Below are 84,681 nucleotides of genomic sequence, written 5' to 3'. Positions count from 1 at the left end.
GTCGCGCCGACGTCCGAGGTCCGCGTCGTCGTCATCGACTGCACCGACACCGGCGCGTCCCCGCCCACCGCCACGGATCCGACCTGGATCTGCCGCGACACGCGCCGCTCGGCGACCGGCCGGGCCGGTACCTCGGGGACGCCCAAGGGAATGGCGGTCATGATGTCACCCTCGGTTCTGCGCGACGGTCTCGCGCATGGCGCGCAGGGACTCCTTCAGGGAACCCATGGTGGCCAGCACGGCGGTGGGCTCGTAGCCGCAGTGCGCCATGCAGTTGGCGCAGCGCGGGTCCTTGCCGCGGCCGTACTTGTCCCAGTCGGTCTCCTCGATCAGCTCCCGGTACGTCGGGACGTATCCGTCGCTCATCAGGTAGCAGGGGCGCTGCCAGCCGAACAGCGAGTAGTTCGGGATCGCCCAAGCGGTGCACGGGAAGTCGACCTTGCCCTCGAGGAAGTCGAGGAACAGCGGGGAGTGGTTGAGCCGCCAGCGGCGCCGGTTGCCGCCCGCGAAGGCCTTCTTGAACAGCTCGCGGGTCTGCTCCACGCCCAGGAAGTGCTCCTGGTCGGGCGCCTTCTCGTAGGCGTAGGCGGGCGAGATCATCATCTCGTCGACCTTGAGGTCGTCGTTGAGGTAGTTGAGGACCTCGATGACGGTCTGCGGGGTGTCGGTGTTGAAGAAGGTCGAGTTGGTGGTCACCCGGAAGCCGCGCCGCTTGGCCTCCTTGATGGCCTCCACCGCCTCGTCGAACACGCCCTCCTTCGCCACCGACTCGTCGTGCCGCTCGCGCAGCCCGTCGATGTGCACGGCGAAGGCGAAATAGGGAGAGGGCTTGAACTTGTCGATCTTCTTGCGCAGCAGCATGGCGTTGGTGCACAGGAAGACGTACTTCCGCCTGGCGACCAACTGGCGTACGATCTCGTCGATCTGCGGGTGCATCAGGGGCTCGCCGCCCGCGATGGACACCATCGGCGCACCGGACTCGAGCACCGCTCCCACGGCCTGTGCAACCGGCATGCGCTGCTTGAGCACGCCGGCCGGATGCTGGATCTTGCCGCAGCCCTCGCACTTCAGGTTGCAGGCGAAGAGGGGTTCAAGCTCCACGATGAGCGGAAACTTGTCCCGCTTGCGCAGCTTCTGTTCGGCCAAATATGTAGCGACCTTGATGGACTGACGCAGCGGCATGGCCATCTGGCTCACCTCCTGGGGAGCAGAACATTACGGTGCCATTCGAAGAAAGTCGGCAGGACGGAGCGAAGGACACGGAAAGCCGATATTCCACCGCGCACCGTGCCGATCCGGACGAGCTCATGTTCTGGAGCGTCCACGACCACCCGGACGGCCGCAACCGGGCGCGCGCCCACACGCACGGCGCCCAGGAGCGTGGCCGCCGACTCCATGTCGACCGCGATCGCGCCGGTGGCGCGCAGATCGGACCGTTCGGGTCCGCGGACGACGTGGTCGGAGCCGGTGAGCGGCCCGGTGTGGACGGTGCGCCCGGGCAGGGTGCGCACGAGTTCCTTGACGAGCAGTTCGGTGCCTTCGCACGGGACGTTTCCGCGCGGGTCCCGGGTCTCCTCGGCGACGACGAGGTCACCGGGGTGCATGCCGGGGGCGAGCCCCGCGCAGAAGCCCGTGGCCAGGACAGCGGCCCCGCTCAGCGCCGGGTCGGCGAGGACCCGGGTGACGGAGCGTTCCGCCGCCTTCGGCCCCATGCCCGTACGCAGGACGGTGACCGGCCCGCCGGCGCCGCTGCGGTCGCTCATGCGCAGGGCGAGGTGCTCGATGCCGAGCGCGCAGGCGATCAGCAGCGGGGCCGGGTCGGGCTGTGTGCCCATCAGCCCCCCTTGGCCTCGGCGAGGGGCTTGTCGGCGAGGGGTTTGCCGACGAAGGGCTCTCCGTTGACGTATCGGCCGAGTGCGGTGAGCGGGAAGACCTGCCGATAAAGGTGGTAGTTGATGGAGAAGTCCCAGGGGAAGCCGGTGCCGGTGAAGTACGGCTCGTCCCAGGAGCCGTCCTCCCGCTGGGTGGCGGCGAGCCACGCGATGCCGCGCTCGACGGCCTTGGAGTCCCTCTCCCCAGCCGCCAGCAGGGCGAGCAGCGCCCACGCGGTCTGCGAGGCGGTGGAGACGCCCTTGCCGCTCCACTCCTTGGCGTCCTTGTAGGAGCGCAGGTCCTCGCCCCAGCCGCCGTCGTCGTTCTGCACGCGCTCCAGCCAGGCCACCGCGCGACGGATCGCCGGGTGCGAGCCGGGCAGGCCCGCGGCGACCAGGGCGGGCACCACCGACCCGGTGCCGTAGATGTAGTTGACGCCCCAGCGCCCGAACCACGAGCCGTCCGGCTCCTGTTCGGCCAGCAGCCACTCGATGCCGCGCCGGGTGCGCGGGTCGTGGGCGAGGCCCTCGACCGCGAGCATCTCGACGACGTGCGCGGTGACGTCCGCGGACGGCGGGTCGATGACCTCGCCGAAGTCGCAGAACGGCAGCCGGTTGGGGAAGGGGCTGGTGTTGTCGACGTCGAAGGCGCCCCACGCGCCGTTCCTCGACTGCATGCCGAGGTTCCAGCGCACCCCGCGCGCGATGGCCTTCTCGACCCGCTCCGGGTCGTGGTGCCGGACGCGGCGCAGCGCGAGGACGACCTCGGCGGTGTCGTCGATGTCCGGGTAGTTGTCGTTGTGGAACTCGAACGCCCAGCCGCCGGGCGGAAGGTGCGGCCTGCGCACCGACCAGTCGCCGGGACGCACGATCTGTTCGCCGAGCATCCAGTCGGCGGCCTTCACCAGCTGGGGATGGTCCGCGGGCAGCCCCGCGTCGGCGAGCGCGATGGTGGCCAGGCAGGTGTCCCACACCGGCGACTGGCAGGCCTCGATCATGCGGGCGCCGTCCTCGCGCCAGACGGCGAAACGGTCCAACGACTCCAGGCCCGCGCGCATCACGGGGTGCTGGAGGTCGTAGCCCAGCAGGTGCAGCGCGATGACCGAGTACACGGCCGGCGGCTGGATGCCGCCCCAGCAGCCGTCGTTCTCCTGCCGCTCGATGATCCAGCGGGCGGCGGTGTTCATCGCGGCCTTGCGCAGCCGCTTCGGGGCGACCTTGCGGAAGGAGTGCAGCGCCTTGTCGAGGCGCTGGAAGGCGCCGTCCCAACTCGCCACCGGCGCAAGGGGTGTGGGCGGGTTGGGGTTGTCCGGGTCGGTGTACAGCTCGTCCAGCGGGAAGGGCGCGGGCCGCACGGGCCGTTTCGCGGAGACGATCGTCAGCGGGACGATGGTCTGCCGGGCCCAGCAGCCGAAGTCGTAGATGTTGAGCGGGACCCACGTGGGGAAGTAGATGAGTTCCGGCGGGAGTTCGGGCAGGTCCTCCCACCTCCACCAGCCGAACAGGGCCAGCCAGATCCGGGTGAAGACGCGGGAGGCGGCGATGCCGCCCTGCTCGCGGATCCAGGCGGAGGCCTTGGCCATGTGGGGGGCGTCGGGTTCGTCGCCGGCCAGGCGAAGGGCGACGTACGCCTCGATGGTGGTGGAGAGTTCGCCGGGTCCGCCGTAGAACGTGGCCCAGGTGCCGTCCTCGCGCTGCTCACCGCGGATGAAGAGCGCGGCGGCCCGGGTCGTCGCCTCGTCGCGGATGCCCAGGAACTGACGCAGCAGCAGGTCCTCGGCGTCCATCGTGACGTTCGTCTCAAGGTCGCCCTTCCACCAGCCCTCTGCGTCCTGCCGGGAGAGCAGGAAGTCGGTGGCGCGCCGGACGGCGCGTGCGGCGGCTTCTTGCACCCCGGCCGCCACGGGGGTGGTGATGTGGGTTTCGCTGGCCGCGGCAGCGCGGGGCGGCAGGGTCGCCCCGGTGCTTCCGTCGGTCGTCGCTGTCATGGCTTCCCCTTCGTGCAGTCGTGCAAGTCGTGCTGCTGTGGGTCCGCCGTCGGCCGGTGCCTGAAACCTCTTGCGGCACCGGCCGGCGACTACGCGAGGAGTGTTCGAGCGATAGTGATCATCTCTTTCGTACGACGACGAAGTCGGCGAGCGCCGTGAAGGAGGCCCGTACCGGCTCGGGCATGTCGATGGCGTCGAGGGCTTCGATGGCGACGGTGTGCTGACGGCGCGCCTCCTCGGCCGTCCACTCGCGGCCGCCCGCCTCCTCGATGAGGGCGGCGCGGGCCGCGAACTCCTCCTCGGAGAAGTTCTCGAAGTCGCTGCTCTTGGCGTCGGCGGCGAGGATCTCGCCGAGCCGCTCGGAGGCGGATCCGCCCGCCGCGAGCGCGGCCACGACCGGCAGCGACTTCTTGCGCTGGCGCAGATCGCTCCAGGTCTGCTTGCCGGTGGCCTCCGGGTCGCCCCAGATACCGAGGAGGTCGTCGACGGCCTGGAAAGCGAGGCCGAGGTGGTAGCCGTACTTCTCCAGCGCGTCGGCGGTCGCGTCGTCCGCGCCGCCGAGCACCGCACCGATGGAGCTGGCGCAGGCGAGCAGGGCGCCGGTCTTGTTGCCCTCCATCTCCAGGCACTCCGCGACGCTGACGCGGTCGCGGTGCTCGTAGGAGATGTCCTGCGCCTGACCGTCGATCAGGGCGCGGGTGGCGGTGGTCAGGCGGCGGGTGGCACGGCCGGCCTCGACCGTGCCGAGCTCCAGCAGGATCTCGTTGGCCAGGGCGAACAGGGCGTCACCGACCAGGATGGCCTGGGCGGGGCCGTGCACCTTCCAGACGGTGTCGCGGTGGCGGCGCTGTTCGTCGCCGTCCATCAGGTCGTCGTGCAGCAGCGAGAAGTTGTGGACCAGTTCGACGGCGACCGCGCCGGGGATGCCGACTTCGGGCGCGGCCCCGGTGACCTCCGCGGAGAGTACGGCGAGGGCGGGGCGCACGGCCTTGCCTCCGTCTCCGTCCGCGGGGTTGCCCTCGGCGTCGATCCAGCCGAAGTGGTAGGCGGCAACAGTGTCCATGGGAGGTGCCAGGCGGTCGATGGCCGCCCGCAGTACCGGCGTGGCCAAGGTCCGGCCGCGCTCCAACAGCGCGGTCACGTCCACCGCGTCGGCAGCCGTCGAGGCCGGGGGCACAGTGGGCACAGTCTCTCCTCTTGTTGCGGTGCCGGGGGTGCGGGGGCCTGCCGCGCCGTGCTGATCGAGCATCAAGCCGCCTCCTCGAACGCGAACAGGCGGCTCGGGCGAGGCCGGCCGAGGGCGCTCAGCGCGGCGTCCGCCGCACTCACACCACTGCGGACCGCACTCTCCATGGTCGCGGGCCACCCTGTGGCGGTCCACGCTCCGGCCAGGTACAGGCCGGGGGCCTTGGTGCGGGCGCCGGGCCGCAGGCGCCCGACGCCGGGGGCCGGGGCGAACGTCGCCGTGCGCTCCCGGGTCACGAAGAAGTCCTTCACCTCGGCGCCGCGCGCGTGGGGCAGCAGCCGCCGCAGCTCGGGCAGATAGCGCTCGCGCAGCACGGCGACGGGTGCGTCGATCTCGTCCTGCGCCGCCGACTGGGACAGCGCCAGGTACTGACCGCGTTTCAGCCCGGACGCCTCCGTGCGGTCGAAGACCCACTGCACGGGGGTGCCGAGGGCGGCGAAGAAGGGCCTGCCCAGCACCTTGCGGTCGTAGACGACGTGGACGTTGAGGATCGGCGCGGTGCCGATCCGCAGCAGCCGCCCGGGGTCGTCGAGGGCACCGTGCGGCAGCAGGTCGTGCGCCTCGCGCTGCGGTACGGCGAGGACGACCGCGTCGGCCCGGAGCGTCTCGCCGGGAACCTGAACGCTCCAGCTCCCGTTCTCGTTGGTAGAGACGGAGGTGACGCGTGTACGGACCTCGGTACGCACGCCCGCGGAGTCGAGCGCCTTGCGGGCCAGCCGGTCGTGCAGTTCGCCCAGCGGGACGCGTGCCCAGCCGATGTCGGCCGCGCCCGGGTCGGACAGCAGACCGGTCTTGAACACCATCGCGGCGAGCCCCAGGGAGGCGTCGCCCGCGACCGCGTTGAGGGTGGCGACCCCGACCAGGTCCCACAGGGCCTCGACGGCACGCGCCGACTGACCGTGCGCGGTCAGCCAGCTGCCGAAGTCCTGGGTGTCCAGGGTCGGATCGGCAAGGTCGAGCCCCTTGAGCGCGAGCGCGGCACGGCCGACCTTGGCGCGCTCGGCGAGCGAGAGGTGCGGGTACGTCGCCAGGCTCCGCCCCAGGTGCAGGGGGACGGGCAGCGCGTCGCGCCGCAGCCTGCCGAGCCGTCGTCCCTCGGGCCTGGTGGCGTCCAGGACGGGCACGTCGAGGCGGTCCTGCAGCGGGGCGAGTGCCGCCGCCTCGATCCGGTCGAGGAACCAGCGGTAGGCGGTGCAGCAGCGCAGGTACACGTGCTGCCCGTTGTCGACGGTCAGGTCGCCGCGCCGGAAGGAGAAGGCGAGCCCGCCGAGGCGTGGCCGGCCCTCCAGCAACGTCACGCGGACTTCGGCGTCGGCGAGCGCGAGCGCGGCGGTGATGCCGGCGAGCCCGCCGCCGACCACGACGACGTGCCGCCCGGATGGTCCGGGGGTGCCGGTGAGCGGCCCTTCCGGCCGGTTGCCGTCGGTCATCGTGCGCCCTCCCCTGTGCGCCCGCCGTGGCGACGAGGTGCCCCACGGCCGGCCGTTGCCGTCAGGGACGCTGTCCAGCACCGGAGGGTTGCCCGCCGCTTTTCACCGGTGGAGTCACCTTGGACGGAATTGTCCATCAGGCGCGCCTCCTGACGGTCTGCCGGGACACGTGCCGGGCTTCCAGTCCGGACAGGCCGCGCACGGCGACGTACGCCTTCTCGCGCCCGGGCAGCGAGACCCGGCCGCGCAGCACCGCCTCCGGCTCGCGCTCGATGCGGTCGAGCAGGCGGCGGTAGATGCCGGCCATGGCGGCGACACACGCGCCGCTGCGCCGGTCCAGCATGGGCAGCAGCCGGTAGCCCTCGGCGAAAAGGGCACGGGCGCGTCGTACTTCGAAGTGCACGAGGCCCGCGAAGTCGGAGCCCTCCGGCGGTGTCGGCCCGTGGAACCCCGCCGAGCAGCCGAACTTGGCGAGGTCGTCGGCGGGCAGGTAGGTGCGGCCGCCCTCGGCGTCCTCGCGGATGTCCCGGAGGATGTTGGTGAGCTGCAGCGCGAGCCCGAGCGTGTCGGCGTACTCGGGTGCGCGCTCAGCGCCGCGCGCCCCCGGTTCCGTGCCGAACACGCCGAGCGAGAGCCGTCCGATGGCCCCGGCCACACAGCGGCAGTAGACCTTCAGGTCGTCCCAGGTCTCATACGTTTCACCGCGCACGTCCATGAGGACGCCGTCGATGAGTTCGTCCAGGCCGCCGAGCGGGATCGGGAAGGCCCGGGAGGCGTGGGTGAGGGCGACCGCGACGGGGTCGATGTCGTCGTCCTCGACCGCGCCCTCGCGGATCCGGCCGAGCAGGCTGCGGGTGTCCTCGAGCCGGGCGACCTTGACGTCGTCCGCCAGCGCCCCGTCGCCGATGTCGTCGACGCGCCGGGAGAACGCGTACAGCGCCGACATCGCGCGGCGCTTGGGCGTCGGCAGCAGTCTGATGCCGTAGGCGAAGTTACGGGCCTGCTGTCCGGTGACAGCCTCGCAGTAGCTGTAGGCGGCGAGTACCGGTGCGGACACGTGCGGTGGATACTCCACGGCCCGGATCACCCCTCTCCTCGCAGAGTCACGCCCACCTCACGCAGCAACTGGACCTTGCCGGGCTTGGGCGGGCCGGGAAGTACGTCGTATTCGGCCGCGGCGATCGCGCGGATCGCCGCCCTTCCCCCCGCCACGAACCCTGCGAGCAGCATCTTCAACCTGCCGTGGACGCTACCCACGAGAGGGGCGCCTTCATTCAGCAGATCGCGGGCGCGTTGTGCTTCGTATGCAATCAGTGCGCGCACCGATGCGCCTGCGGTGGGCGCGGCGAGATCCGCCTGCTGGACCTGAAAGCGTTTCATGTCGGTGGCGGGCAGATAGATGCGGTCGCGACCCAGGTCCTCCTTGACATCCTGGAGGTGCTCGACGATCTGGAGGGCGGTGCAGACCGCGTCGGAGCGGCGGATCCGCTCGGGGGTCGAGGTGCCGGTGACGGCGAGGACGAGGCGGCCGACGGGGTTGGCGGACAGTTCGCAGTAGGCGAGGAGGTCGTCGTAGGTCTCGTACCGCTTGACGAGCTGGTCCTGGCGGTTGGCGGCGATCAGGCCGAGGAACGGCTCGGGGGTCAGCGAGCGGCGGCGGACGGTGGACTGCAGGCGGCGCAGCAGGGGGTGGCGCGGGGTGGAGTCGAAGACCCGGCGCAGGTCGGCCTCGAAGGCGTCGAGGAGGACGAGGCGGTCCTCGGCCTCCTCGGGCGACACGCCGAGCAGACGGGCGTCGTCGCCGCCGGGAGTGAGGTCGCCGTCGCCGATGTCGTCGACGAGGCGGGCGAAGCCGTAGACGGCCATGAGGTCGGTGCGCCACGCCTTGGGCAGGAAGAACGGTGCCACGGGGAAGTTCTCACCCGCGGCCTTGTCCAGTGTGGTGCGCTCCGGGTCGCGCACCGTCGTGTCTGTTGCTGTCACTGTGGGCTGCCCGGGGCGGGGACGGCACATGCTGCGTTGAGCTGGGGAGTTTCCGTAGCCATTGCCGTCACATCTCCCGTTCTACACTGCCGACCCAATACACACTATTTCGGACACGCCGCCCGGCCATCCGCAGGGCAGCCCCCGCGGAGGTAGTGCATTATCGCCCCACTTGCCGCTTTCCGGGACCGGTACAGCTTACGTTGTACAACGCGGCGAGCTCCGCCGGGGTGTCCTGCACATCACAACAACACACCGATTGGCGTCAAGATTCCCAAGTGCGCACCGAGTTGACGTTTCCTTTGCAGATCGGGGCCCCGCCGGAACAGTTCCGGCGGGGCCCCGATCTGCGTGGGCTACTTGCCCGTGAACTTCTCGTACTCCTTGAGCACCTCTTCGGTGGGGCCGTCCATGCGCAGTTCGCCGCGTTCCAGCCACAGCACGCGGTTGCAGGTGTCGCGGATCGACTTGTTGTTGTGACTGACCAGAAACACGGTGCCGGCCTCCTTGCGCAGCTCCCGGATGCGGTCCTCGGACCGCTTCTGGAACTTTCGGTCGCCGGTGGCCAGGGCCTCGTCGATCATCAGCACGTCGTGGTCCTTGGCCGCGGCGATGGAGAAGCGCAGCCGGGCCGCCATGCCGGAGGAGTAGGTGCGCATCGGCAGGGTGATGAAGTCGCCCTTCTCGTTGATGCCGGAGAAATCGACGATCTCCTGGTAGCGCGACTTGATCTCTTCGCGCGACATGCCCATGGCGAGGCCGCCCAGGATGACGTTCCGCTCGCCGGTCAGGTCGTTCATCAGGGCCGCGTTCACCCCCAGCAGCGAGGGCTGGCCGTCCGTGTAGACCTTGCCCTTCTCGGCGGGCAGCAGGCCGGCGATGGCGCGCAGCAGGGTGGACTTGCCGGAGCCGTTGGACCCGATCAGGCCGATGGCCTCACCGCGGTAGGCGACGAAGGAGACGCCCCGCACGGCGTGCACCTTGCGCACGCCCCGCTCCTCGCCGCGCTTCAGGATGCGGCTGAGGGCGGCGGTGGCGCTGCCCTTGCCGGTCCTGGCGCCGTTGACGCGGTAGACGATGTGCAGGTTGTCCACGATGACGGTGGGGACCCGCTCCCCGCCGTCCTGCCGGACGTACTGCCCGATGCTCTGCTCAGCCACGGCCGTACCTCTCCTCCGCCTTCCAGAAGTACACGAACCCGCCGCTGAAGACGACCACGGCCCAGAACAGGGCGACGGCCCAGACGTGCGGCGGAAGGTTCGCGGCACCGTAGCCGTCGATCAGCGCGAACCGCATGAGGTCCATGTAGACCGCGGCGGGGTTCACCTGCATCAGACGGATGAACCACTCCGGCCGTCCGGCGAGCATGCCGTGGATGGAGAACATCACGCCGGACGTGTACATCCAGGTGCGCAGGATGAACGGCATGAGCTGGGCGAGGTCGGGGGTCTTGGCGCCCAACCGGGCCACGATCAGCGCCACGCCGGTGTTGAACAGGAACTGCAGCACCAGCACCGGCACGATCAGCAGCCAGGACAGGCCCGGGTAGCTGCCGAAGCCGATGGCCACGACGAACAGCACGATCATCGAGAACAGCAACTGCTGGAGCTGCTGCAGCGCGAACGAGATCGGCAGGGAGGCGCGCGGGAAGTGCAGCGCGCGCACCAGACCGAGGTTGCCGGAGATGGCGCGCACGCCCGCCATCACCGAGCTCTGCGTGAAGGTGAAGACGAACACGCCGGTGACCAGGAACGGGATGTACGTGTCGTGCGACATGCCCCGGCTGGCCTTGAGGATGACACCGAAGATGAAGTAGTACACCGCCGCGTTCAGCAGCGGGGTCGCCACCTGCCAGAGCTGGCCGAGCTTGGCCTGGCTGTACTGGGCGGTCAGCTTCGCCTGGGAGAAGGCGAGGATGAAGTGCCGACGGCCCCAGAGCTGGCGGACGTACTCCATGAGCGGAGGCCGGGCGCCGCTGACGGACAGCCCGTACTTGGCGGCGAGCTGCGCCGCCGTGAGGCCCTCGTCGGGCGACGGTGCCGCGCCCAGCGCGACGCCGCCGTCGTGCGTTGTCTCACTCACAAGTGGAAACTTTCGTCTTCGAGATGCGCAGCCTGTGCGGGCATGGCCCGAGCATCGGGCCGGGATGCGGCCCGATGCTCTCAAGGAACGAGCTTGTCAGATGACGGGAGGCCGGCCCAGTCGGGTCAGCCGCCAGACCGTGCGCCACTTCATGGGCCGGCGTGGACCGCACGAGGTGGTCCAGCCTTCCCGGAAGCCGCCGAACCAGGCCTTCAGGGCCGGGCGCGAGGGACGGCGGACGAGGGTGAGCAGCATCCAGACCCCGAGGTAGACCGGAACCAGGAGCGCGGGGAGGTTGCGGCGGGCCAGCCAGACGCGGTTGCGGGCGACCATGCGGTGGTAGACCGCGTGCCGCGAGGGCGCGGTCGTCGGGTGGTACAGCACCATGTCGGACCGGTAGTCGATCATCCAGCCCGCGTCGAGGGCCCGCCATGCCAGGTCGGTTTCCTCGTGCGCGTAGAAGAACTCGTCCGGCAGCCCGCCGACTTCGGCAAAGACCTGGGTACGGACGGCGTTGGCGCCGCCGAGGAAGGTGGTGACCCGGGAGGAGCGCATCGGGTCGGCGGCGCGCAGCCGGGGAACGTGGCGGCGCTGGGTGAGCCCGGTGTCCGGGTCGGCGATGCGGAAGCTGATGATGCCGAGCTTCGGGTCGGCCGCGAAGGCCTGGCGGCACAGCTCGGCGGTGTCGTGGTGGGCGAGGAGGCCGTCGTCGTCGAGGAAGAGCAATATGTCGACGTTGCCGCCGCTCGGGCCGAAGGCCTCGATGCCGACGTTGCGGCCGCCGGGGATGCCGAGGTTCTCGGGCAGTTCGATCGTCCGGACGCCCTCGGGGACGTCGGGGACGGGCGAGCCGTTGCCGACGACGACCACCTCGATGGGGTCGCCGTCCTGCTTGGCGACGGAGTCCAGCAGGGCCCTGAGCTCGTCGGGGCGGTTGCCCATGGTGATGATCACCGCGCCGACCTTCAGCGAAGAAGCCATGGCGCTCACCGCAGCCTGCTGGAGGCGAGGATGGACACAAGGTGCAGCAGGGTCTGCAGGATCGCGATGCCGGCCAGGACCGCGATGCCGAGGCGGGTCCAGAACAGGCCGCCGCCGGCGACGACGTCGAGGATCGCCACGAGCAGGATGAACAAGCTGGCCTCGACGCCGCCGACCAGGCGGTGGAACTTCAGCGCGGCCGCCGCCCTGCGGGCCAGCGCCAGGCCGGAGGAGCGGGGCACGGACGCCTCGTCCTTGACGGCGGGCAGGCCGCTGCGGGCGCGGGCCACGTCGACCAGGTCGGTCTCCGCCTTGATCAGGATCGCGCCGAGCGCGGCCAGGGTGCCGAGGAAGGCCCACAGCCACTCGGGGCTCTCGGAGCCGTCCCACAGGTCGGCACCGCGCAGGCCGAAGCCGACCAGCAGGGCCGCCTCGGAGAGGTAGTGGCCGATGCGGTCGAGGTAGACACCGGTGATCGAGGTCTGCTTGCGCCAGCGGGCGAGTTCGCCGTCGACGCAGTCCAGGAGCAGGTAGACCTGGATCAGGACGGCACCGAGCAGGGCCCCGGCGAGGCCCGGCACGAGCAGTGCCGCGCCCGCGAGGATGCCCGCGACGACCATCAGGTACGTGAGCTGGTTGGGCGTGATCCTGGTGTTGACCAGGTAGCGGTCGACCCGCAGGGACACCTCGCGCATGTAGAGGCGTCCCGCCCAGTGCTCACCGCTGCGCCGGTCCTTCACCCCTTCGGGGTGGACGACCGGTCTCAGTTCAGCTACCGATGGCCTTGACATAAGCGGCGTAGATGTCCTTGATCTGTTCGGTCGTGAGGTCGAGGTGTTCGAGGATCGTGTAGCGGCCGGGCCGGGTCTCCGGGGCGAACTCCACGACCCGGACGAACTCGTCCACCGTGAAGCCGATCTCCTCCGGCAGCACCGGCAGCCCGTGCCGACGCAGCACCTCGGCCATGTACGCCGACTCCTCGTGGGCCCCGCGCAGGTACATCGCGAAGGCCGCGCCCAGCCCGCACTGCTCGCCGTGGCTCGCGGCGCGCTTGGGGAACAGCAGGTCGAATGCGTGGTTGATCTCGTGGCAGGCGCCCGAGGACGGCCGCGAGTCGCCCGACACCGACATGGCGATCCCGCTGAGGACCAGCGCTTCGGCGAGCACCTGGAGGAAGGCGTTGTCGCCGATGCCGCCCGGGTGCCGCAGTACGGCCTCGCCGGCCTGGCGGGCCATGGCCGCGGCCAGGCCGTCGATCTTCTCGCCGTTGACGCGGTGGGACAGTTCCCAGTCCGCGATGGCGGAGATGTTCGAGACGGCGTCGCCGATGCCCGAGCGCACGAAGCGCGCCGGGGCCTCGCGGATCACGTCCAGGTCGATGACGACCGCGATCGGGTTCGGCACGCCGTAGGAGCCGCGGCCCGCGTCGTTGTCGAGGGTCGCGACCGGGGAGCACAGACCGTCGTGCGCGAGGTTCGTCGGGACGGCGACCAGCGGCAGGCCGACGCGCGCCGCGGCGAACTTGGCACAGTCGATGATCTTGCCACCGCCCAGGCCCACGACCGCGTCGTAGTGGCCGGCCTTCATCTCGCCGGCCAGCCGGATCGCGTCGTCGAGGGTGCCGCCGCCCACCTCGTACCAGGTTGCGCCGGGCAGCGAGGGGGCGATCCGCTCGCGCAGCCGGGCGCCGGAGCCGCTGCTCACGGCGACGGCGAGGCGGCCGGAGTGCGAGATGCGCTCGTCGGCGAGCACGCAGCCCAGGTCGTCGAGGGCACCCGGACGGATGTCCACGACGACCGGCGAGGGGATGAGCCGGGTCAGTACTGGCACGCGATCTCCCGTCCCTTGGCGAGATCGTCGTGGTTGTCGATCTCGACCCACTTGACGTCGCCGATCGGCGCAACGTCGATCCGGAAGCCGCGGTTGACCAGCTCCTGGTAGCCGTGCTCGTAGAACTGCTGCGGGTCGGTCTCCCACACCGTCTTCAGCGCGTCGGCCAGCTCGGGGGCCGCGTCGCCCTCGATGAGGGTGACGCCGATGTACTCGCCGGTGGCCTCGGCCGGGTCCATCAGCTTGGTGATCTTCTGGACGCCCTTGTCGGGGTCGACGACGACCTTCATCTCCTCGTCGGCCAGCGACTTCACGGTGTCCAGGGCGAGGATGATCTTCTTGCCGTCGCCGCGGGCGGCGAGCAGCGTCTTCTCGACGGAGACCGGGTGCACGGTGTCGCCGTTGGCGAGGATCACGCCGTCCTTGAGGACGTCACGGCCGCACCACAGGGAGTAGGCGTTGTTCCACTCCTCGGCCTTGTCGTTGTCGATGAGGGTGAGCTTGAGGCCGTACTTCTGCTCCAGGGCCGCCTTGCGCTCGTACACGGCCTCCTTGCGGTAGCCGACGATGATCGCGACCTCTGGCAAACCGATCTCGGCGAAGTTGCCGAGCGTGAGGTCGAGCACCGTGATGCTGTCCTCTATGCCCGCGGGCCCCACCGGCACCAGCGCCTTGGGCAGGGTGTCGGTGTAGGGGCGCAGGCGCCGTCCGGCGCCGGCCGCCAGCACGAGGCCGATCATGCGGGTTCTCCTTCGTCGTGTACGGCAGGCGCGCCGCCCTTGTGGGCGGACACCCAGAAGCGGATGCTCTCGACGAGCACCACCAGGGCGACGGCCACGGCGAAAACCGTGAGCGCGGCCTTGAACTGCGAGGCGGTGAGCAGCGCTGCCAGGACGGTGACAAGCAGCGTCCGCCCTTCGTGCCCCCCGATGGCGCGCACCAGCCAGGCTGGGGGCGCTCCGGCGTTGCCGCGGATGCGGTACACCGTGTCGTAGTGATGGTAGGCGACGGCGGCCACCAGGCCGAAAGCCGCAGGGAGCGCTCCGTTCACCCCGGCTTTGGCGGCCAGCCCTAGGACGGTGCCGTATTCGGCGGCCCGGAAGAACGGCGGGACCAGCCAGTCGAGGGCGCCCTTGAGGGGGCGGGCGACAGCGAGGCCCGAGGTGACGGTGTAGACGACGGCCCCGAGGACCGGCCAGGGGCCGCCGAAGCCGGTCAGGGCCGAGGTGGCGACGACGGCGAGGCCGCCGAGGAGGGCCACGGCCGGGGCGGTGATGCCGGGCAGCCGCCGCACGAGGTTCTTGGAGGCACCGGCGAGGCCCTGGGCGAGCGGCCCGCTGTCGGCGAGGTCCGCCAGCGCCTGCGCCGCCCGGTCGGTGCGGTGTGCCTTGCGGGTCACCGACCGGAGCACGCGGCCCGCCGTGGTGTACGTCGCCGCGAAGGCGCAGCCGATGAGCAGCGCGTAGAAGGTGATGCGGGGGGTCGTGGCGGCCGTGAGGACGGCCATCATCGCCCAGCGCTCGCCGATGGGCAGGACGATCATCCGGCGCACCCAGACCGTCCAGCCGACGCTGTCGAGCCGGTCGGAGAGGGCGGCGGTGGGGCTGGTGTTGGCAGTGGCGTCGTGGTTGGCCTCGTTGAAGGAGAAGTCGACCACGTGCCGGCAGGTCTGCAGGACCATCGCACCGAGGGCGAGGGCCCACACGTCGTCGCCGCCACGGGCCGCGCCGAGGGCGAGGCCGGCGTAGTAGGCGTACTCCTTGGCCCGGTCGAAGGTGGCGTCCAGCCAGGCGCCGAGCGTGGAGTACTGCAGCGAGTAGCGGGCGAGCTGGCCGTCGGTGCAGTCCAGAACGAAGGAGGCGATGAGCAGCACGCCGGCGGCGACGAAGCCGCCGCGGGTGCCGGTGGCGGCGCAGCCGGCCGCTATCAGGGCGGTGAGCAGGGAAGCGGTGGTGACCTGGTTGGGGGTCAGGCCGCGGCGCGCGCACCAGCGGGCGATGTAGCGCGAGTACGGGCTGATGAAGAAGGTGGTGAAGAAGCCGTCGCGGGCTTTCACGGCGGACTTCAGGCGTACGGCCTCGTCGTCGACGGCGGCGACGGCCTGCCGTGCCTCGTTGCGGGCCTGCGGGTCGGTGGGGACGGCGGCGACGAGGCTGCCGAGCTCGGGGCGGTGCACGTCGGCGCCGTCGGCGTCCAGGGCGGCGACGATGCGGTCGGCGAGGCTGTCGACCGCGAGTGCCGTACCGCCGCCGGCGGAGTTCTCGCGGGCCATCGCGCGGGTCAGGGCCTGGCGACCGGCCGGCTGGGCGGTGACGGCACCGGGCAGGGCGGCGAGCGGGAAGCGGGGGTCGGTCAGGCCCAGGCGCAGCGCGTGCAGGTGACCGACGAACCGGGCGTCGACGACGGCGACCCGCTGGTCGCCGGGCACCTGGGCCAGGAGGGTCTCGGCGTCGGCGGCGTCGACGGCGACCTGCACGTCGAAGCCGAGGGACCGCAGATCGCCCTCGATCGACGATCCGGGGACCGGCTGACCGGTGAGGATGGCGGTCGACAACCGAACTCACTCCCTGGGTGCCGACGCATCCGCGCCGGTCATGTGCATGGTGGGGGGCGCCGCTTTCCTGTGGCACCCGGGCGGCATGTCGGCAGAGGCTATCGGATGACGGGAAGCCCGCGTTCACCGCCCGTTCACGGGCCGATCAACGCGGTCTGCTGCGGCCTTCACCGCGATCATCATGGGTGATCCCGGCGCCGCGTCACAAACTCCGCCGCAGATCCGGCCATTCGCGGCATAGCGTGCGGGCACGGCGGTGGGGGGCGCGTGCGGAAAGGGGAAAGGGGAGGCGCCCTGGGGCATGTGCGGCAGGAGCGCGGGGCACGGTCGGCGGGGATGCACGGGATGCACGGCGGATGAAGGCGCACAGGATGAGTGAGACAAGAGGAACACATGCGGCGGGCGGGGCGCATGCGGCAGGGGGCGGAGGCACGGGGGCGTGCAGGGCTGACGGCCGGCGCAGGACTCACCCTGACGCAGGGCTCACGCTCGGCGCAGACTCACCCCTGCGAGGGCGTTTCGGTCCGCGAACTGATCACGGTCATCGGCGGGTCACCGGCGACCGGAGGCCGCCCGTCGTCGAGGCCCGCCGCCCCGGGGACGCCCCACGCGCGGTCGCCTCGGCCGAGCGGGCCGCGGCGGAGCTGGGCTGGCGGGCCCGGCGCGAAGTACCGGAGATGATCGCCTCGGCGTGGCGGGGGTGGCAGCTGCACCACGGTGCCTGACGGCCCGTACGCCCTGACCTGCGGTTCGTTTGCGCACGTCAGGGCACATGACAACGGTGTTCAGTGCCGCGTTGCCCCATATCCCCCGCCCGTAGTTGACTGTGATCCGGGCGGAACACAGGAGGGCGGAGTCACATGGGGGCCGGTCACGACCACGGGCACGCGCACGGCGCTCCCGCCACCGGGACGGCGGCGGCCGCGCACCGCGGCACCCTGCGCATCGCACTGTCGATCACCCTCACCGTGACGGTGGTGGAGATCGTCGGCGGCGTGGTCGCGGATTCGCTCGCGCTCATCGCGGACGCGGCCCACATGGCGACCGACGCCCTCGGCCTCGGCCTGGCCCTGCTCGCCATCCACTTCGCGAACCGCCCGCCGAGCGAGAGCCGCACCTTCGGCTATGCCCGCGCCGAGATCCTCGCCGCGCTCGTCAACTGTCTGCTCCTCCTCGGCGTCGGCGGCTACGTGCTGTACGAGGCGGTCCAGCGGTTCGTCACGCCCGCCGACACCGCCGGCGGACTGACCATCGTGTTCGGTCTGATCGGTCTGGTCGCGAACATGGTGTCGCTGACGGTGCTGGTGCGCGGCCAGAAGGAGAGCCTGAACGTGCGCGGCGCGTTCCTGGAGGTGGCCGCGGACGCGCTCGGCTCGCTGGCGGTGCTGATCTCGGCGGCGGTGATCCTGCTCACCGGCTGGCAGGCCGCCGATCCGATCGCCTCGCTCGTCATCGGCGTGATGATCGTGCCGCGCACCTTCAAGCTGCTCCGGGAGACCCTCGACGTCCTGCTGGAAGCGGCCCCGAAGGATGTCGACATGGCCGAGGTGCGGGCGCACATCCTGGCGCTGGACGGCGTCGAGGACGTCCACGACCTGCACGCCTGGACGATCACTTCCGGTCTTCCGGTGCTGTCCGCGCACGTGGTGGTCAGCACCGACGTCCTGAGCGCCATCGGCCACGAGAAGATGCTCCACGAGCTCCAGGGCTGCCTCGGCGACCACTTCGACGTGGAGCACTGCACCTTCCAGCTGGAGCCGGGCGGACACGCGGAGCACGAGGCGCGCCTGTGCCACTGAGACACCCCCGGCGGAACGCAGCGATCCGGGGCGCCCTTGCGTCCTCCTCCTCGAGGCGCTCGGACGGTTCCGGGTCGGTTCCACCGGACACGATCAGCTACCGGGTCCCTCTTCCGGCGTCCGACCGGTGACGGCCGCGGTCTGCGCCGCCGCGCAGGACATGCGGGAGTGCCGCGAAGTGCCGGGAGTGCCGGTTTCGTGCGGCAGACTTGGGGCTCGAGGACCGATGTGAAGGATGGGTATGCCGATCACTCCTGCCACAGCGACGCACAACTCGTCGAACGGCACCGCGGACGCGATTTTGCTCGAACTGGTCGACGAGGACGGCGTGACGATCGGCACCGCGGAGAAGCTCGCTGCCCATCAGCCACCGGGACAGTTGCACCGCGCCTTCTCCGTGTTCCTCTTCGACGAGCACGGCCGGCTGCTGCTGCAGCAGCGGGCCCTCGGCAAGTACCACTCCCCCGGCGTGTGGTCCAACACCTGCTGCGGCCACCCCTACCCCGGCGAGGCGCCGTTCGCGGCGGCGGCCCGGCGGACGTACGAGGAGCTCGGGGTCTCCCCGTCGCTGCTCGCCGAGGCGGGCACGGTCCGCTACAACCACCCGGACCCGGACTCGGGCCTGGTGGAGCAGGAGTACAACCACCTCTTCGTCGGCCTGGTGCAGTCCCCGCTGCGGCCGGATGAGGAGGAGGTCGGCGCCACGTCGTTCGTGACCCCCGCCGAGCTGGCGGAGCGGCACGCGAAGGACACCTTCTCGTCCTGGTTCCTGACCGTGCTGGACGCGGCCCGCCCCGCGATCAGGGAGCTGACGGGTCCGTCCGCCGGCTGGTGAGCCACTCCCCGCCCCCGCCGACCGGCGGGCTACCGCGCGGGTTTGAGCGGCAGGGCGGCCCAGATCACCTTGCCGCCGCTCGCCGTGTGCTCGACGTCGCACACCCCGCCCGCTTCCCGGGCGATCTCACGGACCAGGAGCAGTCCGCGCCCGCCGGTCCGTCCGTGGTCGGCCTCCAGGGCGGTCGGGCGGTAGGGGTGGTTGTCCTCGACGGACACCCGCACCCACTCGGTGCCGACGGCGACCTCCACGGCGAGCATCGGCGACAGCAGCGCCGCGTGCCGCACGGCGTTCGTGACCAGCTCGGAGACGATCAGCAGCAGGCCGTGGACCAGGTCGTCCGACGCCGGCACCCCCTGGCGCAGCAGCAGGTCCCGTACGGCGTGCCGGGCCTGCGGGACCGAGGCGTCGACGGCGGGAGCGGTGAACCGCCAGACCCCCTCGTACGGCAGTGGAGCCGGCGGCCCGGCGTCCAGGGGTGCCCCCGCGCCGCCTTCTGGGCGTGGGCCGTACCCGCGCCCGTGGTTCTCCATCGTCCGGTCGCCACCCTTGCGCTCGATTGTCACCACACGTCGAGTGTTGGTAACGCACGGCTCCGCCCCCAAGGACTGAACACAAGTCAGCTGGTTTCGAGCGCTTTGTGACCGCCTGCGTATGACACGGTCGCGTCGGGGACCGCTCCTGTCCTCCCTGCGCCGACTTCGCGAACTCTTCGGGTTGTACGGGTTTGGCGGGCCGCCTCGTCCGACCGGCACCCACGCTCCGTCCGCCTAGGCCAGCCGGTCGGAGACCATGCCGACGATGCGGCGGCCGCCGTAGCCGGTCGCGAGCAGGCCGAGCCCGTCGAAGAGCAGCGCCAGGGAGAAGAAGGCGCCGATGACGTACTGGCTGCTGCTCGGCCAGGAGGCCAGGACGAGGATGCCGAGCAGCAGGTCGAAGGCGCCCAGCAAGAGGGTCCAGCCGAACTGGGGGCCGCGCACCACCAGGCTGCCGACCAGCCGGAACAGGCCGCCCGCGAGGAACAGCAGGGCGGCGAACATGGTGAGCGCGGCGGCGGCCGCGTGGGGCTGGCGGATGAGCACCACACCCGCGGCGATGTTCAGGGCCGCGACGATCACGCCGAGCCAGAAGAAGTTGGAGCCGCGCGACTGGATCGCGTGGAGCAGCCCCACGATCCCGCCGATCAGCAGCAGCCAGCCGAACAGGAGCATGGAGGTCAGGGTGACGGCGGCGGTGTAGACGAGTCCGACGACCCCGGCGATCACCAGGATCACGCCGAGTGCGGCGAGCCAGCTGAAGCCTCGGCGCATCTTCGCCGCTTCGCCCCGGGGCTTGGTGGACCTGGCCATCAGCGCCTCCTCAGTGCCGCACCCCACCCCCGCTTTCTTCCTTTTCATCCGCTTTGCCGCCGCGTCGTTAACTCTCCCCCTCCCCTTCTTGATCAAACGCTCGGTCCGGCGGATAGCATCCGGCGCATGGAGCCGCAGCTGCTGCACGACGTCACCGACACGGTCGCCACCGTCGTCGTCCACCACCCGGCCAAGCGCAACGCCATGACGGCCGCGATGTGGCGGGCGCTGCCGCCGCTCCTCGATTCCCTGGCGGCCGATCCGGGCGTGCGGGCGCTGGTGCTGACCGGTGAGGGCGGCACGTTCTGCGCCGGGGCCGACATCTCCACCCTGCAGGGCTCGCCGGGCGAGGCGCAGCATCTCGCCGTGCAGGCGGAGGAGGCGCTGGCCGCATTCCCGAAGCCCACGCTGGCGGCGGTCCGCGGGCACTGCGTGGGCGGCGGCGCCCAGCTGGCGGCGGCCTGCGATCTGCGGTTCGCCGAGGCGGGTGCGCTGTTCGGGGTGACGCCGGCGAAGCTCGGGATCGTCTACCCGGCCTCCTCCACCCGGCGGTTGGTGTCCCTGGTGGGTCCGGCCACCGCCAAGTACCTGCTGTTCTCTGGCGAGTTGATCGATGCGGAGCGGGCGCTGCGCACGGGGCTGGTCGACGAGGTGCTGCCGGAGGGCGAACTCGGCAAGCGCGTCACGGAGTTCATGCGGATCCTCACTGCCCGCTCACAGCTGACGCAGGCCGCGGCGAAGGAGTTCGCGAACGGCCGCACGGACCGGGACGCGTACTGGGCCGGGCAGGCGCGCAGCAGCGGCGACACCGCGGAGGGGGTCGCCGCGTTCCTGGAGCGCAGGCCGCCGCGCTTCTCGTGGAGCGTTCCTACGTCAGGCTGAAGCGGCTGCCCGCGCGGAACTCCTGCACGAGGTGAGCGGGTGCCTTGTCCGGCGAGCCCGCGTCGTACGGCGGCTGCGGGTCGTACTCGATCAACAGCTGGACGGCCTGTGCAGTACGCCCAGTGGGTCGTGGCGCGGCGCCCGTCCAGCAGGCCCGCCTCGGCCAGCAGGACCGCCCCGGTGCACACGGAGACGAGGCGCTCCGCGCGCGGCCCGTGGGCGCGCAGCCAGTCGATGAGGCGCGGATCGGGACGGCGGGTGCCCTGAGCACCGGGGACGAGCAACGTGTGCGGGTCGGACACGTCGGCGACAGCCTCGTCCGGTACGAGGGTCAGGCCGCTGGAGGTGCGCACGGAGCCGCCGTCCAGGGAGGCCGTACGGAGGCGGTACGTCCCCGGCGTGTGCTTCTCGGCGCCCGCGAAGACCTCCACGGGGCCGGTGATGTCGAGGCTCTGCACCCCGTCGAAGACGGCGACGAGAACGGTTCGCTGCACCATGCGTCGATTCTTCGCGGGCGCACTCGTGGCCGCAATGATGTATTCCCCACCCTTTCTGCCATGGCGGGCCAACCGTTCCACCACGTACCGACCAGTCGGTAACCTTCCGCCATGAACACATCACTGCCGCCCCGCGCGGGACGCCGCTGTCACCACGTCCTCAATCCGCTGCACTCGACCCATTACTTCTCACCGGACCTCGGCAAGGAGCTGGCCGGGATCGGGGTGAGCGACCGCAACGCCGCGTACTTCGCCGTGCGGGCGGCGGCAATGGGCCCGGTGGGCGCGGGAACCGTGACAGCGACGTTCTACAACTTCCGGTACGAGTTCGTGGCGCGGCACATACCCGAGGTGTGGCGGACCGCGTCCGCCGAGGACGTGCTCGCGGCACGCGCGCGTGCCGTCGACGCGACGCTGCGCCGACTCCTCGGTGAGGAGGTGATCGCCTCCAAGGAGGTGGCCGAAGCCGCTGAGCTCGCGCTGCGGGCGGCACAGGCGTGCGACAGGACCGCGCGCCCCCTGTATGCGGCGCACGCCGACCTTCCTGTGCCGGACGAGCCTCATCTGGCGCTCTGGCACGCGGCGACGCTGCTCCGAGAGCACCGTGGCGACGGCCATCTGGCCGTCCTGCTCAACGCGGAGCTCGACCCCGTGGAGGCTCTGGTGAGCCATACCGCCACCGGCAAGGGGATGGCGCCGAAGTGGATTCGGGCCACACGCGGCTGGAGCCGGGACGACTGGGACGCGGCTGCCGACCGACTGCGGGAGCGCGGGCTGCTGTCCGCCGACGGCGAGTTGACCGAGGCGGGGACCGCCCTGCGCGAGGAGATCGAGGCGGAGACGGACCGGCTCGACCGGGCACCGTACGAGTACCTGGGCGCCGCGGGTGTGGAGCGGCTCACGGAGCTGGCGACGGGCCTGCTGAAGCGGGCCCTGGCCGCAGGAGCGTTCCCGGAGGGCATGGTCGGCAAGGGCTGAGGTATCCGTGCTTCGCACGGTCAGTGTGGCCGGCAGAGCCTACGGCCGGGAGAGGCCTATGGCCGGGAGAAGGAAGGAATGGTCCGTGTTCCGTGCCATTGCAGACGTGCTGCGGCAGATCGGCGGGGCGATCGCCACGGTGGTGACACTGCCGTTCCGGGCCCTGGCCCGGCTCTTCGGCGGGGCCTCGGCCTCGACACGCGGCAGCAGGGCCTGAGAGAGGCGCGGCGGCAGGGGCCTGGAGACGGGCCCCGCCCCGCCGCGTGTCGCCCTGATCCCCGACTGTCGGTGCCACCTGCCACAATTGCCGCGCAACCCGAAGTGGAGAAGGCGGTACGGGATCGTGACGACACCCCTCGTAGGGTCCATCGAAGGCAGGATCGCCGAGGAGCTCGGCGTACGGGAGCGGCAGGTCAAGGCCGCCGTGGAGCTGCTCGACGGCGGTTCGACGGTGCCCTTCATCGCCCGCTACCGCAAGGAAGCGACCGAAATGCTCGACGACGCGCAGCTGCGCACGATCGAGGAGCGGCTGCGCTATCTGCGGGAGCTGGAGGAGCGACGGACCGCGATCCTGGAGTCGGTGCGCGAGCAGGGCAAGCTCACCGAGGAGTTGGAGGCGCAGATCCGCGGTGCGCAGACCAAGGCGCGCCTGGAGGACATCTACCTTCCGTTCAAGCCGAAGCGGCGGACGAAGGCGCAGATCGCGCGTGAGGCGGGCCTGGAGCCGCTGGCCGAGGGGCTGCTCGGCGACCCGACGGTGGAACCGCTCGCCGCGGCCGCCGCCTTCGTCGACCCCGACAAGGGGGTCGACGACCCGCAGGCCGCGCTGGACGGGGCCCGAGCGATCCTCACCGAGCGGTTCTCCGAGGACGCCGACCTGATCGGCGAGCTGCGCGAGCGCATGTGGGTGCGCGGGCGGCTGGCCGCCAAGGTGCGGGAGGGCAAGGAGGAGGCGGGCGCCAAGTTCGCCGACTACTTCGACTTCGCCGAGCCGTTCACCGAGCTGCCCTCGCACCGCATCCTCGCGATGCTGCGCGGCGAGAAGGAGGAGGTCCTCGACCTCGTCCTGGAGCCCGAGGAGCCGACGGACGGCCCGTCGTCGTACGAGGGGATCGTCGCCAACCGCTTCGGGATCGCCGACCGCGGCCGTCCCGCCGACAAGTGGCTGCTGGACACGGTGCGTTGGGCCTGGCGCACCCGCATCCTCGTGCACCTCGGCATCGACCTGCGTATGAGGCTGCGCACTGCCGCCGAGGACGAGGCCGTCAACGTGTTCGCGGCGAATCTGCGCGACCTGCTGCTCGCGGCCCCGGCCGGCACCCGCGCCACGCTCGGGCTCGACCCCGGCTTCCGCACGGGCGTGAAGGTGGCCGTGGTGGACGCGACCGGCAAGGTCGTCGCCACGGACGTCATCTACCCGCACGTCCCGGCCAACAAGTGGGACGAGGCGATCGCCAAGCTGGCGCGGCTCGCCAAGGAGCACGCGGTCGAGCTCGTCGCCATCGGCAACGGCACGGCGTCCCGCGAGACCGACAAGCTCGCCGGGGAACTCATCGCCAGGCACCCGGAGTTGAAGCTCACGAAGGTGATGGTGTCCGAGGCGGGCGCGTCGGTGTACTCGGCGTCGTCCTACGCCTCCCAGGAGCTGCCGGACCTGGACGTCTCGTTGCGCGGCGCGGTCTCCATCGCCCGCCGGCTGCAGGACCCGCTGGCCGAGCTGGTGAAGATCGACCCCAAGTCGATCGGCGTCGGCCAATACCAGCACGACCTGTCCGAGGTGAAGCTGTCCCGCTCGCTGGACGCGGTGGTCGAGGACTGTGTGAACGGCGTCGGTGTCGACGTCAACACGGCGTCCGTGCCGCTACTCGCGCGGGTGTCCGGCATCACCTCCGGGCTGGCCGAGAACATCGTGGCGCACCGCGACGCCAACGGGCCGTTCAGGTCCCGGTCCGAGCTGAAGAAGGTGCCCCGGCTCGGCCCGAAGGCGTACGAGCAGTGCGCGGGCTTCCTGCGGATCCGCGGCGGCGACGACCCGCTGGACGCCTCCAGCGTGCACCCCGAGGCCTACCCCGTCGTCCGCCGGATGGTGAAGGCCACGGGTCAGGAGGTGGCCTCCCTCATCGGCAACACGGCGGTGCTGCGCTCGCTGCGCCCGGCCGACTTCGTGGACGACACGTTCGGTCTGCCGACGGTCACCGACATCCTGAAGGAGCTGGAGAAGCCCGGTCGCGACCCGCGGCCCGCCTTCAGGACGGCCACGTTCAAGGAAGGCGTCGAGAAGATCTCCGACCTGTCCGCCGGGATGATCCTGGAGGGCGTCGTCACCAACGTCGCCGCGTTCGGCGCCTTCGTGGACGTCGGCGTCCACCAGGACGGTCTGGTGCACGTCTCGGCGATGTCGAAGACGTTCGTGAAGGACCCGCGCGACGTCGTCAAGCCCGGCGACATCGTCAAGGTGAAGGTCCTGGACGTCGACATCCCGCGCAAGCGGATCTCGCTGACGCTGCGTCTGGACGACGAGGCGGCGCCCCAGGACCGGCAGGGCGGCGGCGAGCGGGGCCGGCGCGGCGGGCGTCCGCCGCAGCAGCGCCAGGGCCGCGGCGGGGGTGGCGGGCAGGGCCGCGGCGGCGCCGGCGGAGGCTCCCGTCAGGCGCCCCCGCCGGCCAACAGCGCGATGGCCGACGCCCTGCGCCGCGCGGGCCTGCTCGACCCGAAGAACGGCCGACGCTGACGGCGTCCGGGCCCGGACTCTCCAGCAGGGCAGGAGAGTCCGGGCCCGGCCCGCCCGTAAGGTGACGGCATGTCGACGACAGGCGTCATCACCTGGGACGTCACCGCGAGCAACGGGTACGAGACCTCCTGGACCGTGTTCGGCGAGGGGGCGCTGGGGGCGCACGGCCGTGCCGTCGGGACCGTCCCGGAGCCGTACTGGATCACGTACGAACTCGACACCTCCGACGGCTACGTCACCTGTGGGCTGAGCGTGACGGCAAAGACCGCGACCGGTGTCCGCGCCCTCGACCTCCAGCACGACGGCGAGGGCAGGTGGACCGCGAACGGCGAGCCGCGGCCGGATGTCGACGGCCCGCTCGACTGCGATCTCGGACTGTGCCCGCTCACCAACACCATGCCGGTGCTCCGGCACGGGCTTCATCGGATGCCCGGCGCGCAGGAGTTCCTCTTGGCCTGGGTGTCCGTGCCCGACCTGACCGTGCGGCCGTCCCGGCAGACGTACACCCACCTCGGCCGCACCGGGCACGGCGCCCGCGTCCGCTACGCCTCGGGCGGCTTCCGCAGCGACCTGGAGTTCGACGCAGACGGCTGCGTGATCGACTAACCCGGCCTGGCGACGCACCTGCGGTGAGCAAACGCTTGGACGGCGCTTCGCCCCTGGATGCGGTCGGCCGCGTGCCGTGGGGCGGGCGGAGCGAGGTGATGCCCCGTCGAAGTCTCACCCAGGCTCGGTCACCTTGCCGTCCGCCACCTCCAGGCGGCGGGTCACCCGTACCGCGTCCAGCATCCGGCGGTCGTGGGTGACCAGGAGCAGCGTGCCCTCGTAGGCGTCCAGGGCCGATTCCAGTTGCTCGATGGCCGGCAGGTCCAGGTGGTTGGTCGGCTCGTCCAGGACCAGGAGGTTGACACCCCGGCCCTGGAGGAGGGCGAGGGCGGCCCGGGTGCGCTCGCCCGGGGAGAGGGTCGCCGCCGGACGCAGGACGTGGTCCGCTGTCAGGCCGAACTTGGCGAGCAGTGTGCGGACGTCGCCGGGCTCCGTGTCCGGGACCGCCGCGCAGAAGGCGTCGAGCAGGGAGTCGGAGCCGTGGAACAGCCTGCGCGCCTGGTCGATCTCGCCGACCAGCACCCCCGAACCGAGGGCGGCGTGGCCGGCGTCCAGGGGGACACGCCCCAGCAGCGCGCCGCGCAGTGTCGACTTGCCCGCACCGTTCGCACCCGTCACCGCCACCCGGTCCGCCCAGTCGATCTGCAGCGACACCGGGCCGAGCACGAAGTCGCCGCGCCGTACCTCCGCGTCCCGGAGCGTGGCGACCACCGCGCCGGAGCGCGGGGCCGCCGCGATCTCCATGCGCAGCTCCCACTCCTTGCGCGGCTCCTCGACGACTTCCAGGCGCTCGATCATGCGCTGGGTCTGGCGGCCCTTCGCCGCCTGCTTCTCGCTGGCCTCGCTGCGGAACTTGCGGCCGATCTTGTCGTTGTCGCTGCCGGCCTTGCGCCGGGCGTTCTTCACGCCCTTGTCCATCCAGGCGCGCTGCATCTGGGCGCGTTCCTGCAGGGCGGCCTTCTTGCCGGCGTACTCCTCGTAGTTCTCGCGGGCGTGCAGCCGGGCGACCTCCCGCTCCTCCAGGTAGGCCGCGTAGCCGCCGCCGAAGAGGTTGACCTGCCGCTGGGCGAGGTCGAGTTCGAGGACCTTGGTGACGGTGCGGGTGAGGAACTCGCGGTCGTGGCTGACGACGACCGTCCCGGCCCGCAGGCCGGTCACGAACCGCTCCAGCCGCTCCAGGCCGTCCAGGTCGAGGTCGTTGGTCGGCTCGTCGAGCAGGAAGACGTCGTAGCGGGACAGCAGCAGGGAGGCAAGGCCCGCGCGGGCCGCCTGGCCGCCGGACAGGGACGTCATCGGCTGGTCGAGGTCGACGGCCAGGCCGAGCGAGTCGGCAACCTCCTCCGCGCGCTCGTCGAGATCGGCGCCACCGAGGCCGAGCCACCGCTCCAGGCTGGTCGCATACGCGTCGTCCGCGCCCGGTGCCCCGTCGACGAGCGCCTGCGTGGACTCGTCCATCGCCCGCTGGGCGGCGGCAACCCCGGTGCGGCGGGCGAGGAACTCCCGTACGGTCTCGCCCGGGCGCCGCTCCGGCTCCTGCGGCAGATGGCCGACCGTGGCCGTCGGCGGGGACAGCCTGAGCTCGCCCTGCTCCGGGGTGCTCAGCCCGGCGAGCATCCTCAGCAGCGTGGACTTGCCCGCTCCGTTGGCACCGACCAGCCCGATCACGTCTCCGGGGGCGACGACGAGGTCGAGTCCGGTGAACAGCGCGCGGTCGCCGTGGCCGGCGGCGAGGTTCTTGGCGACGAGGGTGGCAGTCATCAGACCGCGATCCTAACGGCCGTGCGCCGCCCGGCACTCAGTGCGCCATCGCCTCCACAAGCACGCTCCCCGACGTCCGCGCCACCACGAACGACTCCCCCTTCACCGCCCGGGAATCCAGCGGGATCCGGTGGCGGCCCGGCTCCAGGACGCCGTCGAAGACCTCGTGGGTATGGGTGCGGGAGAGACGGTCGAGGCGGTATGCGGTGAGGCGGACCCGGCAGGACGAGGTGACCTCGACGCCCGCCGCGCCGTCGGCGGCGACCAGGCGGGTCAGGCGGCGCTGCGCCACGGGGCTGCGCTCCAGGGCGTGTTCGATCTGGGCGACGAGGAGCGGGACGATCGGGGCGAGTCCGTCGACGTAGGCCACCTCGACCCCCGCGTGCTCGAAGGAGCGGCGTACGGCGGCCCGTTCCTGCGCACTGATCGCCCGGCCGAAGGCGACGGCACCGTACTGGCGCAGTTCCTCGACGGGGACGTGGGTGGCGTCGCGGGTGATGTCGGCGCCGATGCCGATGCCGCGCAGGGCGGCGGCGAGCTTGGCGAGGACGGCCACGCCGGCGCCGATCAGCAGCACCCGGCGGCGGTGGGCGGGCTCGCCGCCGTCCAGGAGGGAGCTCAGCGCCGCGCGGTACTCGGCGCCGTGGAAGCGGAACGGACCGAACCCGTGGTAGCCGTTGAGCTCCAGGTCGGCGAGTTCGTCCGTCTGCCAGGCGAAGTCCCGCCAGACGTAGTCGTCGCCGGCCTGCTCGATGACGGCGGTGACCGCGCCGCAGGCCAGGTCCGCGCACTCGGGGCAGCCGTAGATGACGTACCGGCCGTCGGGCAGCGGCGCCTCGGTCTCCAGCAGCAGGCTGCGGACCTGCGCCGTGAAGATCGCGGGCGGGACGTCCGAGGCGAGCGGGGAGACGGCGTCCAGGTCGGAGAGCCGGAACAGCAGCGGGCGCCCGTCCACGACGAAGTCCACGAAGTCCCGGTGGACCTGGTAGCCGCCGTCGGCGAGGATCTCGCCGGCCCGCATCGCCGGGGCCAGGCCGAAGGTCGCGTACTCGGCAGACATGCTCTGAGTATCCCCAGCGCGGGACCGATGTGAGCGCGGCATGACACATTCCGCTACGGTCCCCGCATGGAGAGTGCACTGCACGGCGATGTCGTCGTGGTCGGCGGTGGGGTCATCGGGCTGACGACGGCCGTCGTGCTGGCCGAGCGCGGCGGGCGGGTGCGGCTGTGGACGCGGGAACCGGCCGAGCGGACCACTTCGGCGGTTGCCGGGGCGCTGTGGTGGCCGTACCGGATCGAACCCGAGTCGCTCGTCGGGGACTGGGCGCTCGAATCCCTGCTCGTGTACGAGGAGTTGACGGCGCGGCCCGAGGAGACGGGCGTACGCATGGTCGAGGGCGTACACGGCGGGATTCGGCTGGACGAACTGGGTCCGTGGGCGGCGCGGGTGCCGGGACTGCGCGCGGCGCACGCCGCGGAGTACACCGGGACGGCGCTGTGGGCGCGGCTGCCGCTGATCGACATGTCGGTTCATCTGCCGTGGCTCAGGGAGCGGCTGCTGAAGGCCGGCGGCACGGTCGAGGAGCGCACGGTGACGGATCTGGCCGAGGTCGACGCCCCCGTCGTGGTGAACTGCACGGGTCTGGGCGCCCGGGACCTCGTACCGGATCCGGCGGTGCGTCCCGTGCGGGGTCAGCTCGTCGTCGTGGAGAACCCGGGGATCACGACATGGCTGACGTCCGTCGACCATGCCTCGGCCACGTCCACGTACTTCTTTCCGCAGCCGGGCGGGCTCGTCCTCGGCGGTACGGCCGAGGAGGACGCGTGGTCCCTGACGCCCGACCCGGCGGTGGCCGAGCAGATCGTCGCACGGTGTGCGGCCTTCCGGCCGGAGATCGCCGGGGCGCGGGTGCTGGAGCACCGGGTGGGGCTGCGTCCGGCGCGGCACGCGGTGCGGCTGGAGCGCGAGGCGCTGCCGGGCGGGCGGGTGCTGGTGCACAACTACGGGCACGGCGGGGCCGGGGTCACCGTGGCGTGGGGGTGTGCGCGTCAGGCGGCCGGGCCGGCGGGTCCGGCCGCCTGAGCTCGTCAGTGCCCGGGAATCCGGTGGACGGTACGCGGTGCCCCTACGCCGCCCGGTGTCCGAGCCGTGGAGCCGGCGGATGCCGGACCGGCCGTGGCGCGGGCGAACGCCGCCGCACCACCGACCAGCGGGACCTTGGCCGACGTACCGGACAGATCCAGGGTGAGCGTCGGGGTGCTCGACGGAGGGTCGATGAGGTCCTTGTCCGTCCCCGCGACGATCAGCGCCAGACGGTGGCCCTTGGGGACGACGTGGTCCGTGGCCGCGAGGTCCAGCGTGATGGTGTACGCCTTGCCCGGGGTGAGCGGAAGGCCCTTCCGATCGGAGGCGTAGTTGCCGAGGTCGGCCCAGCCTCGGCTGAAGACCGTGTAGTCCACGGCGGCCGTCCTGGCCTTGGTCTCCTTGAAGCAGGCACTGTCGCCCGAGGTGCTCGCACCCCAGCAGGTGCGGTCGGTGAGTGTGGTGATGCCCTCGGCGGCATCGGCGTAGTCCCGGATGGTGTCGGGGCCGAGGTCGACGAGGACGGCGGACAGGTGCGCCGTCGAGGTGGTCGGGGTGGCGGTGACGGTGACCTTGGAGGAGCCGGACAGGCGCAGGTCGTGGCCGAGCGGCTTGGTGACGAAGCCCGCCTTGTCCGCGGTCGGCGTGTCGATCCGCGCGGCCCAGTCGGTCTCGCTCAGCTGCCGGTTGTCCGTGAAGGTCTCGGTGCCCCGGGCCTTGTGGAGACCGAGGGTGCCGACGCCGGCCTGCGTGCCCGGGGCCGGGCGCAGGGTGGTCGCCTGCGTGCCGCGCGGCGGCCAGGCCTTCGAGGTGACCCACTGGTCGGGGTGGCGTTCGATGTCGGCCATGGGCTCGCGGTCGATGCCGTTGTCGTAGCCGAGGAGTTCGTGGTCGAACCAGCGGTGCAGGGTGTCGACCCAGGTGGCGCGGCGGAAGTCGAAGGGGTCGACGTGGCCGGTCTGGGAGAGCCAGATCTTACGCTCGACGCCGTTCCTGGCGAGGGCGTCCCACCACTGGCCGAAGTGCTTGGTGCGCACGTTGAGGTCCTGCAGGCCGTGGACGAGGAATACGCTCGCCTTCACCCTGCCCGCGTCCTTGACGTAGTCGCGCTCGGTCCACAGCGAGGTCCAGTCGCCGCTGCGGGGGGCCTCGTCGACGAGTTTCTTCTGCACGGCGGCGCACTTGGCGCGGGCCTCGGGGCTGTCGACGTAGTCGGACAGCCGGTCGGGCCCGGAGTCGTACAGCGGGGCGCCCTTGGCGAAGTAGTAGTCGTACCAGGAGGAGATGGCGCTGATCGGCACGATGGTCTTCAGGCCCTTGACGCCGGTGGCGGCCACGCCGTTGGCGATGGTGCCGTCCCAGCTCTTGCCGATCATCCCGGTCCTGCCGTTGGTCCAGGTCGCCTTGACCGTGGTGGAGCCGGTGCGGGTGGTGTAGGCCTTGGCACGGCCGTTGAGCCAGTCGATGACGGCCTTCGCGGACTGGATGTCGAAGTGGCCGCCGACGTCGACGCAGCCGTCGGAGCGGTTGGTGCCGGCGAGGTCGACGCCGACGAAGGCGTAGCCGCGGGGCACGAAGTAGTTGTCGTAGAACAGCGGCATCTGCACGACGTGGCCGCTTGCGTCGTACGTCTTCTTCTGGCTCTCGTTGCCGCGCCCGCAGCAGGAGTAGTACGGGCTGGCGTCCATGATCACGGGTACTTTCCGGGCCTGCCGGGCCGGTTCGCGGGGCCGGACGATGTCGGCGGCGACGCGGTCGGTCCTCCCGTCGCCGTCGCCGTCGAGTCCGGTGTCCACCCAGACGGCCTCGCGGACGGCGTTCGCGTACGAGTGGACCGGCTGGCTTTCGCGCGGGGCGCCGTGGGCCGCCGCCGGGGTGAGGAGTGCGGCCGTGAGGACGGCGGTGGCGGTCGTGACGAGCGATCTCCAGGTCGTGAGGCGCATGCGTATCGGCATGCGCGGGACGGTACAGGGGTCAACTGCCGGACAGAAGAGGGAAGCTGACGGTCACAGGGACGCCCGTGGCCGAGATAGGCCCATGGGAGTGAGTCACTCATGACGGCCGAATGGCGATCGTGTGACAGGAGCGGCCATGGACATCGCCCTGGAACGCAGGGACTCAATAGGCTCCGAACGCACCTCGTGCCCCTACGACTTGGAGTTCTCGTGCACCGCAGAATCATCGCGCCGGGCGCACTCGCGGCGGCCTCCCTGTTGCTGGCGATCCCGGCATCGGCCGCAGGCTACTCCCCTGGCGCGCCGGGCATCGGCGACCCCTACTACCCGTACTACGGCAACGGCGGCTACGACGTCTCCCACTACGACCTCAGGCTGAAGTACCAGCCCGCGACGGACCAGTTGGAGGGCACGGCAACGATCCAGGCGAGGACCACGCAGGACCTGTCCCGGTTCGACCTGGACTTCCTGCTGGACGTGAGCGAGGTCCGGATCAACGGCGCCAAGGCCGCCTTCGCCACCTCCGGTCAGCACGAGCTGGAGATCACGCCGAAGACCCCGCTGGCGAAAGGCACGCCGATCACGGTCGTCGTCCGCTACAGCGGTGTGCCGTCCACGAAGAGTGCGTACGGCTTCACCACCTGGCACCGCACCCCGGACGGCGCGGTCGCGGCGGACGAGCCCGAAGCGGCCTGGTGGTGGTTCCCGAGCAACGACCACCCGAGCGACAAGGCCACCTACGACGTGTCGGTGGCGGTGCCCAACGGCACCCAGGCCATCTCCAACGGCACACTGCAGTCGACGAGTTCCCAGCTCGGCTGGACCCGCTACAACTGGCGGCAGAACAAGCCGCAGGCGACCTATCTGGCCACGCTCGCGCTCGGCAGGTTCGACATCACGACGGGCACGTCCGAGGGCGGGGTGCCGGTCATCAACGCCTACAGCAAGGACCTAGGTGACAACGACGGGGCGGCGCGGGCGAGCGTGGAGCGCACCGGGGAGATCGTCGACTGGCTGAGCGGCTACTTCGGGCCGTATCCGTTCAGCTCGGCCGGCGGCTACGTTCCCAACACCACCACCGGGTACGCGCTGGAGACGCAGACCCGTGTGTACTACAGCCCGAAGCAGTTCGCGAACGGCTCCAACACCTCCGTCGTCGTGCACGAGCTGGCCCACCAGTGGTACGGCGACGACGTGTCGCTCAAGGGCTGGAAGGACATCTGGATCAACGAGGGCTTCGCGCGCTACGCGCAGTGGCTGTGGTCCGAGCACGAGGGCGAGGGCACGACGCAGGAGCTGGCGGACTACGTGTACGCCTCGCACCCGGCGGACGACGCCTTCTGGACGGTGAAGCCGGGTGACCCGGGTCCGGACGACCAGTTCGACATCGCCGTCTACGACCGCGGCGCCCTCGCCATCCAGGCGCTGCGCAACGAGGTCGGCGACGACGCGTTCTTCGCCATCCTCAAGGGCTGGCCGAAGGAGCACGCCTACGGCAACGCCTCGGTCGCGGACTTCCAGAAGTACGCCGAGCAGGTGTCCGGCAGGCCGCTGGCGGGGCTCTTCGACACCTGGCTGTTCCAGCCGTCCAAGCCGGCGGCGCCCGCGGCGCGCACCGCGTCGCTCGCGCAGGCGGCGATCGCGCCCGTCCGGCCGAAGTCGTGGCAGAAGATCGAGGCGACGAACGACGTGCACCGGGGCTGACCGTCCCGCACCGAGCGGCCCTGCGGCCCGGGGCGAAAGCTCCGGGCCGTCTCACCGCGCGCTGTTTCGAGCGACGGGCCGCTCACGTCTCCCCGTGGTCGTAGACCGTCACGGTGATCCCCCGCTTCACCAGCCGCTCGGTGATCAGCGGCTCGACCCGGGACCAGGTGCCGCCGGCCAGCCCGCAGGCTATGCGGGGCATGTGCACGGACGCGTCGAGCTCGGTCGCCCGGACGGCGAGCCGGGCCAGGGCCGCGTCGATCGCCTCGTACCGCACGGGGACGCCCTTGCTGCCCCTGCGGATCCCGCGCTGCCCGACCATGTTGGCCACCCATACGTGGCGCTCGACCCGGACCAGCTGGACGGCGCCCGGGCCGAAGTCGTTCGACGCGCGGTCGCGGTGCCAGGCCCGGTAGGCGGCCTCCGGTTCGGGCCAGCGCCGCGAGAGCGCAAGGACGAAGCCCTTCCCCAGCCCTCTATATCGTTAGCCCCCTATGTCGTTAGCCGCCTATGTCGTTAGCCGCCTATGTCGTTGCAGACGTGGGCTATCACCTTGACGCCCTTGACCGACGGCACGGTGGCGTCACCCCGGACATACGTGATCTCCGACATGACGCCAGCGTAGGCGCTGCCACTGACAGTGGCCCGAGCTGCTACTTCGTGGTCTACGAGATCTCCGACAGCTCCTGGTCCGCGGTCAGCGAGACCCGGCGGCGGACGCCGAACCAGCCGGCGACCAGCAGCACCGCGATCAGCGGGATGAGCAGCAGAGTCTTGCGGCCGACCTCGGGGTCGTTCCACATCAGGCCGAGGCAGGCCAGCAGGAAGGCGATCGTCGCGATCTCCGTCACCGGGCTGCCGGGCAGCCGGAAGTGCGGCCGGGTGGCCTGGCCCGCCTTGGCGCGGCGGACGAAGATCAGGTGGCAGACCATGATGATCACCCAGGTGCTGACGATGCCGAGGGAGGCGACGTTCAGCACGATCTCGAAGGCCTGGCTCGGCACGAGGTAGTTCAGGCCGACGCCGAGCACGCACACCGCGCAGGTCAGCAGGATGCCGCCGTAGGGGACCTGGCTGCGGCTCATCACCCGGGTGAACTTCGGCGCCGAGCCCGCCATCGCCATGGAGCGCAGGATGCGGCCGGTGGAGTACAGGCCGGAGTTCAGCGACGACATGGCGGCGGTGAGGACCACCAGGTTCATGATGTCACCGGCCGCGGGAACGCCGATCCTGGCCAGGACCGTGACGAACGGGCTCTCGTCGGCCGAGTAGACCGAGCCGGGCAGCAGCAGCGCCAGCAGGACAACCGAGCCGCAGTAGAACAGGCCCACGCGCCACATGATCGAGTTCACCGCGCGCGGGACGACCTTCTCCGGCTCGGCGGTCTCGCCCGCGGCGACGCCGACCAGCTCCAGGGCGGCGTAGGCGAAGATCACGCCCTGCATGACGAGGACGACCGGCATCATTCCGTGCGGGAAGACGCCGCCGTGGTCGGTGATCACGCCCAGGCCGGGGGTCCGGCCGCCGACGTCGTGCTGGGTGGCCAGCAGGAAGACGCCGATCAGCATGAAGCCGACCAGGGTGGCGACCTTGATGATCGCGAACCAGAACTCCATCTCGCCGAAGATCTTCACCGAGATCAGGTTCACGGCCAGCACCACGGCGAGGGCGACCAGGGCCAGCACCCACTGCGGGATGCTCGTGAACATGCTCCAGTAGTGCGTGTAGAGCGCGATCGCGGTGATGTCGGCGATACCGGTCGTCGACCAGTTCAGGAAGTACATCCAGCCGGCGACGTAGGCGCCCTTCTCGCCGAGGAACTCGCGCGCGTACGACACGAAGGACCCGGAGGAGGGCCGGTACAGGACCAGCTCGCCCAGGGCGCGGACGACGAAGAACGCGAAGACGCCACAGACGAGGTAGGCCAGCGCGAGCGCCGGGCCCGCGTTGTGGAGGCGGCCGCCGGCGCCGAGGAAGAGTCCGGTGCCGATGGCGCCGCCGATGGCGATCATGTTGACGTGGCGGTGCTTGAGGTCCTTGCTGTAGCCGGCGTCGCCCGCGTCGGCGGGCGTCCCGGTCGCCTGGGGATGGTCGGCGACCTGTGCCGTGTGCATGGATGTCTTGCTCACGGGTGGTTCCACTCTCTGGTGCGCCCGGGCGTTGTGGGCCCGGGTGTCCGTACGTGTTGCGGCCCGCACCACCCATGATGCGGCACAGACCAGAGCAACAGCTTTCCAGAGGGATCACTTCTCATGCGATGGCCCATGTCACAGAGCGGTACTTCTCACACGCCCTTCGCCGTTCGGTCACAAGGGCACCGAAGGTTGCGCAGGAGGCTTCCCGGCACTGCCGAACCAGGTTTCACACCACTGGTGAGACAGCGATACTGCTGCACATGACGACCGACACCGAGGAGCCGACCCTCACGATCGACGAGCTGGCCGCGCGGGCCGGCGTCACGGTGCGCACGGTCCGCTTCTACAGCACCCGGGGCCTGCTGCCGCCCCCGGTGATCGGTCCGCGCCGGGTGGGTCACTACGGCCGCGAGCACCTCGCGCGCCTGGCGTTGATCGAGGAGATGCAGCACCAAGGCATGACGCTCGCCGCGATCGAGCGGCACCTGCGGCAGCTGCCGCCGGACCTCACCCCGCACGACCTCGCCATCCAGCGCGCGGTGGTGGCCTCCTGGGCGCCGGACACGGTGGAGACGGTGTCCCGGCGGGAGCTGGAGCGGCGGGCCGGCCGGCCGCTCGCCGACGAGGACGTGGAGCGGCTCGCGGCGATGAACGTGGTCGCCCGCGACGGCGAGTCCTTCCGCGTCGACTGCGGCCTGCTGCGGCTCGGCGTGCAGCTCCTCGACGTACCGCTGGCCCAGGAGACGATCCTCGCGGCTCGCACCGCGCTCGTCGAGCACGCGCGTGCGGCCGCGCACGAGCTGTCACGGCTGCTGCGCGACGCGGTGGCCGAACGCGACACACGGGACGTGAAGTCCCTGTCCGCCCACATGCACCCCTTGGTGGTGCAGGCCCTGCTGACCACCTTCCAGCGGTCGCTGAAGGAGGCGCTGCAGGAGTGGGTCGACAGTGCCACGCAGGGGCGTCCACCAGGAGGACATGACCGGGGGACGCCCACTGCGTGACCGACGCGTCAGCGCGCGTCCGTGAAGGTCTCCCCCTTCTCCGCCTTCTCCACCAGCAGGGCGGGCGGGGTGAACCGCTCGCCGTAGCGCTCGGTGAGTTCCCGCGCGCGTGCGACGAAGCCGGGCAGTCCTCCCTCGTAGCCGTTGATGTACTGCAGCACACCACCGGTCCAGCCGGGGAAGCCGATGCCGAGGATCGAGCCGATGTTCGCGTCGGCGACGGACGTCAGCACCCCCTCTTCCAGGAGCTTGACGGTGTCGAGCGCCTCGGAGAAGAGCATGCGCTCCTGCATGTCCTTGAACGGGATCTCGTACCCGGGCTTGGTGAAGTGCTCCCGCAGCCCCGGCCACAGCCCGGCCCGCTTGCCGTCGACGTAGTCGTAGAAGCCCGCGCCGCCGCTGCGGCCGGTGCGGCCGAACTCGTCGACCATGCGGTCGATGACCGCCTCGGCGGGGTGCGCGGTCCAGGTGCCGCCCGCCTCCTCGACGGCCCGCTTCGACTCGGCCCGGATCTTGCGCGGCAGGGTGAGCGTCAGCTCGTCCATCAGGGACAGCACCTTGGCGGGGTAGCCCGCCTGGGCGGCCGCTTGCTCGATGGACGCGGGCTCGATGCCCTCGCCGACCATGGCCACGCCCTCGTTGATGAAATGGCCGATCACCCGGGAGGTGAAGAAGCCGCGCGAGTCGTTGACGACGATCGGCGTCTTCTTGATCTGCCGGACCAGGTCGAAGGCCCGCGCCAGTGCCTCGTCACCAGTGCGCTCGCCCTTGATGATCTCGACGAGGGGCATCTTGTCGACGGGCGAGAAGAAGTGCAGTCCGATGAAGTCGGCCTGGCGTTCCACGCCCTCGGCCAGCGCGGTGATCGGCAGGGTGGAGGTGTTGGAGCACAGCAGCGCATCGGGCGCGACGATGTGCTCGATCTCCTGGAACACCTTGTGCTTGAGGGCCGTGTCCTCGAAGACGGCCTCGATCACCGCGTCGCAGCCCGCCAGGTCGGCCGCCTCGGAGGTGGGCGTGATGCGGGCGAGCAGCGCGTCCGCCTGCTCGTGGGTGGTGCGGCCCTTGGAGACGGCCTTGGCGCACAGCTTCTCCGAGTAGCCCTTGCCCTTGACGGCGGCCTCCAGCGACACGTCCTTCAGGACGACGTCGATGCCCGCGCGGGCGCACGCGTAGGCGATGCCCGCGCCCATCATCCCGGCGCCGAGGACGGCGACCTTGCGGACCTGGCGGGGCTCGATGCCCTTGGGGCGGTTGGCGCCGGAGTTGACGGCCTGGAGGTCGAAGAAGAAGGCCTGGATCATGTTCTTCGAGGTCTGGCCGGCGGCCAGCTCCACGAAGTAGCGGGCCTCGATGACCTGGGCCGTCTCGAAGTCGACCTGGGAGCCCTCGACGGCGGCCGCGAGGATGTTGCGCGGGGCCGGATAGGGCGCGCCGTTCGTCTGCTTGCGCAGGGTGGCCGGGAAGGCGGGCAGGTTGGCCGCGAACTTCGGGTTGGCCGGCGTGCCGCCCGGGATGCGGTAGCCCGGCTTGTCCCAGGGCTGCTGCGATTCGGGGTGGGCGTCGATGTAGGCGCGGGCCTTGGCGATCAACTCGTCCCCAGTGGCGGCCACCTCGTGGACGAGGCCGTTCTCCAGGGCGCGCCGCGGGCTGTACTGGGTGCCCTGGAGGAGCACCTTCAGCAGGGCGTCGGCGATGCCGAGCAGGCGCACGGTACGGACGACGCCACCGCCGCCGGGCAGCAGGCCGAGCGTGACCTCGGGGCAGCCGATCTTCGACCCGGGCGTGTCGAGGGCGATGCGGTGGTGACAGGCCAGGGCGATCTCGTAACCGCCGCCCAGGGCCGCACCGTTGATCGCCGCGACGACCGGCTTGCCCAGGGTCTCGATACGGCGCAGGTTGCGCTTGATGGCGAGGCCGCCGTCGAACAGCTCCTGGGCGGTCTCGGGGGTGACCCGGATGAGGTCGCGCAGGTCGCCGCCGGCGAAGAAGGTCTTCTTGGCCGAGGTGACGATGATGCCGCGGATCGAGTCGGGATCGGCCTGGATTTCCGCCTCCAGACGGTCGGCGACCGCGGCGAGCGAGTCCCGGAACGCCTGGTTCATGGTGTTCGCGGACTGGTTGGGGTCGTCGAGGACGAGGGTGACGACGCCGGTGTCGTCCTGCTCCCAGCGGATGGTGGTGCTCTCGGTCATGACAGGGTCTCCGTTGAAGTCTCTTGGTTTCGCCGATTCCGCCGGGAATCAGACGCGCGCGACGATCGTCGCGATGCCCATGCCGCCGCCCACGCACAACGTGGCGAGGCCGTACCGCTTGTCCTGGCGCTCCAGTTCGTCGACGAGCGTGCCGAGGATCATCGCGCCGGTGGCGCCGAGCGGGTGACCCAGCGCGATCGCGCCGCCGTTGACGTTGACCTTGTCCAGGGACAGGCCCATGTCCTTCACGAACCGCAGCACGACCGCCGCGAACGCCTCGTTGATCTCGACGAGGTCGATGTCGTCGATGGTCAGTCCGGCCTTGGCGAGCGCCTTGCGGGTGGCGGGTGCGGGCCCGGTGAGCATGATGGTGGGCTCGGAGCCGGAGACCGCGGCGGAGACGATCCGCGCGCGCGGGGTGAGTCCGTAACGCTCGCCGACCTCCTTGGAGCCGATCGCGACGAGCGAGGCGCCGTCCACGATGCCTGAGGAGTTGCCCGCGTGGTGGACATGGTCGATCTTCTCGACCCAGTGGTACTTCTGCAGGGCGACGGCGTCGAAGCCGCCCAGGTCGCCGATGTCGGCGAAGGACGGCTTCAGCTTCGCGAGCGAGTCGGCGGTGGTGCCGGGGCGCAGGTGCTCGTCGTGGTCGAGGACGACCAGGCCGTTGCGGTCCTTCACCGGGACGACGGAGCGGTCGAAGCGGCCCTCCTTCCAGGCGGTGGCCGCCCGCTCCTGTGACAGGGCGGCGTACTCGTCGACGTCCCGCCGGGAGAAGCCCTCGATGGTGGCGATCAGATCGGCGCCGATGCCCTGCGGCACGAAGTTGACGGCGAGGTTGGTCATCGGGTCGTTGAACCAGGCGCCGCCGTCCGAGGCCATCGGCACCCGGGACATCGACTCGACGCCGCCCGCGAGGACGAGGTCCTCCCAGCCCGACCGCACCTTGGCGGCGGCCAGGTTCACGGCCTCCAGGCCCGAGGCACAGAAGCGGTTCTCCTGCACGCCGGCCACCGTGTCCGGTAGCCCGGCGGCGATCGCGGCGATGCGCGCGATGTCGGAGCCCTGGTCGCCGACCGGGCCGACGACGCCGAGCACGATGTCGTCGACGGCCGCCGGGTCGAGGCCGGGGAAGCGGTCGCGGATCTCGTGGATGAGGCCGACGACCAGGTCGATGGGCTTCGTGCCGTGCAGGGCGCCGTTGGCCTTCCCGCGCCCGCGCGGGGTGCGGATCGCGTCGTACACGTACGCTTCGGTGCTCACTGACAAGCCTTTCAATGAGGGTTTTCGGGGCGATGAGGGCTGGTGATGCGGTCCTCGGGGAACGAGGGTCACAGCCAGCTCTTGACGGTCTCCACCAGGCGGGCCGGTTCCGGGCCGACGGGTATCACGTTCAGCATGGTGACCCCGGCCTCCTGGAAGGCGGCGACGCGCTCACGGACGTAACTCTTGGGTCCGCACAGGGATGTCAGCTCGCAGAACTCGTCCGGCACGGCGGCCTCGGCCTCCTTCTTGCGGCCGGAGAGGTACAGCTCCTGGATGAGCCGGGCCTCCTTCTCGTAGCCGTAGGCGACGGCGAGGTCGTTGTAGAAGTTCCTGCCCGGCGCGCCCATGCCGCCCACGTACAGGGCGATTTTCGGCCGGGCGAGGTCCCGTACGGCGGCTGCGTCCTCGCCGATGGCGAGGAGCCCGCCCGCGACGGTCTGCAAGGGCTCCAGGGCGGGGTCGCGCCGCGCGGCGCCCTCCGCAAGCGGCGCGCCCCACACCTCGCGGGCCCTCTCCGGGATGAAGAGGGTGGGCAGCCAGCCGTCGGCGATCTCGGCCGTCATGCGGACGTTGGCGGGGCCCAGGGAGGCGACGTACAGCGGGACGTCGGGGCGGACGGGCCGGGTGAGGATCTTCAGGGGCTTGCCCAGGCCGCCCGGCAGGGGCATGTCGGTGATGCCGTGGTGGTCGACGAGCTCGCGGCGCAGGATGCGGCGGGTCAGCTCGATGGTCTCGCGGGTGCGGCCGAGGGGTTTGTCGTACGGCTTGCCGTGCCAGCCCTCGATCACCTGCGGGCCGGAGGCGCCCAGCCCGATGATCGCGCGGCCGCCGGAGATCGCGTCGAGGCCGGCGGCGGTCTGGGCGATGAGGGCGGGGGTGCGGGAGTAGACGTTGAGGATCGCGGCGCCGATCTTCATGCGCTCGGTGCGGGCGGCGAGGTAGCCCATGATCGTGGGCGAGTCGAACCCGTACGCCTCCGCGACCCAGACGGCGTCCAGGCCGGCCGACTCCAGCGCCGCCGCGTCGTTTGCCGCCGTGCGCGGGTCGGCGGCGTAGTCCAGGGGGATCGAGAGCTCCATCAGTCGCCGTCCTTGTCGGGGTCCTTGAGCAGGCGCGGTACGTCCCAGTCGCGGGCCACGTGCTCCGTGTCGGCGCCCGGCCGGGCGGGGCCGGTGCGGACGGCGGTGGGGGTCACGGAGAAGCGGGGTGCGGGCGCGGGCTGGTTGATGCCGGCGTGCTCGGTGAAGGTGCCGCGGGCGGCGAGGTGCGGGTGGTGCGGGGCCTCCCGCAGCGACAGCACGGGCGCCACGCACGCGTCGGAGCCCTCGAAGACGGCGGTCCACTCGTCGCGGGTGCGGGTCCTGAAGCGGACGGCGACCGCCTCGCGCAGCTCGCCCCAGCGGGTGATGTCCTTGTGGGCCTGCGCATGGTCCTCCAGGCCGAGGAGGCTGAGGAACTCGTCGTAGAACTGCTGCTCCAGGGCGCCGACCGCCATGAACTCGCCGTCGGCCGTCTCGTACGTCCCGTAGTACGGGCTGCCGCCGTCGAAGAGGTTGGCCCCGCGGCGGTCCTGCCAGGCGCCGGCGGCGAGCATGCCGTGGATCATCGCGGCGAGGTGGGCGGCGCCGTCGACGATGGCGGCGTCCACGACCTGGCCGGTGCCGGTCGCGCGGGCGTGGTGGAGGGCGGCGAGGACGCCGACGACGAGGTAGAGCGAGCCGCCCGCGTAGTCGCCGATCAGGTTGGCGGGGACGGCGGGTGGCTCGTCCGGTTTTCCGATCATGCCGAGGGTGCCGGTCACGGCGATGTACGCGATGTCGTGGCCGGCGCGCGGGGCGAGGGGGCCCTCCTGCCCCCAGCCGGTCATCCGGCCGTAGACCAGCCGCGGGTTGCGGGCGTGGCAGGCCTCGGGGCCGACACCGAGGCGTTCGGCGACGCCGGGGCGGTAGCCCTCGATCAGGATGTCGGCGCGTTCGGCGAGGTCGAGGATGCGGGCGGGGCCGTCCGCGGACTTCAGGTCGACGATCACCGAGCGCTTGTTGCGGTTGGTGACGTCGTAGGCGGGGTCGATGGCGAGTCCGGTGCCGCCCGGGCGGTCCACGCGGACGACGTCGGCGCCCAGGTCGGCGAGGAGCATGGCGGCGAACGGACCGGGGCCGATGCCGGCCAGCTCGACCACGCGCACGCCGGTGAGCGGGCCGCCGTCCCCGGGCGCCGTTGCCGCTGCCATCCAGCCCCCTCGCTGTGACACAACCGATGTGACACCGGTGATGCTAAGAACGTGTTCCCATGGGCACAAGACCTGGGCGAGCAAGCGCTTAGCCAAGTTGTACCCGGCGTCGGCGCGGCCGTACCCCACGTCGTCAGGCTCCGCACCCCTCACGCTAGCCTCGGCGACCGACAGCGGCGCGGGCTACGGGACGAGGGGTGTCATGAGCAGGCTCAACAGGACGGACCGTCCGTACGACATCGTGCTCTTCGGAGCCACGGGCTTCGTCGGGACGCTCACCGCGGAGTACCTCGCCGCGCACGCCCCCGAGGGGCTGCGCTGGGCGATCGCCGGCCGCAGCGAGCGGAAGCTGGAGCAACTGCGCGAGCGGCTGCCCGGCGGCCAGGCCGTAGGGGTGCTGCGGGCGGACGTGGCCGACCCGGCGTCGCTGCGCGAACTCGCCCGGCACGCGCGCGTGGTGGCCACGACCGTGGGTCCCTACGTGACGTACGGCGAGGAACTCGTCGCCGCCTGCGCGGACAGCGGCGCGGACTACCTGGACCTCTCCGGTGAGCCCGAGTTCGTGGACCTGGTGTACGTCCGGCACGACGCACGCGCGCGGGAGACCGGGGCGCGACTGCTGCACGCCTGCGGGTTCGACTCGATCCCCCACGACCTGGGCGTGTACTTCACCGTGCAGCAGCTGCCGGAGGACGTTCCGCTGACCGTGGACGGGTTCGTCCGGGCGGACGCGGCCTTCTCGGGCGGCACGTTCGCGTCGGCGCTCAACCAGTTCGCGCGTCCCCGCCGGATGGCGGCCGCCGCGCGGGACCGTGCGCGGCACGAGCCGCGGCTGATGGGCCGGCGGGTGTCCGCGCCGACGGGCGCGCCGCGGTTCGCCGCGGAGGTCGGCGCCTGGGCGCTGCCGCTGCCGACCGTCGACCCGCAGATCGTGCGGCGGTCCGCGAGGGCGCTGGAGCGTTACGGACCCGACTTCCGCTACCGCCACTACGCGGCCGTCGAGCACCTGCCCGTCGCCGTGGGCGGGGTCGCGGCCGTCGGCGCGATCGCCGCCGCGGCCCAACTGACGCCCGTGCGGCGCTGGTTGTCCGACCGGCTCAAGCCCGGGGAGGGGCCGAGCGCCGAGAAGCGCGCCCGGAGCTGGTTCTCCGTGCGCTTCGTGGGCGAGGGCGGTGGCCGACAGGTGTTCACGGAGGTCGCGGGCGGCGACCCCGGGTACGACGAGACGGCGAAGATGTTCGCCGAGTCGGCCCTGTCCCTGGCCTTCGACGACCTGCCGCCGACAGCCGGCCAGGTCACGACGGCCGTGGCCATGGGCGACGCGCTGACCGACCGCCTGCGCACGGCGGGGATCACCTTCCGGATCGCGGCGAGGCGGTAGCCCGGTCGGGCTACAGCGACCACCCCGCCGCCGTGCAGATCATCCCGCCTATCCAGGCGAGCCCCGCCAGCACGGCGAGGATCAGTACGGCTGTCACGGCGCGCTCGACGGGCCGGTTCGGGTCGACGAGGGGCTTGGGGGAACGGTGCATCGTCATGCGGCACAGACTGCCGACGAGACCTCGGCAGCCACATCCGTACGGGTACTCAGATGACGTACTCAGTCCGCTCCCCCGCGCAGTCCCCTCCCCCGCACCATTCCCCATTCCCCTCCCCCGCACCTCCGTTTGAGGCTTTCCGCACGCTCTTCCGCCTCGGGCCGCGGAACTGTCCGAAGAAGTGCCAACTAGGACTTCAATGAAAGAATCGAACCCATGAAATTCCAACTCGAAGTCACCCTGGACGACGGAGCGATGGCGCAGGACCCGGCAGGAGAGCTGGGCCGCATCCTGCGGTACTGGGGCGGGAACATCCGCCATTACGCCCTCGATCCCGAGGAGGGATCGGTCATCTACGACTCGGACTACCGCGAGGTGGGCGGCTGGCGCGTCGTCGCCTCCTGAAGTGCCCGGCGGCACAGCGCGTCCGCCCGGCGGGTCGTCTCCGGGAGACGGTAGGACGGGGTGAGGGCGAGGGTGTGGGCGCAGGCGTTGTCCAGCGTCATCCGGTGACCGACGGAGACGAAGACCGGTTTGACGCCGTCGCGGGTGCGCAGGGCGCGGCCGACCTCCTCGGTGCCCGCCAGGAGCGGGGAGGCGCTGCCGCGCTGGGCGTCCGGGTCGTCGTAGGTGAAGGTGAAGGGGTTCTTGGCGACGCCGATCGTCGGCAGTCCGGTCAGCACGCCGAGGTGGCTGGCGAGGCCGAAGCAGCGGGGGTGGGCCAGGCCGTAGCCGTCGCAGACTACCAGGCCGGGCGGACAGGGCAGGGCATCGAGGGCGGCCAGCACCGTGGGGATCTCGCGAAAGGCGAGCAGTCCGGGCACGTACGGGAAGGAGATCCGCCCCACGGCGGTGACTTCGGCCACGACGTCCAGGCTCGCCGCGTCCAGCACGACGGCCGCGGCCGCGACGACGTCCCGTTCGTCGTCGTAGGCGACGTCGACCCCCGTGACGTGTCCCGTACCGGGCGGCGGTCCCGGCTCGTCCAGCACCACCCGCGCGCGCAACTCGTCCTGGACGGCGCGGGCCTGCTCCTCGGTCGCGGGCCAGCCCGCGGGAATGCCTACGGTCGTCATGGTGGTGACGAGCGTACGGCCCCGGCGGCGCCGGGCAGCGCGGCGGGGCGGGCTCGCGCACACGCGGATGCGGGCCCGCCCCGCCCGGCGCCCCGGGTCAGCCCCTGCCCAGCGCCTGCTGCAGCTGCTGCTTGTTCATGTCCGAGCGGCCGCGGATGTTGCGCCGCTTGGCCTCCTGGTAGAGCTGGTCGTAGGTGGATCCCTGGGAGCCGCTGCCCGAGCGCTGTCCGCCCCGCCTGCCCGAGGACACGTCCTGGGTCGAGGAGCGGCTGGCGGTCTTCGCCTCGCCGGAGCGGGCGCGCTCCTTGTTCACCGTGCGCGCGGCGATCTCCTTGGCGCGAGCGGTGCTCTCCCCCCGGTCCTGCGCGCTCTCCTTGATGTGCTCGTACTGACGCTCCCGTTTGGAACTGGAACCGCGTGGCATGCCGTTCACTTCCTCTCTGTGCAATGAACGGATACCCGCATTCTGGATCAGTTCGTCATATCGGGCGATATCAGTACTCCAGTCGAGCGACACGCCCCTGCTCGCCGGCGGCCCAGCAGCCCAGGTCCGGGGCGCAGTCCACGGTGTCGTACGAGCCGGTGTCCACCGTCCGCCAGGTGCGGCCGCCGTCGGTCGTGAGATCCGTGCCGGTGGGCCCGACGGCGAGGGCGGCCGCGCGGCTGTGCGGCAGCCAGGCGGCGCCGGAGCGGTAGGCGGGCGGAGGCGTGGCGGAGGGCTGCCATGTGCGGCCCCCGTCTCCGGTGGTGGCGGCCGCCCCCGGTGACGCCTGGTCCACCCGGTAGTCGCCTCCGACCACGAGCCCGTGCGTACGGTCCCGGAAGGCGAGCGCGAAGACGCCCTTGGCCGGGTCACCCGCCGGAATCGGCGTGTCGGTGGCCGTCCAGGTCAGCCCGCGGTCCGCGGAGTGCAGCACACGCGCGCGTGCACCTCCGCCGGTGGCGAGCCAGACGTCCCGCGGCCCGGAGGCGACCAGGCACTGGCCGCTCGCGGCGAGGCCCGCCTCGCCGTCCAGCGCCGCCGGCATGCCCTTGCTCGGCAGGACCTTCCACGAGCGGCCGCCGTCACTGGTCGTCAGGAGGCGGAACCTGCCGTCCACCGGGTCGCTCATCGCCAGGCCGTGCCGGCGGTCGAAGAAGGTGAGGCAGTCGTAGGAGGCCTGGGCGTCGGGGTTGCGGAAGGACTCCGTCCAGCTCGCTCCGCCGTGGTCGGTGCGGTAGACGCGGGACGCTTCGCCCGCGCCGATGGCCAGCACCACGGCCCGCCGCGCGTCGAACGCCTCGACGTCCCGGAACTGCAACTCCGCGGCGCCGGGCGGCGAGACGTTCCGCCAACTCGCCCCGCCGTCGGTGGTGCGCAGCACGGTGCCGCCGGTTCCGGCCACCCAGGCGGTGTCCCGGCTGACGGCGGACAGACCGCGGAAGCGGGCGCCGGTCGTGCCGGCCTCCTCGAGCTGCCAGTGCGGCACCCGGTGCTCCTGGCCGCGCGCATGCGCGGGCACGGCCGCCAGCACCGCCCCGCACACCGCCGCGGCCACTGTCCGTCTCGCCCGTCTCGCCGGTCGCCTGCTCCCCAAGCGCCTCATGGCGGGCGAAGCCCGCCCACTCCCCCGGCGCCGTCCAGACGGCCCTCGACGCTCCAACTCCCTTTCGCGGCACGGCGGAAGGGCTGGGTCACACACGTGACGGTCGGGAGAGGCGCATCACGTCCGTGCATGAACGCGGTGACAGAGGTCACTCGCTTTTCGTGTGCACGGATTGGCTGATTCCGTCGTCTCCTCCAGTGCCCGGCCTCATCCGCCCGAAACGTTCGTCCAGCCGCCACAAGGGAGCAAGGCGTTGTCCACCGTCATCGAGCAGCCCGTAGAGGCGCGCCTCGTCGCCGCCGCGCCGCGGATGCTCAGCATTCCCGCCACGCTGCACTACGACCGGCGCGACCCGTTCGCCGTCCGCATGACCTTCCCGGCCCCGGCCACCCTCGAAGGCGTGGAGGTCTGCTGGACCTTCGCCCGTGACCTGCTTACGGCCGGTCTGCAGGAGCCCGACGGGCACGGCGACGTACGGGTGCGGCCGTACGGGTACGACCGCACCGTCCTGGAGTTCCACGCCCCCGAGGGCACCGCCGTGGTGCACGTCCGGACCGGTGAGATACAGCGGTTCCTTCAGGCCACGAGCGAGCTGGTGCCCGTCGGCCTGGAGCACCTGCAGCTCGACCTGGACCACGGCCTGGCGGAGCTGATGCGGGACGCCTGCTAACGGCTCCCCTTCAGCAGCGCGTTGGGCTCGCCGTAGTCGAGCCCGCCCGCCAGCGACCCGTACGTCCCCGCGTCCAGCAGCTCCCGCCCGGCGCGGCGGACCACGGCGTGCGCGGGCTGGGCGACGGCCGACCCCACGCTCACGCGCGCGACGCCGAGCGCGGCCGGCTCGGCGACCGGCGGCGCTCCCGGACCGACCAGTACGTTGAGCGGCGCGTCGATGCCGTCGGCGAGCACCTCCACGATCCCCGGGTCGACGGCCCCGGGGACGAAGATCCCGTCGGCACCCGCGGCGCGGAAGGCGGCGGCCCGCTCCAGGGTGAGGTCCACGTCCCCGGTGCCCCGCAGGAAGGTGTCGATACGGGCGTTGACGAACAGCGGCACCCCCTCCGCGTCGGCGGCCTCGCGGGCGGCGGCGATGCGCTCGGCCTGCTCGGCGACGGGGCGCAGCGGGCCCGCGCCCTCCTCGTACAGCGCGTCCTCGATGTTCACACCGACGGCACCCGCCGCGAGCACCGCGCGGATCGTGTCGGCGACACTCGCGGGGTCCTTGGCGTACCCGCTCTCGATGTCGGCGCTGACCGGCACGCCGACGGCGGCGGTGATCCGCGCGACGGCGGCGAGCGCCAGGTCCCGCTCCAGCCGGTCGCCGTCGGCGGCACCGAGGGCCCAGGCGAGCCCGCCACTCGTGGTCGCCACAGCCGCGGCACCCGCCTCCTCGACGACACGGGCGTTCACCGCGTCCCAGGCGTTCGGCAGCACGACCGGCCGCCCCGGGACGTGCAGGGCGCGGAAGGCCAGGGCGCGGTCGCGAAGGGTGTTCTGATCCGTCATGAGCGGTACTCAACCAGCCGTGGACGGGCGGAGACCGGCAGGAATCCGACGTGAACGTGACGGCCCGGACGGCGCGAGGAGGGCGGGCCGGGGGACGGGCCCGGGGGGGGCGGGCCGAAGGGCGGATTCGGCCACGCACCGGCGCCGGCCCGCACGGTCGTCACCGACGAACGCCGCGCCTCGGCCTGGCGGCTCAGATGCCCACCGCGGCGCGGCACGGCCGGCTCCCCGACACAGACCGTGCCACCGAGTGGTTCAGCTGCCCGCCCACCCAGCACCACCCACTCCCGCCACCACAGACCGTTCCGCGGCCGAGTGGTTCAGCTGCCCGTCGGTGCGGAGGCCGTCGTCGCGACGATCACCGCTGTGCGGACCTCGCGGACGACCTTGCGCAGGGCGGGGGCCGCGGCGCCGCTGCGTTCGGTCAGTTCCTCGATGCGCTGTCTGTGGCGTCTGCGGTCCTTGCCGGGCAACAGGATGCGCAGCTCCGCCGCGGCCGCCAGGGCGACGAGGGCCGCGTCCCGGTCGGAGACCTCCGCGGCCGGCAGCGATCCCTGGAGCACCTCGCGTGCCTCCTCGCGCAGAGCGTCCACGACGGCGGCACGCTCCAGTACGTACTCGACCGAAGGGAAGATCCCGAGCACGCGCCGCTTCTCCGCGCGCAGGTATCCCTCGGCGGCCAGCTGTTCCCGCACGGCGACGAGGGTGAACCGGGCCCGCAGCGTCACCCACGTCTTCCAGCGGCGGGGCCGGGACTCCCGTACGAGGTCCAGGAGGCCGTCGAGCACGGCGTCCCCGGTGCGGGCGTCCAGGTCGACGGGTGTGGCAATGCCGTCCTCGTCGAGGAGCAGCCCGCGCTGGGCCAGCTCGGTGAGGGCGCCGGCCCGCACCAGGTGATGGAGGTGCGCGGCGCCGGTGACCTTGCGCCGCGTGGTGTCCCAGGCCAGCAGATAGAGCCGGGCCGGCAGCGAGAGCGAGCCGTTGGGCACGGGGGCCTCCTTCGCGCGGTGGGCTCGTGGCCCACGGTAATGCGTTGACAGCCGTCCCGGCCCCTCGTACGGTGTACAGCGGTCCTGTTGCCGTCGATTGGAGAAGGACGTTGCTCGTCTGAGGTCCTGAGACACCGCGTCACACCGGTGAGGTGTGTGCGTCGCGTGCGACCTCGGCGTCCGAGCCGTCCTCCGGAAGTCCGGTCCAGGGCTTTTCTCATGCCCCGGGACTCCCCTCCTACACGGTGACCGTCGCCTCGCGGTGTCTCGACACGCGTTTGCCCCTGACCGCACCCAGCAACCGCGAGGCGCCCATGTCCCCGTCCATCACCTGTACCTCCCTCTCCTTCGCATGGCCCGACGGCACCCCCGTCTTCGACGGCCTCGACGTCGCCTTCGGCTCAGGCCGGACCGGACTCGTCGGCGTCAACGGCTCAGGGAAGTCGACCCTGTTGAAGCTGATCGCGGGCGAGCTCATCCCGTCCGACGGCGCCGTCCGCGTCGCGGGCGAGTTCGGCTACCTGCCGCAGAACGTCACCCTCGACACGGCGCTCCGGGTCGACGAGGCGCTCGACATCGCCGCCCGGCGGGCCGCGCTGCACGCCATCGAGGCGGGCGACGCGGCCGAGGAGCACTTCGAGACCGTCGGCGACGACTGGGACGTCGAGGAGCGCGCCCTCGCCACTCTCGGTGAACTCGGGCTCGACCACATCGAGTTGGACCGCACCATCGGCGAGGTGTCGGGCGGCGAGTCGGTACTGCTGCGCCTGGCCGCACTGCTGCTGCGCCGGCCGGACGTGCTCCTGCTCGACGAGCCCACCAACAACCTCGACCTGTACGCACGCCGACGGCTCCACGCGGCCGTCGCGTCCTGGCCGGGCGTGAGGCGGCGACGCTGTCCGGCGGCGAACGCTTCCGGGCGGCGCTGGCCGCGCTGATGCTGGCCGAGCCCGCGCCGCAGCTGCTCATGCTCGACGAGCCGACGAACAACCTCGACATGGCGAGCGTGCGGCAGCTGACGACCGCACTGGAGTCGTACGAGGGCGCACTGATCGCGGCGAGCCACGACCTGCCGTTCCTCGAGTCGATCGGCATCACCCGCTGGCTGCTGCTGGAGGAGGGAGAGCTCATGGAAATCACTCCAGAGGCTGTCGGGTATTCCGTCTAGCGCCGACGGCATGCCCGGGTTCATCTCCCTCACCGGAGCCGGGGAGAACGAGCCAGGGAGAACGGCGTCGCCCGCGACACGGTCCCGTCGAGTCCGCGACACGGTCCCGTCGAGTCCGCGACACGGTCCCGTCAAGTCGTAGGGGCGTCGTGGAGCACCGCCTCGGTGGCGGAGCATCTCAGGAGGGCCACAGGCTGACAACGAGGGGTTTTGTCCAACGCGGACCGGTGGCGCATGATGGCGCACCGGTGCCGCAACACCTGGCGCCGGAGAACCACCCCGCCGATACGGAGACCCCTCGTGCCCAGCAAGAAGGCCCTCGTCCGCCGCCCCAGCCCGCGCCTCGCCGAAGGCCTGGTGACCCACATCGAGCGGGAGAAGGTCGACGTCGAGCTCGCGGTGAGGCAGTGGGAGGCGTACGTCGAGGCCCTGCGGAAGCACGGCTGGGAGACGATCGAGGTGGACCCGGCCGAGGACTGCCCCGACTCCGTGTTCGTCGAGGACACGGTCGTCATGTACAAGAACGTGGCGCTGATCACCCGGCCCGGCGCCGAGTCCCGGCGCGACGAGACCGCCGGGGTCGAGGAGACCGTGGCGCGCCTCGGCTGCTCGGTGAACTGGATCTGGGAACCGGGCACGCTGGACGGTGGTGACGTCCTGAAGGTCGGCGACACGATCTACGTCGGCCGCGGCGGGCGCACCAACGCGGCCGGCGTGCAGCAACTGCGGGCCGCCTTCGAGCCGCTGGGCGCGCGGGTCGTCGCCGTGCCGGTGAGCAAGGTGCTGCACCTGAAGTCGGCGGTGACGGCGCTGCCCGACGGCACCGTCATCGGCCACATCCCGAAGGTGGACACGCCGTCGCTGTACCCGCGCTTCCTGCCGGTGCCCGAGGAGTCCGGCGGGCACGTGGTGCTGCTCGGCGGCGGCAAGCTGCTGATGGCGGCGAGCGCGCCGAAGACGGCGGAGCTGCTGACCAACCTCGGCCACGAGGTGGTCGTGGTGGACATCAGCGAGTTCGAGAAGCTCGAGGGCTGTGTGACATGCCTCTCGGTGCGGCTGCGTGAGCTGTATGCCTGACCGCATGAGCGGCCTGCCCGTCCAGCCCCGGGACCTGGGTCCCGGGGCTGTTGCGTATGCCTGGCAACTGGTCGGGCGATGCGGCCTGATCAGCAACCTTTACGGCCTGCTTAACATACGGCCACGTAACCTACGGGTTCGTAGCCTACGATGCCGTAGGTTCCGGCATCGCTCACCGGTTCGTTCCGCTTTGTCGCTCGTCCCCCTGGAGTTCCCCGTGACGATCACCTCCCCTCACCTCGGCAGCCCGTCTGCCTGTTCCGACGCACGGCTGTTGTACGCACTGGAGGAAGTGGTCGAGAAGGAACTGAACCGGCATCTGAAAGTCGCCAAGGACTGGATGCCGCACGAGTACGTCCCCTGGAGCGACGGCCGCAACTTCCCCGGCTTCTTCGAGGACGGCCAGGCCTGGGACAAGGAGCAGTCCAAGGTCACGGAGATCGGTCGTATCGCCCTCGTCGTCAACCTGCTGACCGAGGACAACCTCCCCAGCTACCACCACGAGATCGCCACGCTCTTCGGCCGTGACGGCGCCTGGGGCACCTGGGTGCACCGCTGGACGGCCGAGGAGGGCCGGCACGGCATCGTGATGCGCGACTACCTGCTCACCTCGCGTGCGGTCGACCCGGACAAGCTGGAGCAGTTCCGCATGGCGCACATGAGCGAGGGCTTCGAGTCCGACAACCGCCACTCGATGCTGCACTCGATCGCCTACGTCGCCTTCCAGGAGCTCGCCACCCGCATCTCGCACCGCAACACCGGCCACCAGTCCGGCGACCCGGTCTGCGACCGCATGCTGGCGCGCATCGCGACCGACGAGAACCTCCACATGGTCTTCTACCGCAACCTGCTCAAGGCGGCCTTCGAGATCGCCCCCGACCTCACGATGCAGGCGGTGCGGGACGTGGTGGTGAACTTCCGCATGCCGGGCCACGGCATCCCGGGCTTCGAGCGGGCGGCGGCCCAGATGGCCATCGGCGAGGTGTACAACCTGCGCATCCACCACGACGACGTGCTCCAGCCGGTGCTCCGCTTCCTGAAGGTCATGGAGATCGACGGCCTCGGCCCCGAGGGACGCCAGGCGCAGGAGGAACTCGGCCTGTTCCTGGGCGGCCTGGACGCGGAGGCCGCGAAGTTCGACGAGAAGCTGGCGGCGCGGAAGGCTCGGATGGCGGCCCGGGCCGGCGCCTGATCCGTCCCGCCCGGGGCTCGTACGGCCCGCCGATTTCCCGGTGCGGGCCGTCGCGGGCCTCGGGCATCATGCCGCCATGCATGACAACAGCGGCTCGGGGCGGGCGGTCGGCTTCCTGCTGGGCCTGATCGAGGACGCGGACGCACGGCGGGTGCGGGACCGCGTCGGAGCACCGGCGCCGGTCGCGGAGAACCGCCACGTCCTCTGCTCCGTCCTGGGGACGACGGCGGTGCCCGCCTCCGTGCTGCTGTGGATCCTCGAGGAGGACGATCCGGAGCTCAACGCCGTGGTGTGGGGGCACCGGTCGGCCGACGACGCGATGCGGCGTGCCGTGCTGCGGGGCGTGCCGTTCGGGCGCGGGCGCACGGACGCCCTGCCGGTGGACGAGAAGATGCTCGCTCATGTCGAGGAGCCGCCGGTGCCCGGGCACTTCCTGAAGCACGGTCTCGTCGGCGCGCTGCGGGAGTCCCGGACCATGGGGGCGGCTCGGGCCGCGGCGACGATGGTGCTCGGGCACTCGGACTGGCAGGCAGTGGCCGAGGCGGACCGGGAGCAGCCGCTACCGGGATGGGCACGGTCTACCTCGGCGACGGCGAGTACGCGCCCGTGCCGCTCACCGCCCTGATCGACCGTCTCAAGGGCCGCCCGGTCACGGGCCTGCGCGAGCTCGCCCGCGACGTCGACGCCTGGGAGGCCCGGCTGCGCCGGGCCGCCGCACAGTCGGACGAGGGCGGCAACGACAGCGACGTGGTCCACCAGATCCTCGCCAACGCGGAGCTGTCCCAGCTCAGGAAGGACCGTGCGGCGGTGACCCGCCTGGTCGCCCTGCTGCCGGCGAAACTGCGGGCGACGTATCTGGTGGGGGCGTCGGAGAAGCAGCAGCGGTTCTGGACGGAGGTGTTCGGCGGGATGCGGCGCGGCTGAACCGGCTGAGGCGGCACGCCCCGAGCCCACTCCGGCCCAGCGCGGCCGAGCCGGCCCATGCCCCGCTGGGCGGCCCTCCGGGGTCCTGGGGTTACTCGCCCGCCTCCCCCGGCGCTGCCGTCCGGTTCACGCTGCGTACGGCCGCCACGTCGGCGGGGACGGCCGGCGGCGGGATGTGCGCGCTGGCGGATCCGGGCGCCGCGGAATTCCCCGGAAAGCCGCTCGCCGAGGGCCCGCCGGCCTCGCGGCCCGCGCCGGCGACCCGCCCTCGGAGCCGGTCGCCAAAACCTCGCCTTCCGCTGCCCCGGTGTCCGCGCTCACCACTCCGCCTCCCGGTAGTCCTTGAGGAACACCCCGGACACGGGGTCCCCGGCCTCGCCGCGCACGATCGGGTCGTAGATGCGCGCCGCCCCGTCCACGACGTCCAGCGGCGTGCGGAACCCCGCATCGGCCATCCGCGCCTTCTTGGGCGCCGGGTTCTCGTCGGTGATCCAACCGGTGTCGACCGCGCACATGTACACGCCCCGTTCCGCGAGTTCGGCGGCACTGGTGCGGGTGAGCATGTAGAGCGCGGCCTTGGCCATGTTGGTGTGCGGATGGCCGGCCGTCTTGTTGCGCACGGCGAACCGGCCCTCGACCGCCGTCACGTTGACCACGTACCGCCGCGGGTGCGGCGAGGCGAACAGCAGCGGCAGCAGCCGGTCGCAGAGCAGTGCCGGGGCGAGCGCGTTGACGAGCTGGGTCTCCAGGACCTCTGCCGGGTCGAGGGCGCCGAGCTGCGCCGACCAGGAGTTCTCCGGGGACGGGTCGGGCAGCAGCCCGGCCTCGTCGGCCTCGCGCAACACCACCGGTAGGGCCGCGGTGCCGCCCTGAAGCATCCGCATCGGCGTGAAGCCCGGCGCCCGCCGTGCCCCCTCGGGCAGCGCGTCGTACTCCCCCGCGGCCAGCAGCGCGTAGGACTCGGGCGGTCGTCGCACGGTCTGCGCGGCGTTGTTGACCAGGATGTCCAGCGGCTCGCCCTCCTGCCGCAACTCCTCGCACAGTCCCAGCACTTGGCGCGGATCGCGCAGGTCGACGGCAAGGACGGTCAGCCGGTCCAGCCACTTCCCGCTGCTCGGCTCGGCGCGGAAGCGCCGCACGGTGTCGTGCGGGAAGCGGCTGGTCACCATGACCTCCGCGCCGTCCCGCAGCATCATCAGTGCGAGCTGGAAGCCGATCTTCACCCGGCCGCCGGTGAGGAGCACGCGACGCCCGCTCAGATCGGTGCTGAGGGCGCGCCGGGAGGTGTTGTCGGCGGCGCAGTCGGGGCACAGCCGGTGGTAGAAGGAGTCGACCTGTCGATAGGGCGTCTTGCAGACATAGCAACTGCGCGGCCGGCGGAAGACGCCTCCGGTGCCGGGGGCGGTCAGCGGCGCGTCCTCGCGCCGGTCCGTCGCGCCGGTCGCGGTCGCCGCCATCGCCGCGGCGTCGGCGGCCGTCACCGCGGCCCCGCGGGCCTTGCGACGCCGCAGCCGCCCGTCGCGCGCGAAGGACGCCGCGACCTGTTCGGCCCGCAGCCGCACCGGGTCGTCGACGGGCAGCGCCCGCAGTTTGCCGACCGTGCGGTGGAAGGCGGCCAGCTCCTCCTCATCGATGCCGCCGCCGTCGCCCATACCGTCCGCCCCGTGTGTGCCCGTGCCGTGCAGTGGGCCCCGACCGGATTCGAACCGGCGTATCCGCCTTGAGAGGGCGGCGAGTCTGCCTCTGCTCTACGGGGCCAGGACGCAGCCCGGGGACCGGATTCGAACCGGTGTCCTTCGCCTGAGCAAGGCGAGCGCGCCTGCCTCTGCGCTACCCGGGTGCGCACCCGGATCCTAACCGCACACCGGCGAAGGGGTCGTACCGGTTTACCGACCGCCCTCGCCCTGCCGCTCAGCGCGTCGCCCGCCTCAGCGCCAGCCTCTCCTTCTCGGACAGGCCGCCCCACACGCCGAACCGCTCGTCGTTCTCCAGCGCGTACTCCAGGCAGGCCGAGCGCATCTCGCACATGCCGCAGATGCGCTTCGCCTCGCGCACCGAGCTGCCCGGCTCGGGAAAGAAGAAGTCCGCCCCGGTCTGCGCGCACAGGGCCTGAGCATGCCAGGCGGTGTCGGCCGGGGTGATCGTGTCGATGTGCATGAGCGCGATCGTGCCGGGCGGCGAAAAACGTTCGATCAACGCGGAATCAACGCGGAATCATCAACGCGGAATCATCAACGCGGAATCAACGCGGCGCCCCGGGGCCGCCTGCGGCCAACCCGATGATCGCCCCGCGCGCTGCGCCCACGCACGGCGGCGCGCGGAAGAAGCGGAAGAAGGTGAAACAAGGCCGGCCCTGACGGTCACCGAGGGTGACGACAACCGTCGCTCCGACCCCGGCCGCGGCGACGACCGTCGCTCCGGCCCCCGCCGCGCTGCGGCAGCGATTGTCAGTGGGCGGTGCAAGACTCGGCAGTGCAGACAGCGGGACCCTTTCGAAGGAGGGCAAGGATGCTCACCACCCGTTTCGTCAACGGCGCCCCGAACTGGATCGACGTCGGCACGTCCGACATCGACGGCGCCCGCTCCTTCTACGGCGGTCTCTTCGACTGGCAGTTCCAGTCGGCGGGACCCGAGGCCGGCGGCTACGGCTTCTTCCAGTTGGACGGCAAGACCGTCGCCGGCGGTATGCAGACCACCGCGGAGCAGGGGCCGCCCTCCTGGACCGTGTACTTCCAGAGCGCCGACGCGGAGGCCACCGCCAAGGCCGCCGAGCAGGCGCACGGCAGCGTGCTCGTCCAGCCCATGGACGTGATGGGCCAGGGCCACATGGCGATCCTCGCCGACCAGGCGGGCGTGCCGTTCGGCATCTGGCAGCCGGGGCGGACCAAGGGCGTGGACGTGGCCGGCGACCCCGGCTCGCTGTGCTGGGTGGAGCTGTACACGCCGGACATCGCCGCGGCCGCCGCGTTCTACAACAAGGTGCTGGGGCTCGAGACCTCGGCGGTTCCCTTCCCGGGCGGCACGTACACCTGTGTCAACCCCGCGGAGGGCGGGGAGGACGCCATGTTCGGCGGTATCGTGCCGCTCGCCGACGACCCGACCGAGGCGGAGGCCGGCCCGTACTGGCTGCCGTACTTCGAGGTCACGGACGCGGACGCCACGGTCGCCAGGGCCCAGGAGCTCGGCGGCAGGGTCCGCATGCCCGCCACCGACATCGAGGGCGTGGGTCGCATCGCCAAGCTCGCCGACCCGTACGGGGCCCGCTTCGCGGTGATCAAGAGCGCACCGCAGCAGTCGTGAGGGGAGCGAGGGCGGAGCGGCACCGGTTTACGCGGAGGCGCGCCGTACCAGCGTCGTCGGCAGGATGACACTGGACGGTACGCCTGCCACGCCCTCGTCGGTGCCGCGCCGGTCGAGGCCGCGCAGCAGGAGGCGGGCCATCAGCCGACCCATCTCCTCGATGTCCTGACGGACCGTCGTCAGCGGTGGGTCGGTCTGCTCGGCGACGGGCAGCATGTCGTCGAAGCCGACCACGGCGACGTCGTCGGGCACCCGCAGCCCCCGTTCGCGCAGTACGCGCAGGGCGCCCGAGGCGGTGAGGTCGTTGGCGGCGAACACGGCGTCCAGGTCGGGGCAGCGGTCGAGGAGTTCGCGCATCGCGCGCTCACCACCGGCGGGGGTGAAGTCGCTCTCCACGATCAGCCGGGGATCGGCGTCGACCATGACGTCCCGGAAGCCGTCGAGCCGGTCCACCGCGGACGTCTGGTCGAGGGCGCCGGTGATGTGCCCGATCCGGGTGCGGCCGAGGCCGGCGAGGTGCCGTACGGCCTCGCGGGCTCCGCCCCGGTTGTCGCTGTCGACGTACACCACGCCGGGCGTGCCGTCGCTCCAGCCGGGCCGTCCGCCGAACACGGTCGGCACCCCGGCGCGCTGGATCAGCCCGGGCAGCGGGTCGTCGAGGTGCAGCGAGAAGACGAGCGCGCCGTCGACGTGGCCGCCGGCGAGGTAGCGCCCGACCCGGGCATGGTCGTCGCGGCCCTCCGTCAGCAGCAGTACGAGCTGCGAGTCATGGGCCGTCAACTCCTTGCTGATGCCGCGCAGTTGCAGTGCGAAAAAGGGGTCGGCGAAGACGCGGGTCTCCGGCTCGGCGATGACCACGGCGACGGCGTCGTGCCGCTTCGTCACCAGGCTGCGGGCGGCCTGGTTGGGTACGTACCCGAGCTCCTCCACGGCCCGCCGGACCCGCTCGACGAGGGGCTCCCTCACTCCGTCCGCGCCGTTGACCACACGGGACACGGTGGCCCGGGACACCCCCGCCCGCGCGGCCACGGCCTCCAACGTGGGACGCGACGCTGTCTCGGTCACTTCGGGACTCCTCACCGGCGGTTGCGGATCAGGATAGCCCCGCGCCGGACATGACCGAGAGAGCGCTCTCGCCGCCGGGAAATCACGTTGCGTCCCAGGTGGGCCGTCGGTGAGGATCGCCCCATGACGACGAGAAAGGCCCATGCCGAGTAGGCCCGCCGAGACGCGGCTCGCGCCCTTCGCGCGGCTGCCGCGCACGTATCGCGATCTGCACATCGCACACAGCACGGTCGACGTGTACGGCCGGGCGCACTGGCTCCTCACCGAGCAGGAGCCGGACCGGCGGCGCACTGAGCCGTACGACGCGCTGGTGGTCACCGTCGAGGACGGCTCGCCCTCCGAAACGCATCTCAGTACGGTGCTCCCGCGCTGCCGCCGACTCGAAGCCCTGCCGGACGGCGGGTTCGTGCCGGCCGCATCCCGGTCGGACGGACCGGGCCGAGGCGCTGGTCCGGCCCGGGTGTTCGCCGCGCAGCACCTCACCGAGGGTGGCGTCGGCGGCCTGCGCGGAGAGGTCGGCAGTCGCCAACGCACCCATATCCGCGGCCAGTTGGCGGTCGTCGACCACCAGCAGAGCCGATCGCAGCAGATCGGCGGCCAGTTCCCGCTTGCCGGGTTCGTCGGCGCCCAGGCTGGTGAAGTGCTGGCCCTCCCGGGTGTCCGCAAGGCGCAGCAGCGGCGCTCGTGACCACGTCGCCAGCAGGACGACGTCGGCCGCCGCGGCCACATCCGTCGCGGCGGTCAGCACCCGGCCACCGTGCCGGGCCGCGAACGCGGCAGCGCGGTCGGAAGCCGTGTCGTGCACGAGGAAGCCGGTGAGTTCCCCGTGACCGCGCAGGACGGCCAGCCCCCGCACCATCAGCTCGGCCTGCGCCCCCGCGCCGATCACCCCGAGCACCGCACCGTGCGCCGACCCGGCCAGGACCTGCGTGCCCAGCGCGGCGGCCAGTCCGGTGCGCCACGCGGTCACCGTGGCCGAGTCCAGCAGGGCGAGCAGTTCGCCGTCCGTGCCGCTGTGCAGGCAGATCACCCCACGCAGGGCGGGCCGCGCGCCCGGGAACTTGGCGTTCACCTTGACCGTGTAGGCCTCGATGCCGGGCAGCACACCGGGGATCAGGGTGGTGGCGGTGCCGGGGAACGGCAGGTCGGTGCGCACCCGCTGTCCCGCGACCGCCGCCTCGCCCGCACGGCGGAAGCCTTCGCGCAGGGCGTCCAGGCAGGCGGCGGGCTCCCGTACGGCTTCCAGGTCACCGCGTGTGAGCAGAAGGGTCACCCGCCCATGATCCGTCAGTGCTCGTGCGGTTCGTAACCCGGGATCGTCCCGTCCGGCTTCTTCACCAGGAACAGCCCCACCATTCCCATGTCGGAGTGACTCTGTACATGGCAGTGGTACATCCATGCCCCCGCCCCGACGCCCTCCCCCGCGATCACCTGGAAGCCGAAGGAGTCCGCCGGGCCGACGATCTTGTTGTCGATCACCTGGCTGGGGTCGTCGGGGCCGGTCAACAGGCCGGTGCGGTTGTCGGCCCAGCGGTGACCGTGCAGGTGGAAGGTGTGGTAGTACTCGCCGTGCGTGATCATCACGAACTCGACGCGGTCGCCCACCGTGGCCTCGAAGTCGGGACCGGTGTGCGGCGGACGGTTGTTGATGGTCATGTCGTTGAAGACGATGGTGTGTGTCCGGTCCGGCAGGATGTCGCCCTTGCGGCGGACGATCACCGGTCCGTACAGCCCTTTGCGGATGCCCCCGGTGCCGTGCTCGGTGCCCACGACGTGGTCGTGGTAGTGCCAGTAGCCCGCGCTGCCCGCCCGCCAGGTGCCGTCCTTGCGGCGACCCGGGGCGTGGGTGCGCCAGGTGTAGGTGCGGGTGCCGCCGGGCTCGACGTCGCTCTTGTTCAGCTTGGTGCCGTCGCTGGAGATCTCGTAATCCAGGCCGTGGACGTGCAGGCTCGCGGCCACGTCCATGGTGTTCTCGAACTCGATGTGCAGGGTGTCGCCCTCGTTGAGCTCGATCAGCGGCCCGGGGATCGTCGCCTTGCCCTTCTCGAAGCCGTAGCCCATCTGCCCGTCGGGGAGCTTCTCGGCATACAGCCTGATGTGCTTGACCTCGCCCCCGGCCGGCGCGGTGCGCGGCGGCGTGTCCGCACCCACCGCCTCCGGCGCCAGGGACAACGATGTCGCGACGGCCGCGCCGCCCAGCAGCACGCGCCGATGGAAGCTGCGTCTGTCCATGCCGAACTCCCCACCCTGGTACGGAAGTCACTCGGACCACGCGAAGGTACCGGTCCGTCCCGCGTTCATCCACAGTCAGGACAAAGTTCGTTGCATTGCGGTCATACCTATTGGCGGGTCAGGCAAAGAGGTCTAGCTTCCTTGGCGTTTGCTGTGACCGACGAGGGGTGGGTGACCACATGCGGTCCACACTGCATCAAGGACCCATGCACTTAAGAGCGTTGAGCATGAGAAAACGAGCCTGGGCGGCCACCGTCGCCGTCGGGGTCGTCGCGGCGGGACTGCTCTCGGGCCCCGCCGCGAGCGCGCGCCCAGCTCCGGAACCGTCCCTGACAACGATGTCGATCAAGTCGCCGCCGGGCGGCGCGAACGTAAGGGTGCTGATCTTCTACGGTTCCGCCGCGGCCGGGGACGAGTCGCCGGTGGTGAACGCCGGGATCGAGGCGATCGAGAAGATCGGCCTGTCCGGACCGGCGAAGGAGCGCTTCAAGGTCGAGGCAACCGACGACGCCTCGGTCTTCACCAACGCCACCAAACTGGGCCGCTACAACGCGATCGTGTTCCTGACCGGCGGCGGCGACGTCCTCGGCCCGGAGCAGGAGGCGGGCCTGGAGGCCTACATGGAGGCGGGCGGCGGTTTCGTCGGCATCCATGACGCGGCCCGCGCCGAGCCGTACTCGGACTGGTTCACCGGACTCATCGGCGCCCGACCGGCCAACTCCAGCCCGACGGCCGTACAACGCGCGACCGTCGAGGTCGGCGACCGGCAGCACCCGGCGACCAGAGACCTGCCGCTGCAGTGGAAGCGCCCCGACCAGTGGCCGAACTGGGTGAAGAACCCGTCCGGCGAGGTGCACACCGTGGCGCGGGTGCGGGAGTCGACGTACCAGCCCGGGGCCAGCGCGAACGGCTGGGACCATCCGATCAGCTGGTGCCGCGACTACGACGGCGGCCGCTCCTTCTACACCGGCATGGGCGGCACGGTGTCGTCGTACGACGAGACGGACTTCCGTGCGCACCTGCGCGGCGCCCTGCTGTGGACCACCCGGCTGGTGCAGGCCGACTGCAAGGCCACGATCACCGCCAACTACAAGGCGGAACGTCTCACCCAGCCCAACCAGCCGGGCCAAAACGACCAGATCGGCGAACCGCACGGCCTGGTCACCGCCCCCGACGGCCGCGTCCTCTACATCGGCCGCGGCGGCGCCGACGCCTCCCAGCCCGTCGTCACCGACTGGAACAACCCGGACGTCGGCAAGGGCGTGGGACAGATCCACGTCTACGACCCGAAGACCAAGAAGGTCACGCTCGCGGGCGAGTTGACGGTCTTCGGCAACAAGGGCGGCGGCGACGAGCTCACCAAGGTCGAGGAAGGCCTCCTCGGCATCGAGATCGACCCGCACTTCGAGCAGAACGGCTGGGTGTACCTGCACTACACGCCCCACTCCCAGCTCAACCGCGACACGCAGATGGCCGAGCGGCGCGTCTCCCGCTTCACGCTCGACCTCGCCACGAACAAGCTCGACCTGAGCAGCGAGAAGGTGCTGCTCAAGTGGCCGGTGCAGGTGCACAGCTGCTGCCACGCGGGCGGCGGGATGACCTGGGACTCCAAGGGCAACCTGTACATCGCCACCGGCGACAACAACTCCAGCGGCTTCAGCGGCGGTTACTCGGGCAACAACCCGCAGCCCAACTACAAGGGTGTCTCCTTCGCCGACGCCCGCCGCACCGCCGGCAACACCAACAACCTCAACGGCAAGATCCTGCGCATCCACCCGGAGCCCGACGGGACGTACACGCTCCCCGACGGCAACCTCTTCACCGGCAAGGAGACCGACGAGGGCGGCGGCAAGACGCGCGGCGAGATCTACGTGATGGGGGTCCGCAACCCGGCCCGCATCTTCGTCGACAAGAGGACCGACACCCTGTACGCGGGCTGGGTCGGCCCGGACGCGAGCGAGCCGTCCCCGACCTGGGGGCCGGCCAAGTACGACACCTTCGCCGTGATCACCAAGGCGAGCAACCGGGGCTGGCCGTACTGCATGGGCAACAAGCAGCCCTACCGGGACCGCAACCTGCCGGATCCGTCGAAGCCGCTGGGCTGGTACGACTGCGACCACCCGAAGAACGAGTCCCCGAACAACGACGGTCTGGTCAACCTCCCGCCGGTCACCGGCAACAACATCTGGTACTCGCCGCAGGGCGGGGCACCGGACTATCCGCGCGACGCAAGCGGCGTCCCCTCCTACAAGAAGGAGGAGGCCACCTACCGGCTGCCGTGGCTCAAGGGCGGCGGACAGGCGGCGATGAACGGGCCGGTGTACCGCTACGACGCGTCGAGCACGAGCGACGTCAAGTGGCCCTCGTACTGGGACGGCAAGTGGTTCGTGGGCGACTTCTACGACGCCGACCAGCCGCGCAACGCCGTGCTCATGGACCCCAGGACGCAGGGTGACGGCGGACTTCCGGTGCACTCGGAGTCGCTGAAGAAGATCGTGCCGGTCGGCAACGACGGCATCAAGAACCTCATGGACTGGAAGTTCGGTCCCGACGGGGCGCTGTACGTCCTCGACTACGGCCGCGGTTTCTTCACCTCGGACTCCAAGTCGGCGCTGTGGCGCGTGACCTACACGGGCGGCGGACCCACACCGGCCGCCGACCAGCTGGCGAGGGGGGCACAGTGATACGTCAACTGCGTCAACGAAGAATCTGGACGGCGCTGTTGGCCGCCCTGCTGATGGTGCTGGGGCTGCAGACGACGTCCGCCGCCGGACAGACCGATCCTCCTGCCCGGACGGCCGCCGCGCAGGTGCTCACCTGGACTGCCGGCGACGACATCACCAAGTACGCCTCGGCGCCGACGACGGCCGTGGCAGGTCCGGCGACCATCGTCTTCGAGAACAGCGCGGCGACCGGCAACACCATGGGAATGCCGCACACGCTGACCTTCGAGACGTCCGACCCCGAGTACAACAACGACGTCCAGCTCAACATCCTCGCCAACCCGAACGACGACCAGGGCGGCCGCCACACCGCCGAGGTCACGCTCACCCCGGGCCGCTACTTCTACCACTGCACCATCCCCGGCCACGGTCAGATGCAGGGCGTCCTGGTGGTGACCGAGGGCGGCGGCTCGGACACGACGGCGCCGGAGACGTCGGCAAGCGTGGACGGCACGCGCAACGCGCAGGGCGAGTACGTCGGTTCGGCGAGCGTGACGATCAACGCGAGCGACACCGGAGGGTCCGGAGTCGACCGCATACAGTATTCCGTCGACGCAACGGACACCTGGCTGCCGTACTCCACCCCCGTAGTGATCGACCAGGTCGGCAGCCACGAGGTCCGCTACCGGGCCACCGACAAGGCCGGCAACGTCTCCGCCGAGAAGAGCGTCCAGTTCACCGTCGTCGCGCCGCCGTCGGACGACACGACTCCGCCGGAGACGTCGGCGACGGTCAGCGGTGAACGGAACGCCGACGGCGCATACCTCGACATGGCGACGGTCACCGTCTCCGCCTCGGACACGGGTTCCGGGGTCAACACGATCGAGTACGCGGTCGACTCCGGTGTCTGGCAGCCGTACACGGCCCCGGTGATGGTGCACCAGCTCGGCGCCCACACCGTGCGCTACCGCGCCACGGACAAGGCGGGCAACGTGTCGGCCGAGAAGAGCGTCCAGTTCACCGTCGTCGCGCCGCCCGCGCAGGACACGACGCCGCCGGTGACGGGCGTGACCGTGGACGGCACGCGGAACTCCGACGGCGCCTACGTCGGCAGCGCCAAGGTGACCGTGGGCGCTACCGACGAGGGCGGTTCGGGCGTCGCGGGCATCGAGTACTCGCTCGACGGCGGCCCCTACCTGGCGTACACCGCGCCGGTCGTCGTGGACCGCGTCGGCGCGCACACCGTGGCGTACCGGGCGAGCGACAAGGCGGGCAACACCTCCGAACCGCGGACGGTGAGCTTCACGGTCGTGGCGGGCGGCGGCGTGCCGGCACCCAACTGCCCCGAGTACGACGAACGGTTGACGGTGATCGTCGGCACGGTCGACTCGGGCGTTCCGAACCGGGTCACCGACAACCGGTGCCGGATCAACGAGTTGATCGAGGACGAGAAGGAGTGGACGTCCCAGGCGCTGTTCCTGAAGCACGTGAAGACGGTCCTGGACAGGCTGCTGAAGGAAGGGGTCGTCGACCAGCGGGAGTACAAGGCCATCCAGAAGGCCGCCCGCCAGTCCGGCATCGGCAAGCCCGGCCAGACCGAGGGCTACCGCACGATCCTCGACGGCAGCGGGGCCTCCTTCGCCAAGTGGGAGCAGGTGGGCGGGGGTTCGTTCGCGCTGAACCCCGATGGTTCGATCACCAGCGGCACCACGAAGGCGGGCCTGGGCATGCTCTGGTTCCCGCAGCGCAAGTACGGCGACTTCTCGCTGAAGCTCCAGTGGCGTGACGACGCTCCGGGCACCGGCAACGCCAACTCAGGCGTGTTCGTGCGGTTCCCGTGGGTCCACGACCACCCCGAGGAGTCGCGGCCGGAGTGGGTCGCCATCAAGTACGGGCACGAGGTGCAGGTGCTCGACCGGCCCGACGGCGACATGTACAAGACGGGTTCGATCTACGGCTTCGACCGGGTGGGGCTCGCCGGGGCCGGCGTCACCCAGAAGGGCACGTGGAACGACTACGAGATCCGCGTGGTCGGCCAGCACTACTCGGTCTACCGCAACGGCGTGCTGATCAACGAGTTCGACAACATCGGCGGCCAGGACTTCTCTCCGCCCCGCTCGGACGACCCGGGCACGGACGGGCGGCGGTTCGCCTCCGGGTACATCGGGCTGCAGGTGCACAGCACGACGGACGTGATCTCCTACCGGGACATCCGGATCAAGGAGCTGTGACGGCTCCGTCTCCGGTGTCCGGTGTCCGGATGATCCGTTGTCAGTGGCGTGCGGCATGCTGTGACCAGTGGCGGTCGCACGCCACCGGGCAACGGGGAGGGCAAGGTGTTCAGGGGGATCGACGACGTCGACCGGGCGTCGCTGGGACATACGCGCGGAAGTGGCCTCGCCCCGCCGCCACCAACGACAACTCCCCAGGGAACATGCGCTACGACGTCGCCTCCGACGTGGATCTGCTGAGGGAGTTCCGTCGCATCCTGGGCAGGTTCGAGACCGGGAGTCCTAGGACGCCTCCGGCTCGGGCGGAGGTGTCGTCGCAGGCGCGGTCGGAGGCGGAGGCTGCGGCGCCCGCCCCTGCCTCGCCCTGCTCGGCTGCACCCGCTTCGGCTCCCCCGGCATCTTCGGGTACTCGGGCGGGTAGGGCAGGTCGCCGAGGCCGTGGTCGCGCTCGTCCTTCGCGGCCAGCTCCAGCAGCGCCCCGAGCGAGAAGGCGTGGTCGTCCATGTCGGCGTGGACGTCGCCGAGTTCGGCGAAGCGGGCCGGCATGGTGGCGATGTCGAAGTCACGGGGGTGCGCGACACCCACCTCCTCCCAGCGCAGCGGCGCCGAGACCGGGGCGTGCGGGTGGGGGCGTACGGAGTAGGCGGAGGCGATGGTGCGGTCCCGGGCGGTCTGGTTGTAGTCGAGGAAGATGCGGCGGCCGCGTTCCTCCTTCCACCACTTGATCGTCACCTGATCGGGCATCCGGCGCTCCATCTCCCGCCCCACCGCGATGGCGGCGCGCCGCACCTGGGTGAAGGTCCAGCGGGGTTCGATCGGCATGAAGACGTGGAGTCCGCGGCCGCCGGAGGTCTTGGGCCAGCCGCGCAGACCGCCGAACTCCTCCAGGACGGCGCGCAGTTCGTGGGCGGCGCGGACGGCGTCCTCGTAGTCGGTGCCGGGCTGCGGGTCGAGGTCGATGCGCAGTTCGTCGGGGTGGTCCACGTCGTCGCGGCGCACCGGCCAGGGGTGGAAGGTGAGCGTGCCGTACTGGGCGGCCCACACCACGGCGGCCTCCTCGGTGGGGCACATCTCGTCGGCACTGCGGCCGCTGGGGAAGGTGATGTGGGCGGTCGGGATCCAGTCGGGCATGCCCTTGGGCGCCCGCTTCTGGTAGAACCACTCGCCCGTGACGCCGTCCGGATGGCGCTCCAGGGTGGTGGGGCGGTTGCGCAGGGCGCGCAGGATGCCGGGGGCGACCGCCTGGTAGTACCGGGCGACGTCCAACTTGGTGAAGCCCCGCTCCGGGAAGAAGACCTTGTCCGGGCTGGACAGCCGCACGCTCCGGCCGCCCACCTCCAGCTCCACCGCATCACCCATGCGAGCCACGGTAGGCGTGCCACACATACCTCGCACACCGGGCGAACCATGACGTGTGCGAGCAGAATCGGAGCATGGATCTGCCGGTGATGCCACCCGTGAAGCCGATGCTCGCCAAGTCGGTGGCGAGGATCCCGCCGAACATGCAGTACGAGGCGAAGTGGGACGGGTTCCGCGCGATCGTGTTCCGCGACGGGGACGAGGTCGAGCTCGGCAGCCGTACGGGAAAGCCACTGACCAGGTACTTTCCGGAACTGGTGACGGCGCTGAAGGAACGGGTGCCGGAGCGCTGTGTGCTGGACGGGGAGATCGTGATCGCCCGGGAGGGGCGGCTGGACTTCGACGCGCTGACCGAGCGCATCCACCCGGCGGACTCCCGGGTGCGGATGCTGGCCGAGAGGACCCCGTCCGCCTTCGTGGCGTTCGACCTGCTCGCGCTGGACGGCGAGTCACTGCTGGACGTGCCCCTGTCCGACCGGCGCGCGCTGCTGGTCGGGGCGCTGGACGGGGTCACGGCTCCCGTCCACGTGACCCCGGCGACGACCGACATCGACGTGGCCCGGCAGTGGTTCGAGCAGTACGAGGGGGCGGGACTCGACGGTGTCGTCGCCAAGCCGCTCGGCCTGCGCTACCTCCAGGACGAGCGCGCCATGTTCAAGGTCAAGCACGAGCGCACGGCGGACGTGGTCGTCGCCGGCTACCGCTACCACAAGAGCGGTCCCGTCGTCGGCTCGCTGCTGCTCGGCCTGTACGACGAGGGGGGCAGCCTCCAGCACGTGGGCGTGTCGGCCGCGTTCCCGATGAAGCGGCGCGCCGAGCTGGTCGAGGAGTTGGAGCCGCTGCGCATGGACGACGTCGCCGGGCACCCGTGGGCGGCCTGGTCGGACGAGGCCGCCCACGAGTCGGCCCGGCTGCCCGGCGCGCCCAGCCGCTGGTCGGGAAAGAAGGACCTGTCCTGGGTGCCGCTACGGCCGGAGCGGGTGGCCGAGGTGGCGTACGACCACATGGAGAACGGGGTGCGCTTCCGGCACACGGCCCGTTTCCGCCGCTGGCGCCCGGACCGCACCCCGGACAGCTGCACGTATGCCCAGCTGGAGGAGCCCGTCCGCTACGACCTCGCGGAGATCTTCGGCTCCGAGGTCTGACCCACTCGCCTCGACCGGGTCGGCTCAGGACGTCACCGGGTCGGCTCAGGGCGTCATCAGCACCTTGACCGCGCCGTCCTGCTTGCGCTGGAACATCTCGTACGCGTGCGGCGCGTCCGACAGCGGCACCCGGTGGGTGGCGAAGTCGTCGACGCCGAGCGGATCCTCGTCCCTCAGGTACGGCAGGATGTCGTCGCTCCAGCGGCGCACGTTGGCCTGGCCCATCCGCATCTGGATCTGCTTGTCGAAGAGGGTGAGCATCGGCACCGGGTCGGCCGTGCCGCCGTACACGCCGGCCAGGGAGAGGGTGCCGCCGCGGCGCACCAGTTCGATGGCGGTGTGGAGGGCGGCGAGCCGGTCGACGCTGAAGCGCTGGGCGAGCGGTCCGCCGAGGGCGCGCGGCAGCAGCGTGGAGGCCTGCTGGGCGAGGCGGGCGGCCACGCTGCCGTGCGCCTCGGTGCCGACCGCGTCGATCACGGCGTCGGGGCCGCGCCCCTCCGTCTCGTCGCGGATCGCGGCGATCAGTTCCTTCTCGTTGTCGAAGTCCCGCAGGTCGTACGTCTGCACGCCCCGCCGGCGCGCCCGGGTCAGCCGCTCCGGGACCAGGTCCACGCCGAACACCCGCCCGGCGCCGCGTGCCTGGGCGATCCGGCAGGCCATGTCCCCGATGGGTCCGAGGCCGAGCACGGCCACGGTGCCGCCGCGCGGCACGTCGGCGTAGGCGACGGCCTGCCAGGCGGTGGGCAGCACGTCCGAGAGGTAGACGAAGCGGTCGTCGGGCGGGCCCTCGGGGACCTTGATCGGGCCGTAGTGCGCCTGGGGGACGCGCAGGTACTCGGCCTGGGCGCCCGGCACCGCGCCGTACAGGCGGGTGTAGCCGAACAGGGCGGCGCCCATGCCCTCGCTGGTGACCTGGGTGGTCTCGCACTGCGTCTGCAGTCCGGCCGAGCACATGAAGCAGTGGCCGCAGGAGATCTGGAACGGCACCACCACTCGGTCGCCCGGCCGCAGGTTCGGCACCTCCGGGCCCACCTCCTCGACGATGCCCATCGGCTCGTGGCCGAGGATGTCGCCCGGCGTCATGAACGGGGTGAGCACCTCGTACAGGTGCAGATCGGACCCGCACAGGCCGGTGGAGGTGATCCGGATGACGGCGTCCGTCGGCTCCTGGATCTTCGGATCGGGTACATCCTCCACCCGCACGTCGCGCTTGCCCTGCCACGTCACTGCCTTCATCGCGTCGCGCTCCCTCCGTCGCGCTGCGTCGCATCTGTCGGCGCCCGGGTACCCGGGCCTCCTTCGCCGAACCGCCGCGCGGGCCGATCGGCGCAGCGGGACGCGCCCGTTCAGAACCGAGCGGGGATGGCCAGCGATGAACACACAGGGACGGGAATGGGCGGGAACGGTGGGCATGGGACGAAGAGCGCGCGTGCGGCGCGCCGTGACGACCGCGGCGCTGCTGGCTGCCGCGGTGATGGGCTCCCTGGCGACGGGCTGCACGGCGCGGCACGACCAGGCCGAGGATGGGCGGGGCGGACAGGGGCAGACGCAGGAGCAGCCACCGACGCCGGCGCAGAGCCCACGGCGCGCCGGTCCCGTGCTGGCCGTAAAGATCGACAACGTGGCGCCGGCCCGGCCCCAGACGGGTCTGAACGCCGCGGACGTCGTGTACGCGGAGCAGGTGGAGGGCGGGCTGAGCCGGCTGATGGCCGTGTACGCCACGACGCTGCCCTCGGTCGTCGGGCCGGTGCGCAGTGCGCGCGAGTCCGATCTGGAGCTGCTGCGCCAGTTCGACCGGCCGACGCTCGCCTTCTCCGGGGCGCAGCACAAACTACTGCCGCTCATCGACGCGGCGCCCCTGACGGCGGAGCCGCCCGACAAGAAGTCCGCCGCCTACTTCCGGGGCAGCGACAGGACCGCCCCGCACAACCTCTACCTGCACCCACGCCGGCTCCTTGCCTCCGCACCGGGAGCCGACGCGCTGACGACCGGCTTCCGCTTCGGCCCGGCCCCCGCGGGCGGGCGGACCGAGACGTCGCGCACCGTGCACTACCCGGCGGCCCGGTTCACCTTCACCTGGTCCGCGCGGCGGCACGGCTGGCAGGTGGCGATGGACGGCACGCCCACCGTCACGACCGACGGGAAGCAGCTCACGCCCCCGACGGTCGTCGTGCAGCACGTGACGGTGCGCACGTCCCGGCTCCACGACGTGCTCGGCAATGACACGCCGTACACCGAGACCGTGGGGTCCGGGAAGGCGGAGGTGCTGCGCGACGGACGGGTCTACGACGTCACCTGGAAGCGCCCGCGGGCGGCGGCCGGCACGCAGTTCACGACCGCCGACGGCACGCCGGTGGGCTTCGCGCGGGGCCAGGTCTGGGTGGTCTTCACGTCGGAGCGGTGATCAGGGCTGCGCGACGAGGGGTTCCGCCGGGTTGCGAAGCCCCTCGGCCGCGTCCGCGACACGCCGGATGAGGTCGAAGAAGAGGGTCTGCTCCTCGGCGCTGAGCGGCGCCAGGAAGACCTGGTTCATCCGGGCCGTGCGCACGGTGAGCTTGCGGTGGGTCCGCTCCCCCTCCTCGGTCAGCCGCAGCAGGAAGCGGCGGCCGTCCTGCGGGTCGCGCACCTTGTCGAGCAGGCCGCGGCGGCTGAGCCGGCTGATGACCTCGGCGATGGTGGAGCGGTCGAGGCCCACCCGCTCCCCCACCGTGCGCTGGTCCAGCCCGGGCTCGGCGACGAGCGCGTTCAGGACCGCGAACTGCGGCGAGGTGATCTCCTCGGAGACCATCGTGTTCCACAGCAGGTAGTGCGCCTGCTGGAGCCGCCGGGCCAGGTGCCCGGGGTGGGTCGAGAGGTCCACCGCGCCCATGTGCGCTCCTCGCGTGAGTCCGTCGTATCGTCCGTGACATTTCGTAGGTGCACTGAACGATACCGCCTTCAATCGCCCCTCGCCCGACCCGACATCGAGGTCTGATCACCGTATTTGCTGGGGTCTTGACTGCCTGCGCCTCGGATGGCAGCGTGAGGGAAACCTCGCAGAAATACTCAGTGCCCTGACTAATTGGGGTGCTGGAGGCTCGGAAGAGATGGGGCTTCTCCGATGGACAAGGTGGTCGCCACGGCCGTGGAGGCGGTGGCCGACGTGCCGGACGGCGCGTCGCTGGCGGTGGGCGGTTTCGGGCTGAGCGGTGTGCCGAACGTGCTGATCCAGGCGCTGTACGAGCGCGGGGTCGGCTCCCTGAGCGTGGTGTCGAACAACTGCGGGGCGATGGAGTCCGGCCTGGCCGTGCTGCTATCGGCCGGACGAATCGCCCGGGTGACCGGCTCCTACATCGGCGCGAACAAGGAGTTCGCCCGCCAGTACCTGGCCGGGGAGCTGGAAGTGGAGATGATCCCGCAGGGCACGCTGGCCGAGCGGCTGCGCGCCGGCGGCGCCGGCATCCCCGCCTTCTACACCCCCGCGGGGGTGGGCACGCAGGTCGCCGAGGGCGGGCTGCCGTGGCGCTACGACGGGCAGGGGGGCATCGCGCTGGCCTCGCCGCCGAAGGAGGTGCGGGAGTTCGACGGAGTGGAGTACGTGCTGGAGCGCGGCATCCGCACCGACTTCGCTCTGGTGCGGGCGGCGAAGGGCGACCGGCACGGGAACCTGGTCTTCACCAAGTCCTCCCGCAATTTCAACCCGCTGGCCGCGATGGCGGGGCGGATCACGGTCGCCGAGGTGGAGGAACTGGTCGAGCCCGGCGAGATCGACCCGGACGCAGTGCATCTGCCGGGGATCTTCGTGCAGCGGGTGGTGGCGCTCACCCCGGAGCAGGCCGCCGACAAGCAGATCGAGAAGCGAACGGTGAGCAACTGATGGCCTGGACCCGCGAACAGATGGCCGCCCGCGCCGCGCGTGAGCTGAAGGACGGCCAGTACGTCAATCTCGGCATCGGCCTGCCCACGCTGATCCCCAACTACCTCCCCGAGGGGGTGGAGGTGGTGCTGGAGAGCGAGAACGGCATCCTCGGCACCGGCCCGTACCCGACGGAGGACCAGGTCGACCCCGATCTGATCAACGCCGGCAAGGAGACCGTGACGGTCCTGCCCGGCGCCTCCTTCTTCGACTCGGCGCTGTCCTTCGCCATGATCCGCGGCGGGCACATCGACGTCGCCGTGCTGGGCGCCATGCAGGTGTCGCAGACCGGCGACCTGGCCAACTGGGCCATCCCGGGCAAGCTCGTCACCGGGATCGGCGGGGCGATGGACCTGGTGCACGGCGCGCGCACTGTCATCGTCGTGATGACCCACACCGCCAAGGACGGCTCGCCGAAGATCCTGACCGAGTGCACGCTGCCGCTGACCGGCAAGGGGTGCGTGCACCGGATCATCACCGACCTGGGCGTGCTGGACGTCACCGCCGACGGCCTGGTGCTGGTGGAGACGGCGCCCGGGGTGACGGCCGCCGAGATCGTGGCGAAGACCGCCGCCGACGTGCGCGTTCCGCAGGAGGCCGCGTCATGAGGGACGTCTACATCGTCGACGCCGTACGCACCCCCATCGGCCGCTACAACGGCGGCCTGGCACCGGTGCGCCCGGACGACCTGGCCGCCCACGCGATCCGCGAACTCCTCGGCCGCGCGCCCGGACTGGACCCGGCCCGGATCGATGACGTCTACTTCGGCAACGCCAACGGCGCCGGTGAGGAGAACCGCAACGTCGGCCGCATGGCCGCCCTGCTGGCCGGCCTGCCGACCTGCGTGCCGGGCGTGACCGTCAACCGGCTGTGCGCGTCCGGCCTCGAGGCCGTCGTCCAGGCCGCCCGCGCCATCGCCGTGGGCGATGCCTCCATCGCCGTGGCGGGCGGGGTGGAGTCCATGACCCGCGCCCCCTATGTGCTGCCCAAGAGCGACAAGCCCTTCCCGGCCGGCCACACCGAGCTGTACTCGACCACCCTGGGCTGGCGCATGGTCAACCCGAGGATGGCGCCGCAGTGGACCGTCCCCCTGGGCGAGTCCGCCGAACTCATCGCCGACAAGCACAGGATCACCCGCGAGCAGCAGGACGAGTTCGCCCTGCACAGCCACCGGAAGGCGGCCAAGGCCCGGTCGGAGGGCCTGTTCGACGCCGAACTCGTCCCTGTGAACATTCCGCAGCGCAAGGGCGACCCCGTCGTCCTCGCCGCCGACGAATGCGTACGGCCGGACGCGTCCCTTCAGGCGATGGCCCGGCTCAAGCCGTCCTTCCGCAAGGAGAACGGCACCGTCACCGCGGGCAATGCCTCCCCGCTCAACGACGGCGCCGCCGCCCTGCTCCTGACCGACGAGGAGGGGCTGAAGGCCACCGGCCGGGAACCGCTCGCCCGCGTCCGCGCCACCGGCGTCTCCGCGACCGACCCCCACTACTTCGGGCTCGCCCCCGTCGAAGCCGTGGGCCGCGCCCTCGCCAAAGCCGGCAAGACCTTCGACGACCTGGACGTCCTCGAACTCAACGAGGCCTTCGCCGCCCAGGTCCTCGGCTGCCTCGCCGAATGGCCCGAGTTCGACCCCGCGATCCTCAACCCGCAGGGCGGCGCCATCGCTCTCGGCCACCCGCTCGGCGCCTCCGGAGCCCGTCTCGCGGGCACGGTCGCCCACCAGCTCGCCCGCAAGGGCGGCGGAATTGGCGTCGCCACGCTCTGCATCGGCGTGGGCCAGGGCCTCGCCCTCGTCCTCGAACGCTAGGAAACCCCATGGCTCTCACTCAGCACGACATCGACCAGGAGATCGCGGCCGAACACGCCGCTTACGACAAACGGGTCGCCGACGGCGCCCCCGTCGAGCACCACCCGCGCCGCGACTACGCCCCCTACCGCTCCTCCGTACTGCGCCACCCCAAGCAGCCGCTGGTCCCCATCGACGTCACCAAGGACCCGGAGCTGGTGGAGCTGTCCTCCCCCGCCTTCGGCGAGCGGGACATCACCGAGATCGACAACGACCTCACCCGGCAGCACACCGGGGAGCCGATCGGCGAGCGCATCACCGTCTCCGGCCGGCTGCTGGACCGCGACGGGCGCCCGGTGCGCGGCCAGCTCATCGAGATCTGGCAGGCCAACTCCGCCGGGCGCTACGCGCACCAGCGGGAGCAGCACGACGCCCCGCTGGACCCGAACTTCACCGGTGTCGGGCGCACCCTGACGGACGCCGACGGCTTCTACCGCTTCACCACCATCCAGCCGGGCCCGTACCCGTGGCGCAACCACGTCAACGCCTGGCGTCCGGCGCACATCCACTTCTCGGTCTTCGGCACGGCGTTCACACAGCGGCTCGTGACGCAGATGTACTTTCCGAACGACCCGCTCTTCCCGTACGACCCGATCCTTCAGTCCGTGACGGACGACGCCGCCCGGCAGCGCCTGGTCGCCACCTACGACCACAGCCTGTCCGTGCCGGAGTTCTCGCTCGGCTACCACTGGGACATCGTGCTGGACGGCCCGCACGCCACCTGGCTCGAGGAAGGACGCTGACCTGCCATGACGAAGATCGACACGAGCAGGCCGGAGAACGTGCTGCCCACCCCGTCGCACACGGTCGGCCCCTTCTACGGATACGCGCTCCCCTTCCGCGGCGGCGAGGAGATCGCGCCGCTCGGCCACCCGGACACGATCACCGTGCACGGGTACGTGTACGACGGCGAGGGCCGTCCCCTGCCCGACGCCCTGCTGGAGCTGTGGGGGCCGGACCCGGACGGCAACCTGCCGACGGCCGACGGCTCGATGCGGCGCGACCCGGCCTCCGGCGGGTTCCTCGGCCGCAACGGCGTGGAGTTCACCGGTTTCGGCCGCATCCAGACCGACGCCGACGGCCACTGGTACGCGCGGACGCTGCGGCCCGGCGCGCGCGGGCGGAGCGCCCCCTACATCAGCGTGTGCGTGTTCGCGCGCGGGCTGCTCGTGCACCTGTTCACCCGGATCTACCTGCCGGGCGACGAGGCGGCGCTCGCCGCGGACCCGCTGCTGGCGCGGCTGGACGCAGAGCGACGCGGCACGCTGATCGCCGCGGAGGAGTCAGGCGGCGCATACCGTTTCGACATCCGCCTCCAGGGCGAAGGCGAGACGGTCTTTCTGGAGTTCCGGTGACACCACCTGACGGCCCCGCACCCGCCGGCCTCGACGCCGGTCTGCTCGCCCCCGGCTGGGCGGGCTCCCCCGCCGCGTCCGCGACGAGCGACACCGCATATCTGCGGGCGCTGCTCGACGCGGAGGCCGCCCTCACCCGCGCGCAGGCCTCGCTGGGGCTCGCCCCGGCCGAGGCGGCGACGGCGGTGACCGAGGCGGCCGACGCCGACCGCTTCGATGTGCGCTCCCTCGCCGAGCGCGCCCGCGGCGGCGGCAACCCCGTCATCCCCCTGGTCGCGGACCTGACCAAGGCGGTCGGCGAGGAGTACGGCCCCTACGTCCACCGGGGCGCGACCAGCCAGGACATCATGGACACCGCGACGATGCTGGTCGCCGTGCGCACCCTGGACCTGGTCCTCGCCGACCTGGCCCGCACCGAGCGGGCGCTGGCCCGGCTGGCGGCCGAGCACCGCGACACCGTGATGCCGGGGCGGACGCTCACCCAACACGCCGTACCGACGACGTTCGGCCTGAAGGCGGTCGGCTGGCGGTCACTGGTGCTGGACGCGCGGGACCGCATCACGCACGTACGGGACACGCTGCCCGCGCAACTCGGGGGCGCGTCAGGGACCTTGGCGGCCTTCTCCGCGTACGGCGCCGAGGACGCGACGGCGCTCCCGGCGGCGTACGCCCGTGAACTCGGCCTGCAAGCGCCGCCGCTGCCCTGGCACACGCTCCGTACCCCGGTCGCCGATCTCGCCGGATGCCTCGCCTTCACGGCCGGAGCACTGGGCAAGATCGCCGCGGACGTGCTCACCCTCGCCCGCACGGAGATCGCCGAACTCGCGGAGGGCAGCGGGGGCGGTTCGTCGGCCATGCCGCACAAGGCGAACCCCGTACGGTCCACCCTGATCGCGGCCACGGCCCGGCGCGCTCCGCAGCTCGCGGCCACGCTGTACGGGGCCGTGGCGGCCGAGGACGAGCGGCCGGCCGGTGCCTGGCACGCCGAGTGGGAGCCGCTGCGCGAGCTGCTCCGGCTGGTCGGCGGCGCGGCCCGCGATGCGGCGGAGCTGGCCGAAGGCCTGCAAGTCGACGCGGATGCGATGCGGGACCACCTCGACCTGACCCACGGGTTGATCGTCTCCGAGCGGCTGTCCGCCGAGCTCACCCCCGTGCTCGGCCGCGCCCGCGCCAAGGAACTGCTCACGAAGCTCGCCCGGCGCAGCTACGCCGAACGGCGCAGCCTCGGCGAACTCCTCGCCGAGGAGCCCGCGTTGAAGGACGTCGACCTCGGCGAGCTCACCGACCCCGCCCACTACACCGGCTCCGCCGGAGCCCTCATTGACCGTGCTCTGGAGCGACGTTGACCGAGAAACTCCTCAACCACCGCCTCGAAGGGCCCGCTTCCGCTCCCCCGCTGCTGCTCGGGCCGTCGCTCGGCACGTCGTACGCCCTGTGGGACAAGGTGGCACCCGAGCTGTCGATCACCCACCGGGTGGTCCGCTGGGACCTGCCCGGGCACGGCGGCTCGGCGGCGGACCTCATCGGTCCCGGCGCGAGAGTCGGCGACCTCGCCGGGCTGGTGCTCGCGCTCGCCGACTCGCTCGGCATCGAGCGGTTCGCGTATGCGGGGGTGTCGCTGGGCGGTGCGGTGGGTCTGCATCTCGCCGTGCACCACCCGCAGCGCGTCGCGTCCCTGGCGGTGATCTGCTCGTCGGCCCACTTCAACGGCCCGGGGCCGTGGCAGGAGCGGGCCGAGCGGGTCCGGCGGGAAGGGCTGGAGTGGCTCGTCGAAAGCGCCAATGCGCGGTGGTTCGCCGGCGATTTCACCGTGCCGAAGCTGATCCGGGACCACCGGGAGGCCGACCCGGGGGCGTACGCCGCCTGCTGTGATGCGCTGGCCGCCTTCGACCTGCGCGACCGGCTGCCCGAGATCGGTGTGCCCACGCTCCTGGTCGCGGGCCGCGAGGATCCGGCCACCCCGCCCGCGCATCTCCGTCAGATCGCGGACGCGGTGCCGGGCGCCGCTCTGGTCGAGATTCCCGGCGCCTCGCACCTGGCGCCCGCGCAGTGCCCCGAGGCCGTCCTCACCGCGCTGCGGGCGCACTTCGGCACAGCGGCCGGAGGCGCCAGGCGGGGCATGGAGGTGCGGCGCGCGGTGCTCGGCGACGCGCACGTCGACCGTGCGCAGGCCCGGCAGACCCCCTTCACCGCCCGTTTCCAGGACTTCATCTCCCGCTACGCCTGGGGCGAGATCTGGACCGATCCCACCCTCAGCCGCCGCGAGCGCAGCATGATCACCCTGACGGCGCTGGTCGCGCACGGGCACCTCGACGAACTGGCCATGCACGTGCGGGCGGCGCGCCGCAACGGGCTGACCCCCGAGGAGATCGGCGCGGTGCTGCTGCAGACCGCCGTGTACTGCGGGGTTCCGGCGGCGAACTCGGCGTTCGCGGTGGCCCAGCGGGTCCTGGCCGAGGAGTCCGACGGAGGGTGACCCTGCTGGTCGTGGCGTCAGGTCCGCTCCGGGCACCTACCGCAGCCCACGCCCCGTCTCCAGCACCTCCTGCGCCTGCGTCACCAGCTCGTCCGCGCCGCAGGAACGCGCCAGCGCCAGACCCCGGTTGAGTTCGGCGACCGAGCGGGCGGCGATGCCGTACTCGACGCGGGCGGCCGCGTGTTCGTACTGGCAGGGTGAGGCCTCGAGGTAGGCGACGGCCCGGGCGGCCAGGCGGACCGCACGCTGACCGGTCTCCAGGACGGCGGCGCAACGCAGGGCCTCGCCTATGGCGGTGTCCGTGCCGAAGCGCTCGGCCTGACGGCGGACGTCGGTGGCGAGCCGGCCGGCGCGGGCCGGGTCCTCGGTGGCGAGTGCCCGGGCGAGGTCGACCGCCCAGGGCACCATCACCGGGTTGTGGTGGCCGCGGGCGGCCGCCGCCTTCTCCGCGGCCTCGAGTTCGTTGATGCCCTCCTTGGTGCGGCCGACGGCGAGCAGCAGCCTGCCGCGCACGGAGCGCGGGTCGGGGATCACGATGGTGGACGGGTAGGGCGGCGCGAACCCGTACTGCTCGGCGACCGCCCAGGCATCCTCGACGTGGCCCCGGGCGAGCAGCGTGTCGACGAGGTTGCAGGTCGCTGTCCAGTACAGGGGCAGGCCGCGGCCGACGCGCTCGGCGATCCGCAGCGACTCGCGCAGGGCCGTCTCCGCCTCCCTCAGCCGGCCGCGCCTGCGGTGCCCGAGCCCGACGTAGGCGTGGGCCAGGGCGAGGTGGCCGCCGCTCCAGCCGGCGGACTCGTAGGCGCGCAGGGCTTCGGTGTAGAGGGCCTCGGCCCGGTCGAGGCGGTCGCTGTAGGCGTAGGCGCCGGCCAGCATCAGCAGCAGTTCGATGCCCCACTCGGTGTCGGTCCAGCCGAGTCCGGGTGCGAGGCGGCCGTTGACGAGGGCGCGGTCGCACAGGTGGACGACCTCCTCGGCGTTCTCGCCGCGGGCCATGGCGTCGAAGCCGCGCAGGATCAGCAGGGCGCGCTCGGAGTTGTCGCGTCCGGTGCAGCCGGCGGCGAGTTCGGCGAGCCGCTCGGAGCGGTCCGGCGAGCCGGCCTCGCCGGCGTGGAGGCCCTCCCACATGTACTGCACGGCCTTCAGCCGCAGCCGGGTGGGTCCGGCGTGTCGGGCGGCCTCCGCCTCGACCGTGCGGACGGCCTCCTCCAGTTGGTCGTTGTGGAGCAGGGCCTGGGACAGGCGGCAGACGGCGTCCACGCGCGTGTCGCTGTCGAGGCCGGGCATGCTCAGCGCGGTCCGGAGGTGCTCGATGGTGGTCGCGGGCGCGGTCAGGAGCGTGGCGCAGCCCAGTTCGTAGAGCACGCGCGCGTGGACCTCGGGGATCGGCGGCTCCAGCAGGGCCCGCTCCAGGCAGCGGCGGGCCGCGTCCGGGGCGCCGACGGCGAGGTGCTCGCGGGCGGCCTGGCGCAGCTGCTCGACGAGTTCCTCGTCGTCGTCCGGGTGCACCTGGAGCAGGTGCCGGGAGGCTGCGGCGGCGCCGAGACCGGAGTCGGTGACCAGCCGGGCGGCGATGCCGTGCATGGCGGTGCGCAGGGCGTCCGGGATGGAGTTGTAGACGGCGGTGGCGATCAGCGGGTGCACGAACTCCAGGTCGCCGCCGGCCGGGGCGTTCGACGGGTCGGGCTCGGTGAGAATGCGGGTGCTGCGCAGGAGTTCGGCGCAACGCAGCGCGTCGTCGCGGCCCATGGTGGCCAGGCGGGCGACCAGGTCCACGGAGATGCCGGTTCCCAGGATGGCGGCGGCCCAGGCGAACCGGGTGGCGTCGATGCCGAGGCCCTCGAGGCGGGCGACGAGACCGCCGCCACGGGCCGACCGGTTCAGGGCGCGCAGTTCGCCGGCCTGGGCCTCGACCGGTTCGAGCTCGCTGTCCTGCACCTTGGCGAGCAGTTCGACGGTCTCGTAGGGGTTGCCGCCGGTGACCGCCCACACCTCGCGGCAGAACGGGTCGTCCGCGTGGGGGCCGACGGTGGCGCGGGTGAGTCCCGCGGTCGCGTCCGGGGTCAGGGCGCTCAGGGTGCTCACGCCCGCGGCGGCGGCGACCTCCTCGAGGTGGCGGGCGCTGACGCCGCCGGCCTCGCCGGGCCGGCGGGCCACCACGACCAGCACGGACAGGTCGTCGAGGCGCTCGGCGAACGCGGCGAGCCAGCGCAGCGTCTCCTGATCGGCCCAGTGGGCGTCGTCGATCAGCAGCACCAGCGGCCACTCGCGCCCCGCCAGCCGGCACACCGCGGCGACCAGTCCGTCGCACACGCCCTGCGGGTCCGCCTGGCGGTCGCCCGGTTCCGCGATGCCGAGGGCGGGGCCGGCGATGTCGTACCAGTCGCCGAGGTACTCGCGGGCCTCCTCGGGCATCAGCGAGATGAGCGCGGGCTGCAGCAACTGCCGTACGACGTTGAAGGGGACGGACCTGAGGGTCTCGCCGCCGCGCGCCCGCCACACCGTGCAGCCGCGGCGTTCGGCGATGCGGCGCGTCTCGGCCAGGAGGGCGGTCTTGCCCAGTCCCGCCTCGCCCTGGAAGACCAGCAGGCTTCCCGAGGAAGAGCGGTCGGCGCACAGGGTGTCGACCGCGCGCAGGACGGCGCCGACTTCCTCGTCGCGTTCCCACAGGGAAGCCGAGGCGGCCGCACCCGGCCGTGCCTCCGTCATCCCGCTACCTCCCCAAAGTCGCCCGAACGACGTACAGACCTTGAGCCTAGTCGTCGGGCTGCCGAAGTGGAGGCCGGTCCGGGTACCTGTTGCCATGACGGGTGACGGGGGTACGGGCGGGCGACGCGGCGGGTCCGCGACCTGCGTGGGTGAAAGGTGTGAGATGTCAACAGGCGTTGAAAAAGAGCCGACTTCGCCCCGGCGGCGGACCGTCTCGACGACGTCGTCGGTGCGGGCCCTGGTCGCGGGCTCCGTGGGCAACTTCGTCGAGTGGTACGAGTTCGGGGTCTACGGATTCCTCTCCACCGTCATCGCGGCGCGGTTCTTCACCCCGGAGGGCGGCAACGCGGCCGAGGCCCTGGTGCGCACGTACGCGGCCTTCGCGCTGGCGTTCTTCTTCCGGCCGGTCGGTGCCGCGCTGTTCGGCCGGCTCGGCGACCGGATCGGACGGCGGCCGGTGCTGATCCTGGTCATCGCGCTGATGACGGGCGCGACGACGCTGATCGGCGCACTGCCGACGTACGACACGGTGGGCGCGGCGGCCCCGTGGCTGCTCACACTGCTGCGCGCCGTCCAAGGTCTGTCGGCAGGCGGGGAGTTCGGCGGAGCGGTGTCGGTGATGACGGAGTTCGCACCGCCGGGCCGGCGCGGGCTGTACGGGTCGTGGCAGTCGTTCACGGTGGCGCTGGGGCTGCTGGGCGGCGCGGGCGTGGCGGCGCTGCTCGGCACGCTGCTGACGGAGGATCAACTGAATGGCTGGGGCTGGCGGCTGCCGTTCCTGCTGACGCTGCCGCTGGGGCTCGTGGCGCTGTGGCTGAGGCTGCGGCTGGACGAGACGCCGCCCTTCTGCCGGGAGCGGGAGCTGCCGAGCCCGCCTCCGTCGCAGGTCGTGCGGGCCGTCGCCCTCGGCGCGGGCCGCGTCATGGGCTGGGCGGCGGCCGGCTACACCTTCCTGGTCGTGCTGCCGTCGTATCTGCAGAGCACGCTGCACGCGGGCTTCCGCCAGGCGCTGACGGCCACGGTGCTCGCCAACCTGGGGTTCGCGGTCACCATCGTCCCGGCCGGAGCGCTCAGCGACCGCGTCGGGCGGCGGCCGGTGATGCTGACGGGGGCCGTGCTGGCGGTGGTGCTGGCGGTGCCCCTGCTCAACCTTCTTCAGGCCCCGGGCGTTTCCCCCACCGTGAAGGGGATCGCGGTGGGTACCGCCGGCGCCGTCGTGGGGCTGATGGCGGGGCCCGGCCCGGCGATGCTGTCGGAGATGTTCCCGACGGGCGTGCGCCACACGGGCCTGGGACTTGCCTACGCCCTGTCCAATGCGGTGTTCTCGGGCTGCGCCGGGATCGTCGTCACGGAGGCGGTCGAGCGGACCGGAAACGTCGACGTCCCCGCGTACTACGCGGCGGCCACGTGCGCGGTGAGCGTGCTCGCGCTCGCCGGCGGCCCCGTGGGAAAGGAGCGTTGACCGGTGCGGGTGATCGGCCTGATGTCCGGGACGTCGTACGACGCCGTCGACGCGGCGGCGGCCGACCTGAGCCTCGTCGGCGACAGCCTGGTGCTCAGGCCGCTCGGGATGATCAGCGAGCGGTACGACGAGGAGCTGCGGGAGGCGCTGGCAGCTGCGCTGCCCCCGGCGGCGACCTCGCTGGCCCAGGTGTGCCGGCTCGACACCCGCATCGGGCAGGCCTTCGCGGCGGCCGCCGCGCGCGCCAACCGTGAACTGTGCGACGAGCGGGCCGAGTTGGTCGCCTCGCACGGGCAGACCGTCTTCCACTGGGTGGACGGCGGCCGGGCGCACGGCACGCTCCAGCTGGGGCAGCCCGCCTGGATCGCCGAGGCGACCGGGCTGCCCGTCGTCGCCGACTTCCGCCCGCGGGACATCGCCGCCGGCGGCCAGGGCGCGCCACTGGTCAGCCTCGTCGACCTGCTGTGGCTGCGCGGCCGGCCGGGCACCCCGGTCGCGCTCAACCTCGGCGGCATCGCCAACCTCACCGCGCCCGACGGCACCGCCTTCGACACCGGGCCGGCCTGCGCCCTGGTCGACGCGGCGGCCCGGGGATTCAGCGGCGGGCGCCTGGCCTACGACGTCGACGGCGCCCTGGCCGCCGCGGGCACCGTCCACGAACCGTTGCTGCGGCGGCTGCTCGACGAGCCGTACTACGCGCTGCCCGCGCCCAAGACCACCGGCAAGGAGCTGTTCCACCTCGGGTATCTGCAGGACGCGCTGGCCGGGTTCGGATGGCTCACCGCCGAGGACGTCGTCGCCACCCTCACCCGCCTCACGGCCCGGACGGTGGCCGACGCCGTGCGGTCGGTGGGCGCGACGGAGGTGATCGCCTCGGGGGGCGGGACCCGCAACCCGACGCTGATGGGGATGCTCGCCGCCGAACTGCCGGGCGTGCCTCTGCGCACCTCGGACGAACTGGGACTGCCCTCCCAGGCCAAGGAGGCCTACGCGTTCGCGGTCCTCGGCTTCCTGACGGCGCACGGCCTGCCGGCCACCGAACCGACGAGCACCGGCGCCCGCCGTCCCAGCGTGCTCGGTTCGCTCACTCCGGGCCGGGGCGGCCTGCGGCTGCCCCCGCCCGCCGCGCGCCGACCGGTGCGGCTGGTGCTGGAGTGATGTGCCGCCCCAGTCCGTGCCGGCCCAGTCCGTGCCGGCAGGGCCGGGCCCTCTCATCCCGCTTTCACCGAGGCCCCATACGGTGGGGGCATGACGCAGGTGACTCCTCCCGGGTGGTACCCCGACCCCGGCCAGACAAGTGACGGCCCCGCCACCGAGCGCTGGTGGGACGGTAAGGCATGGACGGACCAGACCCGCCCCGCCGGGTCGGCCGCCGTATGGGGTCCCCCGGCGCAGCCGCCGGCCGCCGGTCCGTATCCGGCCCATCCGGCCTATCCGGCCCATCCGGCCCATCCGGCCCATCCGGCGTATGCCGCCCAGCCGTCGGCCGCCCCGCGCCGCGGTCTACGCACCGGCATCGCCGTCGCCGTGGCCGCCGCGGTGCTGGCGAGCATCGGTGTCGGCGTGTACGCGCTGACCAAGGACAACGGCGCCAGCGGCAACCGCGCCGGTTCCCAGCAGGGCCCGGGCGGACAGGAGAAGCCCGGCGGACAGGGCGGCCCCTTCGGCGGCCCCGGGGGTTCCGGCGGTTCCGGCGGCTCCAGCGGTCAGTCGCCCTCGCCGGGCCAGTCCGAGGCGCCGAAGATCAGGAGCGGCGCGGTGACCGACCCGGTCAGCGGCATCAGCCTGCCCATCCCCGACGGCTGGTACGGCCGGCAACTGACCGTGGGCGCCCAGGTCACGTCGGACGACTCCTACAAGTGCCCCGGCGACACCTCGCAGACCTGCACGAAGGGCGGAGCGTACTCGGCACCCGCACTGGCGCTGGGCACCGAGGGCAGCACGGCCGAGGAGGTCGCGAAGGCGGACATCTCGGCGAACGCCCAGGAGTCCTACGGCGGCAAGACCTACGGCGGGATCAGCTCGCACCAGGTGCTGGCCTCCAGGGCGGTGACCGTGGCCGGCCAGAAGGGCTACCTGGTCCGCTGGAAGGCGGTCACCAGCAAGGGCGCCGACGGCTATGTGGAGTCGCTGGCCTTCCCCTCGCCCGCGGACTCCAAGCAGCTGGTCGTCGTCCGCTTCGGCGTGGACGTCGGGCAGAAGCTGTCCGTGATCGACGAGATCACCAAGGGCATCACGGTGTCCTCGGGCGGCGGCAGCGGCCAGAACGTGTGATCCGCCCCGCACACGAGTCGGCCGGGTGGGGCGCCTCTCCGCTCCAGAGGAACCCCACCCGGCCGGGGGGTGCGCGCCGCCCCCGTCCCCACGGTGCGGCGCGGACAGGTGACCGTCCAGTCATCCCGTGGACGGCGCACCTGAGTCTCAGGTGAGGCCGAGCGCCGGCAGCACAGCGGCCTCCACGAACCGGACCAGGTAGTCCGGGTCGGCGTACTCCCCCTCCAGGACGGGCCGTACGCGCAGGACGCCGAGCATCTGCGCCGGCACGTACTCCAGCGCCGGATGGTCGGCTCGGACCTCCCCGCGCTCGACCCCGCGCCGCAGGATCTCCTTCAGCGCGGCGATCTCCGGCTCCACGAGCGTCTCGCGCAGCGCCCGCTGCAACTCCTTGTCCCGCATGATCGCGTGCCCGAGCGCCTGGAGGAGCTTGGTGTCCTTGCCCGACCACTCGCCCGCGGCCCGCGCCGCCTGGCGCAGGTCCTCGGCGAGCGAACCGGTGTCGATGCCGGCGAAGCGCGACCGGCGGTTGGACCGCAGCGCGGCTGCCACGAACTGCGGCTTGGTCTTCCACTGCCGGTAGAGCGTGGACTTGCTGCACCGCGTGCTGGCGGCGATGCCCTCCATGGTGACGGAGTCGTAGCCGCACTCGCGGATCCGGTCGAGCACTGCGTCGAAGAACTCCTGCTCGCGCTCGGGCGTGATCTTGGAGCGGCGCGAGGCGACAACCGTCTCCGGTCCGTCCGCGGCCTGCGACGTCATCGCGCTTCTCCTCGCTCGTGTCCGAGGGCCCCGAGGGCCCGCTCTCCAGTGTGGCGCACATCCATCGATACGTCAGTGTACCGGTACGCAACCGTATCGGTACACTGACGTATCGGTACGGTACCGTATCGATCCTGTCCGCATGAGCCCCAGGCTCGGCCAGGTACCAGCACACGCATCACCGTCAGCGAGGGGACCGGGGATGAATGCCCGAACCGAGGCCGCCGAAGCGGAGCCCGACGCGATAGCGCGGCCCCCACTCATCCACGAACTCCTGCTCGTCGCGGGACTCTTCCTCGTCTGCAAGTCCGGCCGGCAGCTGGCGACGGGCCACACCGGCGAGGCCTTCCGCAACGCGCACCGCGTGTGGGACCTGGAGCGAGCGGTCCGTCTGCCCGGCGAGGGTGCGGTGCAGTCCCTGCTGCTGCACGGCGACACCCTGGCGCACGTCGCGAACACCTACTACGCGACCGTCCACTTCCCGGCCACCGCCGCCTTCCTGGTCTGGCTGTACCTGCGGCGCCCGGCGCACTACGTGTGGGCCCGCCGGGCCCTCGCCGCGGTCACGGCCGCGGCCCTGGTGCTGCACCTGACGTTCCCGCTCGCCCCGCCGCGCATGCTCGCCGCGGCGCACCTGGTGGACACCGCCCGCGTGTACGGCCCTTCGGTGTACGGGCCGCCGCGCAGCGACCACCTGTCGAACCAGTTCGCGGCGATGCCGTCCCTGCACTTCGGCTGGGCGCTGATGGTGGCGATCGGCCTGATCGTCGCCACCAGGTCACGGTGGCGTTGGCTGTGGCTGCTGCATCCGCTGCTGACGCTGGCGGTGATCGTGGGCACGGCGAACCAGTACTGGCTCGACGCGATCGTGGCGACGGCACT

General features: G+C 71.7%; 74 protein-coding genes, 2 tRNA genes and 5 pseudogenes (1 of these 81 cut by a window edge). 35 read left to right on the top strand and 46 right to left on the bottom strand.

Going from position 1 to position 84,681, the window contains the following annotated elements:
* The 16 genes from ABZV31_RS23065 to ABZV31_RS22990 form a co-directional block, all read right to left on the bottom strand.
* On the bottom strand, window positions 1-161 hold a 161-nt coding region (locus tag ABZV31_RS23065; RefSeq protein ID WP_355896908.1), incomplete at its 3' end, for a flavodoxin-dependent (E)-4-hydroxy-3-methylbut-2-enyl-diphosphate synthase.
* A gap of 4 nt (window positions 162-165) precedes the next feature.
* A complete protein-coding gene (hpnH, locus tag ABZV31_RS23060) occupies window positions 166-1,188 on the bottom strand; it encodes an adenosyl-hopene transferase HpnH (RefSeq protein ID WP_355896892.1) in 1,023 nt (340 codons plus the stop codon).
* Between the two features lie 5 nt (window positions 1,189-1,193).
* The gene (locus ABZV31_RS23055; RefSeq protein ID WP_355896889.1) at window positions 1,194-1,835 is read right to left on the bottom strand and encodes a 1-hydroxy-2-methyl-2-butenyl 4-diphosphate reductase; all 642 of its coding nucleotides are present in this window, start codon (window positions 1,833-1,835) and stop codon (window positions 1,194-1,196) included.
* Window positions 1,835-3,859: a squalene--hopene cyclase gene (shc, locus tag ABZV31_RS23050; RefSeq protein WP_355896886.1), complete on the bottom strand. Its 2,025-nt coding sequence runs from the start codon at window positions 3,857-3,859 to the stop codon at window positions 1,835-1,837. The genes ABZV31_RS23055 and shc overlap by 1 nt, the downstream gene beginning before the upstream one ends.
* Window positions 3,860-3,977: 118 nt before the next feature.
* Window positions 3,978-5,108, bottom strand: a complete 1,131-nt coding sequence (locus ABZV31_RS23045; RefSeq protein ID WP_355896883.1) for a polyprenyl synthetase family protein — start codon at window positions 5,106-5,108, stop codon at window positions 3,978-3,980.
* A complete protein-coding gene (gene hpnE, locus ABZV31_RS23040) occupies window positions 5,108-6,535 on the bottom strand; it encodes a hydroxysqualene dehydroxylase HpnE (RefSeq protein WP_355896881.1) in 1,428 nt (475 codons plus the stop codon). The genes ABZV31_RS23045 and hpnE overlap by 1 nt, the downstream gene beginning before the upstream one ends.
* A complete protein-coding gene (locus ABZV31_RS23035; RefSeq protein WP_355896878.1) occupies window positions 6,532-6,672 on the bottom strand; it encodes a DUF6380 family protein in 141 nt (46 codons plus the stop codon). The genes hpnE and ABZV31_RS23035 overlap by 4 nt, the downstream gene beginning before the upstream one ends.
* A complete protein-coding gene (gene hpnD / locus ABZV31_RS23030) occupies window positions 6,672-7,622 on the bottom strand; it encodes a presqualene diphosphate synthase HpnD (protein ID WP_355896875.1) in 951 nt (316 codons plus the stop codon). Before hpnD ends, ABZV31_RS23035 begins: the two co-directional genes overlap by 1 nt.
* Entirely contained in the window at window positions 7,619-8,518 is a 900-nt protein-coding gene (gene hpnC, locus ABZV31_RS23025) for a squalene synthase HpnC (RefSeq protein WP_355896873.1), read from the bottom strand. Before hpnC ends, hpnD begins: the two co-directional genes overlap by 4 nt.
* Before the next feature lie 356 nt (window positions 8,519-8,874).
* Window positions 8,875-9,678 carry an ABC transporter ATP-binding protein gene (locus ABZV31_RS23020; RefSeq protein ID WP_355896870.1) on the bottom strand — a complete coding sequence of 268 codons (804 nt, stop codon included), beginning with the start codon at window positions 9,676-9,678 and terminating at the stop codon, window positions 8,875-8,877.
* The gene (locus ABZV31_RS23015) at window positions 9,671-10,600 is read right to left on the bottom strand and encodes an ABC transporter permease (RefSeq protein WP_355896868.1); all 930 of its coding nucleotides are present in this window, start codon (window positions 10,598-10,600) and stop codon (window positions 9,671-9,673) included. Before ABZV31_RS23015 ends, ABZV31_RS23020 begins: the two co-directional genes overlap by 8 nt.
* 96 nt (window positions 10,601-10,696) lie before the next feature.
* A complete protein-coding gene (locus ABZV31_RS23010; protein WP_355896865.1) occupies window positions 10,697-11,581 on the bottom strand; it encodes a glycosyltransferase in 885 nt (294 codons plus the stop codon).
* Window positions 11,582-11,586: 5 nt separating this feature from the next.
* Window positions 11,587-12,372, bottom strand: a complete 786-nt coding sequence (locus tag ABZV31_RS23005) for a CDP-alcohol phosphatidyltransferase family protein (RefSeq protein ID WP_355896862.1) — start codon at window positions 12,370-12,372, stop codon at window positions 11,587-11,589.
* Window positions 12,350-13,411 (bottom strand): iron-containing alcohol dehydrogenase family protein, encoded by a 1,062-nt coding sequence (locus ABZV31_RS23000; RefSeq protein ID WP_355896859.1) that lies wholly within the window; start codon window positions 13,409-13,411, stop codon window positions 12,350-12,352. The genes ABZV31_RS23005 and ABZV31_RS23000 overlap by 23 nt, the downstream gene beginning before the upstream one ends.
* A complete protein-coding gene (locus ABZV31_RS22995; protein ID WP_355896856.1) occupies window positions 13,399-14,151 on the bottom strand; it encodes a phosphocholine cytidylyltransferase family protein in 753 nt (250 codons plus the stop codon). Before ABZV31_RS22995 ends, ABZV31_RS23000 begins: the two co-directional genes overlap by 13 nt.
* Entirely contained in the window at window positions 14,148-15,965 is a 1,818-nt protein-coding gene (locus ABZV31_RS22990) for a DUF5941 domain-containing protein (RefSeq protein ID WP_355896854.1), read from the bottom strand. The genes ABZV31_RS22995 and ABZV31_RS22990 overlap by 4 nt, the downstream gene beginning before the upstream one ends.
* 510 nt (window positions 15,966-16,475) lie before the next feature.
* On the opposite strand from ABZV31_RS22990, the pseudogene ABZV31_RS22985 reads away from it, so the two are divergent.
* The 3 genes and pseudogenes from ABZV31_RS22985 to idi form a co-directional block, all read left to right on the top strand.
* A pseudogene (locus ABZV31_RS22985) lies at window positions 16,476-16,690 on the top strand (UDP-glucose 4-epimerase GalE); the annotation flags it as partial.
* 135 nt (window positions 16,691-16,825) lie between these two features.
* A complete protein-coding gene (locus ABZV31_RS22980; RefSeq protein WP_355896851.1) occupies window positions 16,826-17,764 on the top strand; it encodes a cation diffusion facilitator family transporter in 939 nt (312 codons plus the stop codon).
* Window positions 17,765-18,005: 241 nt separating this feature from the next.
* The gene (idi, locus tag ABZV31_RS22975; RefSeq protein ID WP_355896849.1) at window positions 18,006-18,599 is read left to right on the top strand and encodes an isopentenyl-diphosphate Delta-isomerase; all 594 of its coding nucleotides are present in this window, start codon (window positions 18,006-18,008) and stop codon (window positions 18,597-18,599) included.
* Between the two features lie 29 nt (window positions 18,600-18,628).
* Here idi and ABZV31_RS22970 read toward each other — a convergent pair whose 3' ends face one another.
* On the bottom strand, window positions 18,629-19,132 hold the full coding sequence (locus ABZV31_RS22970; protein WP_355896905.1) for an ATP-binding protein: 504 nt from the start codon (window positions 19,130-19,132) through the stop codon (window positions 18,629-18,631).
* Between the two features lie 237 nt (window positions 19,133-19,369).
* A complete protein-coding gene (locus tag ABZV31_RS22965; protein WP_355896846.1) occupies window positions 19,370-19,948 on the bottom strand; it encodes a DUF308 domain-containing protein in 579 nt (192 codons plus the stop codon).
* Between the two features lie 126 nt (window positions 19,949-20,074).
* Between ABZV31_RS22965 and ABZV31_RS22960 the strand changes: the two genes are divergently transcribed.
* Entirely contained in the window at window positions 20,075-20,830 is a 756-nt protein-coding gene (locus ABZV31_RS22960) for an enoyl-CoA hydratase/isomerase family protein (RefSeq protein WP_355896843.1), read from the top strand.
* A 110-nt stretch (window positions 20,831-20,940) separates the two neighbouring features.
* On the opposite strand, the pseudogene ABZV31_RS22955 reads toward ABZV31_RS22960, so the two are convergent.
* Window positions 20,941-21,327 (bottom strand): annotated as a pseudogene (locus ABZV31_RS22955) (DJ-1/PfpI family protein); the annotation flags it as partial.
* Window positions 21,328-21,438: 111 nt separating this feature from the next.
* Between ABZV31_RS22955 and ABZV31_RS22950 the strand changes: the two are divergent.
* The 4 genes from ABZV31_RS22950 to ABZV31_RS22935 all read left to right on the top strand — a co-directional run bounded on the left by ABZV31_RS22950 (window position 21,439) and on the right by ABZV31_RS22935 (window position 25,642).
* Window positions 21,439-22,305, top strand: coding sequence for a hypothetical protein (locus tag ABZV31_RS22950; RefSeq protein ID WP_355896840.1), 867 nt, complete (start codon window positions 21,439-21,441; stop codon window positions 22,303-22,305).
* An 85-nt stretch (window positions 22,306-22,390) separates the two neighbouring features.
* Entirely contained in the window at window positions 22,391-22,522 is a 132-nt protein-coding gene (locus ABZV31_RS22945) for an LPFR motif small protein (protein WP_355896837.1), read from the top strand.
* Between the two features lie 126 nt (window positions 22,523-22,648).
* Window positions 22,649-25,036 (top strand): Tex family protein, encoded by a 2,388-nt coding sequence (locus tag ABZV31_RS22940; protein WP_355896835.1) that lies wholly within the window; start codon window positions 22,649-22,651, stop codon window positions 25,034-25,036.
* Between the two features lie 69 nt (window positions 25,037-25,105).
* Window positions 25,106-25,642 (top strand): putative glycolipid-binding domain-containing protein, encoded by a 537-nt coding sequence (locus tag ABZV31_RS22935; RefSeq protein ID WP_355896832.1) that lies wholly within the window; start codon window positions 25,106-25,108, stop codon window positions 25,640-25,642.
* 114 nt (window positions 25,643-25,756) lie between these two features.
* Here the strand turns inward: ABZV31_RS22935 and ABZV31_RS22930 are convergent, their stop codons facing one another.
* Together ABZV31_RS22930 and ABZV31_RS22925 are read right to left on the bottom strand one after the other, a co-directional pair.
* Window positions 25,757-27,400: an ABC-F family ATP-binding cassette domain-containing protein gene (locus ABZV31_RS22930; RefSeq protein ID WP_355896829.1), complete on the bottom strand. Its 1,644-nt coding sequence runs from the start codon at window positions 27,398-27,400 to the stop codon at window positions 25,757-25,759.
* A 37-nt stretch (window positions 27,401-27,437) separates the two neighbouring features.
* A complete protein-coding gene (locus tag ABZV31_RS22925; RefSeq protein ID WP_355896826.1) occupies window positions 27,438-28,460 on the bottom strand; it encodes an oxidoreductase in 1,023 nt (340 codons plus the stop codon).
* Between the two features lie 66 nt (window positions 28,461-28,526).
* Between ABZV31_RS22925 and ABZV31_RS22920 the strand changes: the two genes are divergently transcribed.
* Window positions 28,527-29,483, top strand: a complete 957-nt coding sequence (locus ABZV31_RS22920; RefSeq protein ID WP_355896823.1) for an FAD-dependent oxidoreductase — start codon at window positions 28,527-28,529, stop codon at window positions 29,481-29,483.
* A gap of 5 nt (window positions 29,484-29,488) precedes the next feature.
* Here ABZV31_RS22920 and ABZV31_RS22915 read toward each other — a convergent pair whose 3' ends face one another.
* Entirely contained in the window at window positions 29,489-31,438 is a 1,950-nt protein-coding gene (locus ABZV31_RS22915; protein ID WP_355896821.1) for a Xaa-Pro dipeptidyl-peptidase, read from the bottom strand.
* A gap of 210 nt (window positions 31,439-31,648) precedes the next feature.
* On the opposite strand from ABZV31_RS22915, the gene ABZV31_RS22910 reads away from it, so the two are divergent.
* Window positions 31,649-33,142 (top strand): M1 family metallopeptidase, encoded by a 1,494-nt coding sequence (locus ABZV31_RS22910; RefSeq protein WP_355896818.1) that lies wholly within the window; start codon window positions 31,649-31,651, stop codon window positions 33,140-33,142.
* A gap of 82 nt (window positions 33,143-33,224) precedes the next feature.
* On the opposite strand, the pseudogene ABZV31_RS22905 reads toward ABZV31_RS22910, so the two are convergent.
* Together ABZV31_RS22905 and ABZV31_RS22900 are read right to left on the bottom strand one after the other, a co-directional pair.
* Window positions 33,225-33,754 (bottom strand): annotated as a pseudogene (locus ABZV31_RS22905) (Appr-1-p processing protein).
* Between the two features lie 53 nt (window positions 33,755-33,807).
* Entirely contained in the window at window positions 33,808-35,271 is a 1,464-nt protein-coding gene (locus tag ABZV31_RS22900; protein ID WP_355896815.1) for an amino acid permease, read from the bottom strand.
* A 266-nt stretch (window positions 35,272-35,537) separates the two neighbouring features.
* On the opposite strand from ABZV31_RS22900, the gene ABZV31_RS22895 reads away from it, so the two are divergent.
* Window positions 35,538-36,281 carry a MerR family transcriptional regulator gene (locus ABZV31_RS22895; RefSeq protein WP_355896812.1) on the top strand — a complete coding sequence of 248 codons (744 nt, stop codon included), beginning with the start codon at window positions 35,538-35,540 and terminating at the stop codon, window positions 36,279-36,281.
* Window positions 36,282-36,289: 8 nt separating this feature from the next.
* On the opposite strand, the gene ABZV31_RS22890 is transcribed toward ABZV31_RS22895, so the two are convergent.
* The 4 genes from ABZV31_RS22890 to ABZV31_RS22875 all read right to left on the bottom strand — a co-directional run bounded on the left by ABZV31_RS22890 (window position 36,290) and on the right by ABZV31_RS22875 (window position 41,972).
* Entirely contained in the window at window positions 36,290-38,476 is a 2,187-nt protein-coding gene (locus ABZV31_RS22890) for a 3-hydroxyacyl-CoA dehydrogenase NAD-binding domain-containing protein (protein ID WP_355896809.1), read from the bottom strand.
* A gap of 48 nt (window positions 38,477-38,524) precedes the next feature.
* The gene (locus ABZV31_RS22885; protein ID WP_355896806.1) at window positions 38,525-39,739 is read right to left on the bottom strand and encodes an acetyl-CoA C-acetyltransferase; all 1,215 of its coding nucleotides are present in this window, start codon (window positions 39,737-39,739) and stop codon (window positions 38,525-38,527) included.
* Between the two features lie 68 nt (window positions 39,740-39,807).
* Window positions 39,808-40,821 (bottom strand): LLM class F420-dependent oxidoreductase, encoded by a 1,014-nt coding sequence (locus ABZV31_RS22880; RefSeq protein WP_355896803.1) that lies wholly within the window; start codon window positions 40,819-40,821, stop codon window positions 39,808-39,810.
* On the bottom strand, window positions 40,821-41,972 hold the full coding sequence (locus ABZV31_RS22875) for a CaiB/BaiF CoA-transferase family protein (protein WP_355896800.1): 1,152 nt from the start codon (window positions 41,970-41,972) through the stop codon (window positions 40,821-40,823). Before ABZV31_RS22875 ends, ABZV31_RS22880 begins: the two co-directional genes overlap by 1 nt.
* 202 nt (window positions 41,973-42,174) lie before the next feature.
* Here ABZV31_RS22875 and ABZV31_RS22870 point away from each other — a divergent pair, with 202 nt between their 5' ends.
* Complete coding sequence (locus tag ABZV31_RS22870; protein WP_355896797.1) at window positions 42,175-43,353, top strand: saccharopine dehydrogenase NADP-binding domain-containing protein; 1,179 nt, start codon at window positions 42,175-42,177, stop codon at window positions 43,351-43,353.
* Window positions 43,354-43,363: 10 nt separating this feature from the next.
* Here the strand turns inward: ABZV31_RS22870 and ABZV31_RS22865 are convergent, their stop codons facing one another.
* A complete protein-coding gene (locus ABZV31_RS22865; RefSeq protein ID WP_355896795.1) occupies window positions 43,364-43,510 on the bottom strand; it encodes a hypothetical protein in 147 nt (48 codons plus the stop codon).
* 216 nt (window positions 43,511-43,726) lie between these two features.
* Here ABZV31_RS22865 and ABZV31_RS22860 point away from each other — a divergent pair, with 216 nt between their 5' ends.
* Window positions 43,727-43,915: a hypothetical protein gene (locus ABZV31_RS22860; protein WP_355896792.1), complete on the top strand. Its 189-nt coding sequence runs from the start codon at window positions 43,727-43,729 to the stop codon at window positions 43,913-43,915.
* On the opposite strand, the gene ABZV31_RS22855 is transcribed toward ABZV31_RS22860, so the two are convergent.
* From ABZV31_RS22855 to ABZV31_RS22845, 3 genes are all read right to left on the bottom strand, one after another.
* Window positions 43,876-44,586 carry an endonuclease V gene (locus tag ABZV31_RS22855; RefSeq protein ID WP_355896789.1) on the bottom strand — a complete coding sequence of 237 codons (711 nt, stop codon included), beginning with the start codon at window positions 44,584-44,586 and terminating at the stop codon, window positions 43,876-43,878. The two genes, ABZV31_RS22860 and ABZV31_RS22855, sit on opposite strands and share 40 nt — an antisense overlap.
* 97 nt (window positions 44,587-44,683) lie before the next feature.
* Window positions 44,684-45,010, bottom strand: coding sequence for a plasmid stabilization protein (locus tag ABZV31_RS22850; protein ID WP_355896787.1), 327 nt, complete (start codon window positions 45,008-45,010; stop codon window positions 44,684-44,686).
* 70 nt (window positions 45,011-45,080) lie between these two features.
* On the bottom strand, window positions 45,081-46,172 hold the full coding sequence (locus tag ABZV31_RS22845) for an oxidoreductase (protein WP_355896785.1): 1,092 nt from the start codon (window positions 46,170-46,172) through the stop codon (window positions 45,081-45,083).
* 253 nt (window positions 46,173-46,425) lie between these two features.
* Here ABZV31_RS22845 and ABZV31_RS22840 point away from each other — a divergent pair, with 253 nt between their 5' ends.
* On the top strand, window positions 46,426-46,842 hold the full coding sequence (locus ABZV31_RS22840; RefSeq protein WP_355896782.1) for an SsgA family sporulation/cell division regulator: 417 nt from the start codon (window positions 46,426-46,428) through the stop codon (window positions 46,840-46,842).
* Here ABZV31_RS22840 and ABZV31_RS22835 read toward each other — a convergent pair.
* Window positions 46,839-47,675, bottom strand: a complete 837-nt coding sequence (locus tag ABZV31_RS22835; RefSeq protein ID WP_355896779.1) for an isocitrate lyase/phosphoenolpyruvate mutase family protein — start codon at window positions 47,673-47,675, stop codon at window positions 46,839-46,841. The two genes, ABZV31_RS22840 and ABZV31_RS22835, sit on opposite strands and share 4 nt — an antisense overlap.
* Window positions 47,676-47,995: 320 nt before the next feature.
* A complete protein-coding gene (locus ABZV31_RS22830) occupies window positions 47,996-48,664 on the bottom strand; it encodes a GPP34 family phosphoprotein (RefSeq protein WP_355896776.1) in 669 nt (222 codons plus the stop codon).
* A 314-nt stretch (window positions 48,665-48,978) separates the two neighbouring features.
* On the opposite strand from ABZV31_RS22830, the pseudogene ABZV31_RS22825 reads away from it, so the two are divergent.
* From ABZV31_RS22825 to ABZV31_RS22805, 5 genes and pseudogenes are all read left to right on the top strand, one after another.
* A pseudogene (locus ABZV31_RS22825) lies at window positions 48,979-49,832 on the top strand (ATP-binding cassette domain-containing protein).
* A 300-nt stretch (window positions 49,833-50,132) separates the two neighbouring features.
* Window positions 50,133-50,909, top strand: a complete 777-nt coding sequence (ddaH, locus tag ABZV31_RS22820) for a dimethylargininase (RefSeq protein ID WP_355896774.1) — start codon at window positions 50,133-50,135, stop codon at window positions 50,907-50,909.
* A gap of 217 nt (window positions 50,910-51,126) precedes the next feature.
* Window positions 51,127-52,101, top strand: a complete 975-nt coding sequence (locus ABZV31_RS22815) for an acyl-ACP desaturase (RefSeq protein WP_355896771.1) — start codon at window positions 51,127-51,129, stop codon at window positions 52,099-52,101.
* A gap of 76 nt (window positions 52,102-52,177) precedes the next feature.
* On the top strand, window positions 52,178-52,726 hold the full coding sequence (locus ABZV31_RS22810; RefSeq protein ID WP_355896768.1) for a hypothetical protein: 549 nt from the start codon (window positions 52,178-52,180) through the stop codon (window positions 52,724-52,726).
* Entirely contained in the window at window positions 52,669-53,025 is a 357-nt protein-coding gene (locus ABZV31_RS22805; protein ID WP_355896765.1) for a hypothetical protein, read from the top strand. The genes ABZV31_RS22810 and ABZV31_RS22805 overlap by 58 nt, the downstream gene beginning before the upstream one ends.
* 317 nt (window positions 53,026-53,342) lie before the next feature.
* On the opposite strand, the gene ABZV31_RS22800 is transcribed toward ABZV31_RS22805, so the two are convergent.
* From ABZV31_RS22800 to ABZV31_RS22785, 4 genes are all read right to left on the bottom strand, one after another.
* A complete protein-coding gene (locus tag ABZV31_RS22800; RefSeq protein WP_355896762.1) occupies window positions 53,343-54,677 on the bottom strand; it encodes an SDR family oxidoreductase in 1,335 nt (444 codons plus the stop codon).
* Window positions 54,678-54,711: 34 nt separating this feature from the next.
* Window positions 54,712-54,783: transfer RNA gene (locus ABZV31_RS22795), tRNA-Glu, on the bottom strand.
* A gap of 7 nt (window positions 54,784-54,790) precedes the next feature.
* Window positions 54,791-54,864, bottom strand: a tRNA-Ser gene (locus tag ABZV31_RS22790).
* A 72-nt stretch (window positions 54,865-54,936) separates the two neighbouring features.
* Complete coding sequence (locus ABZV31_RS22785) at window positions 54,937-55,182, bottom strand: WhiB family transcriptional regulator (protein ID WP_355896759.1); 246 nt, start codon at window positions 55,180-55,182, stop codon at window positions 54,937-54,939.
* Window positions 55,183-55,533: 351 nt separating this feature from the next.
* Between ABZV31_RS22785 and ABZV31_RS22780 the strand changes: the two genes are divergently transcribed.
* The gene (locus ABZV31_RS22780) at window positions 55,534-56,325 is read left to right on the top strand and encodes a VOC family protein (protein WP_355896756.1); all 792 of its coding nucleotides are present in this window, start codon (window positions 55,534-55,536) and stop codon (window positions 56,323-56,325) included.
* 27 nt (window positions 56,326-56,352) lie between these two features.
* On the opposite strand, the gene ABZV31_RS22775 is transcribed toward ABZV31_RS22780, so the two are convergent.
* The 3 genes and pseudogenes from ABZV31_RS22775 to ABZV31_RS22765 all read right to left on the bottom strand — a co-directional run bounded on the left by ABZV31_RS22775 (window position 56,353) and on the right by ABZV31_RS22765 (window position 59,622).
* A complete protein-coding gene (locus ABZV31_RS22775) occupies window positions 56,353-57,390 on the bottom strand; it encodes a LacI family DNA-binding transcriptional regulator (protein WP_355896754.1) in 1,038 nt (345 codons plus the stop codon).
* A gap of 427 nt (window positions 57,391-57,817) precedes the next feature.
* A pseudogene (locus ABZV31_RS22770) lies at window positions 57,818-58,663 on the bottom strand (ornithine cyclodeaminase family protein); the annotation flags it as partial.
* Window positions 58,664-58,677: 14 nt separating this feature from the next.
* On the bottom strand, window positions 58,678-59,622 hold the full coding sequence (locus ABZV31_RS22765) for a multicopper oxidase domain-containing protein (RefSeq protein WP_355896751.1): 945 nt from the start codon (window positions 59,620-59,622) through the stop codon (window positions 58,678-58,680).
* Window positions 59,623-59,828: 206 nt separating this feature from the next.
* On the opposite strand from ABZV31_RS22765, the gene ABZV31_RS22760 reads away from it, so the two are divergent.
* The gene (locus tag ABZV31_RS22760) at window positions 59,829-62,306 is read left to right on the top strand and encodes a ThuA domain-containing protein (protein WP_355896748.1); all 2,478 of its coding nucleotides are present in this window, start codon (window positions 59,829-59,831) and stop codon (window positions 62,304-62,306) included.
* A gap of 53 nt (window positions 62,307-62,359) precedes the next feature.
* Window positions 62,360-64,516 (top strand): family 16 glycoside hydrolase, encoded by a 2,157-nt coding sequence (locus tag ABZV31_RS22755; RefSeq protein WP_355896903.1) that lies wholly within the window; start codon window positions 62,360-62,362, stop codon window positions 64,514-64,516.
* A gap of 282 nt (window positions 64,517-64,798) precedes the next feature.
* Here ABZV31_RS22755 and ligD read toward each other — a convergent pair whose 3' ends face one another.
* A complete protein-coding gene (gene ligD / locus ABZV31_RS22750) occupies window positions 64,799-65,875 on the bottom strand; it encodes a non-homologous end-joining DNA ligase (RefSeq protein WP_355896747.1) in 1,077 nt (358 codons plus the stop codon).
* 74 nt (window positions 65,876-65,949) lie between these two features.
* On the opposite strand from ligD, the gene ABZV31_RS22745 reads away from it, so the two are divergent.
* Complete coding sequence (locus ABZV31_RS22745; protein ID WP_355896745.1) at window positions 65,950-67,020, top strand: ATP-dependent DNA ligase; 1,071 nt, start codon at window positions 65,950-65,952, stop codon at window positions 67,018-67,020.
* A 45-nt stretch (window positions 67,021-67,065) separates the two neighbouring features.
* Here ABZV31_RS22745 and ABZV31_RS22740 read toward each other — a convergent pair whose 3' ends face one another.
* Window positions 67,066-68,256, bottom strand: coding sequence for a zinc-dependent alcohol dehydrogenase (locus ABZV31_RS22740; protein ID WP_355896742.1), 1,191 nt, complete (start codon window positions 68,254-68,256; stop codon window positions 67,066-67,068).
* A 175-nt stretch (window positions 68,257-68,431) separates the two neighbouring features.
* Here ABZV31_RS22740 and ABZV31_RS22735 point away from each other — a divergent pair, with 175 nt between their 5' ends.
* On the top strand, window positions 68,432-69,424 hold the full coding sequence (locus tag ABZV31_RS22735) for a DUF3048 domain-containing protein (RefSeq protein WP_355896739.1): 993 nt from the start codon (window positions 68,432-68,434) through the stop codon (window positions 69,422-69,424).
* Here ABZV31_RS22735 and ABZV31_RS22730 read toward each other — a convergent pair whose 3' ends face one another.
* On the bottom strand, window positions 69,425-69,889 hold the full coding sequence (locus ABZV31_RS22730; RefSeq protein ID WP_355896736.1) for a MarR family transcriptional regulator: 465 nt from the start codon (window positions 69,887-69,889) through the stop codon (window positions 69,425-69,427). It lies immediately after the preceding gene.
* Between the two features lie 231 nt (window positions 69,890-70,120).
* On the opposite strand from ABZV31_RS22730, the gene ABZV31_RS22725 reads away from it, so the two are divergent.
* From ABZV31_RS22725 to pcaD, 7 genes are read left to right on the top strand one after another with little or no spacing between them, the layout of a single operon-like run.
* Complete coding sequence (locus tag ABZV31_RS22725) at window positions 70,121-70,876, top strand: CoA transferase subunit A (protein WP_355896733.1); 756 nt, start codon at window positions 70,121-70,123, stop codon at window positions 70,874-70,876.
* Window positions 70,876-71,523 carry a CoA transferase subunit B gene (locus tag ABZV31_RS22720; RefSeq protein WP_355896730.1) on the top strand — a complete coding sequence of 216 codons (648 nt, stop codon included), beginning with the start codon at window positions 70,876-70,878 and terminating at the stop codon, window positions 71,521-71,523. Before ABZV31_RS22725 ends, ABZV31_RS22720 begins: the two co-directional genes overlap by 1 nt.
* Complete coding sequence (locus tag ABZV31_RS22715; protein WP_355896727.1) at window positions 71,520-72,722, top strand: thiolase family protein; 1,203 nt, start codon at window positions 71,520-71,522, stop codon at window positions 72,720-72,722. The genes ABZV31_RS22720 and ABZV31_RS22715 overlap by 4 nt, the downstream gene beginning before the upstream one ends.
* An 8-nt stretch (window positions 72,723-72,730) precedes the next feature.
* Window positions 72,731-73,504, top strand: a complete 774-nt coding sequence (gene pcaH / locus ABZV31_RS22710) for a protocatechuate 3,4-dioxygenase subunit beta (RefSeq protein WP_355896724.1) — start codon at window positions 72,731-72,733, stop codon at window positions 73,502-73,504.
* Window positions 73,505-73,510: 6 nt separating this feature from the next.
* Complete coding sequence (pcaG, locus tag ABZV31_RS22705) at window positions 73,511-74,116, top strand: protocatechuate 3,4-dioxygenase subunit alpha (protein WP_355896723.1); 606 nt, start codon at window positions 73,511-73,513, stop codon at window positions 74,114-74,116.
* Window positions 74,113-75,462: a 3-carboxy-cis,cis-muconate cycloisomerase gene (gene pcaB, locus ABZV31_RS22700; protein ID WP_355896720.1), complete on the top strand. Its 1,350-nt coding sequence runs from the start codon at window positions 74,113-74,115 to the stop codon at window positions 75,460-75,462. Before pcaG ends, pcaB begins: the two co-directional genes overlap by 4 nt.
* The gene (pcaD, locus tag ABZV31_RS22695; protein ID WP_355896717.1) at window positions 75,459-76,592 is read left to right on the top strand and encodes a 3-oxoadipate enol-lactonase; all 1,134 of its coding nucleotides are present in this window, start codon (window positions 75,459-75,461) and stop codon (window positions 76,590-76,592) included. The genes pcaB and pcaD overlap by 4 nt, the downstream gene beginning before the upstream one ends.
* Window positions 76,593-76,628: 36 nt before the next feature.
* On the opposite strand, the gene ABZV31_RS22690 is transcribed toward pcaD, so the two are convergent.
* Complete coding sequence (locus tag ABZV31_RS22690; protein ID WP_355896715.1) at window positions 76,629-79,301, bottom strand: AAA family ATPase; 2,673 nt, start codon at window positions 79,299-79,301, stop codon at window positions 76,629-76,631.
* 163 nt (window positions 79,302-79,464) lie between these two features.
* On the opposite strand from ABZV31_RS22690, the gene ABZV31_RS22685 reads away from it, so the two are divergent.
* From ABZV31_RS22685 to ABZV31_RS22675, 3 genes are all read left to right on the top strand, one after another.
* The gene (locus ABZV31_RS22685) at window positions 79,465-80,763 is read left to right on the top strand and encodes an MFS transporter (RefSeq protein ID WP_355896712.1); all 1,299 of its coding nucleotides are present in this window, start codon (window positions 79,465-79,467) and stop codon (window positions 80,761-80,763) included.
* Between the two features lie 3 nt (window positions 80,764-80,766).
* Entirely contained in the window at window positions 80,767-81,921 is a 1,155-nt protein-coding gene (locus ABZV31_RS22680; RefSeq protein ID WP_355896709.1) for an anhydro-N-acetylmuramic acid kinase, read from the top strand.
* A 90-nt stretch (window positions 81,922-82,011) separates the two neighbouring features.
* Window positions 82,012-83,037 (top strand): DUF2510 domain-containing protein, encoded by a 1,026-nt coding sequence (locus ABZV31_RS22675; protein WP_355896706.1) that lies wholly within the window; start codon window positions 82,012-82,014, stop codon window positions 83,035-83,037.
* A gap of 147 nt (window positions 83,038-83,184) precedes the next feature.
* On the opposite strand, the gene ABZV31_RS22670 is transcribed toward ABZV31_RS22675, so the two are convergent.
* Complete coding sequence (locus tag ABZV31_RS22670; RefSeq protein ID WP_355896703.1) at window positions 83,185-83,799, bottom strand: TetR/AcrR family transcriptional regulator C-terminal ligand-binding domain-containing protein; 615 nt, start codon at window positions 83,797-83,799, stop codon at window positions 83,185-83,187.
* A gap of 202 nt (window positions 83,800-84,001) precedes the next feature.
* Here ABZV31_RS22670 and ABZV31_RS22665 point away from each other — a divergent pair, with 202 nt between their 5' ends.
* Window positions 84,002-84,681, top strand: the 5' portion of a protein-coding gene (locus ABZV31_RS22665; protein WP_355896701.1) for a phosphatase PAP2 family protein. The gene runs 118 nt beyond the window's last position; the window shows 680 of its 798 coding nt (coding positions 1-680); the start codon lies at window positions 84,002-84,004; its stop codon lies beyond the right edge, outside the window.

Origin of the sequence: Streptomyces sp. NPDC005202 (assembly GCF_040608235.1) — a bacterium.
Classification (GTDB): Bacteria; Actinomycetota; Actinomycetes; order Streptomycetales; family Streptomycetaceae; genus Streptomyces.
Note: the sequence above shows the minus strand (reverse complement) of the source record. Positions and strands in the feature narration are given on the sequence as shown.

Excerpts from the sequence above, each read along its gene's own strand:
- ABZV31_RS22735 (WP_355896739.1), top strand. The coding sequence starts at position 68,432 with ATGGGACGAAGAGCGCGCGTGCGGCGCGCCGTGACGACCGCGGCGCTG.
- ABZV31_RS22875 (WP_355896800.1), bottom strand. The coding sequence starts at position 41,972 with ATGGCAGCGGCAACGGCGCCCGGGGACGGCGGCCCGCTCACCGGCGTG.
- ABZV31_RS22685 (WP_355896712.1), top strand. The coding sequence starts at position 79,465 with ATGTCAACAGGCGTTGAAAAAGAGCCGACTTCGCCCCGGCGGCGGACC.
- ABZV31_RS22670 (WP_355896703.1), bottom strand. The coding sequence starts at position 83,799 with ATGACGTCGCAGGCCGCGGACGGACCGGAGACGGTTGTCGCCTCGCGC.
- ABZV31_RS23035 (WP_355896878.1), bottom strand. The coding sequence starts at position 6,672 with ATGGACAATTCCGTCCAAGGTGACTCCACCGGTGAAAAGCGGCGGGCA.
- ABZV31_RS22965 (WP_355896846.1), bottom strand. The coding sequence starts at position 19,948 with ATGGCCAGGTCCACCAAGCCCCGGGGCGAAGCGGCGAAGATGCGCCGA.
- ABZV31_RS22780 (WP_355896756.1), top strand. The coding sequence starts at position 55,534 with ATGCTCACCACCCGTTTCGTCAACGGCGCCCCGAACTGGATCGACGTC.
- ABZV31_RS22760 (WP_355896748.1), top strand. The coding sequence starts at position 59,829 with ATGCACTTAAGAGCGTTGAGCATGAGAAAACGAGCCTGGGCGGCCACC.
- ABZV31_RS22855 (WP_355896789.1), bottom strand. The coding sequence starts at position 44,586 with ATGACGACCGTAGGCATTCCCGCGGGCTGGCCCGCGACCGAGGAGCAG.
- ABZV31_RS23010 (WP_355896865.1), bottom strand. The coding sequence starts at position 11,581 with ATGGCTTCTTCGCTGAAGGTCGGCGCGGTGATCATCACCATGGGCAAC.
- ABZV31_RS22765 (WP_355896751.1), bottom strand. The coding sequence starts at position 59,622 with ATGGACAGACGCAGCTTCCATCGGCGCGTGCTGCTGGGCGGCGCGGCC.
- ligD (WP_355896747.1), bottom strand. The coding sequence starts at position 65,875 with ATGGGTGATGCGGTGGAGCTGGAGGTGGGCGGCCGGAGCGTGCGGCTG.
- ABZV31_RS22800 (WP_355896762.1), bottom strand. The coding sequence starts at position 54,677 with ATGGGCGACGGCGGCGGCATCGATGAGGAGGAGCTGGCCGCCTTCCAC.
- ABZV31_RS22785 (WP_355896759.1), bottom strand. The coding sequence starts at position 55,182 with ATGCACATCGACACGATCACCCCGGCCGACACCGCCTGGCATGCTCAG.
- ABZV31_RS22895 (WP_355896812.1), top strand. The coding sequence starts at position 35,538 with ATGACGACCGACACCGAGGAGCCGACCCTCACGATCGACGAGCTGGCC.
- ABZV31_RS22935 (WP_355896832.1), top strand. The coding sequence starts at position 25,106 with ATGTCGACGACAGGCGTCATCACCTGGGACGTCACCGCGAGCAACGGG.
- ABZV31_RS22960 (WP_355896843.1), top strand. The coding sequence starts at position 20,075 with ATGGAGCCGCAGCTGCTGCACGACGTCACCGACACGGTCGCCACCGTC.
- ABZV31_RS22980 (WP_355896851.1), top strand. The coding sequence starts at position 16,826 with ATGGGGGCCGGTCACGACCACGGGCACGCGCACGGCGCTCCCGCCACC.
- ABZV31_RS23045 (WP_355896883.1), bottom strand. The coding sequence starts at position 5,108 with ATGCTCGATCAGCACGGCGCGGCAGGCCCCCGCACCCCCGGCACCGCA.
- ABZV31_RS22915 (WP_355896821.1), bottom strand. The coding sequence starts at position 31,438 with ATGCCGATACGCATGCGCCTCACGACCTGGAGATCGCTCGTCACGACC.
- ABZV31_RS22835 (WP_355896779.1), bottom strand. The coding sequence starts at position 47,675 with ATGACGGATCAGAACACCCTTCGCGACCGCGCCCTGGCCTTCCGCGCC.
- ABZV31_RS22690 (WP_355896715.1), bottom strand. The coding sequence starts at position 79,301 with ATGACGGAGGCACGGCCGGGTGCGGCCGCCTCGGCTTCCCTGTGGGAA.
- shc (WP_355896886.1), bottom strand. The coding sequence starts at position 3,859 with ATGACAGCGACGACCGACGGAAGCACCGGGGCGACCCTGCCGCCCCGC.
- ABZV31_RS22865 (WP_355896795.1), bottom strand. The coding sequence starts at position 43,510 with ATGACGATGCACCGTTCCCCCAAGCCCCTCGTCGACCCGAACCGGCCC.
- ABZV31_RS22870 (WP_355896797.1), top strand. The coding sequence starts at position 42,175 with ATGAGCAGGCTCAACAGGACGGACCGTCCGTACGACATCGTGCTCTTC.
- ABZV31_RS22810 (WP_355896768.1), top strand. The coding sequence starts at position 52,178 with ATGCATGACAACAGCGGCTCGGGGCGGGCGGTCGGCTTCCTGCTGGGC.
- ABZV31_RS22920 (WP_355896823.1), top strand. The coding sequence starts at position 28,527 with ATGGAGAGTGCACTGCACGGCGATGTCGTCGTGGTCGGCGGTGGGGTC.
- ABZV31_RS22860 (WP_355896792.1), top strand. The coding sequence starts at position 43,727 with ATGAAATTCCAACTCGAAGTCACCCTGGACGACGGAGCGATGGCGCAG.
- ABZV31_RS22950 (WP_355896840.1), top strand. The coding sequence starts at position 21,439 with ATGAACACATCACTGCCGCCCCGCGCGGGACGCCGCTGTCACCACGTC.
- ABZV31_RS22755 (WP_355896903.1), top strand. The coding sequence starts at position 62,360 with ATGGTGCTGGGGCTGCAGACGACGTCCGCCGCCGGACAGACCGATCCT.
- hpnH (WP_355896892.1), bottom strand. The coding sequence starts at position 1,188 with ATGGCCATGCCGCTGCGTCAGTCCATCAAGGTCGCTACATATTTGGCC.
- pcaG (WP_355896723.1), top strand. The coding sequence starts at position 73,511 with ATGACGAAGATCGACACGAGCAGGCCGGAGAACGTGCTGCCCACCCCG.
- ABZV31_RS22715 (WP_355896727.1), top strand. The coding sequence starts at position 71,520 with ATGAGGGACGTCTACATCGTCGACGCCGTACGCACCCCCATCGGCCGC.
- ABZV31_RS22890 (WP_355896809.1), bottom strand. The coding sequence starts at position 38,476 with ATGACCGAGAGCACCACCATCCGCTGGGAGCAGGACGACACCGGCGTC.
- hpnE (WP_355896881.1), bottom strand. The coding sequence starts at position 6,535 with ATGACCGACGGCAACCGGCCGGAAGGGCCGCTCACCGGCACCCCCGGA.
- ABZV31_RS22745 (WP_355896745.1), top strand. The coding sequence starts at position 65,950 with ATGGATCTGCCGGTGATGCCACCCGTGAAGCCGATGCTCGCCAAGTCG.
- ABZV31_RS22725 (WP_355896733.1), top strand. The coding sequence starts at position 70,121 with ATGGACAAGGTGGTCGCCACGGCCGTGGAGGCGGTGGCCGACGTGCCG.
- ABZV31_RS22730 (WP_355896736.1), bottom strand. The coding sequence starts at position 69,889 with ATGGGCGCGGTGGACCTCTCGACCCACCCCGGGCACCTGGCCCGGCGG.
- ABZV31_RS23055 (WP_355896889.1), bottom strand. The coding sequence starts at position 1,835 with ATGGGCACACAGCCCGACCCGGCCCCGCTGCTGATCGCCTGCGCGCTC.
- ABZV31_RS22880 (WP_355896803.1), bottom strand. The coding sequence starts at position 40,821 with ATGGAGCTCTCGATCCCCCTGGACTACGCCGCCGACCCGCGCACGGCG.
- ABZV31_RS22850 (WP_355896787.1), bottom strand. The coding sequence starts at position 45,010 with ATGCCACGCGGTTCCAGTTCCAAACGGGAGCGTCAGTACGAGCACATC.
- ABZV31_RS22930 (WP_355896829.1), bottom strand. The coding sequence starts at position 27,400 with ATGACTGCCACCCTCGTCGCCAAGAACCTCGCCGCCGGCCACGGCGAC.
- ABZV31_RS22925 (WP_355896826.1), bottom strand. The coding sequence starts at position 28,460 with ATGTCTGCCGAGTACGCGACCTTCGGCCTGGCCCCGGCGATGCGGGCC.
- ABZV31_RS22845 (WP_355896785.1), bottom strand. The coding sequence starts at position 46,172 with ATGAGGCGCTTGGGGAGCAGGCGACCGGCGAGACGGGCGAGACGGACA.
- ABZV31_RS22720 (WP_355896730.1), top strand. The coding sequence starts at position 70,876 with ATGGCCTGGACCCGCGAACAGATGGCCGCCCGCGCCGCGCGTGAGCTG.
- ABZV31_RS23005 (WP_355896862.1), bottom strand. The coding sequence starts at position 12,372 with ATGTCAAGGCCATCGGTAGCTGAACTGAGACCGGTCGTCCACCCCGAA.
- ABZV31_RS22970 (WP_355896905.1), bottom strand. The coding sequence starts at position 19,132 with ATGGAGAACCACGGGCGCGGGTACGGCCCACGCCCAGAAGGCGGCGCG.
- pcaH (WP_355896724.1), top strand. The coding sequence starts at position 72,731 with ATGGCTCTCACTCAGCACGACATCGACCAGGAGATCGCGGCCGAACAC.
- ABZV31_RS22995 (WP_355896856.1), bottom strand. The coding sequence starts at position 14,151 with ATGATCGGCCTCGTGCTGGCGGCCGGCGCCGGACGGCGCCTGCGCCCC.
- ABZV31_RS22740 (WP_355896742.1), bottom strand. The coding sequence starts at position 68,256 with ATGAAGGCAGTGACGTGGCAGGGCAAGCGCGACGTGCGGGTGGAGGAT.
- ABZV31_RS22675 (WP_355896706.1), top strand. The coding sequence starts at position 82,012 with ATGACGCAGGTGACTCCTCCCGGGTGGTACCCCGACCCCGGCCAGACA.
- idi (WP_355896849.1), top strand. The coding sequence starts at position 18,006 with ATGCCGATCACTCCTGCCACAGCGACGCACAACTCGTCGAACGGCACC.
- ABZV31_RS22805 (WP_355896765.1), top strand. The coding sequence starts at position 52,669 with ATGGGCACGGTCTACCTCGGCGACGGCGAGTACGCGCCCGTGCCGCTC.